Consider the following 110,975-nt stretch of genomic DNA (forward strand, 5'->3'; position numbering starts at 1 on the left):
CAGGAAAATCGCTTGGTGCGATTTCTATGCAACAGCTCATGGCGTGGCTATCATGCGGGCCTCATTGTGAGGCGAGACTTGCATGCTGACGTTGTTAAAGCTTCTTAAGGATGGTCGATTCCATTCGGGTCAGGCCCTGGGCGGCGCTTTGGGCGTTAGTCGCAGTGCTGTGTGGAAACAGCTTCAGCTTTTAGAGGCCGAACTTGGCTTGTCTATCCACAAGGTACGAGGGCGCGGGTATCGATTGGCTTCGCCGTTGACGCTGCTCGATTCTGTCGCGATAGCAGAGCATGCGTCTTCTTGTAATTGGCCCATCCTGGTTCTTGATTCAATCGACTCTACGAATGCTGAAGCGCTGCGTGCAATAGAGCGAGGCCAGACAGCACCGTTCCTCGTGCTCGCCGAACGGCAGACATCGGGTCGCGGACGTCGTGGGCGTAAGTGGGTGAGCCCCTTCGCAGAAAACATCTATTGCAGTCTGGTGCTGCGTATCGAGGGCGGTATGCGCCAACTGGAAGGTTTGAGCCTTGTTGTCGGGCTTGCGGTCATGCAAGCCCTTAGAGTCTCGGGTGTTTCGGGCGCAGGCTTAAAATGGCCAAACGACGTTCTGGTTGGTCAGAAAAAGATTGCGGGGATCTTGCTCGAGCTGGTGGGCGATCCTGCTGATGTATGTCACGTGGTGCTGGGGGTTGGAATTAACGTGAACATGCAGATGACCGAAGAGGTTGATCAGCAATGGACATCGATGCGGCTTGAGTCAGGGCAAGCGTTCGATCGCAATCGCCTGGTCGCGCAATTGGGGCAGATGCTTCAAGCCTACCTGAGTCGGCACCAGGTCGAAGGATTTTCCGCTATCCAGGCTGAGTGGGAGCAAAATCACCTATGGCAGGGGCGGGCGGTGTCGTTGATCGCTGGTGTTAACCAGATAGATGGCGAAGTGCTCGGTATTGATAGTCAGGGTGCTTTGCGCTTGAAGGTGGGTGGTGTGGAAAAAATCTTTAGTGGTGGTGAGCTCAGCTTGAGGTTGCGTGATGATTCTTGAGCTCGACTGCGGAAACAGTTTTATCAAGTGGCGGGTGCTTGCTGCGGATGCGCTGCAGCTGGTTGGTGAGGGCGTCGTTGATTCGGACGTTGCTCTGCTGGAGAGTTTGAATGCGCTCGAAGGGATTGCTCTAAAGTTCTGTCGGTTGGTCAGCGTAAGAACGGCCGAGGAGACAGGTGCACTGGTTTCTCGGTTGACAGAGACTTTCGGGGTGTCGGTGGTCTGTGCGTCACCTGCTCGCGAAATGTCCGGGGTTCGCAATGGCTATGAAGAGTTCGACCGCCTAGGGCTCGATCGGTGGCTGGCGATGCTGGGCGGCTTCCGTTTAGCCTCGGGTGCATGCCTGGTGCTCGATTTCGGTACTGCTGTCACTGCAGACTTCATTGCCGGTGATGGAGGGCATCTCGGCGGGTTCATTTGCCCGGGAATGCCGTTGATGCGGAATCAGCTGCGCACTCATACTCGCAAAATTCGCTATGGAGACCTCGCGGCCGAGCGCGCTCTGGAAAGTCTCGCTCCGGGTCGTACAACCGTCGAAGCGGTTGAGCGCGGCTGCTCACTGATGCTTCGTGGTTTTGTTTTGACTCAGTTAGAGCTTGCGCGTAGCTACTGGGGCGAAGACTTCTCTGTATTCCTTACTGGTGGTGATGCGGAGCTGGTTTCCGAGATCGTGCCTGAGGCCAGGGTGGTTCCAGATCTGGTGTTTGTGGGTTTGGCTATGGCCTGCCCTTTGTAATGAGGTATGTATGCGTTGGTTGTTCCTGCTCCTGCTTGTTCTCAACGTGTTTTATTACATTTGGCACCAACAAGAGGCTCCTCTACGTGCGAAGGATGTCACTCCTTTGAATTTGTATCGGGGGAGTCAGCAGGATATTCGCTTGTTGAGCGAGACGGCCGATGCATCCCGCGATAAAACAAAATCTGTTCAGGCGGATAATGACTGTTTATATCTAGGGGGGGTCGTACGCCAAGAGGCTGCTCAGGCTGTCGAGCGACGCTTGAACGGCATGGAGATCAAGTATCAGTCCCTGCCCAAGGATATTCCCGATTTTGCAGGTTACTGGGTGCGGGTAGCTCCAGAAAGCAGGCGTTGGCTCGATGACGTGCAGTTGCAAAACCTTTCCAGAGAATTCAATGAGTTAAAACATAAAATAATGCCGTGTGAGGGGGTTGCACCCGCGGAATAGTTTGCATAGAATGGCGCCCGCTTCGCAGTGAACACCTTTAAAGGTTGGCAGTGCGGAGCGAGGTCAACGCAGCTAACCTCAGGTTTTTAATGAGAAAATGCTTGACAGAAGGTCGGTATGATATAGAATGCCGGCTCGCTTAGGAGGGGTTCCCGAGCGGCCAAAGGGATCAGACTGTAAATCTGACGTCTACGACTTCGAAGGTTCGAATCCTTCCCCCTCCACCATTTTTAGCGAGAGCTGCAAGCTCCGCGGGTATAGTTTAGTGGTAGAACCTCAGCCTTCCAAGCTGATGATGCGGGTTCGATTCCCGCTACCCGCTCCAAGTTTGCAGATCCTGCAAAGTGTTTCGCTCTTGTAGCTCAGTTGGTAGAGCACACCCTTGGTAAGGGTGAGGTCAGCGGTTCAAATCCGCTCAAGAGCTCCATATAACAAGGCAGATATGAAAATATCTGCCTTTGTTTTAATGGCTTGTTTGACTTGCTCAATTCTTCTCCTAGGGGTGATTTTGATGGCTAAGGAAAAGTTCGAACGTAATAAGCCGCACGTCAACGTTGGTACTATTGGTCACGTTGACCACGGTAAAACCACTCTGACTGCTGCTTTGACCCGTGTCTGTTCCGAGGTTTTCGGTTCGGCTAAGGTTGACTTCGACAAGATCGATAGCGCCCCTGAAGAAAAAGCTCGTGGTATCACCATCAACACTGCTCACGTTGAGTACGATTCGGCCGTGCGTCACTACGCACACGTTGACTGCCCTGGTCACGCCGACTACGTAAAAAACATGATCACTGGTGCTGCGCAGATGGATGGTGCGATTCTGGTTTGTTCGGCCGCTGATGGTCCGATGCCGCAAACCCGTGAGCATATCCTGCTGTCCCGTCAGGTTGGCGTTCCGTACATCGTTGTCTTCCTGAACAAGGCTGACATGGTTGACGATGCTGAGCTGCTCGAGCTGGTTGAGATGGAAGTGCGCGATCTGTTGAGCACTTACGATTTTCCAGGTGATGACACTCCAATCATCATTGGTTCGGCGCTGATGGCGTTGAATGGTCAAGATGACAACGAGATGGGCACTACTGCTGTCAAGAAGCTGGTTGAGACTCTGGATAGCTATATTCCGCAGCCTGAACGTGCCATTGATAAGCCGTTCCTGATGCCGATCGAGGATGTGTTCTCGATCTCCGGTCGCGGTACCGTTGTGACTGGTCGCGTTGAGCGGGGCATTGTTCGCATTCAGGAAGAAGTTGAGATTGTCGGTCTTCGTGACACTGTCAAAACTACTTGCACTGGCGTTGAAATGTTCCGCAAGCTGCTCGATGAAGGTCGGGCGGGTGAGAACTGTGGTGTCCTGCTGCGTGGTACTAAGCGTGATGATGTTGAGCGTGGCCAGGTTTTGGTTAAGCCGGGTACCGTCAAGCCGCATACCAAGTTCACCGCTGAGGTTTATGTTCTGAGCAAGGAAGAAGGCGGTCGCCACACACCGTTCTTCAAGGGCTACCGTCCACAGTTCTACTTCCGTACGACTGACGTGACCGGTAACTGCGAGTTGCCAGAAGGTGTTGAAATGGTGATGCCGGGTGATAACGTTCAAATGACCGTTACCCTGATCAAAACCATCGCGATGGAAGATGGTCTACGTTTTGCGATTCGTGAGGGCGGTCGTACCGTCGGCGCTGGTGTCGTAGCTAAAGTCATCGAGTAAGTTGTTGTAATGTCTTTTTCGGGCCGGCATAATGGTCGGCCTGATTTTGTTTTAGGTCAGTAGCTCAATTGGCAGAGCGACGGTCTCCAAAACCGTAGGTTGGGGGTTCGATTCCCTCCTGACCTGCCAGATTCACTTGGTGTGTCTGGCTTTCTTTTCACAGGATCTTCATAGATGACTCCTAAAGCTGAAGCTCAAGGCTCTCGCTTCGATCTGCTCAAGTGGCTAGTAGTAGTCGCTTTGGTGGTTGTTGGCGTTGTTGGCAATCAGTATTACTCTGCTTCGCCGATCCTGTACCGCGTACTAGCATTGCTTGTCATAGCTGCTGTAGCTGCCTTTGTAGGCCTGCAGACAGTCAAGGGCAAGTCTTTCTTTGTATTGGTTAAGGAAGCTCGCACTGAGATTCGTAAAGTCGTATGGCCAACTCGCCAAGAAACCACGCAGACCACACTGATTGTTGTGGCTGTTGTCCTGGTTATGGCGTTGCTGTTGTGGGGGCTTGATTCCCTGCTCGGCTGGCTTGTTTCCTTGATTGTCGGCTAAGGGTGTCCCGTGGCTAAGCGTTGGTACGTTGTGCATGCTTACTCCGGTTACGAGAAGCATGTCATGCGCTCGTTGATAGAGCGCGTAAAGCTGGCTGGCATGGAAGATGGCTTTGGCGAAATTCTGGTCCCCACTGAAGAAGTGGTTGAGATGCGTAATGGCCAGAAACGCAAAAGCGAACGCAAGTTCTTCCCAGGTTACGTGCTGGTACAGATGGACATGAACGAGGGTACTTGGCACTTGGTCAAGGATACTCCTCGAGTGATGGGTTTTATCGGCGGGACCGCTGATAAGCCTGCGCCAATTACGGATAAAGAGGCGGAAGCGATTCTGCGTCGCGTTGCTGATGGTAGCGACAAGCCGAAGCCGAAGACGTTGTTCGAGCCAGGTGAGTCGGTACGTGTCAATGACGGGCCGTTTGCCGACTTTACCGGTACGGTTGAAGAAGTTAACTACGAAAAGAGCCGGATCCAAGTGGCTGTGCTCATTTTCGGTCGCTCTACTCCGGTAGAGCTCGAGTTCAGCCAGGTCGAAAAGGTCTAGCTGAGCAAGCATCCCAACCCCGCAGCCCTAGGCTGTGGGGTTTTGTCGTCACTGGGATAAACGCGCAAGTAACCGGGGAGCCTCTCGAGGCGTTCGAACCCGTAATTGGAGTGCCTCATGGCCAAGAAGATTACCGCTTACATCAAGCTGCAAGTGAAGGCCGCTCAGGCTAACCCAAGTCCACCTGTTGGTCCTGCTTTGGGTCAGCACGGCGTGAACATCATGGAATTCTGCAAGGCTTTCAACGCCCGCACTCAGGGTATTGAGCCAGGTCTGCCGACTCCAGTGATCATCACTGTCTATAGCGACCGTAGCTTTACGTTCGAAACCAAATCCACCCCTGCTTCGGTTCTGCTGAAGAAGGCGGCTGGTCTGACTAGCGGTTCCGCTCGTCCGAACACCGTTAAGGTTGGCACTGTGACTCGTGCTCAGCTGGAAGATATCGCGAAAGTTAAAAACGCGGATCTGACTGCAGCTGATATGGAAGCAGCCGTGCGTACCATCGCCGGTTCTGCTCGTAGCATGGGCCTTAACGTGGAGGGTGTGTAATGGCTAAGTTGACCAAGCGTCAAAAGGCTATCGCCGGCAAAATTGAAGCAGGCAAGTCCTACAACTTTGTGGACGCTGCTGCTCTGCTGGCAGAGCTGTCGACCGTCAAGTTCAGCGAGTCGTTCGACATTGCTGTGAACCTGGGCGTTGACCCGCGTAAGTCCGACCAGGTCGTTCGTAGCGCTACTGTGCTGCCACACGGCACTGGCAAGACTGTTCGCGTTGCTGTATTTACCCAGGGTCCAGCTGCTGAGGCCGCTCTGGCTGCCGGCGCTGACCGTGTAGGTATGGACGACCTGGCTGCCGAAATGAAAGGCGGCGACCTGAACTATGACGTGGTTATCGCATCCCCGGATGCAATGCGCGTTGTGGGTCAGTTGGGTCAGATCCTCGGTCCACGTGGCCTGATGCCTAACCCTAAAGTCGGCACCGTTACTCCAGACGTAGCTACCGCGGTTAAGAACGCCAAGGCTGGTCAGGTTCGTTATCGCACCGACAAAAACGGCATCATCCACACTTCCGTTGGCAAGATCGGTTTCGATGCCGTCAAGCTGAAGGAAAACGTTGAAGCCCTGATCGCTGATCTGAAGCGTATCAAGCCAGCTTCCTCGAAAGGTATTTACGTCAAGCGCGTTACCCTGAGCACCACTATGGGTCCAGGTCTGGTCATCGACCAAGGCTCGCTCGACGCGTAAGACACCGGTTGGCGCAAGCGATTGCGCCAATTGAAAGATTGGGGTCCCTGCCTGGCGGGGGCTATCCAAGACCGTAGGCGACGCAAGTCTTAAACCTCAAGCCTACGCAGATGGTGCTCCCGGTTCCTTACCGAATCAGACACCAAAACGACATCCGGCTCCGGTTGGATGAAACGGTAACAAGCAGGAGTTAAACCCGTGGCAATTAAACTCGAAGACAAGAAGGCCATCGTCGCTGAAGTCAACGAGGCTGCCAATGTTGCCCTGTCTGCTGTTGTGGCTGATGCCCGCGGCGTGACAGTTGGCGCTATGACCGGACTCCGTAAAGAGGCTCGTGAAGCTGGCGTTTACGTACGTGTTGTGCGTAACACCCTGCTCAAGCGCGCTGTTGCTGGCACTCAATATGACGTGCTCAACGACGTGTTCACTGGCCCGACCTTGATTGCATTCTCTAAAGAACATCCGGGCGCTGCTGCTCGTATTTTCAAGGAATTCGCAAAAGGTCAGGATAAGTTCGAGATCAAGGCAGCTGCGTTCGAGGGCAAGTTCCTCGCAGCTAATCAGATCGACGTACTGGCAAGTCTGCCGACCCGTGACGAAGCAATTTCTCAGCTGATGAGCGTGATTCAAGGCGCAACCAGCAAATTGGCTCGTACTCTGGCGGCCCTTCGCGACCAGAAAGAAGCTGCTGCAGCCTAAGGCTGAGCGACTCCTTTCAGCGTTTATTGTTTATTTCGATGGCCGCGTAGGCTGTCACCCCAATACAGGAATTTATAGTCATGTCTCTGACTAACGACCAAATCATCGAAGCAATCGGCGAAAAATCCGTTCTGGAAATCGTTGAGCTGATCAAGGCCATGGAAGAGAAGTTCGGCGTTTCCGCTGCTGCTGCTTCCGCTGGTCCAGCTGCTGTAGCTGCCGTTGTTGAAGAACAAACTGAATTCAACGTCATGCTGACCGAAGCTGGCGAGAAGAAAGTTAACGTGATCAAGGCAGTACGTGAACTGACCGGTCTGGGCCTGAAAGAAGCCAAGGCTGTAGTTGACGGCGCTCCTGCCATGGTTCTGGAAGCTGTTGCCAAAGACGCAGCTGACAAGGCCAAGGCAGTACTGGAAGAAGCAGGCGCTAAAGTCGAGCTGAAGTAAGCATCGACTTTGCTCCTCCAGCCCGAGCGTTAAGCGAAAGGCTGATGGCTGGTGGCTCTTGCCACCGGCCTTTTTCCGTTATTGGCAACCGACTGGGTCGGTGCTGGTAACGAGCTGTAACCACCCGATGCGGTGGCGCAAACCATGGGGTTTGCACGATTTTCTGGCTGCTCCCGTCGGGAGGGGCCAAACAAGCAGGTGACCAAGCTGGGGAACGCTGATGGCTTACTCATATACTGAGAAAAAACGTATCCGCAAGGACTTTAGCAAGTTGCCGGACGTCATGGATGTGCCGTACCTCCTGGCCATCCAGCTGGATTCGTATCGTGAATTCTTGCAAGCGGGAGCGACTAAAGATCAGTTCCGCGACGTGGGCCTGCATGCGGCCTTCAAATCCGTTTTCCCGATCATCAGCTACTCCGGCAATGCTGCGCTGGAGTACGTCGGTTATCGCCTGGGCGAACCGGCATTTGATGTCAAAGAATGCGTATTGCGCGGTGTCACTTATGCCGTACCTTTGCGGGTAAAAGTGCGCCTGATCATTTTCGACAAAGAATCGTCGAACAAAGCGATCAAGGACATCAAAGAGCAAGAAGTCTACATGGGCGAAATCCCACTGATGACTGAGAACGGTACCTTCGTAATCAACGGTACCGAGCGTGTAATCGTTTCCCAGCTGCACCGTTCCCCGGGCGTGTTCTTCGACCACGACCGTGGCAAGACGCACAGCTCCGGCAAACTGCTGTACTCCGCGCGCATCATTCCTTACCGCGGTTCGTGGCTGGACTTCGAGTTCGACCCGAAAGACTGCGTATTCGTGCGTATCGACCGTCGTCGCAAGCTGCCTGCATCGGTACTGCTGCGCGCGCTCGGCTATACCACTGAAGAAGTGCTCGACGCGTTCTACACCACCAACGTCTTCCATGTGCAAGGTGAAAACCTCAGCCTGGAACTGGTGCCTCAGCGCCTGCGTGGTGAAATCGCTGTCCTGGATATCCTGGACGACAAAGGCAAGGTTATTGTCGAGCAGGGCCGTCGTATTACTGCTCGCCACATCAACCAGCTGGAAAAAGCAGGGATCAAAGAGCTGCAAGTGCCTCTGGACTACGTCCTGGGTCGCACTACTGCCAAGGTCATCGTGCATCCGGCAACCGGCGAAATCCTGGCGGAGTGCAACACCGAGCTGAACACCGAGATCCTGGCGAAAATCGCCAAGGCCGGCGTTGTTCGCATCGAAACGCTGTACACCAACGATATCGACTGCGGTCCGTTCGTCTCTGACACCTTGAAGATCGATTCCACCAGCAACCAATTGGAAGCGCTGGTCGAGATCTATCGCATGATGCGTCCAGGCGAGCCGCCAACCAAAGATGCCGCCGAGACCCTGTTCAACAACCTGTTCTTCAGCCCTGAGCGCTATGACCTGTCTGCGGTCGGCCGGATGAAGTTCAACCGTCGTATCGGTCGTACCGAGATCGAAGGTTCGGGCGTGTTGTGCAAGGAAGACATCGTCGCGGTTCTGAAGACTCTGGTCGACATCCGTAACGGTAAAGGCATCGTCGATGACATCGACCACCTGGGTAACCGTCGTGTTCGCTGCGTAGGCGAAATGGCCGAGAACCAGTTCCGCGTTGGCCTGGTACGTGTTGAGCGTGCGGTCAAAGAGCGTCTGTCGATGGCTGAAAGCGAAGGCCTGATGCCGCAAGACCTGATCAATGCCAAGCCAGTGGCTGCGGCAGTGAAAGAGTTCTTCGGTTCCAGCCAGCTGTCCCAGTTCATGGACCAGAACAACCCGCTGTCCGAGATCACTCACAAGCGTCGTGTTTCCGCACTCGGCCCTGGCGGTTTGACTCGTGAGCGTGCCGGCTTCGAAGTTCGTGACGTACACCCGACTCACTACGGTCGCGTATGCCCGATTGAAACGCCGGAAGGTCCGAACATCGGCCTGATCAACTCCCTGGCTGCTTATGCGCGCACCAACCAGTACGGCTTCCTTGAGAGTCCGTACCGTGTGGTAAAAGACGCCCTGGTCACTGACGAGATCGTGTTCCTGTCCGCCATCGAAGAAGCTGATCACGTGATCGCTCAGGCTTCGGCCACGATGAACGACAAGAAAGTCCTGATCGACGAGCTGGTAGCTGTTCGTCACCTGAACGAGTTCACCGTCAAGGCGCCGGAAGACGTCACCTTGATGGACGTGTCGCCGAAGCAGGTAGTTTCGGTTGCAGCGTCTCTGATCCCGTTCCTCGAGCACGACGACGCCAACCGTGCGTTGATGGGGTCGAACATGCAGCGTCAAGCTGTACCCACCCTGCGCGCTGACAAGCCGCTGGTCGGTACCGGCATGGAGCGTAACGTGGCTCGCGACTCCGGCGTTTGCGTCGTGGCTCGTCGTGGCGGCGTGATCGATTCCGTGGACGCAAGCCGTATCGTGGTTCGTGTTGCTGATGATGAAGTTGAAACCGGCGAAGCGGGTGTCGACATCTACAACCTGACCAAATACACCCGCTCCAACCAGAACACCTGCATCAACCAGCGTCCGCTGGTGCGTAAGGGTGATCGGGTTCAGCGCAGCGACATCATGGCTGACGGTCCGTCCACCGATATGGGTGAACTGGCGCTGGGCCAGAACATGCGCATCGCGTTCATGGCATGGAACGGCTTCAACTTCGAAGACTCCATCTGCCTGTCCGAGCGTGTGGTTCAGGAAGATCGTTTCACCACGATCCACATTCAGGAACTGACCTGTGTGGCGCGTGACACCAAGCTTGGGCCAGAGGAAATCACCGCGGACATCCCGAACGTGGGTGAAGCTGCGCTGAACAAGCTGGACGAAGCCGGTATCGTTTACGTAGGTGCCGAAGTAGGCGCAGGCGACATCCTGGTTGGTAAGGTCACTCCGAAAGGCGAGACGCAACTGACTCCGGAAGAAAAACTGCTGCGTGCCATCTTCGGTGAAAAAGCCAGCGACGTTAAAGACACCTCTCTGCGCGTGCCTACTGGCACCAAGGGTACTGTCATCGACGTACAGGTCTTCACTCGCGACGGCGTTGAGCGTGATGCTCGTGCCCTGTCGATCGAGAAGACCCAGCTCGACGAGATCCGCAAGGATCTGAACGAGGAGTTCCGTATCGTTGAAGGCGCCACTTTCGAACGTCTGCGCTCCGCTCTGGTCGGCCACAAAGCCGAAGGTGGCGCCGGTCTGAAGAAAGGTCAGGACATCACCGACGAAGTTCTCGACGGTCTTGAGCATGGTCAGTGGTTCAAACTGCGCATGGCTGAAGATGCTCTGAACGAGCAGCTCGAGAAGGCTCAGGCCTACATCGTTGATCGCCGCCGTCTGCTGGACGACAAGTTCGAAGACAAGAAGCGCAAGCTGCAGCAGGGCGATGACCTGGCTCCTGGCGTGCTGAAAATCGTCAAGGTTTACCTGGCAATCCGTCGTCGCATCCAGCCGGGCGACAAGATGGCCGGTCGTCACGGTAACAAGGGTGTGGTCTCCGTGATCATGCCGGTTGAAGACATGCCGCACGATGCCAATGGCACGCCGGTCGACGTCGTCCTCAACCCGTTGGGCGTACCTTCGCGTATGAACGTTGGTCAGATCCTTGAAACCCACCTGGGCCTCGCGGCTAAAGGTCTGGGCGAGAAGATCAACCGGATGGTCGAAGAGCAGCGTAAAGTCGCCGAGCTTCGTAAATTCCTCGACGAGATCTACAACCAGATCGGCGGTCGTAACGAAGATCTGGATAGCTTCTCCGACCAGGAAATCCTGGATCTGGCGAAGAACCTGCGTGGCGGTGTTCCAATGGCCACTCCAGTGTTCGACGGCGCCAAGGAAAGTGAAATCAAGGCCATGCTGAAACTGGCGGATCTGCCAGAAAGCGGCCAGATGCAGCTGACCGACGGCCGTACCGGCAACAAGTTCGAGCGCCCGGTTACTGTTGGCTACATGTACATGCTGAAGCTGAACCACTTGGTAGACGACAAGATGCACGCTCGTTCTACCGGTTCGTACAGCCTGGTTACCCAGCAGCCGCTGGGTGGTAAGGCACAGTTCGGTGGTCAGCGTTTCGGGGAGATGGAGGTCTGGGCACTGGAAGCATACGGTGCTGCTTACACTCTGCAAGAAATGCTCACAGTGAAATCGGACGATGTGAACGGCCGGACCAAGATGTACAAAAACATCGTGGACGGCGATCACCGTATGGAGCCGGGCATGCCCGAGTCCTTCAACGTGTTGATCAAGGAAATTCGTTCCCTCGGCATCGATATCGATCTGGAAACCGAATAACACGTGACGCGAATCGAGAGCGGGGCAGGATTGCCCGCTCTCTGCTCCGCCAGGAGGAAAGGCCTTGAAAGACCTACTGAATTTGCTGAAAAACCAGGGTCAAGTCGAAGAGTTCGACGCCATCCGTATTGGATTGGCATCGCCTGAGATGATCCGTTCGTGGTCGTTCGGTGAAGTTAAAAAGCCGGAAACCATCAACTACCGTACGTTCAAACCTGAGCGTGACGGCCTGTTCTGCGCCAAAATCTTTGGCCCGGTAAAGGATTACGAGTGCCTGTGCGGTAAGTACAAGCGCTTGAAGCACCGTGGTGTGATCTGCGAGAAGTGCGGTGTTGAAGTCGCACTGGCCAAAGTTCGTCGTGAGCGCATGGCGCACATCGAACTGGCTTCGCCTGTTGCCCACATCTGGTTCCTGAAATCGCTGCCGTCGCGTATCGGCTTGCTGATGGACATGACCCTGCGTGATATCGAACGCGTTCTCTACTTCGAGAGCTATGTCGTTATCGACCCGGGCATGACCACCCTTGAAAAAGGTCAGCTGCTCAACGACGAGCAGTACTTCGAAGCGCTGGAAGAGTTCGGCGACGATTTCGATGCCCGTATGGGTGCTGAAGCTGTCCGCGAACTGCTGCACGCTATCGATCTGGAACACGAGATTGGCCGTCTGCGCGAAGAAATTCCGCAAACCAACTCCGAAACCAAAATCAAGAAGCTGTCCAAGCGTCTGAAGTTGATGGAAGCCTTCCAGGGTTCCGGCAACCTTCCAGAATGGATGGTGCTGACCGTTCTGCCGGTTCTGCCGCCAGATCTGCGTCCACTGGTCCCGCTGGATGGCGGTCGCTTCGCGACTTCCGACCTCAACGATCTGTATCGTCGAGTGATCAACCGTAACAACCGCTTGAAGCGCCTGCTTGATCTGTCCGCACCGGACATCATCGTGCGCAACGAAAAGCGTATGTTGCAGGAAGCTGTCGACGCACTGCTCGATAACGGTCGTCGTGGTCGTGCTATTACCGGTTCAAACAAGCGTCCTCTGAAATCCCTGGCTGACATGATCAAGGGTAAACAGGGTCGTTTCCGTCAGAACTTGCTCGGTAAGCGTGTTGACTACTCCGGTCGTTCGGTAATTACCGTAGGTCCGACTCTGCGTCTGCACCAGTGCGGTCTGCCGAAGAAGATGGCCCTCGAGCTGTTCAAGCCGTTCATTTTCGGCAAGCTGGAAATGCGTGGTCTCGCGACCACCATCAAAGCTGCGAAGAAGATGGTCGAGCGCGAGCTGCCGGAGGTCTGGGACGTTCTCGCTGAAGTGATCCGCGAACACCCGGTTCTCCTCAACCGTGCACCGACCCTTCACCGTCTGGGTATCCAGGCGTTTGAACCGGTACTGATCGAAGGTAAGGCTATCCAGCTGCACCCGCTGGTCTGTGCTGCGTACAACGCCGACTTCGACGGCGACCAAATGGCCGTGCACGTACCGCTGACACTGGAAGCCCAGTTGGAAGCGCGTGCGTTGATGATGTCGACCAACAACATTCTGTCGCCGGCCAACGGTGAGCCAATCATCGTTCCGTCGCAGGACGTTGTATTGGGTCTGTACTACATGACTCGTGAAGCGATCAACGCCAAGGGCGAAGGTCGTGTGTTCGCGGATCTGCAGGAAGTTGACCGTGTGTTCCGTGCCGGCGAAGCCGCACTGCACGCAAAAGTCAAAGTGCGGATCAACGAAACCGTCAACGACCGTGACGGCGGCAGCGTGACCAACACCCGTATCGTCGACACCACTGTCGGCCGTGCGCTGTTGTTCCAGGTTGTGCCAAAAGGTCTGTCCTTCGACGTCGTCAACCTGCCGATGAAGAAAAAGGCGATCTCCAAGCTGATCAACCAGTGCTACCGCGTGGTTGGTTTGAAAGAGACTGTGATCTTCGCTGACCAGTTGATGTACACCGGTTTTGCTTATTCGACCATTTCCGGCGTTTCCATCGGTGTTAACGACTTCGTTATCCCGGATGAGAAAGCCCGCATCATCGGCGCTGCTACCGATGAAGTGAAAGAAATCGAAAGCCAGTACGCCTCCGGCCTGGTAACCCAGGGCGAGAAGTACAACAAAGTGATCGACCTTTGGTCCAAGGCGAACGACGAAGTTTCCAAGGCGATGATGGCCAACCTCTCGAAAGAGAAAGTCATCGACCGTCATGGCGTCGAAGTCGATCAGGAGTCCTTCAACTCGATGTACATGATGGCCGACTCGGGCGCACGGGGTTCTGCGGCGCAGATCCGTCAGCTCGCCGGTATGCGTGGCCTGATGGCCAAGCCGGACGGTTCCATCATCGAAACGCCGATTACTGCGAACTTCCGTGAAGGTTTGAGCGTACTTCAGTATTTCATCTCCACTCACGGTGCGCGTAAAGGTCTGGCGGATACCGCCTTGAAAACTGCGAACTCCGGTTACCTGACTCGTCGTCTGGTAGACGTGGCGCAGGATCTGGTTGTGACCGAGATCGATTGCGGCACCGAACATGGCCTGGTAATGACTCCGCACATTGAAGGCGGTGACGTTGTTGAGCCGTTGGGTGAGCGCGTATTGGGTCGTGTCATTGCCCGCGATGTATTCAAGCCAGGTACCGAGGACGTAATCGTTCCTGCCGGCACCCTGGTAGATGAGAAGTGGGTCGAGTTCATCGAGCTGAACAGCATCGACGAAGTGATCGTGCGTTCGCCGATCAGCTGTGAAACCCGCTACGGCATCTGCGCCAAGTGCTACGGTCGTGACTTGGCCCGTGGTCACCAGGTGAACATCGGTGAAGCGGTCGGCGTTATCGCTGCCCAGTCCATCGGTGAGCCGGGTACCCAGCTGACGATGCGTACGTTCCACATCGGTGGTGCGGCAAGCCGGACCTCCGCGGCTGACAGCGTTCAGGTGAAGAATGGCGGCACCGTCCGTCTGCACAACCTGAAGCACGTTGAGCGAGTGGATGGTTGCCTGGTTGCGGTGTCCCGTTCCGGTGAGCTGGCGATCGCTGATGACTTCGGTCGTGAGCGCGAGCGTTACAAGCTGCCGTACGGTGCTGTGATTTCGGTTAAAGAAGGTGACAAGGTCGACGCTGGCGCAATCGTGGCCAAGTGGGATCCGCACACTCACCCAATCGTTACCGAAATGAAAGGTACCGTGACCTACGTAGGCATGGAAGAAGGCATCACGATCAAGCGTCAGACTGACGAATTGACCGGTATGACCAACATTGAAGTACTCGACGCCAAAGACCGTCCAGCTGCCGGTAAAGATATCCGTCCTGCCGTGAAGATGGTTGATGACAACGGCAAGGATCTGTTGCTGCCAGGCACTGACGTTATCGCTCAGTACTTCCTGCCAGCTAACGCCCTGGTCGGTGTAGCGGACGGTGCGAAAATCGCGATCGGTGATGTTATCGCTCGTATTCCGCAAGAAACTTCGAAGACCCGTGACATCACCGGTGGTCTGCCGCGTGTTGCCGACTTGTTCGAAGCTCGTCGCCCGAAAGAAGCGTCGATTCTGGCTGAAGTCAGCGGCACCATCGCGTTCGGTAAAGAGACCAAAGGCAAGCGCCGTCTGGTAATCACCCCGAACGATGGTAGCGATCCGTACGAAGAGCTGATTCCGAAGTGGCGTCACCTGAACGTCTTCGAAGGCGAACAGGTAAACCGCGGCGAAGTTATCTCCGACGGCCCGAGCGATCCGCATGACATCCTGCGTCTGCTGGGTGTGAGTGCGCTGGCCAAGTACATCGTGAACGAGATCCAGGACGTTTACCGCCTGCAAGGCGTGAAGATCAACGACAAGCACATCGAGACCATCCTGCGTCAGATGTTGCGTAAAGTTGAAATCGCTGAATCCGGCGATTCCAGTTTCATCAAGGGCGACCAGATGGAATTGACTCACGTTCTGGTAGAGAACGAGCGCTTGGCGAACGACGAGAAATTCGTTTCCAAGTTCACTCGCGTATTGCTGGGTATCACCAAGGCGTCGCTGTCCACCGAATCGTTCATCTCGGCGGCTTCCTTCCAGGAAACCACTCGCGTACTGACCGAAGCGGCGGTAACCGGCAAGCGCGATTACCTGCGCGGCCTGAAAGAAAACGTGGTCGTGGGTCGTCTGATCCCGGCCGGTACCGGTCTGGCTTATCACAGCGAGCGTAAACGCCGCCGTGATGCTGACAAGCCGTTGCGCGTAAGCGCCAGTGAAGTGGAAGCTGCACTGACCGAAGCGCTGAACTCTAGCGGCAACTGAGTTCTGCGATAAATGAGCGTGAGGCCCTGACCATTCCGTTCATCGAATCGAGACAATTTGTCGAGGTTGGATGAGCGGGGAGGTCGGGGCCTTGCCTTGACTGGGGACAAGATCCTCTTTAGACTCTTGTACCCCTAAATTTGGCGGGAATTCGTTCCTGCCATTTTGCTTTTCTTGCAAGACAATAGCGTCGCAAGACAACAGTGGAGCTAGTAGATGGCAACTATCAACCAGCTGGTACGTCAGCCGCGTAAGCGTATCGTCGAGAAATCCGACGTGCCTGCGCTGCAGAACTGCCCGCAACGTCGTGGCGTATGCACCCGTGTGTATACCACTACGCCGAAAAAACCTAACTCGGCACTGCGTAAAGTATGCCGTGTACGCCTGACCAACGGTTTCGAGGTTTCCTCGTACATCGGCGGTGAAGGCCACAACCTGCAAGAGCACAGCGTCGTACTGATTCGTGGCGGCCGTGTAAAAGACTTGCCAGGTGTTCGTTACCACACCGTTCGCGGCTCTTTGGATACTTCCGGCGTTAAAGGTCGTAACCAAGGTCGTTCGAAGTACGGTACCAAGAAGCCTAAGTAGTAGCGGCTTTTTGTAAGAACTGAATCATCTATTTTTCTGAGTCGATAAGAGTAAGGTCGGAGGCGTCCCGAAAGGGCACCGATTCCGAGCGAACCTGAAGACCGTTTGAGGGCTTATCCATGCCAAGAAGACGCGTAGCAGCCAAGCGCGAAGTGCTTGACGATCCAAAATACGGCAGCCAGATCCTGGCCAAGTTCATGAACCACGTGATGGAAAGCGGCAAGAAAGCCGTTGCCGAGCGTATCGTTTATGGCGCGCTGGAAAAGGTTAAAGAACGCAAGAACAGCGACCCCCTGGAAATCTTCGAGAAAGCTCTCGACGCCATCGCTCCGCTGGTCGAAGTAAAGTCGCGCCGTGTAGGCGGTGCTACTTACCAGGTTCCGGTTGAAGTTCGTCCGTCCCGTCGTAACGCTCTGGCAATGCGCTGGTTGGTAGACTTCGCCCGCAAGCGCGGCGAGAAGTCTATGGCTCTGCGTTTGGCCGGCGAACTGTTGGACGCTGCCGAAGGTAAAGGTGCTGCAGTTAAGAAGCGTGAAGACGTGCACCGTATGGCTGAAGCCAACAAGGCTTTCTCGCACTACCGCTTCTAATTTTAGCGTCACTAATTTTGCGAGGGCTTTATGGCTCGTACAACACCGATTAATCGCTACCGTAACATTGGTATCGTCGCTCACGTGGATGCTGGTAAAACCACCACCACCGAGCGCGTCCTTTTTTACACTGGCAAAAGTCACAAAATGGGCGAGGTGCATGACGGCGCCGCGACCACCGACTGGATGGTTCAGGAGCAGGAGCGTGGTATTACCATTACTTCTGCTGCCATTACCGCCTTCTGGCAGGGTTCCGAGAAGCAGCACAAAGACCAATACCGCTTCAACGTCATCGACACCCCGGGCCACGTTGACTTCACTATTGAAGTTGAGCGTTCCCTGCGTGTTCTCGACGGCGCGGTCGTTGTGTTCTGCGGCACCTCGGGTGTTGAGCCTCAGTCGGAAACCGTATGGCGTCAAGCCAACAAGTACGGCGTTCCACGTCTTGTTTACGTAAACAAGATGGACCGTGCTGGTGCGAACTTCCTGCGCGTGATCGGCCAGATCAAGCAGCGTCTGGGTCACACTCCAGTGCCGATCCAGTTGGCTATCGGTTCCGAAGACAACTTCGAAGGTCAGATCGATCTGATGGCCATGGAAGCTGTTTACTGGAACGACTCTGACAAGGGCATGGTTCCCGTTCGCAAGCCTATCCCTGCCGAGCTGCAGGAATTGGCTGAAGAATGGCGCAGCAACATGATTGAAGCTGCAGCCGAAGCCAGTGAAGAGCTGATGAACAAGTACCTCGAAGGTGAAGAGCTCACCAACGCGGAAATCAAGGCCGCTCTGCGTCAGCGTACTATCGCTGGTGAGATCGTTCTGGCTGTTTGCGGTTCTTCGTTCAAGAACAAGGGTGTTCCCCTGGTTCTTGACGCCGTTATCGACTACCTGCCTGCTCCTACCGACATTCCTGCCATCAAGGGTACCGACCCGGATGACGAGACCAAGGAAATGGAGCGTCACGCAGACGACAGCGAGCCGTTTTCGGCTCTGGCGTTCAAGATCGCTACCGACCCATTCGTGGGTACCTTGACCTTTGTCCGTGTTTACTCGGGCGTGCTGGCTTCCGGCGACGGCGTGATCAACTCGGTTAAAGGCAAGAAAGAGCGCGTGGGTCGTATGGTGCAAATGCACGCAAACGCCCGTGAAGAAATCAAGGAAGTGCGCGCTGGTGACATCGCGGCTTTGATCGGCATGAAGGACGTCACCACTGGTGAAACTTTGTGCAACGCTGACAAGCCAATCATCCTGGTTCGCATGGACTTCCCGGAGCCGGTTATTTCGGTTGCCGTAGAGCCTAAGACCAAGGATGACCAGGAAAAAATGGGTATCGCTCTGGGCAAACTTGCTCAGGAAGACCCGTCTTTCCGCGTCAAGACTGATGAAGAGACTGGTCAAACGATCATCTCCGGCATGGGCGAGTTGCACCTGGACATCCTGGTTGACCGGATGCGCCGTGAGTTCAACGTCGAAGCCAACATCGGTAAGCCTCAAGTTTCGTACCGTGAGCGCATCACGAAGAGCTGCGAAATTGAAGGCAAGTTCGTTCGCCAGTCCGGTGGTCGCGGCCAGTTCGGTCATTGCTGGATTCGTTTTGCTCCTGCTGACGAAGGTCAGGAAGGTCTGCAATTCCTGAACGAAGTAGTGGGTGGTGTGGTTCCTAAGGAATACATCCCGGCTATCCAGAAGGGTATCGAAGAGCAGATGAAGAACGGCGTAGTTGCCGGCTATCCGCTGATCGGCCTGAAGGCTACCGTGTTTGATGGTTCCTACCACGACGTCGACTCCAACGAGATGGCGTTTAAGGTGGCTGCTTCCATGGCGACCAAGCAACTGGCCCAGAAGGGCGGTGGTGAGTTGCTTGAGCCGATCATGGCGGTAGAGGTTGTTACGCCTGAAGACTATATGGGTGACGTGATGGGCGACCTTAACCGTCGTCGCGGCATGATCCTGGGTATGGAAGATACGGTTTCCGGCAAAGTAATTCGTGCCGAGGTTCCGTTGGGCGAGATGTTCGGTTATGCAACCGACGTTCGTTCCATGTCCCAAGGTCGCGCAAGCTACTCTATGGAATTCAAAAAATACAATACGGCTCCGTCGCACATCGTCGAAACCGTTACCAAAAAACAAGGCTGATTCAGCCCCTTTAGGCTAGGAGTTAATTGTCGTGGCTAAAGAAAAATTTGATCGTTCCCTTCCGCACGTCAACGTTGGCACCATCGGTCACGTTGACCACGGTAAAACCACTCTGACCGCTGCTCTGACTCGCGTCTGCTCCGAAGTTTTCGGTTCGGCCGTTGTTGCTTTCGACAAAATCGACAGCGCTCCGGAAGAGAAGGCTCGTGGTATCACCATCAACACCGCGCACGTTGAGTACAACTCTTCGATTCGTCACTACGCTCACGTTGACTGCCCAGGTCACGCTGACTATGTGAAGAACATGATCACCGGTGCTGCTCAAATGGACGGCGCTATCCTGGTTTGCTCGGCCGCTGATGGTCCGATGCCACAAACCCGTGAGCACATCCTGCTGTCCCGTCAGGTTGGCGTTCCGTACATCGTTGTCTTCCTGAACAAGGCTGACATGGTTGACGACGCTGAGCTGCTGGAACTGGTTGAGATGGAAGTGCGCGATCTGCTGAGCACTTACGACTTCCCGGGCGACGACACTCCGATCATCATCGGTTCCGCTCTGATGGCTCTGAACGGCCAAGACGACAACGAAATGGGTACCACCGCTGTTAAGCGTCTGGTAGAGACTCTGGACAGCTACATTCCAGAGCCGGTTCGTGTTATCGACAAGCCGTTCCTGATGCCAATCGAAGACGTATTCTCGATCTCCGGTCGCGGTACTGTTGTAACTGGTCGTATCGAGCGCGGTATCGTCAAGGTTCAAGACCCACTGGAAATCGTTGGTCTGCGTGACACTACCGTCACCACCTGCACCGGTGTTGAAATGTTCCGTAAGCTGCTCGACGAAGGTCGTGCTGGCGAGAACTGCGGCGTTCTGCTGCGTGGTACCAAGCGTGACGACGTTGAGCGTGGCCAGGTTCTGGTCAAGCCAGGTTCGGTCAAGCCGCACACTACCTTCGAAGCTGAAGTGTATGTGTTGAGCAAAGAAGAAGGCGGTCGCCACACTCCGTTCTTCAAAGGCTACCGTCCACAGTTCTACTTCCGGACCACTGACGTGACCGGTAACTGCGAACTGCCGGAAGGCGTTGAAATGGTAATGCCAGGCGACAACATCAAAATGGTTGTCACCCTGATCAAAACCATCGCAATGGAAGATGGTCTGCGTTTCGCTATTCGTGAAGGCGGTCGTACCGTCGGCGCTGGCGTCGTAGCCAAAATCATCGCTTAATCAGTGATGACTTGAAAAAGCCCCCGCTTAGCGGGGGCTTTTTTATTGGGTTGACACCTATCTGGGGCGTCTATAGAATTGCGCCTCCTTTTAACGGGCGTATTGCGCCCGGTGGGAATAGCAGCCGGAGTCTGAAATCCAATGCAAAATCAGCAAATCCGTATCAGGTTGAAGGCTTTTGACCATCGCCTGATCGACCAATCCACCCAGGAAATCGTGGAAACCGCGAAACGTACTGGTGCTCAAGTGCGTGGTCCAATTCCACTGCCTACCCGTAAAGAGCGGTTCACCGTTCTGGTTTCCCCGCACGTCAACAAAGACGCGCGTGACCAGTACGAGATCCGCACTCATAAGCGCGTTCTGGACATCGTCCAGCCAACGGATAAAACCGTTGATGCTCTTATGAAGCTTGATCTTGCGGCCGGTGTGGAAGTGCAGATCAGCCTCGGCTAAGACTCGGTCTTAGTCGTGTAACGCTCTGAAATGGGCGGCCATAGCGGGTGAAAGCCCCGTACACTCATGAGGTTTACAACATGACTATTGGTGTAGTCGGTCGTAAATGCGGTATGACCCGTATTTTCACCGAAGAAGGTGTCTCCATTCCGGTCACGGTCATTGAGATCGAGCCGAATCGCGTCACCCAGTTCAAAACTGAAGAGACCGATGGCTATCGTGCAGTGCAAGTCACTGTAGGCGAGCGTCGTGCTTCGCGTGTTACAGCTGCTCAGGCTGGCCACTTCGCTAAAGCGAACGTTGCCGCTGGTCGTACCGTAATGGAATTCCGCCTTGAAGAAGGCGATTACCAGGCCGGCGATCTGATCAACGCTGAAATCTTCGCTGCTGGTCAACTGGTTGATGTAACCGGTCAGTCCAAGGGTAAAGGCTTCCAGGGTACGATCAAGCGTTGGAACTTCCGCGGGCAAGATAATACCCACGGTAACTCCGTGTCCCACCGCGTTCCAGGCTCTATCGGCCAGTGCCAGACTCCTGGTCGTGTATTCAAGGGCAAAAAAATGTCCGGTCATATGGGCGCTGAGCGCGTGACCGTGCAGTCCCTCGAAGTAGTGCGCGTGGACGCTGAACGCAATCTGTTGTTGGTCAAGGGCGCTGTTCCTGGCGCTACTGGCGGCAACTTGGTTGTACGTCCAGCAGCCAAGGCTCGCGGTTAAGGGGAAGCTGACATGCAATTAAATGTAAATGACGCTCAAGCGATCGAAGTTTCCGAACTGACATTTGGCGGCGAATTCAACGAGACGCTGGTTCACCAAGCAGTCGTGGCCTACATGGCTGGCGGCCGTCAAGGTAGCAAGCAGCAAAAGACCCGTTCCGACGTTCGTGGTGGCGGTAAGCGCCCATGGCGTCAGAAAGGTACTGGCCGCGCTCGTGCCGGTACTATCCGTAGCCCAATCTGGCGTGGCGGCGGTACCACTTTCGCAGCTCGTCCTCAGGATCACACCCAGAAGCTGAACAAGAAGATGTATCGCGCAGCAATGCGTTCCATCCTTGCTGAGCTGGTGCGTACTGATCGTCTGGTTGTGGTTCAGGACTTCGCTGTTGATGCACCGAAGACCAAAGATCTGCTGAACAAACTGACCGGCATGGGCCTGACTGACGTCTTGATCGTGTCTGAAGTAGTTGATCAGAACCTGTACCTGGCTGCTCGCAACCTGCCACACGTTGATGTACGTGACGTGCAAGGTTCCGATCCAGTTAGTCTGATCGCATACGACAAGGTGTTGATCACCGTGTCGGCCGTGAAGAAATTCGAGGAGCTGCTGGGATGAACCAGGAACGCGTATTTAAAGTTCTGCTTGGCCCGCACGTTTCCGAGAAGGCTACGGTTCTGGCTGACAAGAAAGGCCAGTTCGTTTTCAAGGTTGCAACTGACGCAACCAAGCTGGAAATCAAGAAGGCCGTCGAAAGCCTGTTCAGCGTGAAAGTAGAGCGTGTAACTACCCTGAATGTTCTGGGTAAGAGCAAGCGCACTGCTCGCGGTCTGGGCAAGCGTAATGACTGGAAGAAGGCAGTTATCTCCCTTCAGCCAGGCCAAGATCTCGATTTCAGCAGCAGTGCTGAGTAAGGAAGGGGTGCATCATGGCAATCGTTAAATGCAAACCGACTTCCCCTGGCCGCCGTTTTGTGGTCAAGGTGGTCAACCAGGAGCTGCATAAAGGCGCTCCTCACGCACCGCTGCTCGAGAAAAAATCGAAGACTGGTGGTCGTAACAACAATGGTCGTATTACCACTCGTCACATCGGTGGTGGCCATAAGCAGCATTATCGTCTGGTCGATTTCCGTCGCAACGACAAAGATGGCATCGCTGCCACTGTCGAGCGTATCGAATACGATCCAAACCGTACTGCTCACATCGCTCTGCTGCTGTACGCAGATGGCGAGCGTCGCTACATCATCGCCCCTAAAGGCGTGAGTGCTGGCGACCAGCTGATCGCAGGTGCTCTGGCGCCGATCAAGCCGGGCAACGCTCTGCAACTGCGTAACATTCCAGTTGGTAGCACCGTACACGGCATCGAATTGAAGCCAGGTAAAGGCGCGCAAATCGCTCGTTCCGCTGGTGCTTCGGCTCAGCTGGTCGCTCGTGAAGGTGTCTACGTGACCCTGCGTCTGCGTTCTGGTGAGATGCGTAAAGTGCTGGCTGAATGCCGCGCGACCCTGGGTGAAGTCTCGAACTCCGAGCACAGCCTGCGTTCGCTGGGTAAAGCTGGTGCCAAACGCTGGCGTGGCGTTCGCCCAACCGTTCGTGGTGTTGCCATGAACCCGGTTGACCACCCGCATGGTGGTGGTGAAGGTCGTACCTCTGGTGGTCGTCATCCGGTATCGCCATGGGGCTTCCCGACTAAGGGCGCGAAGACTCGTGGTAATAAGCGTACCGACAAAATGATCGTCCGTCGTCGCAAGTAAATAGAGGGATACGACAGTGCCACGTTCTCTGAAAAAAGGTCCTTTTATTGATCTTCACCTACTGAAGAAGATCGAAGTGGCGGCGGAAAAGAACGATCGCAAACCAGTTAAAACCTGGTCGCGTCGTTCGATGATCCTGCCACAAATGGTCGGTCTGACCATCGCAGTGCATAACGGTCGTCAACATGTCCCAGTTCTTGTGAACGAAGACATGGTCGGCCACAAACTGGGCGAGTTTGCCGGTACCCGCACATATCGTGGGCACGTGGCAGACAAGAAAGCCAAGCGTTAAGGGGTAAGGAACGATGGAAGTAGCCGCTAAGTTGTCGGGCGCTCGAATCTCCGCCCAGAAAGCCCGCTTGGTCGCCGACCAGATCCGCGGGAAGAAGGTGGGCGAAGCGCTCAACCTGTTGGCTTTCAGCAGTAAGAAAGCCGCCGAGATCATGAAGAAAGTGCTGGAGTCGGCCGTAGCCAACGCCGAGCATAACGAAGGCGCAGACGTTGATGACCTTAAAGTCAGCACCGTTTTCGTCAACGAAGGGCGTTCGCTGAAGCGCATCATGCCACGTGCCAAAGGCCGTGCTGATCGCATCGTCAAGCGGTCTTGCCATATCACTGTCAAGGTTGCTGACAAGTAACGGAGTCGAAGAGATGGGTCAGAAAGTACATCCCATTGGCATTCGCCTGGGAATCGTCAAGGAGCACACCTCCGTCTGGTACGCAGACGGTCGGACTTATGCGGACTATTTGTTCGCTGATCTGAAGGTGCGTGAGTATCTCCAAGACAAACTAAAAAGCGCGTCCGTAAGCCGTATCGATATCCATCGTCCGGCTCAAACTGCACGTATCACCATCCACACCGCTCGCCCAGGTATCGTTATCGGGAAGAAAGGTGAAGATGTTGAGAAACTGCGCCAGGACCTGACCAAGCAAATGGGTGTGCCTGTGCACATCAATATCGAAGAAATCCGCAAGCCGGAACTCGACGGTATGTTGGTTGCGCAGAGCGTAGCTCAGCAGCTGGAGCGTCGCGTAATGTTCCGTCGCGCTATGAAGCGCGCTGTACAGAACGCCATGCGCATTGGTGCCAAAGGCATCAAAATCCAAGTGAGCGGTCGTCTCGGCGGTGCTGAAATCGCACGTACTGAATGGTATCGCGAAGGTCGTGTGCCACTGCACACCCTGCGTGCCGACATCGACTATGCCAACTACGAAGCTCACACCACTTACGGTGTGATCGGTGTAAAGGTTTGGATCTTCAAAGGCGAAGTAATTGGTGGTCGCCAAGAAGAACTGAAACCACAAGCACCAGCGCCTCGTAAAAAAGCTGCTAAGTAAGGGGTACGCCAAATGTTGCAACCAAAGCGTACGAAGTTCCGCAAGCAGATGACAGGCCACAACCGTGGTCTGGCTCAGCGCGGTAGCAAAGTCAGCTTCGGCGAGTTCGCGCTGAAGTCTGTAGCTCGTGGTCGTCTCACCGCTCGTCAGATCGAGTCAGCGCGTCGTGCACTGACCCGTCACGTTAAACGTGGCGGCAAGATCTGGATCCGTGTATTCCCGGACAAGCCTATCTCCAAAAAGCCCCTCGAAGTTCGGATGGGTAAAGGTAAGGGTAACGTGGAGTACTGGGTTGCTCAGATTCAGCCAGGCAAAGTCCTGTATGAAATCGAGGGCGTTTCTGAAGAGCTGGCGCGTGAGGCTTTCGCCCTGGCTGCTGCAAAGCTGCCACTCGCCACCTCCTTTGTTAAACGGACGGTGATGTGATGAAAGCGAATGAACTTCGTGAAAAAGACGCGCCGCAGCTTAACGAGCAACTGCTCGGCCTGCTGCGCGACCAGTTCAATCTGCGCATGCAGAAAGCAACTGGCCAGTTGGGGCAGTCTCACCTGCTCCGGCAAGTTAAGCGTGACATCGCTCGCGTGAAGACTGTGCTCAAACAGCAGGCAGGTAAGTAATCATGGCTGAAGCCGAAAAAACCGTCCGTACGCTGACTGGCCGTGTTGTCAGCGACAAAATGGACAAGACCATCACCGTTCTGATCGAGCGTCGCGTAAAGCACCCGATCTACGGTAAATACGTTAAGCGTTCGACTAAGCTGCACGCGCACGACGAAACTAATCAGTGCCACATCGGCGACAAAGTCACTATTCGTGAAACTCGTCCTTTGGCCAAGACCAAGTCTTGGGCGCTGGTTGATGTTCTCGAACGCGCTGTGGAAGTCTAAGGACTAGGGGTCGGAGAAATTATATGATTCAGACTCAATCCATGCTCGATGTGGCCGATAACAGCGGCGCTCGCCGCGTTATGTGCATCAAGGTGCTGGGTGGCTCCCATCGTCGTTACGCTGGTATCGGTGACATCATCAAAGTTACCGTGAAGGAAGCAATTCCTCGCGGTAAGGTGAAAAAAGGCCAAGTGATGACTGCTGTTGTAGTCCGCACTCGCCACGGCGTTCGCCGTGCAGATGGCTCCATTATCCGCTTTGATGGCAACGCTGCTGTTCTTCTGAACAACAAGCAAGAGCCGATCGGCACCCGTATCTTTGGGCCAGTGACCCGTGAACTTCGTAATGAGAAGTTCATGAAGATCGTCTCGCTCGCCCCAGAAGTGCTGTAAGGAGATCCGACATGCAAAAGATTCGTCGTGACGACGAGATCATCGTGATCGCCGGCAAAGACAAAGGTAAGCGCGGTAAGGTGCTTAAGGTTCTCGCTAACAACCGTTTGGTTATTGGCGGCCTGAACCTGGTTAAGCGTCATACCAAGCCAAACCCGATGTCGGGCGTGCAGGGCGGTATCGTCGAAAAAGAAGCTCCACTGGATGCTTCTAACGTCGCCATTTTCAACGGCGAAACCAACAAGGCTGACCGCGTTGGTTTCAAAGTAGAAGATGGCAAGAAAATTCGTGTCTTCAAGTCGACCCAAAAAGCGGTTGATGCTTGAACACTGCTAGGTAGATGAGACCATGGCACGACTAAAAGAGATTTACCGGAAGGAAATCGCTCCGAAACTTAAGGAAGAACTTAAGCTTTCGAACGTGATGGAAGTTCCGCGCGTTACCAAAATCACCCTGAACATGGGTCTGGGCGAAGCGATCGGCGACAAGAAAGTCATCGAGCACGCTGTTGCCGACCTGGAAAAGATCACCGGTCAGAAAGTCGTTGTGACTTACGCTCGGAAATCCATCGCTGGCTTTAAAGTCCGTGAAGGTTGGCCGATCGGCGTCAAAGTGACCCTGCGCCGTGAGCGTATGTACGAATTCCTGGATCGTCTGCTGTCGATCTCCCTGCCTCGGGTTCGCGACTTCCGCGGCCTGAATGCCAAGTCCTTCGATGGTCGTGGTAACTACAGCATGGGCGTAAAAGAGCAGATCATCTTCCCGGAAATCGACTACGACAAGATCGATGCTCTCCGCGGTCTGGACATTACCCTGACCACCACTGCCAAGAACGATGATGAAGGTCGCGCCCTGTTGCGTGCTTTCAAATTCCCGTTCCGCAACTGATTGGAGTAGGAAAATGGCCAAGATGAGCATGAAAAACCGCGAGCTGAAGCGTCAGCTCACGGTTGCCAAGTACGCCAAAAAGCGTGCAGCACTGAAAGCTATCATCGTTGATCTGAACGCAAGTCCGGAAGCGCGTTGGGAAGCTACAGTAGCTCTGCAGAAGCAGCCACGTGACGCAAGCGCTTCGCGCATGCGTAACCGCTGCCGCCTGACCGGTCGTCCACACGGCGTTTACCGCAAGTTCGGCCTTGGCCGTAACAAGCTGCGTGAAGCTGCAATGCGTGGTGACGTACCTGGTCTGGTTAAAGCCAGCTGGTAAGCACTATCAAAGTCTCGGTGATCGGGATCGCAAGATCCGGACCACCGGCGACCTTGAACATGAATCAAGCCCCTTTTGGGGCTTGATTCATTTGTGGGGTGTGTCTAGAATACCCGGCTCGCCTGAGCCCGTGCTTTTTTCGCGCGGATGTACTCGGCGACACGTAGTAGCCGCAAGGCTAATTTTTTGTGTATTAGGAGCGTCTAGCCCATGAGTATGCAGGACCCGTTAGCGGACATGCTAACTCGAATCCGTAATGCCCAGATGGCTGAAAAGTCCGTCGTAAGCATGCCATCTTCTACTTTGAAGGTAGCTGTTGCCAAAGTCCTGAAGGACGAAGGTTACATTGCGGGTTATCAGATCAGCAGCGAAATCAAGCCACTGCTGTCCATCGAGCTGAAGTACTTCGAAGGCCGTCCGGTCATCGAGGAAGTGAAGCGCGTTAGCCGTCCAGGCCTGCGTCAGTACAAGTCCGTCGATGATCTGCCAAAAGTTCGTGGCGGTCTCGGTGTGTCTATCGTCTCCACCAACAAAGGTGTGATGACGGATCGTGCTGCGCGCGCTGCCGGTGTCGGCGGCGAAGTTCTTTGCACTGTGTTCTAAGGGGGGATAAGCATGTCACGCGTCGCTAAGAACCCCGTTAAGCTGCCAGCCGGTGTCGAAGTAAAATTCGCAGGCCAACAGCTTTCGGTGAAGGGTGCCAAGGGCACTCTCGAACTGAACATCCATTCGTCCGTTGAGATCGTTGAAGAAGCTGGTGAGCTGCGTTTCGCTGCTCGCAATGGCGATCAACAAACTCGCGCAATGGCTGGTACCACTCGTGCGTTGGTAAACAACATGGTCCAAGGCGTAAGCCAAGGCTTCGAGCGCAAGCTCCAGCTGGTCGGTGTTGGTTACAAAGCGCAAGCAAAAGGCACAGTGCTGAACCTGGCTCTTGGCTTCTCGCACCCAGTGGATTATGAACTGCCGGAAGGCATCACCGCTGAGACTCCTAGCCAGACCGATATCCTGATTCGGGGCATCGATAAGCAGCTGGTAGGTCAAGTGGCCGCCGAGATCCGCGACTTCCGTCCACCAGAGCCGTACAAAGGCAAAGGTGTGCGCTACGCGGACGAAGTCGTCCGTCGTAAAGAAGCCAAGAAGAAGTAGGGCATAGCAAATGACCGACAAAAAAGTTACTCGACTGCGTCGCGCTCGCAAAGCACGCCTGAAAATGCACGAACTCGAAGTCGTGCGTCTCTGCGTGTTCCGCTCGTCGCAGCACATCTACGCCCAGGTCATTTCGGCCGACGGCAACAAAGTCCTGGCAAGTGCCTCGACTTTGGATAAAGAACTGCGTGATGGTGCCACTGGCAACATCGACGCGGCCACTAAGGTTGGCCAGCTGGTCGCTACGCGTGCTAAAGCCGCTGGCGTCTCGCAGGTGGCTTTCGACCGCTCTGGCTTCAAGTACCACGGCCGCGTCAAGGCGCTGGCTGATGCTGCTCGTGAAGCTGGGCTGGAGTTCTAAGTTATGTCAAATAACGACCAAAAGCGCGACGAAGGCTACATCGAGAAGCTGGTTCAAGTTAACCGCGTAGCCAAAACCGTTAAAGGCGGCCGTATCTTCACTTTCACCGCGTTGACCGTGGTTGGTGATGGTAAAGGGCGCGTTGGCTTCGGCCGTGGCAAGTCGCGTGAAGTGCCTGCTGCGATCCAGAAGGCAATGGAAGCTGCTCGCCGCAACATGATCCAAGTTGATCTGAACGGCACCACTTTGCAGTACGCAATGAAGTCCGCCCATGGCGCTTCGAAGGTGTACATGCAGCCTGCTTCTGAAGGTACCGGTATCATCGCTGGCGGCGCAATGCGTGCCGTTCTCGAAGTAGCTGGCGTTCAGAACGTTCTGGCCAAGTGCTACGGCTCGACTAACCCGGTAAACGTGGTTCACGCCACTTTTAAAGGTTTGAAAGCTATGCAGTCTCCTGAATCCATTGCCGCCAAGCGTGGCAAAAGCGTCAAGGAGATCTTCTGATCATGGCTACCGTTAAAGTTACGCTGATCAAAAGCATGACCGGCCGCATCCCTAACCACAAACTGTGCGTTAAGGGTCTGGGTCTGCGTCGCATCGGTCACACTGTAGAAGTACTTGATACTCCCGAGAATCGCGGGATGATCAACAAGGCTTACTACATGCTGCGTGTCGAGGGTTAATCGATGAAACTCAATGATCTGAGTCCAGCGCCGGGTTCCCGTCGCGAAAAGCATCGTCCGGGCCGTGGTATCGGTAGTGGTTTGGGCAAGACCGGTGGCCGTGGCCACAAAGGTCAGACCTCCCGCTCCGGTGGCACCATTGCTCCAGGCTTTGAAGGCGGTCAACAGCCGCTGCATCGTCGCCTGCCAAAATTCGGTTTCGTTTCCCTGAAAGCCATGGATCGCGCAGAAGTGCGTCTGTCCGAGCTGGCTAAAGTGGAAGGCGACATCGTTACCGTGCAGTCCTTGAAAGATGCCAACGTGATCAATGTCAACGTACAGCGTGTGAAAATCATGCTGTCCGGCGAAGTGACTCGCGCTGTAACCATCGGAAAGGGAATCGGCGCCACCAAAGGTGCGCGTGCGGCTATCGAAGCAGCTGGCGGCAAGTTCGAGGAATAAATGGCTAAGCAAGGTGCTCTCTCTGCGCTCGGCAAAGGCGGTATGTCTGAACTCTGGGCTCGTCTGCGTTTTCTGTTCCTGGCGATTATCGTCTACCGAATAGGCGCACACATCCCGGTTCCAGGTATCAACCCGGACCGACTCGCTGACCTGTTTCGACAGAATGAGGGGACCATTCTTAGCTTGTTCAACATGTTTTCCGGCGGCGCGCTGGAACGGATGAGCATCTTTGCATTGGGGATCATGCCGTACATCTCGGCATCGATCATCATGCAGCTGATGACCGCCGTCAGCCCGCAGCTGGAACAGTTGAAGAAGGAAGGTGAAGCTGGCCGTCGCAAGATCAGCCAGTACACCCGCTACGGCACTGTCGTCCTCGCTCTCGTTCAGGCAATTGGCATGTCCATTGGTCTGGCAGGGCAGGGCGTTGCGTTCACTGGTGACTTTGGCTTCCATTTCGTCGCGGTATCCACTTTTGTGGCTGGTGCGATGTTCATGATGTGGCTGGGTGAGCAGATTACTGAGCGTGGTGTTGGCAACGGTATCTCGATGTTGATTTTTTCGGGTATCGTCGCCGGTCTTCCGAGAGCGATCGGGCAGTCTTTCGAGTCTGCACGTCAGGGCGATATCAACATCTTCGCTTTGGTTGCCATCGGTTTGCTGGCAGTAGCGATTATCGGTTTCGTGGTGTTCATTGAGCGTGGTCAGCGTCGTATTGCTGTTCACTACGCCAAGCGTCAGCAGGGCCGCAAGGTTTTTGCTGCGCAGACTAGCCACTTGCCGCTGAAGGTGAACATGGCCGGCGTTATTCCGGCCATTTTCGCGAGCAGCATTTTGCTGTTCCCGGCTTCGTTAGGTGCCTGGTTCGGCCAGTCTGAAGGTATGGGCTGGTTGCAGGACATCTCGCAGTCGATCGCTCCTGGTCAGCCGTTGAATATTCTGCTGTTTAGTGCAGGGATTATTTTCTTCTGCTTCTTCTATACGGCGTTGATGTTCAATCCGAAAGACGTAGCGGAAAACCTGAAGAAGTCCGGTGCCTTTATTCCGGGCATCCGTCCAGGTGAGCAGTCTGCGCGCTACATTGATGGCGTTCTGACTCGTTTGACCATGTTCGGTGCTCTTTACATGACGGCCGTGTGCCTGTTGCCCCAGTTCCTGGTGGTTGCAGCAAACGTACCGTTCTACCTTGGCGGGACCTCGTTGCTGATCGTCGTCGTGGTTGTGATGGACTTCATGTCCCAAGTACAATCGCACCTCGTTTCGCACCAGTACGAATCCCTGATGAAGAAAGCCAACCTGAAGGGTTACGGCAGCGGCATGTTGCGCTGAGTACCCATAAGGTTCGAGGAGTTGGTGATGAAAGTTCGTGCATCGGTGAAAAAGCTGTGCCGTAACTGCAAGATTATTCGCCGCGAAGGTGTTGTTCGAGTAATTTGCAGCGCGGAACCGCGTCACAAACAGCGCCAAGGCTGAGTGTGATTGTGCTTCAAGCCCGGTAGCTAGTGCGCTACCGGGTTGATTATTTGTTATTACAGCGATATTATCTCGCGCCCTATTTCTTGGCTTCCGGGGCGTAGGTAGCTGTCAATTGGAGTCCCACTGAATGGCCCGTATTGCAGGCGTTAACATTCCAGATAACAAGCATACTGTTATCTCGCTGACCTACATCTATGGTGTTGGTCGCACTACTGCACAGAAGATCTGTGCAGTGACTGGGGTCAACCCAGCCGCAAAGATCAAGGATCTGAGCGACGAGCAGATTGAACAGCTGCGTGGCGAAGTGGCGAAGTTCACCACTGAAGGTGACCTGCGTCGCGAAATCAACATGAAAATCAAGCGTTTGATGGACCTCGGTTGCTATCGCGGTCTGCGTCATCGTCGTGGTCTTCCAGTACGCGGTCAGCGTACCAAGACTAACGCGCGTACCCGTAAAGGTCCGCGTAAGCCGATCCGCAAGTAATCGCCCCAGCGAATCGACAGGAAATTAATCATGGCTAAACCTGCTGCTCGTCCTCGTAAAAAAGTTAAAAAGACAGTGGTTGATGGCATCGCCCACATCCATGCTTCTTTTAACAACACAATCGTGACCATCACCGACCGTCAAGGCAACGCTCTTTCCTGGGCTACCTCCGGTGGTTCGGGTTTCCGCGGTTCCCGCAAGTCCACCCCGTTTGCTGCTCAAGTAGCTGCTGAACGTGCTGGTCAAGCTGCGCTGGAATACGGTCTGAAAAACCTCGACGTTAACGTCAAAGGTCCAGGCCCAGGTCGTGAATCTGCAGTCCGCGCTTTGAACGGCTGTGGCTACAAGATCGCCAGCATCACCGACGTGACGCCAATCCCGCACAACGGGTGCCGTCCGCCGAAGAAGCGCCGCGTGTAATCCAGGAGATTGTAAAGAATGGCTCGTTACATTGGTCCAAAATGCAAACTCGCTCGTCGCGAAGGCACCGATCTCTTTCTGAAGAGCGGCGTGCGCGCGATCGAATCGAAGTGCAACATCGAAGCAGCACCTGGTATCCACGGCCAACGCCGCGGTCGCCAGTCCGACTACGGCACCCAACTGCGTGAAAAGCAGAAGGTCCGTCGTATCTACGGCGTTCTCGAGCGTCAATTCAGCGGCTACTACAAAGAAGCTGCTGGCAAGAAAGGTGCAACTGGTGAAAACCTGCTGCAACTGCTCGAATGCCGTCTGGACAACGTTGTATACCGTATGGGTTTTGGCTCTACTCGTGCCGAATCCCGTCAGCTGGTATCGCACAAATCCGTCAGCGTTAACGGTCAGACCGTAAACGTACCGTCCTACCAGGTTCGTGCTGGTGACGTGGTCGCGATTCGCGAGAAAGCAAAGAACCAACTTCGCATTGTCCAAGCTCTCGATCTGTGTGCCCAACGTGGCCGCGTAGAATGGGTAGAAGTAGACACTGAGAAGAAGTCGGGCGTTTTCAAGAACGTTCCAGCTCGCAGTGATCTGTCCGCCGACATCAACGAAAGCCTGATTGTCGAGCTCTACTCCAAGTAAGGGCTAGAAAATAGGTGCATCCATGCAGATTTCGGTAAATGAGTTCCTGACACCCCGCCATATTGATGTGCAGGTTGTCAGTCCAACCCGCGCCAAGATCACTCTCGAGCCTCTCGAGCGTGGTTTCGGCCACACCCTGGGCAACGCGCTGCGCCGCATCCTGTTGTCCTCAATGCCCGGCTGTGCAGTAGTCGAGGCCGAGATTGACGGTGTGCTCCATGAGTACAGCGCCATCGAAGGCGTACAGGAAGACGTAATTGAAATCCTGTTGAACCTTAAAGGTCTGGCTATCAAGCTGCACGGTCGTGACGAAGTTACGCTGACCTTGTCGAAGAAGGGTTCGGGGGTGGTTACCGCTGCCGATATTCAGCTGGATCATGATGTCGAGATCGTTAACCCCGATCACGTAATCGCTAACCTGGCGTCTAACGGCGCCCTGAACATGAAGCTCACCGTAGCTCGTGGTCGTGGTTATGAACCGGCAGACTCGCGTCAGAGCGATGAAGACGAAAGCCGCAGCATCGGTCGCTTGCAGCTTGACTCTTCGTTCAGCCCGGTTCGCCGTATCGCATACGTGGTGGAAAACGCCCGTGTCGAGCAGCGTACTAACCTGGACAAGCTGGTTATTGATCTGGAAACCAACGGTACCCTGGATCCTGAAGAGGCTATTCGCCGCGCTGCAACCATCCTGCAACAGCAGTTGGCTGCGTTCGTCGACCTCAAAGGTGACAGTGAGCCAGTGGTTGTCGAGCAGGAAGACGAGATCGATCCGATCCTGCTTCGCCCGGTTGACGATCTGGAACTGACTGTACGTTCGGCTAACTGCCTTAAGGCGGAAAACATCTACTACATCGGCGACCTGATTCAGCGTACCGAAGTAGAGCTGTTGAAGACTCCGAACCTTGGCAAGAAATCCTTGACTGAAATCAAGGACGTTCTGGCCTCCCGCGGTCTGTCCCTCGGCATGCGCCTCGACAACTGGCCGCCTGCAAGTCTTAAGAAGGACGACAAGGCGACTGCCTGATCGTCGTAATCACCGAACGTTGTGTTTGGTAAGGAATGAACCATGCGTCATCGTAAAAGTGGTCGTCACCTGAGCCGCACCAGCTCGCACCGCAAGGCCATGTTTCAGAACATGGCGGTGTCGCTGTTCGAGCACGAGCTGATCAAAACTACACTGCCAAAAGCCAAAGAACTGCGCCGCGTTGCCGAGCCGCTGATCACCTTGGCCAAGATTGACAGCGTTGCTAACCGCCGTCTGGCTTTCGACCGTACTCGTTCGAAAGCTATCGTTGGTAAGCTCTTCAACGACCTGGGCAAGCGTTACGCTACCCGTGAGGGTGGCTACCTGCGCATCCTCAAGTGCGGTTTCCGCGCTGGCGACAACGCGCCTATGGCGTACGTCGAGTTGGTAGATCGTGCTGTCGGCGGTGAAGCTGTATCCGCTGAGTAAGACGTCAGTCTGAAACAAGAAACCGGGCCTAGTGCCCGGTTTTTTGTGCCTGTAAGAAACGCGTCGTTTATACAAGCTTCCCTGCAATCTGTACCGTCATGATGTCAGCGGTATTATTGGTAGTATTTTTCTATTGATCTCTGCAAATTAATGAATTTGTAGCCTTCCTGATCAATGGTCAATACTCCGTCCCAAGCCGATAGCCGGCAGTTCAAGACCGACAGAGGAAGAGATCGCATGAGCCCGAATCAAACGCTAACGACCGCCAGTGGCGCGCCTATCGCTGACAATCAGAATTCCCGCTCCGCCGGCCCTCGTGGCCCGTTGCTCCTCGACGACTTTCACCTGATCGAGAAGCTAGCCCACTTCAACCGTGAAAACATCCCGGAGCGCCGCGTACACGCCAAAGGTTCGGGTGCTTACGGTACGTTCACGGTGACGCGCGACATCACCGAGTACACCAGCGCCAAGCTGTTTGAATCCGTTGGCAAGCAAACCCCCACGTTCTTGCGATTTTCCACCGTAGGGGGTGAGCGTGGTTCGGCGGATACCGAGCGCGATCCCCGTGGATTCGCCTTGAAGTTCTACACCGAAGAAGGCAACTGGGACATCGTCGGCAACAACACGCCGGTGTTCTTCATCCGCGACCCACTCAAATTTCCGGATTTTATTCACACTCAAAAGCGCCTGCCGCAAAGCAACCTGAAAAGCGCGCAGATGATGTGGGACTTCTGGTCGCACTCGCCTGAGGCGCTGCACCAGGTCACCATTCTGTTTTCTGACCGCGGCATTCCTGATGGCTACCGTCACATGCACGGCTTCGGCAGCCACACCTACAGCCTGATCAGCGCCAGCGGCGAGCGTCACTGGGTGAAGTGGCACTATAAAACCCGGCAAGGAATCAAAAACCTCGCGCCCGCGGACGCTGCGCGTTTAGCCGGCATCGATCCGGATTACGCCCAGCGCGACTTGTTCGAGGCGATCGAACGCGGTGACTTCCCGAAATGGCGCGTATGCATCCAGATCATGACCGAGGCCCAGGCCGAGGCGCATTATGAAAACCCTTTCGATGTCACCAAGACCTGGTCGCAGAAAGAGTTTCCGTTGATTGAGGTGGGTGAACTTGAACTCAACCGTAATCCGTTGAACTACTTTGCGGAAGTTGAGCAAGCAGCATTCGGCCCAAGCAACATGGTGCCGGGTGTGGGGCTGTCCCCAGACCGCATGCTGCAAGGTCGAGTATTTGCCTACGCCGATGCGCACCGCTACCGTATCGGCACCAACCACCAGCAACTGCCGGTGAATGCGCCTCGCAGTCCGGTCAACAATTACCAGCGTGATGGCTCCATGGCGTTCGGCAGCAATGGCGGTGCAGCACCTAACTACGAGCCGAACAGCTACATCGAGTCGCCAAAACAAGCACCTCGCTATGCTGAACCTGCGCTGGCACTGAGCGGCGCGGCTGATCGTTATGATCATCGCGAAGACACTGATTACTACAGCCACGCCGGCGCGCTCTTCCGGCTCATGAGTGACGAGCAAAAAGCACTGTTGGTCCGCAACATCGCCGGCGCGATGGCGGGTGTGTCCAGCGATGTAGTTGATCGGCAGTTGCAGCACTTCCATAAGGCCGACCCGGCGTATGGAGACGCAATCGCAAAGGCCCTTAACGTACAGCTTAACGAAGTCTAAACGAGAAGCAGAACCGCCCTCATTAGGGCGGTTTTTGCGTTATTTAAACCACTTTTCTCAGAATATCTTCGCTTTTATCGCGCAAACGCCGTGACCAAACAGTCTCCTTGGTTCAAACTACAGACTTTCAAGCAGGGAGATGTAGGGCGATGCAAGGCCACCCAGACGTAATCGATTACCTCAACACGTTGCTGACCGGCGAACTGGCCGCGCGTGATCAATATTTCGTTCACTCGCGGATGTATGAGGACTGGGGATTCACCAAGCTCTACGAACGAATCAACCACGAGATGGAAGAGGAAGCCGGACACGCCGATGCGCTGATGCGCCGAATCCTGATGCTGGAAGGCACGCCACGCATGCGTCCGGACGATCTCGATGTCGGCACCACCGTGCCTGACATGCTGGCCGCCGACCTGCGCCTGGAATACAAAGTCCGCGCTGCACTCTGCAAGGGCATCGCGCTCTGCGAACAGCATAAAGACTACGTCAGCCGCGAGATCCTGCGCATTCAGCTGAACGATACCGAGGAAGATCACACCTATTGGCTCGAGAAGCAGTTGGGACTGATCAAGTTGATCGGCCTGGAGAATTACCTGCAATCCCACGCCTGATCACAGCCGACATAAAAAAGCCCCTGTCACCGATGACGTGACAGGGGCTTTTTCATGGGCCTGATTCAGGCCTTGTCGCGAGCCAGCAGTGGCTTAAGGTAGAAACCAGTGTGAGATTGCTTCATCTCGGCCACTTCTTCCGGTGTACCGACGGCAATGATCTGTCCACCTTTGGAACCGCCTTCCGGCCCAAGATCCACCAGCCAGTCGGCCGTCTTGATCACGTCCAGGTTGTGCTCGATCACCACGACCGTGTTGCCGTGGTCGCGCAGACGATGCAGCACGTCGAGCAGTTGCTGGATGTCCGCGAAGTGCAAACCGGTAGTCGGCTCATCGAGGATATACAGGGTCTTGCCGGTATCGCGCTTCGACAGCTCGCGAGACAGTTTCACCCGCTGCGCTTCACCACCGGACAGCGTGGTCGCCGATTGCCCCAGCTTGATGTACGAGAGACCTACGTCCATCAACGTCTGCAGCTTGCGCGCCAGCGCCGGAACCGCGTCGAAGAACTCCCGGGCTTCCTCGATGGTCATCTCGAGGGTTTCGTGGATGCTCTTGCCCTTGTACTTGATCTCCAGCGTTTCGCGGTTGTAGCGCTTGCTCTTGCAGACATCGCACGGGACATAGATGTCCGGCAGGAAGTGCATTTCAACCTTGATCAGGCCATCGCCCTGACAGGCCTCGCAGCGGCCGCCTTTCACGTTGAAGGAGAAGCGCCCCGGACCGTAGCCGCGCGAGCGGGATTCGGGCACACCGGCGAACAGCTCGCGAATCGGCGTGAACAAACCTGTGTAAGTGGCGGGGTTGGAGCGCGGCGTGCGGCCGATCGGGCTCTGATCGATGTCTACGACCTTGTCCAGGTGCTCAAGACCCTTGATGCTGTCGTGGGCCGCGGCTTCAAGCGTCGTGGCGCCGTTGAGAGCCGTGGCGCTCAATGGAAACAGCGTATTGTTGATCAGCGTCGACTTGCCCGAACCTGACACGCCGGTGACGCAAGTCAGCAGGCCAATCGGAATGTCCAGGTCGACGTTGCGCAAGTTGTTGCCGCGAGCCCCTTTAAGAGAAAGCGACAGCTTCTTGTTGCGCGGGGTTCGCTTCGCCGGAACGGCGATCTTCACGCGCCCCGACAAATATTTACCCGTCAACGAATCAGGGTGAGCCATGACCTCGGCCGGCGTCCCTTCGGCGACGATATGTCCGCCATGCACACCGGCGCCAGGGCCGATATCCACCACATAATCCGCCAGGCGAATCGCGTCTTCGTCGTGCTCGACCACGATCACCGTGTTGCCGATGTCGCGCAGGTGTTTGAGCGTGCCGAGCAACCGATCGTTATCGCGTTGGTGCAGACCGATCGACGGTTCATCGAGGATGTACAGAACGCCGACCAGACCGGCGCCGATCTGGCTCGCCAGACGAATCCGCTGAGCCTCGCCGCCAGACAATGTGTCCGCACTGCGATCCAGCGATAGATAGTCGAGACCGACGTTGACCAGGAACTGCAGACGCTCGCGGATTTCCTTGAGAATCTTGTCGGCAATTTCGCCGCGACGTCCGGTCAGCTTCAGCACGCCGAAGTATTCGCAGGCATCGCCGATCGGCAGGTTGGTCACCGCCGGCAGCGTTTTCTCGCCAACCCAGACGTGTCGCGCCTCGCGACGCAGGCGGGTGCCACGGCAATCCGGGCAAGGCTGGGTGCTGAGGAACTTGGCCAGTTCTTCGCGCACGGAAGCCGATTCGGTTTCACGGTAGCGGCGTTCCAGATTCGGCACGATGCCTTCGAACGGGTGCGAACGTTTGACGATGTCACCACGATCGTTCAGGTATTTGAAATCGACGTTCTGCGAGCCGCTACCGTGGAGGATGAATTTCTGTTGATCCGCCGGTAGATGGTTGAACGGCACTTCCAGGCTGAACTTGTAGTGTGACGCCAGCGACCCAAGCATCTGAAAGTAATAGACGTTACGCCGGTCCCAGCCGCGAATCGCGCCTTCGGCCAGGGTCAGTTCGCCATTGACCAGTCGCTTGATATCGAAGAATTGCTTCACGCCCAGGCCGTCGCAGGTCGGGCAGGCGCCGGCCGGGTTGTTGAAGGAGAACAGCTTGGGTTCCAGCTCACTGATGGCATGGCCGCAAATCGGGCAGGCGAAGCGCGCGGAGAAGATGATTTCTTCACCCGGCTCGTCGTCCATCGGCGCCACCAGGGCAATGCCGTCGGCCAGCTTCAACGCGGTCTCGAACGATTCGGCCAGACGTTGTTGCAGGTCTGCGCGAACCTTGAAACGGTCGACTACGACATCGATCGAGTGCTTTTTCTGTTTATCCAGCTTCGGCAACTCGTCCAGCTCACAGAGCCGGCCGTTGACCCGGGCCCGCACGAAGCCCTGGGCACGCAGTTCTTCGAAGACCGAAAGGTGTTCGCCTTTACGCTCGCGGATCACCGGGGCCAGCAGCATCAGTTTGCTGCCCTCCGGCTGGGCGAGGACCAGGTCGACCATCTGGCTGACGGTTTGCGCCTCCAGCGGAATATCATGGTCCGGGCAACGCGGAATACCCACGCGAGCGTAAAGCAGGCGCAGGTAATCGTAGATTTCGGTGATGGTGCCGACCGTCGAACGCGGGTTATGCGACGTCGATTTTTGCTCGATGGAAATGGCCGGCGACAGACCTTCGATGGTGTCGACGTCCGGTTTTTCCATCATCGACAAAAACTGCCGGGCATAGGCCGACAGCGATTCGACGTAACGGCGCTGACCTTCGGCGTAGAGCGTGTCGAAGGCCAGGGACGATTTGCCGGATCCGGACAGGCCGGTGATGACGATCAGTTTGTCCCGTGGCAGGGTCAGGTCGATGTTCTTCAGGTTGTGGGTTCGGGCCCCACGAATCAGGATCTTGTCCAAAGTGGCCTCGCTTGGCGGGCGTCGAAAACGTAGGAGTATACGGCCAAATACTGGATGGATGCACACTATCAAACGAGTGGGTGACTGTCTTACATGAAGAGTCTGTCAGCAGAACGCGTCAAAGCGTCGCGATATACCCCGTCAATCGATGGGACTGGTAGAATCGCCGCCGGTTCACATGAGGTTTTTCCATGCACGATCCCCACAGCGAACGCATGAGTGGTAGCGAGACCCGCGCGGCAAGCGGTCTGGCCCTCGTGTTCGCCTTCCGTATGCTTGGCATGTTCATGGTGTTGCCGGTATTGGCGACCTATGGGATGGATCTGGCAGGAGCGACCCCGGCCCTTATCGGCCTGGCGATTGGCGCCTACGGCCTGACCCAGGCGATTTTTCAGATTCCTTTCGGTTTCATTTCCGACCGCATCGGTCGCCGGCCGGTGATTTACCTCGGGCTGATCGTCTTCGCCCTGGGCAGCGTGCTGGCGGCCAATGCTGATTCGATCTGGGGTGTGATCGCTGGACGAATCCTGCAAGGCGCCGGAGCAATTTCTGCGGCGGTGATGGCGTTGCTGTCAGACCTGACCCGCGAACAGCATCGGACCAAGGCCATGGCCATGATCGGCATGACGATCGGTCTGTCGTTCGCTGTCGCCATGGTCGTAGGACCGTTGCTGACGCGCGCCTTTGGTCTTTCAGGATTGTTCCTCGCCACGGGCGCCATGGCCCTGGTCGGCATTGTGATCGTGATGTTCATGGTGCCGCGGGCTGTCGGGCCGCTGCAGCATCGAGAATCCGGCGTCGCGCGCCAGGCGCTGATGCCGACCCTCAAGCATCCGGACCTGCTGCGCCTGGACCTGGGCATTTTTGTGTTGCACGCGATGTTGATGTCGAGCTTCGTCGCCTTGCCGCTGGCTCTGGTGGAAAAAGCCGGCCTGCCCAAAGAACAGCACTGGTGGGTTTACCTGACTGCGCTGCTGATTTCCTTCTTCGCCATGATCCCGTTCATTATCTACGGCGAGAAGAAACGCAAAATGAAACGAGTTTTATTGGGCGCGGTGCTGACGCTGATGCTCACTGAGCTATTCTTCTGGCAGTTCGGCGATAGCTTGCGGGCTCTGGTGATCGGAACGGTGGTGTTCTTTACCGCCTTCAACTTGCTGGAAGCTTCTTTGCCATCGCTGATCAGCAAGGTTTCACCGGCAGGGGGCAAGGGCACGGCGATGGGGGTTTACTCCACCAGTCAGTTCCTTGGTTCTGCGCTGGGCGGGATCCTCGGCGGTTGGCTGTTTCAGCATGGCGGTTTGTCGGTTGTCTTCCTCGGATGCGCGGGCCTGGCTGCCCTCTGGCTGGCCTTTGCTGTTACCATGCGCGAACCACCTTATGTCACGAGCCTGCGCTTGCCGTTGTCGCCCGAGGCGATCCGCGAAGCGGGTCTGGTAGAGCGCCTGAAGGCCGTCGTAGGGGTAACAGATGCAGTGATCGTTGCTGATGAAGCAGCGATTTACATCAAATTGGACACAGAACTATTGGATCGCACCACCCTTGAGCGCCTGGTGAACAACCCGGCCGAGGCGCAGTGCGTAGCCTAGGAGAACGTTATGGCCCGTGGGGTTAACAAAGTCATATTGGTCGGCACTTGCGGCCAGGATCCCGAAGTTCGCTACCTGCCTAACGGTAACGCCGTGACCAACCTGAGTCTGGCGACCAGCGAACAGTGGACCGACAAGCAAACCGGTCAAAAGGTCGAGAAGACCGAATGGCACCGTGTATCGATGTTCGGCAAGGTGGCGGAGATCGCCGGCGAATACCTGCGTAAAGGTTCGCAGGTCTACATCGAAGGCAAGCTGCAGACCCGCGAGTGGGAAAAAGACGGCATCAAGCGTTACACCACTGAAATCGTGGTCGACATGCAAGGCACCATGCAACTGCTGGGCGGCCGTCCACAACAGGGCGACCAACAAGGCGGGGGCAATAACTATCAGCAGTCCGCTCCGGCGCCACGCCAGCAGCAGGCTCCGCGTCCGCAGCAGTCGGCACCGCAACAGTCGCGTCCGGCTCCGCAGCAGGCCGCTCCGCAACCGGCTCCGGATTTCGACAGCTTTGATGACGATATCCCGTTCTGATCGCACGCTTCACCCGATCTGAACCAAAAGGCCCGGCGCTAACAGCGCCGGGCCTTTTTTGTGGAGTTTTCACGGGTGTGAGGTCACTTCATTTTCGACCTCGGACACGGTCTCCTACAGGCGCAGGAACTCGTCAGTCGACACCACGCTGGCGTAGGCGAAGCCCAAGGCGGACATGAAGGCCGCATGCACATGGGCTGCCGGAACCGTGACGCCATTGAACTCCAGGTCCCGAGAGGCACAGGCGTCGTGGATGACGGTGACGCTGTATCCCATGTCGGCGGCCGCGCGGGTGATACCGTCGATGCACATGTGGCTCATGCTGCCGATCACTACCAGTTCCTTGATGCCTTGTTCGTCGAGGATCGACTTCAGTTCGGTTTCGCGGAACGAGTTGACGAAGTGTTTGAGCACCACCGGTTCGTCGGCGTGGTTGAGGACTTTGGGGTGCAGCTTCGCGCCTTCGGAACCCGGCGTGAAGAAGGGGGCATCCTCGGAGGTGAACTCGTGGCGGATGTGCACCACCGAATCACCGGCGTCGCGAAAGGTCTTGAGCAGGCGGACCGCATTATCCGCAGCGGCGTCCGCCCCGACCAGCGGCCACTTGCCTTGGGGGAAGTAGTCGTTTTGGATATCAACTACGATGAGTGCTTGCTTGGCCATGACTGTTTCCTCGAAGTGTTGGTGGGTGTGGCACGAAGTATCGGCTGTGGCGTAACGTCCGGGGATTGGCCGCACCGACAATAGAAGGGGGAAAACTGACAATGGACGCACAAAGGGCAATCGCCGAGCTGGGCGTGCTGATTTACCCCGGCGCGCAGATGGCGGCGGTGCACGGGTTGACGGATTTGTTCGCGGTGGCGAACCGCATTGCCACCGACTATCAGGCGGCGCAATTGCCGCTGTTGCGGGTCAGCCATTGGCAAGTCGATGGCGATCAGTCGCCTCGGCGGATTTACGACAGCTACCCGGCGGCGGACGAGGCATTGGTGGCCCTGCTGATCCCGCCGTCCATTGGCGGTTTTTCCGAAGGCCAGGCGCCCGAAGGCTTGTTGCGCTGGATTCGTCAGCAACATGCCCAGGGCGCAACCCTGGGCGGAGTGTGCGTGGGCTCGATTCTATTGGCCGAAAGCGGCCTGCTGGACGGCCGAAGTGCCACCACCCACTGGACCTCGGCCAAGGCATTCGCCGAGCGTTATCCGGCGATCAAGCTCAAGGCTGATACGCCAATTGTCGACGACGGCGACCTGATTACCACGGCCGGGTTGATGGCCTGGTCCGAGCTGGGTCTGCGGCTGGTCGATCGGCTGCTGGGGCCGAGCATCGCTACCGGTACCGCGCGTTTTCTGGTGGTGGAACACAGCGACAGCGCGAGCGAGTGCGGCAGTAATTTTTCGCCGATTCTGAGCCATGGCGACGCCTCGATTCTCAAGGTCCAGCATTGGCTGCAAAGCACTGGCGCGACCGACGTTTCGCTGACGACGATGGCCGAGCGGGCAGGGCTGGAGGAGCGCACGTTCCTGCGCCGATTCCGCGGGGCGACTGGCTTGAAACCGACTGAATACTGCCAGCACTTGCGGGTCGGCAAGGCTCGGGAAATGCTGGAATTCACCAACGGCACCATCGACCACATTGCCTGGACCGTCGGCTATCAGGACCCCAGTGCGTTTCGCGCGACGTTCAAGAAAATTACCGGGCTGGCGCCGAGTGATTATCGGACGCGGTTTGGCGTGACGCCGAGTGCGGCGGTGACCCGCCCGTAATCTCACCCCGCTCCCACCGTTTGAATCGTGCAAAACACCGGAGTCGCCACTCGCGTCGTGCAGAATAAGACAGGCTCAGTGCTATCACGTTTTTGACAACTCGTTGAATTGTCGAGCATTTCAATCGAGCGTCGGTTGGCCTGATCTCTGCACCCCTTCAATGACATACATCTAGTGCCGATTGAAGGGGGATGCATGACCCCAGCAAACCGCAAAAAACGGGTAGTCGCCCATTCGGTGAGACCTGACGCGCCACAGCACGAAGTCGATACCAATTGCGCGCTGGCCCGTTGGCTGGCGAATATCCTGGGATTTAAATACGGCGGCAGTTACGACCCCGAACAGCACAAGGGCCGCGACCTTTATCTGTTGCCTACCCAGACCCTGGTCGGCGCCGCAGCCGCCCGGCAGCTGGGTGTCAGCGGTCCTGAGGATTTGTGGGGCGGCTACGTCGAGCATGATTTCATCTGCACCAAAGCCATCAGCCACGGCCTGCGCAGCAAGGATGCGCACGCTCCGCCGGGCTGGTCGCCGCTGTTTTCCGAGCGGGTGCGCAGCGTGGTGCTCGACGGCCTCAGCGTATTTTCCCTCGACGATGCGCGGCCCGCGGCGGAGCACTTGCTCTACAACGGTCCGATTCGTCTCAAGCCGATTCATGCCTGTGCCGGGCGTGGCCAGGAAGTGATCCAGAGCCTCGACCAGTTCGATGAAATCCTCGCCAGGCCAGATGCCGAAGCGCTGTTCAACGAAGGTGTGGTGCTGGAGCAGGATCTCACCGACGTGGTGACCCACAGCGTCGGCCAAAGCTTCATTGGCGACCATGTGCTGAGCTACTGCGGTGATCAATACTTGACCGCAGACGCTCAAGGCGAGCAGGTTTATGGAGGGTCGAACCTGCTGGTTGTGCGAGGCGACTACGCCGATTTGCTGGAACTGGAATTACCTGACGACGTGCAATTGGCGATTCGCCAGGCACAGGTGTTCGACAAGGCCGCGGACGAGGCCTACCCAGGCTTCTACGCCTCCCGGCGCAACTACGACATCGCCCAGGGCCTGGACAGCAACGGCAAACGGCGCAGCGGTGTGCTCGAACAATCCTGGCGTATGGGCGGCGCCAGCAGCGCGGAAGTGGCGGCGTTGCAGAGTTTCGTCAACGATCCGGGCATGCGCGCGATCCGCGTGTCCTCGGTGGAAACCTACATCGATCAAGCGCTGCCGGCGGACGCCGTCGAGGTGTACCGCGGGCCGGCTGAAAACAGTGACTTTCTACTCAAGTACGTGACGGTTAAATCCTATGACGGCTAGAAGCGAAACCATTCAGATCGACATCGACGATGAACAGATGATCGGGACTTTCCTCAGTCCCAAATCCAAAGTCCCCGGCGTGCTGTTCGTGCACGGCTGGGGCGGGAGTCAGGAGCGCGACCTTGAGCGGGCCAAAGGCATTGCCGGTCTGGGGTGCGTGTGCCTGACGTTCGATTTGCGCGGACATACTGGCGGCACCGGCATTCCGCTGACCCGGGTCACCCGCGAAGATAACCTGCGCGACCTGCTGGCGGCGTACGACCGCTTGCTCGCGCATCCGGCGCTCGATACGTCGGCGGTCGCGGTGGTCGGCACCAGCTACGGTGGTTATCTGGCCTCGATCCTGACCTCGTTGCGTCCGGTGCGGTGGCTGGCGCTGCGGGTGCCGGCGCTGTATCGCGACGAGCAGTGGCACACGCCCAAACGCGACCTGGACAAGATGGACCTGCGCGATTACCGCAGCACGCTGGTGCGCGCTGATAGCAACCGCGCGTTGCATGCCTGTTCGCAATTCACCGGGGATGTGTTGCTGGTGGAATCCGAGACTGACGCCTACGTGCCCCATGCGACGATCATGAGTTACCGGGCCGCGTGCCAGCAGACGCATTCGCTGACCCACCGGATTATCGACGGCGCGGATCACGCGTTGAGCGAGCCGGTGTCGCAGCAGGCGTACACGTCGATTCTGGTGGACTGGATTACCGAGATGGTGGTGGGGGAGCGGTTGAGCATTATTCAGTCGAAATAAGCGGTGATTTTGCTGGCCTCTTCGGCGCCCTGTCAGGCGCCACCCATCACTTGGGCTTCTTTGCAATCCGCAACGACTTGGCCTTGGCCTCCACCACCAGATACATCACCAACGTGATCAACAACGGCAAAATGAAATAAATCGCCCGATACGCCAACAACCCCGCCACCAGGCTGCCCCGCGACACCTCATGCTGCAGCAACGCCACAAATACCGCCTCCAGCACGCCAAGCCCCGCGGGGATGTGCGTGATGACCCCGGCGATGGCGCTGATCAGCAACACCCCGAGTACCAGCGGATAATCCAGTTTGCTCGGCAGCAAGGTGAAAATCACCGCCGCCATCAGCGACCAGTTCAACGCGCCGAGGGCCAGTTGCAGGACCGCCATGCGCAGGGAGGGCAGGTTGATTTCCACGCCGCGAATCGACCACTCCCGGCGCTTGGAAAACTGACAGGCCGCTAGGTAACCCGCGCTCACCAGCAGCAACACAGCGCCCACGATTTGCAACGCGCCACTGCTGAGCTTCCAGCCCGGCGGCATGCGCACCAGCCCGCTGCTGAATACCGCACCGGCGATCACCATGTAACCGAACCAGTTGGTTGCCAGGCTCAGGCCGAGGATCTTCGCGATGTTGCTTTTGCTCACCCCGAGCCTGGAATAAAGGCGATAACGCATGGCGATCCCGCCGACCCAGGCGCTGAGGTTAAGATTGAAGGCGTAACTGATGATGCCCACCGGCAGGATCTGCTTCCAGGTCAGGTCCTGACGAATGTAGGTGCGGCCGATCAGGTCGAAGCAGGCGTACACCAGGAAACTCACCAGCGTCAGCCCGGACGCAATGATCAGCGTGCGCACCTTGAAATCGGCAAGGGTGTCGAACACCTCGTTCCATTCAATGCGCTGGGCAAGCATCGTGAACAGTACGATCAGCGCCAGGAAAAACAGCACCGTCAGCGGTTTTTTCCAGCGACTCCAGCGGGATGTGTGCGGGCTGTCGGCGTGGGGCGCCGAGTGCGTTTCAACGCGTTCCATGGCGATCGCCCCCGGTGAGGTGAGTGAACGGTTTCAGGCGCGGCTTGTGCGCCGGCAACCAACCGGCCCATGCCGGGAAGTGCCGCAGAAAGTGAAATACCAGGAAACCGACGGTCATGTGCCAGACCCGTCCGCGCGGTGACTTTTCCGGGGACATGGCTTTGCAATGGTTAATGCTCAGGTATTCAAGGCGCTCGAACAGGTGGCGATTGAATGCGCGATCACGGATCAACACATTGGCTTCCAGGTTCATCGACAGGCTCAGCGGATCGAGGTTGCTCGAACCGACGGTGCTCCAGTCCTCGTCCACCAGCGCGACCTTGCCGTGCAGCGGGCGCTCGCAATATTCGTGAATCTGCACGCCGGATTTGAGCAGGTAGTCGTAGGTCATGCGCGCCGCCAGCTTGGCCACCAGCATGTCCGGTTGACCTTGCAGAATCAGGCGCACATCGACCCCGCGTCGAGCGGCGTTGCGAATCTCCCGCAGCAGGCGATAGCCCGGAAAGAAGTAGGCATTGGCGATTACTACCCGGCGCTGGGCGCTGCGCAGGGCCAGTCGATAAACCTCCTCGATGTCGGTGCGGTGATCACCGTTGTCCCGGTACACCAGTCGCACCTGGCCATCGTGATCGTTGAACGCCAGTTCCGAGCGCCGTTGCCGGCGCCGTTGCCACCAGTATTTCGCTCGGGCGGGGCGACCGCTTTGCAGGAGGGCGAAGTGATGAATGTCGGCGACCGCCGGACCTTGCACTTCCACCGAGTAATCCTGCTTGGCCTCGGGCCCGAAATCGGCGAGATGGTCAGCTGAATAGTTGATTCCGCCAAGGAACGCAATCGTGCCATCGACCACCACAATCTTGCGGTGCAGGCGGCGGAACCAGTTGGTGCGAAAGCCCAGGTGCTTCGGCGCCGGATCGAACATCTGAATGCGCACGCCGGCTTCGCTCAACGCCGCGAGATAACCGGTGGTCAGCTCGCCACAGCCAAAACCGTCGAAGCTCGCAGTGACCCGTACGCCGCGTTGCGCCGCCTCGATCAGCACTTGCTGCAACTCATTGCCGACCTTGTCCTCGAAGACGATGAAGGTTTCCAGGAGGATTTCCGTCTTCGCCTGGCGCATGGCCTCGAAGACCCGGGGAAAATAGGCTTCGCCGTTTTCCAGCAACTGCACCAGGTTGTTGCCATGCCAGCCGTATTCGACATCGACCACGCCCGGCTCGCGGAGCGGCGGGGTCGTGGACAGGTGCTCCACCGCGGCTTTTTCCATGGGTGCACTGCTCATAGCTCGATCTCCACCGATAGCGGTGCGTGGTCGGATAGGTGCGACCAGGGACGCGACGCGAGTACTTTCGGGCGGCTGGCCTTGAGGTTGCGCACGTAAATGCGGTCGAGGCGCAGGGCCGGCAAGCGTGCCGGAAAACTGCGCGCCGGTTTGCCGTGGTGTTCGGCGAACACCTCGCGCAGACCGCAAGGTTTGAGCAATGCATCGGCGCGCTGGCGCCAGTCGTTGAAGTCGCCCGCGACGATCACCGGGGCTTCACTCGGCAATTCTTCGAGGCGTCGGGCCAGCAGCTTAAGCTGTTCGGTGCGATGGGTTTCGCGCAGGCCCAGGTGGACGCAGATCGCGTGCACCTCCGGTCCGTCACCGGGCAGGCGCAATACACAATGAAGGATGCCGCGGTTCTCGTGGCCGCTGATCGACACGTCGAGGTTGTCGTGACGGATGATCTGGAATTTCGACAGCAGTGCGTTACCGTGATCGCCGGCCGGATACACCGCGTTGCGCCCGTAGGCGAACTGCGGCCACAGGGTGTCGGCGAGGAATTCGTACTGTGGCATCGCCGGCCAGTTGCTGTAGCGCTGCGGGTGATGTTCGTGGGTGCCGTGGACTTCCTGCAAAAACACCACATCAGCGGACACGCTCCGCACCGCCTCGCGCAGTTCCGGCAGGATGAAGCGGCGATTGAGGGCGGTGAAGCCCTTGTGCGTATTGACCGTCAGTAGGGTGAAACGCTGCACGGCAGCCAGGGTTTGCGGCTGCTCGCCGGTGGGGCTTAACGGCTCGGGCCCATTCATGGCAGCATCCCTTCGGCCACAGGCTCGCCGGGTGCTGTGGCTAGGTTCTTGTCGAGATGGAAATGCTCGAGCAAGCGGCGGGCGTCGTAAGGCGCGCGGACCTTGATGTCGTTGTCGAAATAGCAGAACACTTCGCGGGATTTGCGCACCTTGGGCTTTTGTCGCGGTGCGATCAATTGCGGGTCGGACGGTTGCTTGCCATGGTTCCAGGCATCGATCCGCTTGCTCCAGCGATCCAGCGCCTGCGGGGTGTAGCCGCTGGCATAGAGTTCTTCGGCGCCGTGCAGGCGCAGGTAGACGAAATCGCTGGTGAGGTCTTCGCGATACGGCCATTTACCCGCCGTGTCGGCGATGACCAAGGCAACGTTGTAGCGCTTTAGCAACCGGACAAACGCGGGGTCGATGAAGGTGTCGTTCCTGATCTCGACAGCGTGGCGCAGCGGCTTTTTCTTGTACGCCTTGGTGCTGGCGTGGCCGTGCAGGTGCGAATCGTGTTGGCGGGCGAGGGCGGCGGCCTGCTGGGTGTTTTGCGGCAATTGTTCAAGGAAGCTTTCGAACAGCTCGGCATTGAATTTGAAGTTGGGGGGAAACTGCCAGAGGATCGGACCGAGTTTTTCCTTGAGCTCCAGCACCCCGGAGGCGAAGAAGTTGGCCAGGGGCGTGTGGATGTCGCGCAAGCGCCGGATATGGGTGATGAAGCGCGGGGCCTTGACGCTGAACACGAAGTCCGCCGGCGTTTCCGCGTACCACTCGGCGTAACGTTCAGGCCGTTGCAGGGCGTAAAACGATCCATTGATTTCGATGCTGTTGACCGCTCGCGAGGCGAATTGCAATTCGCGTTTCTGTGTCAGCCCCTTCGGGTAGAAATCCCCCCGCCAGGGTGTGTAGCGCCAGCCTGAAATACCGATATGAATCGCCGCCATGTCGCCTCCGTCTGATGGTCCTCGGTCGCCCTTGTCTTTTGATGACTGCCGGGCAATCGAGAAAGTTTCCACGGGACTACGGATGGTCAATGCGAGGGAGACTGTAGGAGCGAGCAGGCTCGCGATGGTCGCTAACGATGACGCGGGCTGTCTGCTAGCCAGCGGCGGTCTTCAGTCCATCGCGAGCAAGCTCGCTCCTACAGGGGGGATCAGTGGTCAGCAACAAGGGGGATCAGTGGCCAGTGACGACGCGGGTTGAGCCCTCAGCCGGTTCGGCATACACCGGGCCGAGGCGATCGAGGCGACCGCTCCACATTGTCAGCGCCAGTGCCACCAACACCACCAGACCACCGATCCATGCGGTGTGGATCAGGCCCATGTGGGCGACGATCAAGCCACCGCCCCACGCACCACCGGCAATCCCGAGGTTGAACGCGGCGATGTTCAGGCCGGACGCCACATCCACCGCGTGCGGCGTGTGATGTTCGGCCTGGCGCACCACATACACTTGCAAACCTGGCACGTTACCAAACGCCACCGCACCCCAGACCAGCACGGTGGCCAGCGCCAGCCATGGATTACCGGCGGTGAAGGTCAGCACGAACAACACGACGGCGAGCAGGGCGAAGATGATTTTCAGGGCGCTGATCGGGCCGCGCTTGTCGGCCAGTTTGCCACCCCAGATATTACCGACCGCCACCGAGATGCCGTACACCAGCAACACCAGGCTGACGGTGCTGGCGCTGAAGCCGGAGATGTCCTGGAGAATCGGCGCCAGGAAGGTGAAGGCGATGAACGATCCGCCGTAGCCGACGGCCGTCATGGCGTACACCAGCAACAAGCGCGATTGCTTGAGCACTTGCAGCTGTTGCAACAGCGAAGCCGGTTTGCTGTGAGCGATGTTTTTCGGCACGTAGAGCAGGCTGCCGATAAATGCGATCACACCCAGCGCCGACACGGCGAGGAAGGTTTCCCGCCAGCCGAAATGCTGACCGATGAACGTGCCCAGCGGCACGCCGGTGACCAGTGCCACGGTCAGGCCGGTGAACATGATTGCAATCGCGCTGGCGGCTTTTTCCTTCGGCACCAGACTGGTGGCGATGGTCGAGCCGATGGAGAAAAACACCCCGTGGGCAAGGCCCGTGACGATCCGCGCAATGATCAGCGATTCATAGCTCGGCGCTTTCCACGCCAGCAGGTTGCCGAGGGTGAACAACACCATCAGCGACAATAGCAACAGTTTGCGCGGGACTTTGCCGGTGAGGGCGGTCAGCACCGGCGCGCCGATCGCCACGCCGAGGGCGTAGAGGCTGACCAGCAGGCCGGCGGACGGCAGGCTGACGCCGAGGTCGGCGCCGATGGTGGGTAACAGGCCAACGATGACGAACTCGGTCGTCCCGATGGCGAAGGCGCTGAGGGTCAGCGCGAGCAAGGCAATGGGCATGGCTGCGACTCCGGGGGGGTGATTGATGGAGTGCAGTGTCGGGGTTTGGAGGGGGTGGAAAAATACAGGGACAGGCATTTGATATTTGCGCTCATGTCAAATATCAGCGGATCAACACGGTGCACGTGTGGGGGCGGGCTTGATCGCGAGCAAACCTTGGGGATGAACTTGCCGGCCATTTGCCGATCAGTTCCTTACAGACCCTTTTCAAGGAGCTCCCCGTTTTGCTCAAGTTCAAGACCGTGATGTTATTGGGGGCGTTGCTGTTTTCAGGCAACAACGTGCTGCAAGCCGCGACGCTGCCGGGTGTTCCCGCCGCAGCCGAGGACGCGGCAAAACCTGAGCCACTGGTCCAGGGCGGCCTGCTCGGGGCCATCAGCTCCAGCATCGACGACGTGCAGGACAAGCTCGACCTCAACGAAAACCTGGTCGACGCCTGGCGCCTGCGGGCCGATCGGGCGGCGGATGAAGTCGACAAACTGGTGAATCAGCCGTCATCGCGATCACCCATGAGCGTGGTCGGCGATTTTCTTTTGTTGTCCGGCGTCTGGCTCGGCGTGTTTGCCCTGCTGACGGTGCTTGGCGGATTACTCGCCAAACGGTTGAACCAGGGCCGCTGGCTGCGAACCCGGCAACGCAGCCAGGACCTGCTCAACTACATACTGCCCTACACGTTGCCGGCGCTGATTTGCCTGCCTCTGACGCTCTATGTCAGCCATTTCCTGCAGGCCTCGGTGGGCCGGGCGCTGGCGCTGTGTTTCGCCTACGCCACCAGCAGCGGCATTTTCTCCACCTCGATGCTTTTATGCGTGATCGTCATGTTCAATACCGGCCATAAGCGTCGGGCGGTGCAGATCATCCGCAGTTATTGCCCGAAGCCGCTGTTCCTGATCGGTTTTCTCGCGGCGCTCAGCGATGCGCTGACCAGCCCGCAGATCGCCCGACAACTGGGCGGCAACATCACCAGCAGCATCGCGGTGTTCACCGGGTTGTTCGCGTCGATCATCTTTGGCTTGCTGGTGATTCGCCTGCGGCGGCCGGTGGCGCACCTGATCCGCAACCGACCGCTGGCGCAACGCTTGAAGCAGCCTTCGCTGCAGGAATCGCTGCGGATCTTTTCCGGGCTGTGGTACTGGCCGATCCTGCTGATGGTGATGGTCTCGGCGATCAACCTGATCGGCGTCGGCGAGGACAATCAGAAGGCCCTGCGCTGCGCGTTGTTCACCACCATTCTGCTGATTGCCACGGTGTTCCTCAGCACGATTTTCCAGCACCTGTTCAAGTCCCGCAAAGCCGAAGCGATCCAGCGCAGCAGCGCCTACAAGGAGCGTTTCCTCAGCTTGCTGCACGCGTTGCTGCGAATTGTCATGGCGGTGGCGTTCATTGAAATTCTTGGGCGGATCTGGGGCGTGTCGCTGTTCGAGTTCGCCGAGCGCAACTCGGTGGGCCGCGCGATCAGCGATTCGCTGAGCAGCATCGGCCTGATCTTCCTGGTGACGTGGCTGCTGTGGGTGGTGCTCGACACGGCGATCCAGGAAGCGCTGAAACCACCGGTCAACAAACGCTCGGCGCGCCAGCCGAGTACCCGGGTCAAAACCATCCTGCCGCTGCTGCGCAACGCGATCAAAATCATCCTGGTGGTGATCTGCGCGATCACCACCATGGCCAACCTGGGGATCAACGTCGCACCGCTGCTGGCAGGTGCCGGGGTCGTCGGCCTGGCCATCGGTTTCGGTTCGCAACAGCTGGTGCAGGACGTGATCACCGGTCTGTTCATCATCATCGAAGACACGCTGTCGATTGGCGACTGGGTGGTACTCGATTCCGGGCACGCCGGCACCGTCGAAGGCCTGACCATCCGCACCTTGCGCCTGCGTGACGGCAAGGGCTTCGTGCACTCGGTGCCGTTCGGCCAGATCAAGGCCGTCACCAACCAGTCACGGCAATTCGCCTATGCGTTTTTCTCGGTGCAGTTCACCTACGACACTGACGTCGACAAGGCGATCGAACTGATCCGCGAGGCGGGAGATTCGATCCGTGAGGACGCATTCCTCAAATACAACCTGCAAGGGCCGCTGGACGTGTTTGGCGTCGACAAAATGGACCTGAATGGCGTGGTGCTGACGGCGCAGTTCCGCACGGTGTCGGGTGGGCAGTATGCGGTGAGCCGGGCGTTTAACCAGCGCTTGAAAAAGCTTGTGGATAACAGCCCGTGGGTGCATTTCGCGCAGACTTATCCACAGCAGGTGTTGATGCCGAAGCGGGAGGTGGGGGAAGTGCAGGATGAAGTTCCGGCACCTGAGAAGTCTCCGGTATTGCTTGCGGAGCAGCCTCGCACCCAGTGATGTGTATTGAGGCGACTGGCGCTTTCGCGGGCAAGCCCGCTCCCACAGGTTCTCGGGTGTGAACACGCGCTGCGCAACACAGCTAAATCCCTGTGGGAGCGGGCTTGCCCGCGAAGAGGCCAGTCCAGTCGCTATCGATGCCGGGTCAGCGTGCTCTTCACTTCAGCAGTTGCCTGCTGATCCAGATCCACCCAAAACACCTGCTTGCCGGCAATCTCCGCGGCCACCGGCAAGCCATCCCGGTACACCAGCCGATTACTCGCCAGCGCCGGCACCTTCGCACCCGGCAGCAGAGTGCCGGCCAGGTTCAGCGGATCCACCCCGCACACTGCAATCAAACTCCCGTCGTGCGCCCGTCGCCGCACCTCCCGCAGCAGCGGGATCGCCTCGGGCAACGCAAACTGCTCACCGGCCAAACCACTGACAAACCGCCCGCCGCGAATCTCGCCCCGCGCCTCCAGCCGATGGAACGTGCGCAGCAATTCGCGCCAGCTCGGCAACCAGTCCGCCTCACGCTCCAGCAGGCGCCAGAACACCACGCCGTAACGCCTCAGCAAGGTCATGGCGATGTGTTCCAGGGTGTCGCTCGGGGTTGGCTGTTTCTTATCCAGCACCGGCGCCGGCGGCCCGCGACGGAGCAAGGCCCAGCGCCCGGCATCGTCCATGCCGCCGACATACGCGCCGCGTCCGCGTCGGCTGCTACGGGCCTGGCGTTTGCTCGCGGGGGTGATCAGCGCGCGCAAGCCGGCAAAACTGTCGGCATTCACCAGCCCGGCACCGACCAGTTCCTGCAAGGCGATTTCCAGTTCCGTGCGCAGCAGATGGGCTTCGTGAATCAGCTCATCGAAAAACAGCGCACCGTGTTGGCTCAGGGCTTCGTAGACTTTTTGCGTTTTCGGAGAGAGTTCGCTGACCGGCGTTTGCTCGGTCAAACCACTCCACAAGCCGACCTGACCGCGCGGCAGCAACACGATCGGCGTGCTGCGCAGGGCCGTGCTGGCGCTGTGTGCGGTCAGGCGCGTCCAGACCAGTTTGCCGCTGCGGCACAGGTCGTCCAGCCAGCTCGCCGAATAGCCTTTGATGCGCGCCGGCAGCAGGTCGCTGTCCCAGGCTGACGCGGCGGCGGGGTAACCTTCGAATTGACCGACCATGGCTGGCAACACCGCGCTGCCCTGACCTTGGGTCGAGGCCGACAAATGCTGCCAGTCGAACAGGAACCGCATGAAATCCTGCAGCGCCACCGGCTCGATTTCCCGGCGCAGACGCTTGACCGTATAGCGATGAATCCGCGCCAGCAGATGCCGTTCGCACCATTCCTCCTGATCGGTGCCGGGGGTGAATTGCCCGCGCAACACATAACCTTCGCGTTCCAGTTGCGCCAGCACTTGGGCAACTTGCGTCGACGACAAGCCCAAGGGCTCGGCAATCGCCTTCAGTGGCAATGGGCCAAAAGCGCCAAGGCGTGCGCGGATGACTTCCAGAATCGCCTCGTCCGTTTCCCACGCCTCATCGAACCCAGGCAACGGCTCCAACGGCGGCAGCAGATTCGCCTGTGGATAAATCGCCCGCAGGCACGTCAGTCGCTCCAGTGGCAGCCACAGTGGTTGTGCGGATTGCAGACGGCTGGCGCGGCCACTTTCGGCCAGTGCGGTCAGCCACTCCAGCCACTGCGGGTTGGCCTGCGCTTCGGCTTCAGTGATGCAGGCCAGGCTCATCAACGCTTCATGCATTTCATCGACGCCGGTGGGCGCGGGCCAGGCTTCCTCGCGCACGGCTTGAATCGCTTCGGCGTCCAGCGCACCAAGATCGTCGGTGGATTGCGGATCGGTCCAGCGCCGGTTGAGCACGGCTTGGGTGCGGCGTTCTTCCAGCGGCGCGTCGTCGAGGAAGGTGTAAGGCCTGGCGCTGAGGATTTCCGCAGCCAGCGGCGAAGGCGCCGGCAGGTCACGGCTGATCAAGCGAACGTCGCCGCGCTCCATACGCCGCAACAAGGTGAGCCAGCCCTCGCAGTCCATGGCTTCGTGAAGGCAATCGTCGAGGGTCTGTTCCACCAGCGGATGCGCGGGAACCTCGCGCTCGCCGGCGAGATTTTCCACGCAGGCGATCTGGTCGGGAAACACGCTGGCGATCAGGTCCTCGCTTTTCATGCGCTGGATCTGCGGCGCCACTTTGCGCCCGCCGGTGTACCGCGGCAACGCCAGCGCGACCCCGGCGTTCCAGCGCCAGCGCACGCCGAACAGCGGCGCATCGAGTACCGCCTGAATCAGCACGTGCTCGGCGCTGCTGCTGTGCAGGTAACGCCAGACTTCATCGAGGTCGAAGCTGTGGCTGGTGGACAGCGACAGGACAATCGCGTCTTCGCTGGCGGCGGCCTGCAATTCGAAGTTGAAGGTGCGGCAGAAACGCTTGCGCAGGGCCAGGCCCCAGGCGCGGTTGATACGGCTGCCGAACGGCGTGTGGATGATCAGTTGCGTGCCGCCGGATTCGTCGAAAAAACGCTCCATCAGCAGTGTGTCCTGGGACGGCAGGGCGCCCAGGGTCAGGCGCGCGCGGGCCAGATAATCCACCAGTTGTTGAGCGCTGGCGAGGTTCAGGCCGAGGGTGTCGGTCAGCCAGTCGAGGGCCGGTTGCAGGTTGCCGGGGTGAGCGGCGAGCAGGTCGTCGAGCTGCGCCTGCAGGCGTGCCACGGCGAACGACAGTTCCGCACTGCGCCCCGGCGCTTCACCGAGCCAGAACGGAATGGTCGGCGGCTGGCCCTGCGCGTCCTCGACCCGGACCTTGCCGGTGTCGACCCGCAGGATGCGGTACGAGGTATTGCCCAACTGGAAGATATCGCCGGCGATGCTTTCCACCGCGAAGTCTTCGTTGACGCTGCCGATGTTCAGCCCCTGCGGCTCCAGCACCACGCTGTAGTCGGCGTTGTCCGGGATGGTGCCGCCGCTGGTCACGGCGGTCAGTTTGCTGCCGCGGCGCCCACGCAGCGTGCGGGTCACGGCGTCGCGGTGGAGGAACGCGCTGCGAATGCCCTGACGACCGTTGTAGCCCTCGGCAAGCATCTGCAGCAGCGCTTGATAATGTTTTTCGTCGAGGTCGGCGTAGGGCGACGCTTTGCGGAACATCTCCAGCAACGCCTGCTCTTGCCATTCCTGGCAACTGACCTCGGCGATGATCTGCTGGGCCAGCACGTCCAGCGGCGCTACGGGGATGTGCAGGGTGTCGAGTTCGCCGCGCCGCACGCAGTCGAGCAGGGCGGTGCATTCGATCAGGTCGTCGCGGGTGGTAGCGAACAACCGGCCCTTGGGCGTGCCACCGACCTGGTGGCCGGAGCGGCCGACCCGTTGCAGAAAACCGGCGATCGAGCGCGGCGAGGAAATCTGGCAGACCAGGTCGACGTCACCGATGTCGATCCCCAGTTCCAGCGACGCCGTGGCGATCAGCACTTGCAGCTCGCCACGCTTGAGCCGCTGCTCGGCGTCCAGGCGAAACTCCTTGGCCAGGCTGCCGTGGTGGGCGGCGACCGCTTCTTTGCCGAGTCGCTCGCTCAGGTGCCGGCTCAGGCGTTCGGCCAAGCGTCGGGTGTTGACGAAAATCAGTGTGGTGCGGTGTTCGCGGGCGAGGGCGGCGAGGCGGTCATAGACCAGTTCCCAGACGTCATTGGCCATGACGGCCGACAGCGGCACCGGCGGCACCTCGATGCCCAGGTCCCGGGGGCGGGCGTGGCCGATGTCGATGATGTCGCAGGGACGGTCGCGGCCGACGAGGAAGCGGGACACCGCTTCGATGGGCTTTTGCGTGGCGGACAGGCCGATGCGCATCAACGGTTCGGCGCACAACGCCTGCAAGCGCTCCAGACTCAAGGCCAGGTGGCTGCCGCGTTTGCCGGCAGCGATCGCATGGATTTCGTCGACGATCACCGTGCGCGTGGAGGTGAGCATCTGCCGGCCGGAATCGGAGCCGAGCAGCACGTACAGGGATTCCGGGGTGGTCACCAGAATGTGCGGCGCGGTCTTGCGCATCGCCGAACGTTCTTTTTGCGGCGTGTCACCGGTGCGCACGGCGGTGTTGATCCGCAGGCCGGGCAGGCCCATCGCGCATAGCTGCTCGGTGATGCCGGCCAACGGATTTTGCAGGTTGATCTGGATGTCGTTGGACAAGGCCTTCAGTGGCGAGACGTAGACCACCAGCGTTTCGTCAGGTAATCCGCCCGGGGTTTCCAGCCCACGGTGAACCAGGTCGTCGATGACGGCGAGAAACGCGGTGAGGGTTTTGCCGGAACCGGTGGGCGCGGCGATCAGCGTCGAGCGGTGCTGACGGATCAGCGGCCACGCCTGGGCCTGGGCAGCGGTGACCGCCGGGAAGGTGCTGTTGAACCAGGCGCTGACGGCGGGGTGGAAGCCGTTCAGCGCACTGTCTGCGGGGATGGGCAGGTTCATGGCTAAAGTTATGCGGGCGGGGACGGGAAGATGCAAGTACCGCGTGAGATCTTCGCCAGGTTCGAGGGCCCTATCGCGAGCAGGCTCGCTCCCACATTTGAAACGCATTCCCCTTTGGGAGCGAGCCTGCTCGCGATGAGGTCTTTGGCCACACCGCACAAGCCCTTTCTGCATTTGGGGATGACGGTTGCGCACTAAACCCGCAAAATGCAACGATTCCGGCATCTATCGACGGCATCGCCTGCGAGCGGCGCCGATTAAGCCATTGATCCAATCAGACTGGGCCTGCTGACTCTATGCGAATGCGCCTTATGTTACTGGGCGGCGGAAATGCCCTTGGGCAGGCGCTGATTCGCCTCGGTGCGGAGGAAGACATCGGCTTCCTCGCCCCCCGCCCACCGCAAGACGGCTGGGACGCCGCGAGCCTGACGCAACTGCTCGACGACACCCGCCCGGACGCGCTGATCAACCTCGCCTACTACTTCGACTGGTTCCAGGCGGAGACGGTCAGCGAGTCGCGTCTGGCCGGGCAGGAACGGGCGGTCGAGCGTCTGGCCGAATTGTGCCAGCACCACAACATCGTGCTGCTGCAACCGTCGAGCTATCGCGTGTTCGATGGCTCCCGTGCCACCGCCTACAGCGAAAAAGACGAACCGGTGCCGTTGGGCCTGCGGGGTCAAGCCTTGTGGCGGATCGAGCAAAGCGTCCGCGCGACCTGCCCGCAGCATGTGTTGCTGCGTTTCGGATGGCTGCTCGATGACAGCCCCGACGGCGCGCTCGGACGCTTCCTGTCCCGTGCCGAACAGCCTGACGAACTGTTGATGGCCGACGATCGCCGGGGCAATCCGACCCCGGTGGACGACGCGGCCCGGGTAATCATTTCGGTGCTCAAGCAACTCGATTGCGCGGCGCCGCTGTGGGGCACGTACCACTACGCCGGGCACGAGGCGACCACCCCGCTGGCGCTGGGCCAGGCCATTCTCACCGAAGCCCGCGCGCTGCATCCGCTGGCCATCGAGGCACCGACCGCCCAGGCTCACGCTGCGCGTCCGGACGCCGCGGAAGAGCCGCAACACGCGGTACTGGCCTGCAAGAAAATCCTTCACACTTTCGGCATCAAGCCCCGCGCTTGGCGTGCGGCGCTCCCGGGCTTACTTGACAGGTTCTATCGCCATGGCTGACGGCCCGATTTTAATCACTGGCGGCGCCGGCTTCATCGGCTCGCACCTGACCGACGCCTTGCTCGCCAAGGGGCACACGGTGCGGATTCTCGACGACCTGTCCACCGGCAAGCGCAGCAACCTGCCGCTGGACAATCCTGGCGTCGAGTTGATCGTCGGTGACGTCGCCGATGCGACCCTGGTTGCCCGGGCGATGGCCGGTTGCAGTGCGGTGGCGCACCTGGCGGCGGTGGCGTCGGTGCAGGCTTCGGTGGACGATCCGGTGAAAACCCACCAGAGCAATTTCATCGGCTCGCTGAATGTCTGCGAAGCCATGCGTCAGGCCGGGGTCAAACGCGTGGTGTTTGCCTCCAGCGCGGCGGTCTATGGCAACAACGGCGAAGGCCAGTCGATCGACGAAGAAACCCCCAAGGCACCGTTGACGCCGTACGCGTCGGACAAGTTGGCCAGCGAACATTACTTCGATTTCTACCGTCGCGAGCACGCGCTGGAACCGGTGATCTTCCGCTTCTTCAACATCTTTGGCCCGCGTCAGGATCCGTCCTCACCGTACTCCGGCGTGATCAGCATTTTCAGTGAGCGCGCGCAGAAGGGCTTGCCGATTACCGTGTTCGGTGACGGCGAGCAGACCCGGGACTTTTTGTACGTGGCGGATCTGGTCGACGTGCTGGTGCAGGCGATCGAGAAGCCGCAGGTTGAAGTCGGTGCAGTGAATGTCGGCTGGAACCAGGCGACCAGTCTCAAGCAAATGCTCGAAGCGTTGAAAGTCGTGGTAGGGGATCTGCCACCCGTGAGCTACGGCCCGGCGCGCTCCGGTGATATCCGCCATTCACGGGCGAATAATCAGCGCTTGCGCGAGCGTTTCACCTTACCGGCGCAGACCCCCATGAATGTCGGCCTGGCGCAGTTACTGGGACGATAAAAACTGTAGGAGCGAGCTTGCTCGCGATGGACGTTAACGAAAGCGCGTGTTCTCTGCATGAACGCGTTGCCCTCAAGTACATCGCGAGCAAGCTCGCTCCTACATACAGGTGTTGTGGCCGCTCGGGTTTAGAACTTGTAACCCAGGCCCACCATGTAGATGAACGGGTCAACAGCCACATTGACCTTGGCCCGGGTGCCCGGTGCCACGGCGTTGTTTTCCACGGTCGCCTGGGTATCGATGTCGATGTAGCGCACCTGGGCGTTGAGCATGATGTTGTCGGTGAGCATGTAGTCGGCGCCGACCTGGAACGCCATGCCCCAGGAGTTTTTCGCCTTGAAGTTGCTGAAGCCGTTGGCCTTGGCGTCGCTGCTGAGCTCTTCGTCGAAGATCCAGGTGTAGTTGATGCCGGCACCCACGTACGGTTGGAACGCGGACTTCGCATCCAGTGGGTAATAGACGAGGCTCAAGGTCGGCGGCAGGTGTTTGAGCGAGCCGAGTTTGCCGTTGGCCGCGCCCAGGGCGGTGCCTTTGAGCTTCACGTCATGCTCGAACGGCGAGGCCGCAAGCAGTTCAATTCCCCAGTGGCTGTCGAGCATGTAAGCGAAGTTCAGACCCAATTGCGTGTCGCTGCTCATCGTGGCCTTGCCACCCAGGTCGGCGCCCTTCAGCGGGCCCTGGTCGACCTTGACGCTGGAACTGTCGGCTTTCGGGTTGACGGTGATCGCACCGGCACGAACGATGATGTCGCCGGCCTCATGGGCGTAGGCAAGCGGGGCTGCGAGCGCGAGGGCAAACAGCGAAGCGCTGAGCAAGGACTTGTGCATGGGGGCTCCAAAGGACGTTGAAAATGTTCGATGTCCAATGGTACGGAGCGGTGTGATCCGGTCTTTTGACTCAGCTCAATGAAACCGTGATGGGGTGGTTTTTAGTGCGACTTGAAAGCCTTTTCGCGAGCAGGCTCGCTCCCACAGGGCAATGCGTTTTTTCACTGTGGGAGCGAGCCTGCTCGCGATAGCAATCTGAAAGACGACGCCGATCTCACTCCGGCAATTCATAAATGAAAATCTTGTCCGCCTGCATCTGATACCCCGCATCCGCCAACTCGCTGGTGGACGCCTTGACCTGCAATGCCCCCTCGACCCAGTACGGCTGATACAGCTCATCCAGTTTCACGCCGACCTTGCTTTTCACATGGACGATCTGGTTCGACGGCGGTGGCGGGACGTGGATACAGGCGCCGAAATACGGCACCAGCAGAAACTCCGTGGTGCGGCCTTCTTCGCTGACTTCCAGCGGCACGATGTAGCCCGGCAGGCGGATGTTCTGACCGTCGAGGCTGTTCACCACCGGCGCATTGGGCAGGTCCTGTTTGGCGGCGGGCGCCGACTCGGCGGCCAGCGCGGTGCCCATCTGCGACAGGTCGTGCAGGGGCGTCATGTTCGGCACTTCCGGTGCGGCATCCGGCGGGATCATTTCTGACCAGGTCAGCTCTTTCGGCTCGGCCGCCCACAGCGGCAAGGCGACCAGTATCAACAGCGCAAGCAGGGCGCGGGGCATCGTTAACGTCCTCATAGTCGGATCGACAGGCCATCGGCCAGGGATTGGCGATACGCGCGCCAGGCCGGCACGCTGCCCATCAGCAAAGCGGCGACAAGGATGCCACCGAGCAGCGTCCATTCATATTCACTTGGCCACGCCAATGGCAGGAACAAGCCGTAATTGGCCTGCACGTAGCCCTGAGCGGCGGCGATGCCGACGTACAGCAGGGCCACCCCGGCTATTACGCCCGATAGCGCCAAGGCGAATGCTTCGAGCACCAGCAAGGTCGCGATGTGCCACGGCCGGGCACCGACCGAGCGCAGAATCGCCATCTCGCGTCGACGCTCGTTCAGGCTGGTGAGAATCGCCGTGAGCATGCCGATCAACCCGGTCAGCACCACGAACAGCGAGACCACGAACAAGGCTTTTTCCGCGGTGCTCATCAGGCTCCACAGTTCTTGCAGCGCCACGCCCGGCAGGATGGCGAGCATCGGTTCGCCGCGAAATTCGTTGATCTCGCGCTGCAGCGCGAAGGTCGAAATCTTGCTGTTGAGGCCGAGCATGAACGCAGTGATCGCTTGCGGCGTCAGGTCCATGTTGCGCGCCTGATCGGCGCTGATCCGCCCGTTGCCACGGGCCGGAACGCCGTCGTGCCAATCGATGTGAATGGCCTCCATGCCGCCGAGGCTGATGTGCAACGTGCGGTCAACCGGGGTGCCGGTGCGCTTGAGAATGCCGACCACGGTGAACGGCTTGTCGTCGTGCTTGACCAGGCTGATCACCGCCACGCCGTGGGACAGCACCAGTTTGTCGCCGAGTTTGTAATGCAGTGCGTCGGCCACTTCGGCGCCGAGCACCACTTCGAACGGGTCGGTGGCGAAGGCGCGACCGTCTGCCAGTTCCAGATGCTGCTGACGGCCGAACTGGTAGTGCTCGAAGTACGCCTCGGTGGTGCCCATCACGCGATAGCCGCGATGGGAGTCGCCGAGGGACATCGGGATCGCCCATTTCACTTTCGGGTTGCTGGCGAAGTGTTCGAAGCTGTCCCAGCGAATGTTGTTGGTGGCATTGCCGATACGGAACACCGAATACAGCAGCAGGTTCACCGAACCGGAACGGGCGCCGACGATCAGGTCGGTGCCGCTGATGGTGCTGGCGAAACTGGCCTTGGCTTCGGTGCGCACCCGTTCCACCGCCAACAACAGGCAGACCGACAGGGCAATGGCGAACGCGGTGAGGATCGCGGTGAAGCGACGGTTAGCCAGACTGGCCATGGCTAGACGGAACAAATACATCTCAGACCTCTGCGGGCGTGGCGGCGCGATTGAGTTCGGCCAGCGACAGGTTGCGATCAAACAGCGGTGCGAGGCTCTGGTCATGGCTGACGAACAACAGGCTCGATCCCGCTTCACGGCATTCGGCGAACAGCAGGCGAATGAAGTTTTCGCGCGCGTCGTAGTCCAGAGCGGACGTCGGCTCGTCGGCGATCACCAGTTCCGGTTGACCGATCAACGCCCGCGCGGCCGCGACCCGTTGTTGCTGGCCGATGGACAATGAGTCGGCGCGGCGACCGAGCAGGCTGTCATCCTTCAGGCCCAGGTGCGCGAGGAGGGTGGCGGCGGCCTGGTCGACACTGCCATGACGCTGGATCGCCCGTGCGGCGCGCAGCTTCGAGAAATGGCAGGGCAACTCAACGTTCTCGCGCACCGAGAGAAACGGCAGCAGGTTGAACTGTTGGAAGATGTAGCCAGTGTGATCGACCCGAAAGCGGTCACGGGCGCCGGCGCCGAGTTCGGTCAATTCCTGGCCGAGCAGGCGAATGCTGCCGCGATCGGGCTTTTGCACGCCGCCGAGCAGGCCGAGCAGGGTGGTCTTGCCGCTGCCGCTGGGGCCTTTGAGGAACAGGGTTTCACCGGGCTCCAGGCGAAACGCCGGGATGTCCAGCAGTGGCGGGTGACCGGGCCAGCTGAAGCCCAGGTCGGACAGTTCGATGAGTGCTTGGGTCATGTGAAACCGGTCATGTTAAGGGTAGCCCTTGTGGGAGCGGGCTTGCTCGCGAAAGCGGTAGGCCATGCAATGTTGATGTCGATTGACACACCGCCTTCGCGAGCAAGCCCGCTCCCACATTTGGAGGTGCGGCGGATCAGAATTTCAGGGCGGCCGCCTTCGCCGTCACTTCCACCCCTTGCTGCCCGCTCGGGCTGATCAGTTGTACCTGAATTTTCTGGGTCGCCGGGAACGTGTTGAAGATATTCGCCAGGTCCAGGGTTTTCAGCGCGCCCGGTGCGGAGCAACTGAACTGGTAGTGAGCGTGGATCTCGCTGTGGTCGTGATGATGCTCCTGCCCAGCGTTGGCGTCTTCATCGTGATCATCGTCGGCGTCGGGTTTGTCACCGAACAACGGGCTTTCCAGCTCCTGGCGCGCGACCACACAACCGGCGGCTTTCGGCAGGTTGAACAGGGTCAGCGGTTTTTCCAGCTGCGCACGCACAGCGGCGATTTTGGCTTTGTCGGCGTCAGTGGTGGCGGCGTGTTCGAAACCCACCAGGTTCATCGCCGGGCTTTCCAGCTCCAGCTCCAGGGTCTGGCCGTCCAGCGCGGCATTCAAGCGGCCGACGCCGTGCTCGTGAGCGCCGAGGCTGCCGTGCTCATGGTCGTGTTCTTCAGCCGCGTGGGCGGCAGCCAGCGGCAACAGGGCAAACGGCAAAGCGAGCAGCAGACGACGCATAGCGAGTCTCCGGGAAGTAAAGTGAAAGAATTGTTATGTAATCTTATAACGTAAGCGCCGAGAGTTTGCCCGCCCGCTTGGCGTTGCACAAGTCCCATGGGAGCATGTGGGTCAGAAATGTGCAGGAGCAGACTTATGGTGCGGATACGCGGAACCATCGGCGACTGGCCGGTGGATTTGACCCTGGAGATGGACGACGCGGACTGGGCACGGCTCGGCGCGCAGGTGCAAGTAGTCACGCCCGAAGCCAGCGCGGCACCGGCGAAACCGTTGAATCAGGACGATAAGCAGTGGCAGATCGCCAAGGATTTGCTGCGCAACGCCGGGCAATTGAGCGGGCCGGATTTGCTCGAACAGCTGGAAGGCCTGACCGGCAGCGCGTCGTCGGGCAAACGCTTGCTGGTGCGTTTGCGTCATAGCGCCGAGGTGAAAGTGTCGAGCGGCGGGGATACGCCGCTCTACAGCTGGATTACGCCTTCACTTTAGGAGCCGGCTCGCCGGCGATGCGATGACGCGTTCTGTCAGTACAACGCCGCAAACAACTTGCGGCGGTACGTGGTCACCAGCGGGTGATCGTTGCCGAGCAATTCGAACACTTGCAGCAAGGTCTTGTGCGGCAAGCCTTCGCTGTAGCTGCGGTTGCGGATGAACAGCTTGAGCAACGCATCCAGCGCTGCGTCGTACTGCTGACGGGCCAACTGCTGGATCGCCAGTTGATACACCGCTTCGTCGTCCTGCGGGTTCTTCGCCAGGCGCGCCTTCAGGTCGGCGGCGTCCGGCAAGTCCTTGGCCTGGCCGAGGAACTGGATCTGCGCTTTGGCGCCGGCCAGGGCGGCCTTGTGTTCATCGCTTTTCACCGCGTCGAGCACGGTTTGCGCTTCACCCAGCTCGCCGCGTTCAGTCAGGCAGCGGGCATACAGAATCAGCGCCTTGGCGTTAGTGTTGTCCTCGCCCAGCAGCACGGTCAGCACGGCTTCGGCGTCGGCAAAACGACTCTCGTCGAACAGCGCCTGCGCCTGATCGAACGGATCAGCCGCCGCCGGTGGCGGCATTTGCACATGCGGCTCAAGCATCGCGCGCACGGCCGACTCCGGTTGCGCACCGGCGAACCCGTCCACCGGCTGGCCATCCTTGAACAGCACCACGGTCGGCAGGCTGCGAATGCCGAAGCGGGCGACGATGTCCTGTTCCAGATCGCAGTTGACCTTGGCCAACAGCAATTCGCCCTGATAGCTCTCGGCGATGGTCTGCAGCATCGGCATCAGCACTTTGCAGGGCGCGCACCATTCGGCCCAGAAATCCACCAGCACCGGCTTGTGGAAAGAGTTCTCGATCACCGACTGGTCGAAATCGGCAGTCGTGGCGTCGAAGATGTACGGCGTTTCCTGACTCATGAGGGATCTCTTGGAAGCGTGAATGAAGTCACTATAAGGCTTCGCGGGGTGTGGCTGAAAGCGGGGGCGGTCGAGAGGCGTGTTGCCCGCGAAGCTTTTGGCTAGCGCCGCGCGTGGTAGAGGCTCACATGCCGAAACTCTTCCGGCTCGGCCAGATCCGGCAAGGTCATCGCCTCCAGCATTTCAATACGCCGATACATCGGGTGACGAAAATCCCGCACCCGGGAATCCGCCACCAACGCTTCCCGGCCACGACTCAAAAACGCATCCAGCAGCGGCAGATTCGCGCGGTCGTACAGCACGTCCGCCACCAGAATCAGATCAAACCGATCCGCCTCGGCGAAAAAATCCGTCGAGTAGTTGAGGCGCACATCATTGAGTTCAGCGTTCGCCCGGCACGCGGCGATCGCCAGCGGGTCGAGGTCACAGGCCACCACTTCCAGCGCACCCGCCTTCAGCGCGGCAATCCCCGCCACGCCGGAACCTGCGCCGAAATCCAGCACGCGCTTGCCGTTGACCCATTCGGGAAATTCGGCGAGATAGCGCGCCACCGCGAGGCCGCTGGCCCAGCAGAAACTCCAGTACGGCGGCTCATGCAGAATCCGCCGCGTTTCTTCCGGGCTGAAGGCGCGGTCCATGTTGTCGCCATCGATCAGCCAGAGTTTCAGCTCGGTATCGGGCAGTGCGACAGGAACGAGCTGTGCGTCACCCAGCAGTTCACTCAACGCCTGTTGCAAGTGGTGCGGTGCAATCATGGTGCTTTGACGAATTGCAGCTGGCCCAGGGCCTGGGTCGTTGGCTGGCTGATGACTTGCGAGGGCAGGTGCAAAATCAACTGGCCGGACTGACTGGCACGGCCTCGCAGTTCAACGCGGGCACCCACCGGGAACGACTCCGGGTTGAAGCGCAGGTGAAACGGCAGCACCTGGTTGGTGCCGATCAGGCTGGAACTGGCGAGCAATTGCTGCGGGCGGTCCTGGGCATCGATCACCAGCAACGCCAGTTCGACCTCGGCGCCGGCCGGCACGCCTTGCAGGGTGCCGCTCAATTCACGTTGGTACGCCGGCAGCGGCGGCAGGTCAGCGGACTCACGGGCTTTTTTCTGCGCGGCCTGCGGGGCGGGGCCTGGCGTCGGTGGCTGGGGTTTGGGCGCGTCGCTGCCGCAGGCCACCAGCAGGCTGAAAACACTGAGCAATACGAGCGGTCTTAGGGACATTTGCGGCTCCAGCAAGGTGAAATCCATGGATCAGGCTCTATAGCCAGTCTGTATACCGCAAACCCTATGGCTTGTCTTGCCACGGGGATGCGCTACCATGGCCCTCCCTTTTTTTGTTGCCTGCCACCATGCACTGTCCCTTCTGCGGTGCCAACGACACCAAGGTCATCGACTCGCGTCTGGTCGCCGAGGGCGAACAGGTGCGCCGCCGGCGCGAATGCCTGGCCTGCGGCGAACGTTTCACGACGTTCGAAACCGCTGAACTGGTGTTGCCGCGCCTGATCAAAACCGACGGCAGTCGCCAGCCGTTCGACGAAGAAAAACTCCGCGCCGGCATGCAGCGTGCGCTGGAAAAGCGCCCGGTGAGTGTCGAGCGCCTGGAATCGTCGCTGGTGCACATCAAACACAAACTGCGAGCCACCGGCGAGCGCGAGGTCAAATCCCTCGTGGTCGGTGAGCTGGTGATGGCCGAGCTGCAAAAGCTCGATGAAGTCGCCTACATTCGCTTCGCTTCGGTGTATCGACGCTTCCAGGACCTCAACGAGTTCCGCGAAGAGATCGATCGCCTGGCCCGTGAGCCGGTGAAAGAATGACCACCTCCGCGGAACAAGCCGTCCTCGACGCTCATTACATGGCTCGCGCCCTGGAACTGGCGCGCAAAGGTCATTACACGACGCACCCCAACCCGCGGGTCGGCTGTGTGATCGTGCGTGACGGGCAGATCGTCGGTGAAGGCTGGCACGAGCGCACCGGCGAACCCCATGCCGAAGTCCATGCCTTACGCGCCGCCGGCGACAAGGCTCGGGGCGCGACCGCCTACGTCACCCTCGAACCGTGCAGCCACCATGGCCGCACGCCGCCCTGCGCCGATGCCCTGGTGAATGCCGGCCTGGCCCGCGTGGTCGCGGCGATGCAGGACCCGAACCCGACGGTCGCCGGTCGTGGCATGCAGCGCCTGGCCCAGTCCGGCATCGCCATCGAAAGCGGTGTGCTGGAAGGCGAGGCGCGCCAGCTCAATCAAGGCTTCCTGAAACGCATGGAGCACGGGCTGCCGTTCGTGCGGGTCAAGCTGGCCATGAGCCTCGACGGCCGGACGGCGATGGAAAGCGGCGAGAGCCAATGGATCACCGGCCCGGCCGCGCGCTCGGCGGTGCAACGCCTGCGTGCCCAGGCCAGCGTGGTGCTGACCGGCGCCGATACGGTGCTGGCCGATAACGCCCGGTTGACGGTGCGCGCCGACGAGCTGGGCCTGGATGCCGAGCAGACTGCGTTGGCGATGAGCCGTCCGCCGTTGCGCGTGCTGATCGATGGCCGCTTGCGGGTGCCGCTGGATGCGCCGTTCTTCAAGGCCGGCCCGGCGCTGGTCGCCACCTGCATGGCGGTTGAAGAACAATACGCCAACGGCCCGGAATGCCTGATCGTGGCGGGCGAGGATGGTCAGGTCGACCTGCGTAAATTGCTGGTGGAACTGGCCCATCGCGGCGTCAACGAAGTGCTGGTCGAAGCGGGTCCGCGCCTGGCGGGAGCCTTTGCCCAGCAAGGCCTGGTGGACGAATTCCAGATTTTCATCGCCGGCAAGTTCCTGGGCTCGACTGCGCGCCCGCTGCTGGACTGGCCGCTGGCGCAGATGAAAGACGCACCTGAACTCAAAATCACTGAAATTCGCGCGGTGGGCGATGACTGGCGAGTCATTGCCATTCCTGCACCCGCGGCGAGCGTATAATTTCCGGCCTGCGCCACGCGACGGCCCTGTTCTCGAGGAGGACTCCATGTTTACCGGCATCATCGAATCCATCGGCAGTATTCGTGCATTGACCCCAAAAGGCGGCGACGTGCGGGTCCACGTAGAAACCGGCAAGCTCGACCTGAGCGACGTCAAGCTGGGCGACAGCATCGCGGTCAACGGCGTGTGCCTGACGGCGGTTGAACTGCCAGGCAATGGCTTTGCGGCAGACGTCAGTCGCGAAACCCTCGACTGCACCGCCATGAACGACCTGAAAAGCGGCAGCCCGGTCAACTTGGAAAAAGCTTTGACCCCGACCACTCGCCTGGGCGGGCATCTGGTCAGCGGCCACGTCGATGGCGTGGGCGAAGTGGTTGCCCGCACCGAGAACGCGCGCGCCGTGGAGTTCCGCATCCGCGCGCCGAAAGAACTGGCGAAATACATCGCTCACAAAGGCTCGATCACCGTCGACGGCACCAGCCTGACGGTGAACGCCGTCGATGGCGCCGAGTTCCTGCTGACCATCATTCCCCACACCCTGAGCGAAACCATCATGGCCTCGTACCAGCCAGGTCGCCGGGTGAATCTGGAAGTCGACCTGCTGGCCCGTTACCTGGAACGCCTGTTGCTGGGCGACAAGGCCGCAGAGCCTTCAAAATCCGGGAACATCACTGAAAGCTTTCTGGCCGCCAACGGCTACCTCAAATCCTGACTCAAGGGGGTGCCTTGTGGCGCTCAATAGCATCGAAGAACTGGTTGAAGACATCCGCCAAGGCAAGATGGTCATCCTCATGGATGACGAAGACCGCGAGAACGAAGGCGACCTGATCATGGCCGCCGAATGCTGCCAGGCCGAGCACATCAACTTCATGGCCAAGCACGCCCGCGGCCTGATCTGCATGCCGATGAGCCGCGAGCGCTGCGAACTGCTGAAGCTGCCATTGATGGCGCCACGCAACGGTTCCGGTTTCGGCACCAAGTTCACCGTGTCGATCGAAGCCGCCACCGGCGTGACCACCGGTATTTCCGCTGCTGACCGTGCGCGCACCGTGCAGGCTGCGGCGGCGAAAGACGCCAAGGCGGACGATATCGTCAGCCCGGGCCACATTTTCCCGCTGATGGCCCAGGCCGGCGGCACCCTGGCTCGCGCCGGGCATACCGAAGCCGCTTGCGACCTGGCGCGCATGGCCGGTTTCGAGCCGAGCGGCGTGATCTGCGAAGTGATGAACGACGACGGCACCATGTCCCGTCGCGCCGAACTGGAAGCCTTCGCCGCCGAGCACAACATCAAGATCGGCACCATCGCCGACCTGATTCACTACCGGATGATCCACGAACGTACCGTTCAGCGGATTGCCGAGCAGCCGCTGGACAGCGAACTGGGCCAATTCAACCTGGTGACCTATCGTGATTCCGTGGAAGGCGACGTGCACATGGCCCTGACCCTGGGCAACGTCTGCGTCGATGAACCGACCCTGGTGCGCGTGCACAACATGGACCCGCTGCGCGACCTGTTGATGGTCAAGCAGCCAGGCCGCTGGAGCCTGCGTGCCGCGATGGCCGCGGTCGCCGAGGCTGGCAGTGGCGTGGTGCTGTTGCTCGGGCACCCGCTCGATGGCGACGTGTTGCTGGCGCACATCCGTGAAACCGCGGATCACACCGCGGTGAAAAAACCGACCACTTACAGCATCGTGGGTGCCGGTTCGCAGATCCTTCGCGACCTCGGTGTGCGCAAAATGCGCCTGATGAGTGCGCCGATGAAATTTAATGCGATATCCGGTTTCGATCTGGAAGTTGTAGAATACGTGCCCTCCGAATAATGACCGGTTGTTTCCGGCCCTGTATTCGCGGTTCAAATATCACTGAGGGATGCGTAGAAGACGCGTCCCGGCTCTTTAAGAGATCTAACGAATGACCCTGAAGACCATCGAAGGTACCTTCATCGCCCCTAAAGGCCGCTACGCGCTGGTAGTGGGCCGTTTCAACAGCTTCGTCGTTGAAAGCCTGGTCAGCGGTGCAGTCGATGCCCTGGTTCGCCATGGCGTGAGCGAAAGCGACATCACCCTCATCCGTGCGCCTGGCGCCTTCGAAATTCCGCTGGTTGCGCAGAAAGTCGCTCAGAAGGGCGAGTTCGCAGCGATCATCGCCCTGGGCGCGGTCATTCGTGGCGGTACTCCGCACTTCGAATACGTGGCCGGCGAGTGCACCAAGGGCCTGGCCCAGGTGTCCATGGAATTCGGCGTTCCGGTCGCATTCGGCGTCCTGACCGTTGATTCCATCGAGCAAGCCATCGAACGTTCCGGCACCAAGGCCGGCAACAAAGGTGCCGAAGCTGCCCTGTCCGCTCTGGAAATGGTCAGCCTGCTGGCGCAGTTGGAGGCCAAGTGATTAGCGACGATAGCGATCGTTTCAACCCGCGCGATCCAAAGCCTGCGGATGCCGGCAAGCCATCGAAAAGCGTCAAGCGTCGCGAAGCCCGTCAGCTCGCGACCCAGGCGCTGTACCAATGGCACATGGCCAAGCAGTCGCTGAACGAGATCGAAGCGCAGTTCCGGGTCGATAACGATTTCAGCGATGTCGACGGTGCCTACTTCCGTGAAATCCTCCACGGGGTTCCAGCGCAGAAGGACAAGATCGACGCCGCGCTCAAGCCTTGCCTGGACCTGACCATCGAAGAGCTGGACCCGGTTGAACTGGCGGTATTGCGCCTGTCCACCTGGGAGCTGCTTGAACGCGTCGACGTGCCGTACCGCGTGGTGATCAACGAAGGTATCGAGCTGGCGAAAGTCTTCGGTTCCACCGACGGCCACAAATTCGTCAACGGCGTACTCGACAAGCTGGCCCCGCGTCTGCGTGAAGCTGAAGTGAAGGCGTTCAAGCGCTGATTGGCGCTTGCAACCGCTATGGGTGAGTTTGAGCTGATCCGTAACTTCTTCGCCGCCGCGCCTTGTGCGCAGGGCGGCGAAGGCGTTGCACTGGGGATCGGCGATGACTGCGCCTTGCTCGCTGTGCCCTCGGGGGAGCAGTTGGCGATTTCCACCGATACGCTGGTGGCCGGTGTGCATTTCGCCGACCCTTGCGATCCGTTTCTGCTCGGTCAGCGCTCGCTGGCCGTGGCCGTCAGTGACCTGGCGGCCATGGGCGCCACGCCCGTTGCCTTTACCCTTGCCCTGACTTTGCCGACGGTGACCGCCGATTGGCTGCAAGCCTACGCCCGCGGTTTGAACCTCATGGCGCAGAGCTGCGGCGTGGCGCTGGTTGGCGGTGATACCACCCGTGGGCCCTTGAGCCTGACCATGACCGTGTTCGGCCGCGTGCCGGCCGGTCAGGCGTTGACCCGCAGCGGTGCCCAGGTGGGTGATTTGCTCTGCGTCGGCGGTGAACTGGGCAATGCCGCTGGCGCCTTGGCGCTGGTGCTCGGTCAGCGAACGGCGGAGGCCGCTGTCGCCGATCCGCTGCTGGCGCATTACTGGTCGCCACAACCGCAACTCGCGCTGGGTCAGGCCTTGCGCGGCAAGGCCACCTCGGCGCTGGATATCTCCGACGGCCTGCTCGCCGACTGCGGGCACATTGCGCTGGCGTCGCAGGTCGGCATTCAGGTTGAACGGGAACGATTGCCGCTGTCGAAAGCTTTAGTGGCCTTCCTCGGCCAACCGGGCGCCGAGCAGGCGGCCCTGAGTGGCGGCGACGATTACGTGTTGGCCTTCACCTTACCGTCCGTCGAGTTGCCACGACTGCTGGCGGATGGCTGGCCAGTCCATGTAATAGGACGCGTGGCGGCTGGGCAGGGCGTGTGGCTGCTGGATGCTGCCGGACAAGACATCACCCCGCAAACACGGGGCTATCAACATTTTCGGGAGACACCGTGACAGATCATCCCAAACAGGTTCCGGCGGAATTCGTACCGCCGTCGGTCTGGCGCAATCCCTGGCATTTCCTGGCGTTCGGCTTCGGCTCGGGCACTTTGCCAAAGGCGCCGGGCACCTGGGGTTCGTTAGTTGCGCTACCCTTTATCCCGTTGTGGCAGATGCTGCCCGACTGGGGTTACTGGCTGATGCTGGGCATCACCATGCTGTTCGGCTTCTGGCTGTGCGGCAAAGTGGCCGACGATTTACGGGTGCACGACCACGAAGGCATCGTCTGGGACGAAATGGTCGGGATGTGGATCACCCTGTGGCTGGTGCCGGAAGGCTGGTACTGGTTGCTTGCCGGGTTTGTGGTGTTCCGCTTCTTCGATATTCTCAAGCCCTGGCCGATTCACTGGATTGACCGTCATGTGCACGGCGGCGTCGGGATCATGCTCGATGACGTACTGGCCGGGGTGTTTGCCTGGTTGGCGATGCAAGGGTTGGTATGGATTTTCGCCTGACTGGCGAAACTGGGGACTGGGATGGCTCGACGCTGGTTGGCGGTGATGATGTTCGCGGTGTTCGGCACGCTCGCCCAGGCGGGGGAGGCCGTGACAACGCCGTCGGTGATTCACCTGGCCAGCGAAGAATGGGAAGACTATACCGCCGCTGATGGCCGTGGCCTGGGTTGGGACGTGCTGCGCGAAGTCTTCGAACCGGCAGGGATCAAGCTGGATATCCGCATCGAACCGTATACCCGCGCCGTCGGCCTGGCGCAGCGAGGCGAAGTGGACGCCTGTGTCGGTGGCTATCGCGATGAAGTCAGCGATCTGCTGTATCCGCGCTGGAACTACGACACCGATCACATCTATGCCTTGGGGCTGGCCAGTAATCCGGCGCCGACCCTGGAGACGCTGGGCAATTATCGACTCGCCTGGGTCCGCGGCTACAAATTCCAGAATTACCTGCCCAACGTTAACCGCTATAACGAAGTCATTCGGCGTACGGGCATTTTGTCGATGCTCACCCACAACCGCGCCGACTTTTACATCGATGCCCTGACCGAGGTGGATTACGTGGTCCGCCGGGCCAAGGATCCGTCCGAGTTCCAGCGCACGCATATCACCGAATTGCCGCTGTACCTGTGCTTTGCCGACAACCCCAAGGCGCGGAAACTGATGGCGTTGTTTGATCAGCGCATGGAGTTGCTGGTCAAAAGCGGTCAGTTGAGGCCGATCTTCGAGCGCTGGAAGCAGCCGTATCCGTTTGACTCAAATTGAACACGAATATGTGATTGATATGGATCACCGTGTGGGAGCGGGCCCAGCAATCAAACTTTTAGATCGTTATGCCCCATAATTCAGCCTAAGCGTGCGCTGGAACGTGCTGTTACAATGCCGCGTCTGCGAATCTCCAGTACCTATAGATCAGGAGCACACCGGTGCCTGTCGTTTTTGTCGCCGCTTCCAAGCTGCCAACGCCTTTTGCGCAATTCACCATGCACGGCTTTCTCGACGAAGAAAGCGGGCGCGAACATGTCGTGCTGAGCCTGGGTGAGTTCGACGACGGTGCCCCGGTACTCGGCCGGTTGCACTCCGAATGCCTGACTGGCGATGCCTTGTTCAGCCAGCGGTGCGACTGCGGTTCGCAACTTGAGGCCGCGTTGCAGGCCATCGCCCGTGAAGGCCGCGGCGTGTTGCTGTACCTGCGTCAGGAAGGCCGCGGCATTGGCCTGCTGAACAAGATCCGCGCCTACGAATTGCAGGATGGCGGCGCCGACACCGTTGAAGCCAACGAGCGTCTGGGCTTTGCCGCCGATCAGCGCGACTACGCCATGTGCCTGCCGATGCTCCAGCACTTGGGGGTGAAGTCCCTGCGGCTGATGACCAACAACCCGCGCAAGGTCAAAGCGCTGACCGACATGGGCATCGTAGTAGCCGAGCGCGTGCCGCTGCACACCGGCCATAATCCGCACAACAAACTTTACTTGGCCACCAAGGCCAGCAAGCTCGACCACATGATGGGTAACGAGCACCAGGGCGAGGCAGACCGGGCGTGACCCGCGGCCAGGTGCGGCGGCGACTGTCCGTCAACTGGTGGCAATATCTGGCCTTGGCCCTCGTGCCGCTGTTCGTGATCAACGGCGTGTTTGGCCAGACTGAGGCGATTTTGCCGGTGTTGGCGATGCCGCTCTTCATCGCCGGTGTCGCCTCAATGTTTGTCAGCCTGAAGTTCTTTGGTGGCTACAAGCATGCGCTGATCGCGACCCAGAAAGCCCTTGATACACCGGCAGAGCCGGCTGCGTGGATCGCCCTCGCGGCTAAACGTCGCGCGGCATTCCTGGCCGCCGGTTTGCCGGCCTGGATCGGCGCGCTGGCGGTGTTCGTTGGCCTCGAAGCGGTGCCGCTGGTGTTGCTGGCGCTGTCGACCACGGTGCTGTTTTACCTCTACCGTATTCCGCGTCAACTCGGCTGATGTCGCGGGTCTGGCTGGCGGTGTTGCTGCTGGCCGTCAGCGGCCCGGTTTTCTCGGTTGAGCGCGTCGTCAGCCTTGCGCCGTCCCTCTCTGAAATCGTGGTTGAACTGGATTCCGCCGACCTGCTCGTGGGTGTGCTGGATGCCGGTGAACGCCCGGCCCAGCTCAAGGATCTGCCGTCCGTTGGCCGCTACGGCCAACTGGACATGGAGCGCCTGCTCAGCCTGAGACCCGATTTGCTGCTGCTCTGGCCCGGTAGCGTAGGCCCGGCCCAGCGCGAACAGCTTAAGCGGCTGAACATCCCCACCTATGTCGCTGACCCCCACACCCTCGAACAACTGAGCGCGCAAATCGAGACGATCGCCGAGCGACTCGGCCGGCCCGAGCGCGGCATTTCATTGGCCGCCGATTTGCGTCAACGCCTGGCGTCGCTGCGCCAGCGCTATCGGCGGGATGAGCCGTTACGCGTGTTTTATCAGGTCTGGGATCGGCCGCTGTACACCGTTGGCAGCGGGCAGATCATCAGCGATGCGCTGGAGGTGTGCGGCGCGCGCAATGTGTTTGCCGACCTGACGCTGCCCGCGCCACAAGTCAGTGTGGAGGCGGTATTGCAGCGTAATCCCGAGGTGATTGTGGCCAGCGATCAGGCGCAACTCGATGCATGGAAGGCCTGGCCGCAGGTGGCGGCGGTGGCGCAGGGACAATTGCGTTTGGTGACGGACAAGGGGCTGGAGCGGCCGAGCGGGCAGATGATTGAGGCGACGGCCAAGTTGTGCCAGGTTATCGCGCCGGACCGTTGAACCGAGGTGCGGCCTTCACGAGCAACCCGCTCCCACAGGAATCACGCTGACCCTGTGGGAGCGGGCTTGCTCGCGAAGAGGTCGATGTAAGCACAACAACGCTCGGATCAGATCCCGGGCGTCCACGTCACCCCAAACATCCACGCCCGACCTTCCTCGCGATACCCATATTGACTGCCGTCATGACTGTACAGCGCCCGGCTATAACCCTTGTCCAGCAGGTTATCCACCTTCAGCTCCAGCTTGATCTGGTGATTCAGCGCCCAGCTGCTGCGCAACCCCAGTAACCCATACCCACCCAACGGCTGCCGGTTGTTCTCATCGTCATAGCTGCTGCTCACCGCCTGCCAACTGGCGCCGAGGCCCAGCCGATCGAATTGTCGGTCCAGATCCAGGCTCAACGTTCGCCGCGCACGACGGGCCAGGGTGTGGCCACTGTCGCGGTCCCGTGGGTCGATGATCGCCACGCCGAGATTGCTCTGCCAACCGAACAACTCCTGCTTCAGCGCCGCTTCGAACCCGTTGATCCGCGCGGCGGCGACGTTCTGCGGGCGGTCGTTGCTGCCGAATATGATCGCGTCCTTGAGGTCGGTGCGATACAGCGAGGCCTCGAGGCGACTGCTGTCGGTCAGTTGACTGCGCCATTGCAGCTCGTAGCTTTTCGAGGTTTCCGGCTTCAGGTCCGGATTGCCGAAATCCGGGTAGTACAGGTCGTTGAAGGTCGGTGCGCGGAAACCTTCGCTGTAGGTCAGCAACAGGTCGTTGTCCGGGTTCAACGGCAGGGTGAGCGTGCCGCTCCAGCTATTCTGACTGCCGAACTGCTGGTTCTGGTCGCGGCGCAGGCCCAGCTCGGTGGAGAAACTGTCGGCTTGAAAGCGATGCTGAACAAACGCCGCGCGGTTCCAGCGGCTGTCTTCGTCGAATGGCGTGCTGCTGTTGATGCGGTCTTCATACCAATCGCCGCCGAGGATCAGGCTGTTGCGCGCGTCGAGGGTCAGGTCGTTCTGCCAGTTCAGCGAGTCGCGGTAGGTGTTGAACACGCTGTGTTCGTCGCTGAGCTTGTCGAAGGTCTCTTCGCGGTTTTCGCTGTGGCCGATTTCGACGCGGGTCTTCCACCGGTCTTTGACGCGCGCATCGGCATAACTGCTGAAGCTGCTCACCGTGAACTCGTTGTAAGGCTGCTGCTGCACCGATTCGAAGGTGTCGATATCGAAGCGGCCGAACGGGTTGTCGAACGCGCTTTTGCCACGGTTATCCAACAGGTTGGCGCCGATTTCGATGTCGTCGCTGAGAGCGTGGCTCAGGCTCAAGCTTACGGATTTGTTGCGGTATTCGTCATGATCGCCGTCGCTGGGGTACGACGTGTGGCTGCGATTGATCCCGGCGGTCTCATCGAGGCTGGCGCCGAGGTTGAAGCGGGTTTGCTCATCGCCGCCGGACACCCCGAGGCTGCGCTCCCAGGCCTGGTTACTGCCAAAACCCATGTGCAGGCGTGGCTGAAGGCCTTGTTCCGCGCCACGCCGGGTGAAGATCTGGATCACCCCGCCAATCGCGTCGCTGCCATAAATCACCGAACGGGAGCCGCGCAGCACTTCCACTCGCTCGACCTGTTCGATATTGATGTGTTGCAGGTTGCTGTCGCCGGAGGTCGAGTTGCCGATGCGTTGGCCATCGACCAGCACCAGGCTCTGCGCCGACTTGGTGCCGCGAATGTAAATCCCCGGCAGGCTGCCGCGCCCGCCGGTTTGTCCGACTTGCACACCCGGCACGCGACGCAGCAGGTCAGTGACGCTGCCCGGTTGCAGGCGATCGATGTCTTCGCGGGTGAACACGGTGTTGGCGGCGCTGCTGTCGTTGCGCGCTTCGACCTGGCGGTTGGCGCTGATCAGCACGTCTGGGAGCTTGAGCGCCTGGTCGCGTTCGAAGGTGTCGGCCAGGAGCGGACAGGACGGCATGAGGGTCAGCGTCAGGGCGAAGGAGGAGAGTTTCATCGGCAGTCCGTTGTTACTTTAAAGCGAGCGCAAATCAAATGTGGGAGCGGGCTCGCTCGCGAAAGCGGAGTGTCAGTCAACACTGATGCTGACTGATCCACCGTATTCGCGAGCAAGCCCGCTCCCACAACGGGTTCTGCGGTTAGATGTTCAGCAGTTGCAAGCGCTGACGGACCGCTGCTTCGATCCCGGCCTCGTCCAGCCCGCACTCCGCCAGCATCTGCGCCGGCTTGGCGTGTTCGACGTAGCTGTCCGGCAAGCCCAGGTGCAGCATCGACTTGAGGATGTTCTCGCGGGCGAGGAATTCGCTGACCGCGCCACCGGCACCGCCCATGATCGCGTTTTCTTCGATGGTCACCAGCAACTCATGGCTGCCGGCGATTTCGCGAACCAGTGCTTCATCCAGCGGTTTGACGAAACGCATGTCGACCACAGTCGCCTCCAGCGTCTCGGCGACTTTCAGCGCCTCGGCCAGTTGCACGCCGAACACCAGCAGGGCGACTTTGCTGCCCTGACGGCGAACCACGCCCTTGCCGATTTCGATCGGTTGCAGGTCCTTCTCAATAATTGCGTTCGGGCCGTTGCCACGTGGATAACGCACCGCCGCCGGGCCGTTGTACAGGTGACCGGTGGTGAGCATCTTGCGCAGTTCGTTCTCGTCGCTCGGGGTCATCACCAACATGCCGGGGATGCAGCGCAGGAACGACAGATCGAAGCTGCCTGCGTGCGTCGGACCGTCTTCGCCCACCAGGCCGGCGCGGTCGATGGCGAACAAGACGTCGAGGTTCTGCACCGCAACGTCATGAATCAGCTGGTCGTAACCCCGTTGCAGGAACGTCGAATAGATCGCCACCACCGGTTTCGCACCTTCGCAGGCCATGCCGGCCGCGAGCGTCACCGCGTGTTGTTCGGCAATCGCCACGTCGAAATAGCGCAGCGGGAAACGCTCGCTGAACGCCACCAGGTCGGAGCCTTCCTTCATCGCCGGGGTGATGCCCACCAGGCGCGGATCGGCGGCGGCCATGTCGCACAGCCATTCGCCAAACACCCCGGAATACTTCGGCCCGCCGGCCTTTTTCGGCGCAGCGGCCGGCGCATCCACCGGTTCCAACTTGGTGATCGCGTGGTAACCGATCGGGTCGACTTCCGCCGGGGCGAAGCCTTTGCCTTTTTTGGTGACGACGTGAAGGAATTGCGGGCCTTTCAGATCGCGCATGTTACGCAGGGTGGCAATCAGCGTCGGCAGGTCGTGGCCATCGATCGGGCCGATGTAGTTCCAGCCCAGCTCTTCGAACAGCGTGCCAGGGACCAGCATGCCTTTGGCGTACTCCTCGGTGCGCCGGGCAATTTCCCAGGCGCCGGGCAGGCGCGACAGGACCTTTTTGCTGCCTTCGCGCATGCTCGCGTAGGTACGGCTGGAGAGGATTTTTGCCAGGTAATTCGACAACCCGCCGACATTGCGCGAAATCGACATATCGTTGTCGTTGAGGATCACCAGCATGTTGGCGTTCACTTCCGGCGCGTGGTTCAGCGCCTCGAAGGCCATGCCGGCGGTCAGCGCGCCGTCACCGATCACCGCAATCGCCTTGCGATCGCTGTTCTGCAGGCGGGCGGCAATGGCCATGCCCAGCGCGGCGCTGATCGAGGTGCTGGAGTGACCGACGCCAAAGGTGTCGTACTCGCTCTCGGAGCGACGCGGGAAGGCGGCAACGCCGTCCTTCTGGCGCAGGGTGCCCATGCGCTCGCGACGGCCGGTGAGGATTTTGTGTGGATAGGCCTGATGGCCCACGTCCCACACCAGCCGGTCGTCCGGGGTGTCGAAGACGTAATGCAACGCGATGGTCAGTTCGATGACGCCCAGGCCGGCCCCGAAATGCCCGCCGGTCTGACCGACCGTGTAGAGCAATTCCAGGCGCAACTCATCGGCCAGGGTTTCCAGCTCGGCTTCGCCTAACCGGCGCAGGCCGTCCGGCGTGTTGGCACGGTCGAGCAGGGGCGTGGTCGGGCGCTTGCGGGGAATCTCATGAAACGTCGTGGGCATCAGGCGAATCGTTATAGGTATAGAAGAGGCGGCAGTTTACCTGATGCTTCGGCCCCTGCCCACGCGTTGGTCTTTTTTGGCGGATACGCCGTCAGCTGCGGCGCTCGACAATGTAACGGGCCAGGTCGCGCAGGGGCTCGGCGGCCGCGTCAAACGGTCGCACCGCGTGCAGGGCCTGATCGCGCAGTTCCAGGGCGTAGGCCTTGGCCGCGTCGAGGCCGAGCAGGGCCGGGTAGGTCGGCTTGTCGCGCGCGATGTCGGCGCCCTGGCGTTTGCCGAGGGTTTCGGTATCGCTTTCGACGTCGAGAATGTCGTCCTGGACCTGGAACGCCAGGCCAATGGCCTGGGCATAGGTCTTCAGTGACTTCAGCTCATCTTTTTCGGCACGGCCGCTGGCCAGTGCACCGAGTTTGACGCTGGCTTCGATCAGTGCGCCGGTCTTGTGCCGGTGCATGTATTCGAGGGCTTTTTGATCGAGTTTGAGACCCACCGAGCCGAGATCGATGGCCTGACCGCCGACCATGCCCGCCGGGCCGGCCGCCAGCGCCAGGGCGCTGACCATCTGCAGGCGGATTTGCGCGTCGATCGAACTCAGGCTCGGATCGAGCAGGGCGCTGAAGGCCAGGCTTTGCAAGCCGTCACCGGCGAGGATCGCGCAGGCTTCATCAAATTTCTTATGGGTAGTCGGCAGGCCGCGACGCAGATCGTCGTCGTCCATTGCCGGCAAATCGTCGTGCACCAGGGAATAAGCGTGGATCAGTTCCACCGCGCAGGCCGCGCCGTTGGCTTGCTCAGCCTTGCCGCCCAGCGCTTCGCAGGCCGCGTAGGCCAGCAGCGGGCGCACGCGTTTGCCGCCGTTCATCACGCTGTAGCGCATGGCTTCGTACAGGCGCGCGAGTTCCGGGCTTGGCGGGTTGAACAGGGTTTCGAGCGCCGCGTTGACGCGGGCCTGGCTGGTGGCGGAGTACGCTGCAATCATTCTGGCTGATCCGCGTCGAAGGGTTCCTCGGCCAGCTCGCCATCACGCTCGAGCAGCACCTGCACCTTCTGCTCGGCCTGGGCCAGCGCCGCCTGGCAATCACGGGTCAGACCGATGCCTTGCTCGAAAGCCGTCAGCGAATCTTCCAGCGACAACTCGCCGTTCTCCAGCCGCTCTACCAGCGTTTGCAGGTCAGCGAGGGATTGTTCGAAATCCAGTGCAGCTTTTTTGCGGGCCATGGCGGCGATTTCCGGTTGACGTTAAACCGGCGCGACACTAGCAGACATGGGGGTTATGGGCAAATGAGCGGGCGTACAGCGCAATTCTCCCGGTAGGAGCGAGCAGGCTCGCGATGGTCATGAACGATAACGCGGGAAATCAGATGCCCCGCGGTGTGCTCAGGTTTTTCGCGAGCGTGCTCACGCCTACAGGAACCCTCCTCGTGATATCCCCCGCAAATCGAGATGTATCCGATTGTTAAAAATCTGCCAAATCGCTAACCTTCGCGCCTCTTACGGCCCATTAGTCACGGGTCTTTCTGACGAAACGCAGTTTTTGGATCTGTAAGGCGCCGAGGATCAGGCGCAAGGTTTCGTTATGCATGGCAGGAGGCGTCACATGCGTTCATGTCTTTTAGTGCTGATGGGGCTGGTCTGCGCGAGCGCGGCCCTGGCTGCACCGACGGCTGAGTTGTCGGAGCCGGTGGGCGGTTGGCGCTACAACGGCTTGCTCGACCGCAGCGAAAACCCGCAAGTGGCCTACCCCACGCCGCCCATCGACCGCGGCGTGCAGCGCAATCGCACGATGATCGAAGGCCAGCTCAAGGCCATCGGCACGCAGCGCGGGCCGCACACCCTGGCCGTCAACGGCAATCCGCTGAATCTGTACACCGACGATGAAGGGCGGTTCGCCCGGCCCTATGCCTTTGGCGCGGGCTCCAACAGCGTCGAAGTGCGCAGCGCCGAAGGCCAGTCGCTCAAGCGTGTTCAATTCTATGAAGCCAACAACCTGCGCACCCCGGCGCGGATTCGCGTGGTGCTGGGGTGGGACGATCCGAAAGCCGAGCTCGACCTGCACATCATTACCCCTGACGGCCAGCATGCGTTTTTCGCCCACACGGCGTTGACCAACGGCGGCGGCCTGGACCCGGACGGCGTCGACGGTCCCGGCCCGGAAATGTTCACCATGACCGCGCCGCTGCATGGCACCTATCTGGTTTACGTGAACTATTGGGGCAACTTCGGCAGCGAAGGCTATAACTTCGATGAGACCAGCAACCAGAACGAGGTCATCACCTCGCAGATCAACCTGGTGCTGAACGAAAACACCGTCGACGAAAAACGCGAGACGTTCATCGTGCCCCTACGCGCAATCGGTGACCTGCTGCTGGTCAAGACTTTCAACTATTAAGCATCCCGCTCCACGGATGATTGGGCCTTGTGAACATGAGTGATAACACTGTTTCTTCGGCAGCCGCTGCCAAACCTTCTCGTCGCTGGCCTGCCGTGCTGATCGGGCTGTGCCTGGTGGCCGGCGTAGCGGCCGGGTTGGGCTGGTTCATGCACAAACCCAAGGCGCCCCCGGCGCAGTTGGCCAGCGACAAGCTGGGGATGAGCCGCCCGGACGGTCTGCTCGAAACCCATTCCCTGAGCCAATTGCCCAAGGACCTGCTGGCGGTGCCGTTCCTCAAGGAAACCCTGACCGAAGACTTCGTCTTCTATTACGAAGCGCATGTCGATCGCCTCGGGCTGATCGGCAGTCTGCGGCGGATCATCTACGAGCATGACCTGAAGTTGCAGGACAGCCTGATCGAGCAACTCTTCGATCAACCGGCGGACGTGGCGCTGTGGCGCGGGGCGGACGGTCGCCTGAAAGACTTCCTGCTGGTGATGGATCGCGGTGGCCTGGCCAAGGTGCTCGAGCCGTTGGCGAAAGTGGCGCTGGACGATACGCAGTTGAGCAAAGTCGGCGATCTGAAAGTCGGCGCCGACGACGTGGCGCTCTATCAGCTGACCTACAACGCCAGCAAGGCGCTGCTGTTCGCTTCCCACGGCGACAAACTGGTGGTGCTGTCGAATCCGACCAAGCTTCACGACCCGGAGAGCGGAGCATCACAAGAGCCAGGCAGCGTCTCGACCCAGGCCATCGCCGCGCTGCTCAACGGCGACAAACTGTTCCCCGAAGCTTTCGGCCTGCCACCCCGCGCGCCGGAAGTGAAGCAACGCCTGTCGGTCAACGCCAGCGTCCTGGCCATGGGTTACCAGCGTTTCATTCCGAACTTCGCCGGACTGCGCTTCGACTTGGATGACAAAGGCTGGCACAGCTTCCTCGCCATGGACGAACTGGAGAACCAGCCGGATTTCGATTTCAAGCCGATCTGGCAAGCCATGCCGATGGGCGCCAGCGCCTGTGTGGCCCTGCCGCTCGCCGCCGCACAACAGAAGCCGTTGCTGGTGAAACTTGGCGCCGAAGACGCCGTGGCCCAGGCCTTGACCGAGCACATGGCCGGTGCTGCGGGCCTGTGCTGGTACGCCGATTCGCGGCTTTACACGCCGCTGCTGGTGGCCAGCCTGAACGACAAGGACAGCGCCAAACTCGACGGTGACCTGGGTACGCTGTTCGGCTCGATGGTCGGCGCCTATGAAGGCAACGTTGAAGAACACGCGTTCCCGGTGGTCGAGAAGCAGGACGGCGAAAACCATCAGTGGCAGCGTCAGGTCAGTTCCAACTTCGGCCCGTATGCGGCCAAGGACGCCGAGGACCCGGACGCGATCACCGGCAAGGCGTTCATGAAAGTCAGCCTGGCCCGCCACGGTTCGACGCTGCTGTTTTCCCTCGACGACAAACTCGTCGACAAAGCCCTCGGCACCCTCGACAAACGCTTCCCGCCGATGGCCGATGTGGTGCCGAAAGACCTGCTGATGCCGGTCTACTTCGGCCCGGATTCCATGGCGCAGCTGATGCAGCAGGAAACCCTCGACAGCCTGCCGCAAGACATGGAACCGGTGTTCTACAACGCCGCGCAAACCTACCTGATCCCGAAACTGCGCAAACTCGGCGGCTACGGCAAGTACGCATTGACCCTGCCCGAAGGCAGCGAGCCCGACGGCCACTGGCAATGGCTGCCGCTGGAGTGGAAAGCCCTGTGACCGCGATTATCCGAGGCCTCGGCCTGCTGGCGCTGTTGCTGGGCAGTCGCGCATTCGCCAGTGAAACCGCCGCGCTGGATCCGCAGCAATCCCAGGTATTCCGCGCCTGGTTCGTGCGCATTGCCCAGGAACAACTGACCCAAGGCCCGAGCCCGCGCTGGTATCAGCAGGATTGCGCCGGACTGGTGCGCTTCGCCGCCAATGAAGCGCTGAAAGTCCACGACGACAAATGGCTGCGCAGCAATGGCCTGTCCAACCGCTACCTGCCGCCGGAACTGCAATTGAGCGAGGCTCAGCGCGGTCTCGCCCAACAATGGCAGCAAGGCGGCGGCAAGGTCGGTCCGTACGTCAACGCGATCAAACTGATTCAGTTCAACAGCCATCTGGTGGGCCGTGACCTGGCGCAAGCCCGGCCCGGCGACCTGATGTTTTTCGATCAGGGCGACGACCAGCACCTGATGATCTGGATGGGCCGCTACATCGCCTATCACACCGGCACCACCACCCCCACTGACAACGGCATGCGTTCCGCGAGCCTGCAGCAACTCATGACATGGAAGGACACCCGATGGATACCCGACGCAGCCAACCCCAACTTCATCGGCGTCTATCGACTGAACTTTCTCTCCCAATGACCGGTGCCCGCATGTTGCGTTTTCTGCCTCTATTGTTGCTGTGGGTGCTGCCGTTATCGGCGGTCAACGCCGAAGACACCGTCGAGCCAAGCGGCTACACGCCGATGGCCGGTGAAAGCTTCTTCCTGCTGGCCGACAGCAGTTTCGCCAGTGACGAACAGGCGATGGTGCGTCTTGAAGCGCCGGGTCGCGACTATCGCCGTTTCCGCATGGAACCTTACGGCGGCGCCGACATTCGCGTGTACCGCATCGACAAGCCGCTGGATTTCCTCAAGCGTCAGAAAAACCTGCACCGGGTGGTCAGCGACGGTCAGTTCAAGGGCGAAGGCTTGTCGAACACCCTCGCGTACCTGTGGGACAACTGGTACCGCAAATCCCGTCGCGTGATGCAGCGGGCGTTTTCCTACGAATCCCGTAAGCAAGTCACCGAGGAAGTGCCGGAACTGAAGATGGGCAGCGCGATTGCCGCGCCGACGCCTTACGACGCTCGGCCACAATTCGCACTGATACCGGGTCTGCCGGTTGTCAGCCAGTTCCGTTATCCGCTGTGGGAAGCGAAACCGATCCAGCCACCGGAAGGCGTGAACCTGGCCGGTTCCTCCAGTGAATTTGTCAGCGTCGCGCCGGGCAACGTTTACATTCCGTTGGGGCACCTGAAACCGGGCCTGTATTTGGTGGAAGCGCTGATCGGCAAATACCGCGCGACCACCATGGTGTTCGTCTCCAACACCGTGGCGGTGAGCAAGATTGCCGGTGATGAATTGCTGGTGTGGGCCGCGCGCAAACACGAAGGCAGTTCCGTGCCGAAGGTGAATGTGCTGTGGACCGATGGCCTCGGCGTGATGAGCAGCGGCGCCACCGATGCCGATGGTTTGCTACGCCTGAAACACGTCAGCCCGGAGCGTTCGTTCGTGATTGGCGAGGACGAAGAGGGCGGGGTGTTCGTCTCCGAGAACTTCTACTACGACAGCGAAATCTACGACACCAAACTCTACGGGTTCACCGACCGGCCGCTGTATCGGCCGGGGGATTGGGTGTCGCTGAAGATCGTCGGTCGCGAGTTCAAGAATGCCCGGGATTCGGTGTTGCCGACGGCGGCGGATGTGAACGTCACGGTGCTCGATGCCACGGGTACCGCGCTGCAATCGCTGGCGCTGAAACTCGACTCCAAGTCCGGCACTCAGGGCCGTTTCCAGTTGCCGGACAATGCGGTGGCGGGTGGTTATGAACTGCGTTTCAGCTACAAGGATCAGGCTTACAGCAGCGCCTTCCGCGTGGCCGAATACATCAAGCCGCATTTCGAAATCTCGCTGAACCTCGCGAAGCAGGATTACCGCACTGGCGAGTCGGTGAAAGGCAGCCTGGTGCTGTTGTACCCCGACGGCAAGCCAGTCGCGAACGCCAAGTTGAGCCTGAGCCTGCGTGCCCAGCAACTGTCGATGGTCGATAACGAGCTGCAATACCTCGGGCAATTCCCGGTGGAGCTGACCAGCACCGAACTGACCACTGACTCGAAAGGCAACGCGACCCTCGACCTGCCCGCCGCCGATAAACCGAGCCGTTACATGCTCACGGTGTTTGCCAGCGACGGCGCGGCGTATCGGGTCAAGACCACCAAGGAAATCCTCATCGACCGTGGCGCCGCGAGCTTCCGCTTGAGCGCGCCGCAGCGTTTCAGTGCGGTGGGCGACAAAGTGGTGTTCAGCTTCCTGAATGAGGGCGGCGGCGAGCAAAACAAAGCGGTCACGCCGAGCAGCTACAGCTGGGTACGTCTGGAGGACCAGACCAGTGGCGAAGGCAAACTTGCCGCCAGCGACAAAGGTTTCACGGTGGCCTTCGAGCGACCAGGCACCTACAACCTGACGCTGAAGGATGAGCATGGCCGCGTGGTCGGCGCGACCGGGCATTCGGTCACCGGCGATGGCGTCAAAGCCGTGCCCGGCACCGTTGAAATCGTCCTCGACAAAGCCGAATACAAGGCCGGCGACGAAGCCTTGGCGCTGATCACCTTCCCCGAGCCGGTGAGCGATGCGTTGCTGTCGCTGGAGCGCGACAAGGTCGAGGCCACTGCGCTGATGTCCAAGGGCGGCGACTGGCTGAAGATGGAAAAACTCAGCGAGACCCAATACCGCGCGCGCATCCCGGTGAAAGACAACTTCGCGCCGAACCTGACCTTCTCCGTGCTCTACACCAAGGGCGGTCAGTACAGTTTCCAGAACGCCGGGATCAAGGTGATCGCGCCGCAAATCGACGTGGCCATCGTCACCGATAAAGAGGCGTATCAGCCCGGTGACACGGTGTCGGTAGACCTCACCACCCAGTTCGCCGGCAAGCCGGTTCCGGCGCACCTGACGGTCAGCGTGGTGGATGAAATGGTCTACGCGCTGCAACCGGAAGTGGCGCCGACCATCGATCAGTTTTTCTATCACCCGCGCCGCAACAATGTGCGCACCAGCGCCAGTCTTTCATTCATCAGCTACGACGTGGCGTTGCCGGGCAGCCCCGGCGCACCGGGCAAAGCCAACCGTAGCGAGCGTGGCGTGAAAGTGCTGGAGCGGCCCCGTCGTGAAGACGTCGACACCGCTGCCTGGCAACCGGAATTGATCACCGACGCCAACGGCAAAACCCGTTTCACCTTCAAGATGCCGGACTCGCTGACCCGCTGGCGCATCACCGCCCGGGCCATCGCCGATGACGGTCAGGTCGGGCAGAAGAAACAATTTGTACGCTCGGAAAAACCGCTGTACCTGAAGTGGAGCGGGCCGACCAGATTCCGTGCCGGCGACAAACCGGATCTCGGGGTGTTCGCCTTCAGCCAGGCCGAGCAACCGGTCAAGGCCGAGCTGGTGATGCATTACGCCGGCACCGAGCAACGTGTGCCGGTCACGCTGAACAACGGCATCAACTACATCACGCTGCCGGCGTTCGCGCTGGCCTCCGGCGAATGGACTGCCGAACTGGTGCAGGACGGCAAAACCGCCGATGCGCTGGCCGTGCGCCTGACCGCGTCCGGTGACGGCTGGCAGGTCACACAAAGCCAGAGCCTGGACGTGGTCAGCGGCGATACGCCGCTGACCTTGCCGGCCGATGCCACGGACATTCGCCTGCGCCTGGACGACAGTCCGCAAGCGCTGTTCCGCGCGGCCCTCGATGATCTGCTGAGCTATCCGTACGGTGGCGTCGAGCAGACGGCCAGTCGTTTGCTGCCGTTGAGCATCGCCTATCCGACCTTGGCGTCGAACCCGCAGATCCGCGATCGCTTGCGCCTGATCATGCAAAACAGCCGTCTGCGTCTGGTGCAAATGGCCGGGCCGTCGGCGAGCTTCACCTGGTGGGGCATGGACGGTGAACCGGATGCGTTCCTCACGGCCTACGCCTACTACGCCGACTGGTACGCCAGCAAAGCGCTGGAACTGAGCCTGCCGCCGGAGCATTGGCAGCGGGTGCTGGAGGTCTATTCGAAGCAGGCGAAAAACACGCCGCTGTTGCAGCGCGCGTTGATCCTGTCGTTCGCCAAGCAGATGCAGTTGCCGGTGAACACCTTGCTCGGCGGTTTGATGGACGACCTGGCGAAAGCCGGCGAGGGCAATGCCGCGAACCTGATGGAGGACGGTGAAGACAGTCTGGTCATGAGCGATCCGGAGTCGGCGCTGGGGTTGGCGGCGGCACGTACGTTGACGGCCTCGCTGGCGCGTCAGTCCAAGGTGAACCTGCCCGATGCGTTCAATCGTCAATTGGCGGATGCGCAACAGCGTTTGGCGGTCAGCTCTCAGCCGTTCGCCGAAGCCTTGAACCTGTCATTGCAAGCCTTCGATCAGGCACACGCGCAAGCGTTGTTGCAGCGTCTGCTGCCACAGCAATCGACCCTGGAACGCGCGTTGGCGTTGACCTGGTTGCAGCGCAGCATTGAGCAGGCTTCGCCGACTATCGCCCTGGCGCCGGGTGAAGGCTGGAAGAAACAGTACGGCGAAACCGGCGAGATGTACTGGACGTGGCAGGGTGCTGCGCCCGTGCCGGCAGTGCTGTCGTTGGCCGGCGTGCAAGAGCGTCCATTGCGCGCGGCGTTGAGCTTTCAGACCCGGCAACCGCCGGTTGATCCGATGGCGGTGACCATTACCCGTCGGCTGTCGCGTCTGGTGCCGGGTGACGAAGCCTTCACCTTCAAACTGGAAGCGGTCGGCACCCAGCCGTTGTCCAGCGACAGCCTGTACCTGGACGAGGTGATCATCACCAGCAAAGCCATGAAACCACTGCGTTACGGCATGATCGAGGTGCCGCTGCCACCGGGCGCCGATGTCGAGCGCACCACCTGGGGCATCAAGTTGCTGGGCAAGGCCGGCACTGAGCCGACGGCGCTGGAAAAGGCGCGTTTCGAGCCGGGTCAGATGGCCTACGCGATTCCGGTGGATGCCTTGAGCGGCGAACTGCGCGTGCGTCACCTGGTGCGCTTTTCGCAAAAAGGCCAGTTCAATCTGCCGCCGGTGCGTTTCACCCAGGTCTACGCGCCGCAGCATCAGGCCCAGGAACAGAAACCGGCGCTTGGCCAGGTCACGGTCAACTGACATGCCCCGGCGTTGGCTCTGGTGGTGGCTGTGTTTGATCCCTGCGCTGGCGACAGCGCAGGACGAGCCGCTGCGACTGGGCCTCAAGGGTGAGCTGCTGTCGCTGAGCCGGACTCAGGTGATTTCCCGCGAGCCGCTGCCGGCTGATTTGCAGACGCCGTTGGGCAGTTTGTGGAAGTTGTTTGTCTACGGTTGGCTGGTGGATACCGGTGCGCGAGAACCTGCGTATGAGTGTCGCGGGCAGTCGAAGGAAGAGGTTTATTGCTGCACCGTGGGCGGCAAGATCGAGCGTGATCAGGCGTTGGTGAAGTCCTGCGGTCTGTACTTCGAACCGGCGCGGCTGGGTATTACCGGCGCGGAGTGGCGCACGTACTGGCAGGCACGGCAGGCGCCGGAGTGGTTGCTGGATTTGCCTTCGTTGCAACCTTCGACGCGGGTTTCGGTGGCGGAGTTATTGAAGGTGCTAGCGGAAATGCCAGCGCAAAATCAGGCGCGCCGCGTGTTGCTCGATGTGGTGTTGAACGCGGCTGACGGCAATGTCGTCGGTGAACTCGGCGGCCGCTTGCGGGTGAAAACCTGGAGCTGGTTGGGCGATCAGGATCCGTCGTCGCGCCAGGGCGGATTCGCCGGCTGGACGGTGGAGGGCACGCCGATCTGGGCCGGTGGACGCGGCACCAGTCAGATGGTTTTGCGTCATTACGCTGGCGCGTTGGCGTCGGTGGTGCCGGTGGAGTGGCCACTGGATACTGGGCGTTGCGTTGAGGTGGGGTTGTTTTCGCGCTATCCCATCGGGCGCGTGATGGCGGGGGATCGGGTGGTTCCTTCCGGACCTTTGCAGGGCGACTATCGCGTCGAATTCGTCAGCGGCAACCAACTCGATATTCACAGCGACGGCGAAGTGTTTCTGCTCAATGACAAGCTCGTCGCCCGCCTGGACCGCGAAGAGTACGTCGCCCGCGTCCTGCAACGGGAAGCCAAACCCGAACCCATCGAGGCCGCTAAAGCGCTGGCCGTCGCGATCAGAACCTACCTGCTGCAAAACGCCAGCCGCAACGGCGATTGCCTGAGCATCGACGACAGCAGCAGCCGCCAACGCGTCGCCCCGCGCCCGGCCACCGTCGAGTCACGCCACATCGCCGCGTGGACCAGCGACCTGGTCCTGGCCGGCAGCACCGTCACCTATCACTCCGACCAACCCGGCCCGGACAGACTCTCCTGGCAGCAAGCCGTTGAACAAGCCAACGCCGGCCAACGCTACGACGCGATCCTGCTGCATGCCTATCCGCGTGCCAGCCTCAGCCGTTGGGACAACCCCGTCGCCTCCTGCGAAACCCTTCCCGCCGCGCAAGAGTGGTTGCAAACCCAACGCCGCGGCTGGCGCCAACGCCTCGAAAGCGAAGCCGGCTACAACGACGTCAGTACCTTCGCCGTCTGCCGACTGGCTTTCGGTCGCCCCTACGTCGACCGCGAACGCCAGCGCATTTACGTGCGCGGCGTGCAGTCGCTGCAAGACCGCCTCGACCTGACCCACGAATACCTGCACCTGGCCTTCGAAGCCCATCCGAACGGCCAGGATGAAACCTACATCGAAGGGCTCGCCCGCCACCTCTTGCTGGAATAGGCCATGAAACTCCGTTATCCACAGGTCCTCCTGTTCCTTTGTTCCGTTTGCGCGGTGCCGGTTTATGCCGCTGACAGCGCCGTCAAACTCGACACCCCCGTCGGCGGCTGGCGAACCGGCGCGGTCGAGGGCGAAGGCGAAAATTTCCGCCAGACCGTCAACTACCCGGCTTCGTCGGTGAATACCCCGGCAGGCCAGGCCAACACCGCGCGCATTTCCGGCCAGATCAAAGCCACACCCAAATCCGCTGAACCGGGCCGGTTGATCGTCAACGGCGTCAGCATGCCGCTGAAAATCGATCCCGCCGGCCGCTTCGACCGACCGTTCTCGTTTCCCAATGGCAGCAACAGCGTCGAAGTCCGCAGCCCCGACGGCCAGCAACGCCATCGCACGCAGTTTTTGAATGCCAGCGGCGGAGCCACCCCCGCCAAGCTGCGGGTATTGCTGTCCTGGGACAGCGACGGCACCGACCTGGACCTCCACCTCATCACCCCCGACGGCGCACACATCTGGTACGGCGACCGCGTCGCCCCCAATGGCGCGGCGCTGGACGTGGACGTGACCACCGGCTACGGCCCGGAAATCTTCGCCATGCCCGCGCCGATCAAGGGGCAGTACCTGGTGTACGTGAACTATTTCGGCGGTGGGTATCGCGGCGATGATGAAGGGCAGGAGGATGCGGTGCAGCCGTTGACCACGGCGCAGGTGACGGTAATCACGGAGGAGGGGACGCCGAACGAGAAGATGGAGACGTTCCTAGTGCCGATGCGGGCGGTGGGGGAGTTGACGTTGGTTAAGGGGTTTAGTTATCCGTGAGGGAGTGATTTGTCCGACAGGCTGTTGGGCAAATCATTCGGAAACAGGTGAATTTAACAGGCAGCCATTTCAGGCCTGAAACTACTGGATGTCAGGCGTTTGAGAGCGATATCAAGCGCCGAGTCGTCAAACAGCCTGCCCTTACGGGCGGCGGCACCGGCTCCGCCCTCCCAATGCTTCAAAGCTTCGCGCACAGCAGGAACAGTCGGAGATACCTTCTCCTGACTCAGCAGCCAATCGACTGTCGCCAATAACTCCATGCCGAATGGCGACTCAAAGCCATCGATCAATTCGGCAGTGCGCTCCAAGGCTTCGGAATACTCTTTGGCCTCTGATTTTAGATAGGTTTGCAAAAAGGCTTTGCGCTCCTGGTCAAACCAGATCACATCACTGATACCCGCATCGCTAATACGCTTGTCGCAATGCAGATAGCTGCCATCCAGGTTATTGAGCAGATGCTCCAGCCGATTGGCGTACGGTCCGTATTTATGAGCAACGAACTTAAGGTTCAACGGGTTTTCAGTGTCCGGTAGCTTCTCTATAGCACGCTCCAGGAACCAGGCCAGCTTCTGAATCTCAAGCAGGCTGCATTCCATGCCTAAAACCCAGTAGCGGCGAACCAGTTCGGCAATGAGTGCGCGAGCTGGCGTGAGCTTTTCCACGCCGCTACGTTTGGCGACGTTCAGATATTGGTTGGAGGGTTCGAATACCAATACATCGACATCCAGATCACTCAAGACATCAACAATCTGTTCGCGAACCTCAGGCCATTTCAAACCACCGTTACCGGCCCCTAGTGGTGGAACCGCCACGGACTTCACGTTGTTTTCCATCAGGAAGCGACGCAGATCGTGTAAACCTTCGGTAATCCAAGCCATCTGCGACGGTGATCGCCAGTGACGTTTGGTAGGAAAGTTTACGATCCAGCGAGGACCCTCCAGCTCGTTGACTGCCGTTATGTGAACCTTGCCTGTCTCCACCTCGCCAGCCTTGCAGGCCGCCGAATACAGACGGTAGTTCTCCGCGAAACGCTCTTTGAACATCAACGCGATACCTTTGCCCATCACGCCCACGGTATTCACCGTGTTGACGAGGGCTTCGGTATTGGCTTCCAGAAGGTTGCCTTGGGTAAATCTGATCATTGGAAATACCATCCCGGACGCGCATGAACGGACAACGTCAGGCCTCTGGCGGCCACGTCCTGCTCTATGCGTTCTTTCATTGCATCGTTGTAGCACATGATGCCAAGGAGTCCTGTAATCGGTAGGTGATCGTGAATCAGCGCCTCGGCCTGATAACGCTCCATCTTTCGAGGGTCATCAGGATCACGTATGAAGTCGCGTCGTTGAAGGATAGACCAATCGATCTCGCCGAGATTCGCCAGATCGCTGTAATAGTCTGTCCAATCCGGGTAGGCATGTGCGTTCGTGAAGACAAACGGTAAGCCAAGCTGTTCGACACGGTACAGGCTGGAGACCAGAATCACGATCTCGTCATTGCTGCGCTGCTGAACGCTCCACCCGGAGTGAATGTTTTTCATCATCACAGAGAAGGGTGTGAAGTAGAAGGAAACGTAGTCGGCCAATACGCCCGCTGGGGAAATAGGAACACAGCGATTACGGCGCTTGTCGATCAAGTCAGCGTTGCCAATATTCACGTATTGCGATGTCTGTGCTTCGGAGCTGGCGCAATGTAGCCCATTGTCCAGAATCCAAGGCAGGTTATCGCGGTGGACGATCCGCCAAATCAGAGCCTTCTCTGGATTCAGACTGGTGTAGTTCATTGATAAAACATTCTCTGATTTGCGCCGGTGAGTACATTAACACCGGCCTCGCGCATTTTAGCCACGCAGAGTGCTTCGACCTCCTCGTTAGGCGTGAAGATCTTGAAGAAGGCATTTGGTTTTACAACACCAGGCGCCAAGCATTCCGCCATGCAGATGCTTTTGCACTGCGCGTCGTGGTACTCCCGGCTGTTCATGACCTCCCACTCAATGGCTTCGAAACCCTCGTCATAATAGAGTAACTGGATTGAGTCGTTTGCCAGAGGGTGGCGAGGAATGACTTTCCATCCGTTTTGTTTCGCAATAGATCTGTAAACGGAGATCAGGACGAATGTCACATCTGGGTTGTTACGTTGCACACTTCCGTCAAATGGATTTGCAGCGAACCAGTGAAAAGGCACATAGCTGTCAAGCTCAAGGGCTTTACGCTTTTTCAGAATCTCACCGTCAGCTACATCTTTAAAGTCGGTGAGTTCAGCGCGAGGCTTTAGGCCTCCCTGAAAAATGCCATCGAGGTTTTCGACCGAAGTGAGGTGGTATAGAAGCTTTTGTTCCTTGATATTTCTGACGTCTGGCATCGTGGTCTCCCTGACCTGCACAACTATCTAAATTCGCTTAAGCCCTATCACTTCTGCGCATTAACCGCGACCTTCCAGGTCGAGCGTACCTCGTGATTCAAGTTCGTCATCACCTTAAGCTACAAGCGTGGCATGGGAAGTGGCTTGACCCATAAACGGTCTTTCACTCTTCATCGAAGTAATCACGATCCAGCGCTGGCAAACGCAACAAGCGTGATGTAACGCCGACTTCATGATCCATCATCAGATGCACCAGTCGCATGCCATCCACCAGCACGATGCCTTCCACTGATTTTGCAAAGTCGATCGCATGTGCGGTAAAGCCAGAGGTTGTGATGAACACTCCTCGTTTGGCCTTTTGCCCGGCGAGAGCACCGTAGAACGCCTGTAGCTCAGGACGGCCCACCGTGTTTTGCCAGCGCTTTGCCTGAACGTAAACCTTTTCCAATCCCAGCTTATCGAGCGAAATGATGCCGTCGATGCCCGCGTCGCCAGAGCCTCCGACGCGTTGAAGATCGTTCCGGCTCGCCCCGTATCCCAAGCGATGAAGTACATCCAGCACGATCACTTCGAAGCGGTTGGGGCTGACCTGGAGCAAGTTATCCAGGAGGTCGGCCGCCGTAGCGTCGCGTAACTCCTGAAGCGCTTGTTCAAGTCTATCGTCCGGGCTTGCGGTGGCGGAGGTGACGTCAGGTTCAACGAGTGTTTCGTCATCAAGTGGGGCCGCGTCGGGTGCAACCTTCAGCTTCACATTCATGTAGCCAATGGCTATGTGCTCGACTTCACTGGACGACAGGGGCGCGGGATGTTCCTTGACATAGTCCACTCCCGATTCTGTCAGTTTCCAATAACCGCGTTTTGCGCTGCGGGACAAACCGGCTCTCTTGAGTCGGTCGTGCGCCCAGCCAGCCCGGTTTTTATAGGTTGCCTGACCACTGGCGATCAACTCATCACGTTGCTCTACGGTCAGCTGCAGTATTTTCGCCGCTGCCTCATGGGCGTCGCGGGCGTGGGCACCTTCCGGTTTCGTTGCGAGAAAACGCATGATGGGTTCGATGAACTGATCGTAGGTTGGAACAGACATGGCGCATCCCTGTGCTAATGATGTTTTGGCCGATCGGCAGGCGAGTATAAATGAGCGGTCGCTCAGGATGGTTCCACTAGCAAATGCTGGCACAGTGAAAGCGTAAGCCCTTGTGTCTCAGATCTGCCATGTGCTGCAAGAGTCTACTCAGTCTGCAAACTACTGCCCAATTCGCGCCTGTGCATCTTGGTACGCAGCTTCACCCTTGCGCAGAAGGCCATTTAGAGATGCGCGAGATGCTGGCACTTTGTATTCTATTCGCCGGATTCACTCCGTATCTGACCGACCGTTAGACGTTACCGCCATATTTTCAAGGACGTTGATATGAGTAACTTTGCCTCCTGCGCACTGAGCTGCGTTGCCCGACAACCGATCACGCCGAGTTTGGAAAGACGCCAACGCGGCATGCCGATCTATCTCTCAAATCAAAATAGGCGCCGTTGACTGGCCCCTGGTTACGTCGCTCTCAAAATGACGACAGCGAAATTAAAGCAAAAGGAATGAGAATGAAGCGTATAGAGCGGGACTTCATCACGCTGTTCAATTGCCTCTGGTACGAAGACTTTCCTGTGGTGGAAGGCGGTTACACCAACCCGGCGGACTGGACCATTCATATCGGTCACACCATCAAGAAATGCGCAAAACTATTGGGGGCTCGGGCGGGGTTCGAACAGGGCGGACGTACCGATGCAGTTCTGAAGTTTCCGGACGGCAACATTCTGTCTAACGTGGAGTGGGAATGGATCGAGGCGCACAAGGACGCGGTGGGCGAGATCGAAAAATTGTTGCGCAATCATGAGCTCGCGGCGTTCTCCACCTTTATCTCCTACAGCGCCGAAAAGAGTCTTCCCTCCACGATTGAAAAGGCGGCCAACCTATGGCGATCCGCTGGACGTCCGCTGATTTTCTTCGTCGTCACATTTGAAATGTCGAGTGGCAACCGCTGGTTCCAAGAGCTGAAAACCTATGTGTTCGAGAACGACAGTCATCGGTTGCATCGCTCTCAACCGGCGTTGCCTTGGGACTTCGCATCGAGCAAGTATCTGGAACTCGCTGACGGCGAGTGAGCGGTGCTGCGGGCAGGGCGTGTCGTTTTTTACCAGGGCGGGAGCACAGTAGTTTGATGGATCAGAACCGGATTTTTGGAACAGCGCTCTCCAGTTACATCCACGGTAGCAGCGCCGCAATCGCTTCCATTTTGGAATCGGCGCGTGCGACTCGGCAGTTACTTGAGCAGTTGGAGTTCGTCGAACCAACTCACGGGGATGCTTTGCGTGTTGGCGTTTTTGGGGTCACGGGTGTCGGGAAGTCGAGCCTGTGTAATGCGCTGGCAGGACAAGACCTCGCGGCCGTGAGCGCAGTGGCCGCGTGCACGCGTAAAACACAAGACATCCCAGTGGTCTCCTATCCGTTTGGGGGAAAACTGCGGGCGTTCACGTTGGTGGATGTACCCGGTTTGGGTGAGACGCCCGCGAGAGACGCCGAATACCTTGAACTATACAAACAGCTGATCCCTCAGCTGGATCTGGTGGTGTGGGCGATCAAGGCGGATGACCGCGCCTACACCATCGGGATGAATGCCTATCGAACGCTGTTGAAGTCCTCCAGATGCCCGGTTCTCTTCGTTTTGACCCAGGTCGAAAAGGTCGAGCCCGTACGACATTGGAATAGTCTGGGTAGTACGCCGGGTATACGGCAGATGGAGAACATCGAGAAAAAGCGGAGTGAAGTCGCCTCAGCTTTCAACGTCGCCGAAGAGCGGATTGTGTCTGTGTCGGTTACGGAGTCCTATCAAGTAGAGCAACTGCGGTATCACATTCTTTCAATGCTCTACGAACCCGTTCAAGCGTCTCGTTGAGTTTGAACCATAAACCATCAAGGAAGTGAAAATGACTGACACTAACACCGGAAACTACGATGAGCTCAAGGGCAAAATCCGGGCAAAGATCACCGAAATGCGCGGTTATACACCCAGGGTCGCCATCTTTGGTGTGACCGGAGTAGGAAAGTCGAGTCTGTGTAACGCGTTGTTCGGTAAGGATGCGGCCGCAGTCAGCGACGTTGCGGCCTGCACTCGCCGTCCGCAGGAAATATTCATTCAGGGTGATGCAGGCACAGGCGGCTTGATGCTGGTTGACGTGCCCGGGGTAGGTGAAACGCCAGAACGGGACAAAGAATACTTCGCGCTCTACCAGAGCATCCTTCCCGAACTGGACCTCGTGCTATGGGCCATCAAAGCCGACGATCGTGCTTATTCAGTGGCGATGACGGCCTATAACGAAATTCTGAAACCGAATTTGAAGCAATGCCCGGTGGTGTTCGTGCTGACTCAGGTGGACAAGGTTGAACCACTGCGTGATTGGGATGTTGCCCATAACCGCCCAGGGGACAAACAAAAGCTCAATATCGAGCGCAAGATCATGGAGGTCGCCAGAGAGTTTGATGTTTCGCCCAACACTATTGAGGTCGTATCCGCTCAAGATTCGTACAACCTCGTTGCGCTCGTAGACAAGATCGTCGCCGTGCTGCCCAACGAGAAAAAGTATTCGGTACTGCGGGAAACCCGAGAAGAGAATCGCAGCGAAAAATCTTACGAAGAGGCCGAGCGCGGGATTTTTGAAACCATTAAGGATTACGCGGGTAAAGCCTGGGATTTTGTAAAAGAAGAAACGGTGTCGGTGCTGGCGAGTACCGCTAAAAAGTTTATCAGCTCATTTTTCAGCAAGTGGTTCTGACAGAAACCGTCGAGTGCCAGGCATCCCATGGATTGATGCCTGGCTTCCACTTTTGACCGGCAGGTCAATCGTGGTGTTCAGAGATGATGTCAGCCAGAAGGGCCGCCGCAGTTCATATCATTGGGGTATTTTCGGCAGGCATTAAAAAGCCGGCTTGTGGCCGGCTTCTCGGGGACGGGCTTGGTTCATTTTTGGTAAACCGCGCCAGCCTTCAAAACGTACACCCGGATCTTGCGTCCGGCTGTGGGACTCGGCGAGAAAGTCATCTGCCTGGTCGGTGCGATCCGGGCCGCGGGGCGGGTCGGTCGCAAATGTGGGGCGCAGCATACTGATTTTTTTGGGGAATTCCCAGCTTGATGTGCGGAGTAGAGCTGTCAGTTGCCTTGGATGGGGGGGGCTGATCCGGAACTTGAGGTGAATGTTCTGCCGCCTTCGCGGGCAGGCCCGCTCCCACAGGGATCGTGTGACGCCGGTGGAAGTGAGCCTATCCGTACGAAAACAATGCGGTGTTACAAAAACGGCACTGGCGGTCTGCGTTTGTTCAGGGTCGACCACCAGAACACCCATCCCAGCACCCTGATATTTTGTTCTTCGATCTGCGCGGACCTGAAAATCTCGTCGGGGTATTCGCCGCTGTTGTGGCTGCGCATGCGAATGGCGTTGCCCGGCACCCGGCTCAGGTATTTGATCCGCAGCATGCCTTCGTGCTCGATAGCGTAGATCTCGCCGTCGACGATTTGCGTGAGTCCGCGGTCGATGGCGACGATGGAACCGTCTTCGATTTTTTCGGCCATGCTGTTGCCAACCATGCGGGCGCAGATGGCGTCGGCGTGATTGATTTCCAGGGAGTCGAGGTCGCTGCGAGGCAGGCGGATCGATTCGCTGGGGTCCTTGATGACATGGGTTTTGTCGGAGCCCGGCGTCACTGCCGTTTCTTTGTAAAACGGTAGCTCGACGTCGATCGGCTCGATGACCCGATAGATGCCGCGGATCGACTGGGCATCGAACGCGTTCCCCGAGGCGTCGAGCACGCGCAAATCGCTGGCGTCTTTTGGCCCTTCGCCGGTTTTCAGCCATTCGCTGTTCACCGACAGTCTCCTGGCAATATCCTCCATGCGGTAGTCGGGCACTCCGCGGGTGTACCAGTTATGGACGTTTTGGGCTTTGTTGATGTTCAAAAGCTCGGCGAAATCAGTGGTCGTGATATGGAGCTCTTCCAGAAGCATTTTGAAGCGTGCACCGCAGGATTTGTTCTTTTTCATAAACACGAGTCTAACGGCGCGGCATAAGGCTTTGATTCAACGAAACGTTCAAATTTCGAGTGAATTTTGCATCTTCGTGTAAGACGTCTTTGGTAAAAATTAAACAATGAAACACGGTCATGATCGGTTGCTAAACGCTGCGTTTAAGTCGCCTTTTCATCGCCCACAAAAAAACCCGGATCAACCGGGGTTTTTTGTTAAAGCCGTTCGTGCGAAGCGGCGATCAGCCTTTATAGGCAGCAACCGACTTGGTGATCGCTTCGCGGGCGGCGTCTGCACCGGCCCAGCCTTCGATTTTCACCCATTTGCCTTTTTCGAGATCTTTGTAGTTCGCGAAGAAGTGCTCGATCTGCTGAATCAGCAGGGCTGGCAGGTCGGTGTATTCCTTCACGTCGACGTACAGCTGGGACAGCTTGTCGTGTGGGACTGCGATGACTTTGGCATCGCCGCCGCCGTCGTCGGTCATGTTCAGGATGCCGACCGGACGAGCCCGGATGACCGAACCTGGAGCAACCGGGTAAGGGGTCACCACCAGCACGTCGAGGGGGTCACCGTCGTCAGCCAAGGTGTTCGGGATGTAACCGTAGTTGGCCGGGTAGAACATCGGGGTGGCCATGAAACGGTCAACGAACAGGCAATCGCTGTCTTTGTCGATTTCGTATTTGATCGGCGCGTGGTTGGCCGGAATCTCGATCGCGACGTAGATGTCGTTCGGCAGGTCTTTGCCAGCCGGAATCTTGCTGTAGCTCATTGGGCGGTGCCCCCGTTAGTTGACCAAAAACACTTGGCCGGATTGACCAAAAAGTGGCGGCGATTATAGGCATATTCCGCCACCGTTGCTATCTGCCAGAGGTCCTGTAGACCTTAGTCGCGTGCCTGATAGACCGGGTCTTCGGCCAGAAGTTGCCGCAGCCGGGCCAGCGGGTCCTGGCGATAAAACAGCTTTAGTTGCTCATAGACCCGAGGATAGGCCTCGTGTAGCAAATCCGGGGCGCTGAAGAAGTATTCGCTGGTCACGGCAAAGAACTCGGCGGGGTTTTCCGCCGCGTAGGGGTCGATGGCCGTTTCGGCATCCGGGTTGCGTTCCAGTTGCCCGTCGAGGTCGTCGTAGGCTTCCTGCATGACGCTGGCCCAGTCGCTGACGCGCATGTCGGCGTGCAGCGGTGGCAGGCCGTTGGCGTCGCCGTTGAGCATGTCGAGTTTGTGCGCGAGTTCGTGGATGACCAGGTTATAGCCTTCCCAGCCGCCGCTGGCCATCACGCCGGGCCAGGCGAGAATGACCGGGCCTTGCTGCCAGGCTTCACCGCTGTGTTCGCCGTCCCATTCGTGCTCGACGCCACTTGCGTCGCGATGGCGCTGTGGACTTAGGAAGTCGTCGGGGTAGAGGACGATTTCGTGAAAACCCTGATACCAGTTCAGGTCGCCCAGATTCAGCAGGGGCAGTTGCGCCTGGGCGGCGAGCAGCAGGCGCTGCTCTTGATGGAGCTCGACGCCGGGCAGGGCGGTCAGGTGTTTGTCTTCGAGGAACAGCACGCTGGCTTCGCGCAACCACTGGTCTTCAGCCGCGCTGATGCCGTCAAGAAAACTCAGATGATGGCGCACCCGCTGCCACAGGTCGTCGGCGATCGGGTGCCTGGCGAGGATGCGCCGGCGACGCCAGGCGCTGAGCGACCACATCGGTCAGCGCGGTTCGGCTTTGGACGCATTGCCGCCGAAGCGGCTGCGGACCACACCAATGATCATCGGCACCAGCGACAGCAGGATGATGCCCACCACCAGCAGCGACAGGTTTTTCTTGATGAACGGCACATTGCCGAAGAAGTAACCAAGCGTCACCAGGCCGCCGACCCAGAGAAGGGTACCGAGCACGCTGAAAAAGAAGAACCGCGGATAGGGCATTTTCGCCACACCGGCCACGAACGGCGCGAAGGTGCGAATGATCGGCAGAAAACGCGCCAGGGTCACGGTTTTGCCACCGTGCTTGTCGTAGAAGTCGTGGGTTTGCTGCAGGTAATCGCGACGGAAGATTTTCGAGTTCGGATTGCTGAACAGCTTTTCGCCCGCCGTTCGTCCGATGACGTAGTTGGTGCTGTCGCCGAGAATTGCCGCCAGCATCAGCAGGCCGGCCAGCAGCACCGGGTCCATACCGCCACCGGCCGCGACGGCGCCTGCGATGAACAGCAAGGAGTCACCTGGCAGGAAGGGCATCACCACCAGTCCGGTCTCGCAGAAGATCACCAGAAACAGGATGGCGTAGATCCATGGCCCGTAATTGTTCACCAGCAAATCGAGGTAAACATCGAGATGCAGGATAAGGTCGAGCGGGTTGAAATCCATGGGGGCACCTGTGATGACGGCCCGACTCAGCAGGCCTGTGCGGATGACTTCGCGTAAGGCTACAGACGAGTGTAGTTTTTCTTACAAGCCGGAAAGGTCGGCATTATACGGGCTGAAAAGTGAAAAGCGCGTCGAGTTTGTAGCGGGGGATGTCGCTTGAGACGGATGGTTCGTTCTGCTTTTCTGTAGGAGCGAGCTTGCTCGCGATGGACGCAGGACCAACGCTGGCCGTCAGGCTTCCCGCGTCATCGTTGACGACCATCGCGAGCAAGCTCGCTCCTACAGAGGGGGAGTCAAAGCTCGTCGCTGATCGGCAACACGTAGTTCTTGAACTCGGTGTCTTCCTTGAACCCGATGGATTCGTAGGTTTTCTGCGCGATTTCGTTGTGGCTGCTGGTGGACACGCGCATGCGCACGGCGTTGGTTTCCTTGGCCATTTTTTTCGCGGTACGCATCAGGTTGTCCGCCACCAACTGACGGCGGGCGTCTTCGGCGACGTAGATGTCGTTGAGGATCCATACGCGCTTGAGCGAAAGCGAGGAAAAGCTCGGGTACAACTGACAGAAACCCATCAATCTGTTGTTGTCGTCATCGGCCAGCGCCAGGTAGATCACCGACTCCTTGCGACGCAGGCGTTTCTCGAGGAACGCCCGGGAGGAGTCCGGATACGGCAGGGAACCATAAAACTCGCGATATTTGACGAACAACGGGGTCAGCAGGTCCAGGTGTTCGAGGGTCGCTTGAATAATCCGCATCGATAGGTCTCGTCTTCAAGTGGCTGTCTTCACGTGCTCTGACGGCGAACGGTTCTCACTCGGGCAGCCGTGTCCCGATCCTGCCTGAAAGCGCAGGCGAAACGCAATGCGGAAACGGTTCACGTATTCGACGGGCTCAGCAGGAAATTTCCTTTCATGTCCGCGCCATCCTGGGACTCCAGCGTCTGAAGTTGCGCTTCGTCTTTCAGGTTGACCCCCGACAACTGCCGCCGACAGGCTTCGCGCATCAAATACAACAAACGGTGTGCGGCCATGCCATAACTCAAGCCTTCCAGCCGCACATTGGAGATGCAATTGCGGTAGGCATCGGTCAGGCCGACCTTGGGGTTGTAGGTGAAGTACAACCCCAGGCTGTCTGGCGAGCTGAGGCCAGGGCGTTCACCGATCAGGATCACCACCATCCTGGCGCCTAGCAGCTCGCCGATCTCGTCACTCACGGCGACCCGGCCTTGCTCTACCAGAATTACTGGCGAAACCGTCCAGCCATCGACCTCGATCTGCTCGCGCATGCGCGCAAGGAAGGGCGCGGTGTGACGGTGCACAGCCAGCGCAGACAAACCATCGGCCACGACAATCACCAGATCGACGCCGCCGGGATGGGCTGAAGCATGATCGCGCAGGATTTGCGCCGACTCATTGCTCAACTTTCGCCCCAAATCAGGGCGTTGCAAATAACTGTCCCGGTTCGTTGCGGCGCTATGCAGGAGCACACTGTCATAACCGCATTCAGCCAATTGCGCGCCGAGACTGGCAGGGTCGAAGGGCAAATGCACCGCATCCCGGGCCTGCGCGTGGGCGTATTGAAAATCCAGTTGCGCGCGGGTAGGCAGGCTGGTGCCGGTGCGGCCCAGGGCAATCCGCGCCGGGGTCAGTCGACGCAGCTCCAACAGCGGGTTTTCTGAATCAACGGGCGGTTTATCCATCTCGACGGTCATCCCAGTTGCCCCATCGCTTGGCGGAAGGCGGCGGGCAAGCGGTCACCAAAATGAATCTTGCCGTCTGTCTGGGTGAGGATGCCCATGTTCGCCAGCCACTGTTCGAACTCCGGTGCGGGCTTCAGGCCCATGGTTTGTCGGGCGTAGAGCGCGTCGTGGAACGAGGTGGTCTGGTAATTGAGCATGATGTCATCCGAGCCGGGGATGCCCATGATGAAGTTGATCCCGGCAACACCCAGCAGGGTCAGCAGGGTGTCCATGTCGTCCTGGTCGGCTTCGGCATGGTTGGTGTAACAGATGTCGCAGCCCATCGGCACGCCCAGCAGCTTGCCGCAGAAGTGATCTTCGAGGCCGGCGCGGATGATCTGTTTGCCGTTGTAGAGGTACTCGGGGCCGATGAATCCTACAACCGTGTTCACCAGGAACGGTTTGAAATGGCGCGCCACGGCGTAGGCGCGGGTTTCGCAGGTCTGTTGATCGAGGCCGTGGTGGGCGTTGGCCGACAGAGCGCTGCCCTGACCGGTTTCGAAATACATCAGGTTTTGCCCGAGCGTGCCGCGGTTCAGGCTCAGACCGGCGTCGTAGCCCTCCTGCAACACGTTCAGGTTGATGCCAAAACTGGCGTTGGCCGCTTCAGTGCCGGCGATCGACTGGAATACCAGGTCCAGTGGCACGCCGCGGTTGATCGCTTCGATGGACGTGGTGACGTGGGTCAGCACGCAGGCCTGCGTAGGAATTTCATAGCGCTGGATGATCGCATCGAGCATCTCCAGCATCGCGCAGATCGAGGCGATGCTGTCGGTGGCCGGGTTGATGCCGATCATCGCGTCGCCGTTGCCGTACAACAAACCGTCGAGAATGCTCGCAGCGATGCCGGCCGGTTCGTCGGTGGGATGGTTGGGTTGCAGGCGCGTCGACATGCGCCCACGCAGCCCCAGGGTGCCGCGGAACCGCGTGACCACGCGGATTTTCTGCGCCACCAACACGAGGTCTTGCACGCGCATGATTTTCGACACGGCGGCGGCCATTTCTGGCGTCAGTCCAGGGGCGAGGGCGCGCAGGCTGTGTTCGTCGGCGGCCTCGCTGAGCAGCCAGTCGCGGAAACCGCCAACGGTCAGGTGGCTGACCACGGCAAAGGCCTGTTTATCGTGGGTGTCGATGATCAGTCGGGTGACTTCATCGGCCTCATAAGGAATCAGCACTTCCTGCAGGAAGTGGCTCAAGGGAATGTCGGCCAACGCCATCTGCGCGGCGACCCGCTCGCCATCGTTGAGCGCGGCGACACCGGCCAGAAAGTCTCCGGAACGCGCCGGACTGGCTTTGGCCATCACGTCCTTGAGGCTGTCGAAGCGATAGGTCTGGGCGCCGACAGAGTGGGCGAATACGGCCATGGGGCGGTGTCCTCTTGTTCTCTACGCATCTGGGTGATCAATGATATGCAAGGCTTGCGCCAGCGAGATCGATTGTGTGACGGAGGACGCTATCGCGAGCAGGCTCGCTCCCACATGGGTTCTGAGCGTGCCCGCAATCCAGGCCTGCCATAAAACCCTGTGGGAGCGAGCCTGCTCGCGATAGCGGTTTGAAGGGCGACACAGCATCACTGCATCGCCCCAAACCTTTAGAAGAAGCCCAACGGATTGATGTCGTAGCTCACCAGCAGGTTTTTGGTCTGCTGATAGTGATCGAGCATCATTTTGTGGGTTTCACGACCGACGCCGGACTTCTTGTACCCGCCGAACGCGGCATGCGCCGGGTACAGGTGGTAGCAGTTGGTCCACACACGACCGGCCTTGATGGCGCGACCCATGCGATAGGCGCGGTTAATGTCGCGGGTCCAGAGGCCGGCGCCGAGGCCGAACTCGGTATCGTTGGCGATAGCCAGGGCTTCGGCTTCGTCCTTGAACGTGGTGATGCTCACCACCGGGCCAAAGATTTCTTCCTGGAACACGCGCATCTTGTTGGTGCCCTTGAGCAGGGTCGGCTGGATGTAATAACCGCTCGCCAGGTTGCCCTCGAGTTTTTCCACCTTGCCGCCGGTCAGCAGCTCGGCGCCTTCGCCCTTGGCGATTTCCAGGTACGAAAGGATTTTGTCGAATTGCTGCTCGGACGCCTGGGCGCCGACCATGGTGTCGGTGTCCAGCGGGTCGCCACGTTTGATCGACAGGACTTTTTTCATGACCTCCTTCATGAAGTCGTCGTAGATCGATTCCTGCACCAGTGCGCGGGATGGGCAGGTGCAGACTTCGCCCTGGTTGAAGAACGCCAGGACCAGGCCTTCCGCGGCTTTCTCGATGAACGTCGGTTCGGCTTGCATGATGTCTTCGAAGAAGATGTTTGGCGACTTGCCACCCAGCTCCACGGTGGACGGAATGATGTTTTCAGCCGCGCATTTCATGATGTGCGAGCCGACCGGGGTCGAGCCGGTGAAGGCAATCTTGGCGATACGTTTGCTGGTAGCCAGGGCTTCGCCGGCTTCTTTGCCGTAGCCCTGAACGATGTTCAGCACGCCGGGTGGCAGCAGGTCGCCAATCAGTTCGACCAGCACGGTGATGCCCAGCGGGGTTTGCTCGGCAGGCTTGAGCACCACGCAGTTACCGGCCGCAAGCGCCGGGGCGAGTTTCCACGCGGCCATCAAAATCGGGAAGTTCCACGGGATGATCTGCCCGACCACGCCCAGGGGTTCGTGAATGTGGTAAGCCACGGTGTTGCCGTCGATCTCGGCGGCGCTGCCCTCCTGGGCACGGATGCAACCGGCGAAGTAGCGGAAGTGGTCGGCCGCCAGCGGGATGTCGGCGTTGAGGGTTTCGCGGACGGCCTTGCCGTTGTCCCAGGATTCGGTGATCGCCAGCAGTTCCAGGTTCTGTTCGATGCGGTCGGCGATTTTCAGCAGCACCAGCGAGCGCGCCTGGGCGGACGTGGCGCCCCAGGCATCGGCCGCGGCGTGGGCAGCGTCCAGGGCCTTGTCGATGTCTTCGGCCGTGGAGCGCGGGAATTCGGCAATCGGTTGGCCATTCACTGGCGACGTGTTGGTGAAGTACTGACCTTTGACAGGCGCGACGAACTCGCCGCCGATGTAGTTACCGTATTTGCTCTTGAACGAAACGATAGCGCCTTCAGTACCGGGGTGAGCGTAACGCATGGTGATTTCTCCTTGGCTTTTGTATTTATGAGGGAGGCGCATGTGCGCTTGCTATAAGCGTAGAGCAAAGGTTGGGCCACTGCCTTGCAGGTCAGGCAAATCAAGGCGTTGCGTGGTTTTTGTCGGACCGGCGGGCGGTGCCTGTGACGCTTGCGGTACAGCGCCAGTGACAGTTTGTACCGGTTGTGACACAGCGTGAGACCGAGCGGTCTTGCCAGCATTGCAATGCGGGCTGGGCTGGAGGATGCTCGGCACAACAGCGACGGTGTAAACCGCTCGGGGAGAACAATAAGAAATGCACGACAACCATTTGAGCCGCCATGCCCGGCAAGTGCTGACCGTGACGCAGGGTAAATCCCACCTGCACGGTCCTGGCAGCGACCCGTCGATCGCCCGGTCCTGGCTGCGTTGTCTGGAGGACTATCACCTCGACCCGGCCCTGACCATGGCGCCGACGGTGCTCGAACACGGTCGCGTCCTCGAAAGCCGCGAACGCCTGCAGCAAGTGCTGCACATTGCCGGCAGCGAAATGAGCAGTCTGCATCAGCAGCTCTCCGGCGCCGGTCATGCGGTGCTGCTGACCGATGCACGCGGCGTGATCCTCAACTGCGTCACCGCACCCGCCGAGCGCAAGATTTTCGAGCGCGCCGGCCTGTGGCTCGGTGCCGACTGGAGCGAAGCCTGCGAAGGCACCAATGGCATCGGCACCTGTCTGGTGGAGCGCCAGGCGCTGACCATTCACCAGGACGAACACTTTCGCGGCCGCCACACCGGCCTGACCTGCTCGGCGAGCCCGGTGTTCGACCCCCATGGCGAATTGCTGGCGGTGCTCGACGTGTCCTCCGCGCGGCACGACGTGTCGCGGCAGAGTCAGTTTCACACCATGGCCCTGGTCAATCTGTCGGCGAAGATGATCGAGAGCTGTTACTTCCTGCGTTATTTCGACAACCAATGGCTGCTGCGCTTTCACCTGCAGGCCGAATCCGTCGGGCTGTTCAGTGAAGGGCTGCTGGCGTTCGACGGCGAAGGGCGGATCTGCGCGGCCAACCAGAGTGCGCTCAACCTGTTGGGGCATGGGCGTGGCGGATTGCTGGGCGAGCCGGTCGAGGCGTTTTTCGATTGCTCGCTCGATGAGTTGCTTGGTCGTGCGAGTGCGAATGCCAGCGCCAGCTGGCCGCTGCGCACCCGCGACGGGCGCAGCCTGTTTGCCGTGTTGCGCGGCCAGTCGCGCAGCATTCCGGTGCCGGTGGCACCAAGTCCGAAGGTGGCCGAGCCATCGCGCTTGTCGGGCATCTGCCTGGGCGATGCCGGATTGCAGGAGGATTTTCGCAAAGCCCTGCGTGTTTTCGAGCGCGATGTGCCTTTATTGATCAACGGCGAAACCGGGTCCGGCAAAGAGGCCTTCGCCAAAGCCGTGCATCAGGCCAGTCAGCGGGCAGAAAAGGCCTTCGTCGCGCTCAATTGCGCGGCCATTCCTGAAAGCCTGATCGAGAGTGAACTGTTCGGTTATCGCGGCGGCAGCTTCACCGGCGCGCGCAAGGAAGGCATGCGCGGCAAGTTGCAACAGGCCGATGGTGGCACGCTGTTCCTCGACGAAATCGGCGACATGCCGCTGGCGTTGCAGACCCGCCTGTTGAGGGTGCTCGAAGACCGGCAGGTGGTGCCGATTGGCGGTGAACCGGAATCGGTCAACGTGAGGATCATCAGCGCGACCCACCGTAATTTGCTGGAGCGGGTGCAGGGCGGTAGCTTCCGCGAGGATTTGTATTACCGGCTCAACGGCCTGGAAATCGCTTTGCCGGCGTTGCGAGAGCGCAGCGATAAATCGCAGTTGCTCGACTTTCTGCTGGCGGAAGAGGCGGGCGGCGAGACGGTGTTGATCGATGAGCCGGCACGGCAGGCGCTGCTGGGGTTCTCCTGGCCAGGGAATGTGCGGCAGTTGCGAAATGTGCTGCGTACGCTGGCGGCGTTGTGTGACGGCGGGCGGATCGGGCTGGAGGATTTGCCGGTGATGATTCGTCAGGCCCGGCCCGCATCGGTGTTGGCGGCGGAGGAACCGTCCGAACATCCGCTGGAAGATGCCGAGCGGCTGGCGTTGCTCAATGCGCTGGAGCAGCAGCGCTGGCACATGACCCATACGGCAGAACAGCTTGGTGTGAGCCGCAATACCCTTTACCGGAAGCTGCGTAAACACGGCATTGCCCGTTAGTTACGCCGTATCTGTAGGGCCGGCTTGCTGGCGATAGTGATCGCACTGCCACACTCGCCGAAAAGCCGAACGCATGCAGGCACCGTGCCGAGGCCGAAACGAAACAAAGGTGCGATTTTCCCCTCCCTACGCTAACCTGCGGCCATGTTTTACGAGGTCGACTATGCACATTCATATTCTGGGTATCTGCGGCACTTTCATGGGTTCGATGGCGGTTCTGGCCAAAGAACTGGGCCATCACGTGACCGGCTCCGATGCCAACGTCTATCCACCGATGAGCACTCAACTGGAGGCTCAGGGCATTCAGTTGACCCAGGGTTACGACCCCGCTCAACTCGATCCGGCCCCCGACCTGGTGGTGATTGGCAACGCCATGTCCCGCGGTAACCCGGCGGTCGAGTACGTGCTGAACAAAGGCCTGCCGTACGTCTCCGGCCCGCAATGGCTGGCCGACCACGTGCTGCAAGGTCGCTGGGTGTTGGCCGTCGCCGGTACCCATGGCAAAACCACCACCAGCAGCATGCTCGCCTGGGTGCTGGAGCACGCCGGCATGAGTCCGGGTTTCCTGATCGGTGGCGTGCCGCAGAATTTCTCGGTGTCGGCGCGATTGGGCGCAACGCCGTTCTTCGTGATCGAAGCTGATGAATATGACAGCGCCTTCTTCGACAAGCGTTCCAAGTTTGTCCACTATCGTCCGCGTACGGCGATCTTGAACAACCTGGAATACGATCACGCCGACATCTTCCCCGATCTTCCGGCGATCGAGCGGCAATTTCACCATTTGGTGCGAACGATCCCGAGCGAGGGCCTGGTGATCCATCCGACCACCGAACCTGCGTTGCAGCGCGTGATCGAGATGGGCTGCTGGACCCCAGTGCAAACCACCGGTGCCGGTGGCCAGTGGCAGGTCAAGTTGCTCAGCGAAGACGGTTCGAAATTCGAAGTCATGTTCGAGGGCGTCGCGCAAGGCGTGGTTGAGTGGGGCATGACCGGCCAGCACAACGTCGCCAATGCCCTCGCTACCCTGGCGGCGGCGCGCCATGTCGGCGTCGTGCCGTCCATGGGCATCGCCGCGCTGAGCGCGTTCAAAAGCGTGAAGCGGCGCATGGAAAAAGTCGCGGAAGTCCGTGGAATCACTATCTACGATGACTTCGCCCACCACCCGACGGCCATTGCCACCACCCTCGACGGCCTGCGTAAACGCATCGGCGATGCGCCGTTGATCGCCATTATCGAACCTCGTTCCAACTCGATGAAGCTCGGCGCGCACCGCGATGGTTTGCCGGAAAGCGTGGTCGATGCCGATCAGGTGATCTGGTACGCACCGGCCAATCTTGGCTGGGACCTGGGGGCGACGGCGGCGCTGTGCACGGTGCCGTCGATTGTCAGCGACTCGTTGGAAGGCATCATCGAACGCGTGAAAAGTCAGGCGCAACCCGGCACCCACGTGGTGATCATGAGCAACGGCGGCTTCGGCGGCCTGCATGGCAAGCTCGCCGAGGCGCTGCGATGAACAACGGCCCGGAACGCATCACGCTGGCGATGACCGGCGCTTCGGGCGCCCAATACGGTTTGCGCCTGCTGGATTGCCTGATCCGCGAAGACCGCGAGGTGCACTTCCTGATCTCCAAGGCGGCGCAGCTGGTGATGGCCACCGAGACCGACGTTACGCTGCCGCCGAAAACCCAGATGATGCAGGCCTTCCTCACCGAATACACCGGCGCGGCCGCCGGGCAGATTCGGGTATATGGCAAGGAGGACTGGATGTCGCCGGTGGCCTCGGGCTCTGGCGCGCCAGCGGCGATGGTGGTGGTGCCGTGTTCGACCGGGACGTTGTCGGCGATCGCCACCGGCGCTTGCAACAACCTGATCGAGCGCGCCGCCGACGTCACGTTGAAGGAGCGCCGCCAGCTGATTCTGGTGCCGCGCGAAGCCCCGTATTCGAGCATTCATCTGGAGCACATGCTCAAGTTGTCGAACATGGGCGTGACGATCCTGCCGGCGTCGCCGGGCTTCTATCATCAGCCGCAAACCATCGATGACCTGATCGATTTCGTTGTGGCGCGGATTCTCAACCTGCTGAACATTCCGCAAGACATGCTGCCGCGTTGGGGCGAACACCACCTGACCAGCGATGAATAAGCTGCTGGCGATCGTGCTGGCGTTGCAACTGACGGGCTGCGCCACGGCGCGCACGCTGGATGCCGCCAAGTCGGGAGCGCCGGTGGTGTATGCGGGGACTCGACTGGATTTGTATGCCATGAACGGCGGCTGTTGCGCCATGGATCGCTTTGGTGCGCCAGCACCGAGCTATCCCGGCGTCGATCTGCCGGCCAGCGCCTTGCTGGATACGCTGTTGTTGCCGTTGTCGGTGTTGACGGTGATCGGGGTGAGTTTTCAGGCAACGGGTGGGTTGTAGGGGCCGGCACATCCAGCATCGATATCAGCTGATCCGCCGCACTCGCGGGCAAGCCCGCGCCCACAGGTTTTTGGTGGTGATCCCATAATCTGGGGACGCATCGGACATTGTGGGAGCGGGCTTGCCCGCGAAGGCGTTCGCCGGCACACCACGGAGTCATTTGCCTAACTTGCGCAACTCATCCGACTCAACCACTCGAACCCCGTCCTGCTCTTCCAGCGCCAGCCGCCACATGGCGCGGGCCAGCTGACAGGCCTCGATGCCGCGATATTTGCCTGGAATCAAACGGGACAACGGTCCGGCCAATTGCTCGGCCAGGCGTGGTTCAAGCCGGTCACCCAG

The 110,975-nt window shown here is 59.2% G+C and carries 114 protein-coding genes and 4 tRNA genes (1 of these 118 running past the window's edge); 84 read left to right on the top strand and 34 right to left on the bottom strand.

The genetic code is table 11. The features are described 5' to 3' along the window. Positions 1-82 precede the first annotated feature (82 nt). The 50 genes from birA to bfr all read left to right on the top strand — a co-directional run bounded on the left by birA (position 83) and on the right by bfr (position 36,660). The gene (birA, locus tag NTD84_RS05660) at positions 83-1,042 is read left to right on the top strand and encodes a bifunctional biotin--[acetyl-CoA-carboxylase] ligase/biotin operon repressor BirA (RefSeq protein WP_262164019.1); all 960 of its coding nucleotides are present in this window, start codon (positions 83-85) and stop codon (positions 1,040-1,042) included. Beyond that, positions 1,032-1,778 carry a pantothenate kinase gene (locus NTD84_RS05665; protein ID WP_262164020.1) on the top strand — a complete coding sequence of 249 codons (747 nt, stop codon included), beginning with the start codon at positions 1,032-1,034 and terminating at the stop codon, positions 1,776-1,778. Before birA ends, NTD84_RS05665 begins: the two co-directional genes overlap by 11 nt. A gap of 10 nt (positions 1,779-1,788) precedes the next feature. Continuing rightward, positions 1,789-2,229 (top strand): hypothetical protein, encoded by a 441-nt coding sequence (locus NTD84_RS05670; protein ID WP_262164021.1) that lies wholly within the window; start codon positions 1,789-1,791, stop codon positions 2,227-2,229. 142 nt (positions 2,230-2,371) lie between these two features. Continuing rightward, positions 2,372-2,456 (top strand) — tRNA-Tyr (locus tag NTD84_RS05675). Between the two features lie 24 nt (positions 2,457-2,480). Then, a tRNA-Gly gene (locus tag NTD84_RS05680) sits at positions 2,481-2,554 on the top strand. Positions 2,555-2,580: 26 nt separating this feature from the next. After that, positions 2,581-2,656 (top strand) — tRNA-Thr (locus NTD84_RS05685). A gap of 84 nt (positions 2,657-2,740) precedes the next feature. Then, entirely contained in the window at positions 2,741-3,934 is a 1,194-nt protein-coding gene (gene tuf / locus NTD84_RS05690) for an elongation factor Tu (RefSeq protein ID WP_007896619.1), read from the top strand. A gap of 53 nt (positions 3,935-3,987) precedes the next feature. After that, positions 3,988-4,063, top strand: a tRNA-Trp gene (locus tag NTD84_RS05695). 45 nt (positions 4,064-4,108) lie between these two features. Further along, the gene (gene secE / locus NTD84_RS05700; RefSeq protein ID WP_007896620.1) at positions 4,109-4,477 is read left to right on the top strand and encodes a preprotein translocase subunit SecE; all 369 of its coding nucleotides are present in this window, start codon (positions 4,109-4,111) and stop codon (positions 4,475-4,477) included. A gap of 9 nt (positions 4,478-4,486) precedes the next feature. Beyond that, positions 4,487-5,020: a transcription termination/antitermination protein NusG gene (gene nusG / locus NTD84_RS05705; protein WP_007933727.1), complete on the top strand. Its 534-nt coding sequence runs from the start codon at positions 4,487-4,489 to the stop codon at positions 5,018-5,020. 117 nt (positions 5,021-5,137) lie between these two features. Next, a complete protein-coding gene (gene rplK / locus NTD84_RS05710; protein WP_017341076.1) occupies positions 5,138-5,569 on the top strand; it encodes a 50S ribosomal protein L11 in 432 nt (143 codons plus the stop codon). Then, positions 5,569-6,264 (top strand): 50S ribosomal protein L1, encoded by a 696-nt coding sequence (gene rplA / locus NTD84_RS05715; RefSeq protein WP_003444394.1) that lies wholly within the window; start codon positions 5,569-5,571, stop codon positions 6,262-6,264. Before rplK ends, rplA begins: the two co-directional genes overlap by 1 nt. Positions 6,265-6,462: 198 nt before the next feature. Then, positions 6,463-6,963 carry a 50S ribosomal protein L10 gene (rplJ, locus tag NTD84_RS05720; protein WP_007896629.1) on the top strand — a complete coding sequence of 167 codons (501 nt, stop codon included), beginning with the start codon at positions 6,463-6,465 and terminating at the stop codon, positions 6,961-6,963. Between the two features lie 80 nt (positions 6,964-7,043). Beyond that, positions 7,044-7,409, top strand: a complete 366-nt coding sequence (gene rplL / locus NTD84_RS05725) for a 50S ribosomal protein L7/L12 (protein ID WP_084319630.1) — start codon at positions 7,044-7,046, stop codon at positions 7,407-7,409. Between the two features lie 220 nt (positions 7,410-7,629). Then, entirely contained in the window at positions 7,630-11,703 is a 4,074-nt protein-coding gene (rpoB, locus tag NTD84_RS05730; protein ID WP_262164022.1) for a DNA-directed RNA polymerase subunit beta, read from the top strand. Between the two features lie 64 nt (positions 11,704-11,767). After that, positions 11,768-15,967 (top strand): DNA-directed RNA polymerase subunit beta', encoded by a 4,200-nt coding sequence (gene rpoC, locus NTD84_RS05735; protein WP_262164023.1) that lies wholly within the window; start codon positions 11,768-11,770, stop codon positions 15,965-15,967. 216 nt (positions 15,968-16,183) lie between these two features. Beyond that, positions 16,184-16,555 carry a 30S ribosomal protein S12 gene (rpsL, locus tag NTD84_RS05740; RefSeq protein ID WP_002555494.1) on the top strand — a complete coding sequence of 124 codons (372 nt, stop codon included), beginning with the start codon at positions 16,184-16,186 and terminating at the stop codon, positions 16,553-16,555. Between the two features lie 119 nt (positions 16,556-16,674). Continuing rightward, positions 16,675-17,145: a 30S ribosomal protein S7 gene (gene rpsG, locus NTD84_RS05745; protein ID WP_002555493.1), complete on the top strand. Its 471-nt coding sequence runs from the start codon at positions 16,675-16,677 to the stop codon at positions 17,143-17,145. 30 nt (positions 17,146-17,175) lie between these two features. Beyond that, entirely contained in the window at positions 17,176-19,281 is a 2,106-nt protein-coding gene (fusA, locus tag NTD84_RS05750; RefSeq protein ID WP_262164024.1) for an elongation factor G, read from the top strand. 31 nt (positions 19,282-19,312) lie between these two features. Further along, on the top strand, positions 19,313-20,506 hold the full coding sequence (tuf, locus tag NTD84_RS05755) for an elongation factor Tu (RefSeq protein ID WP_071553149.1): 1,194 nt from the start codon (positions 19,313-19,315) through the stop codon (positions 20,504-20,506). Positions 20,507-20,647: 141 nt separating this feature from the next. Next, on the top strand, positions 20,648-20,959 hold the full coding sequence (gene rpsJ, locus NTD84_RS05760) for a 30S ribosomal protein S10 (RefSeq protein ID WP_003186070.1): 312 nt from the start codon (positions 20,648-20,650) through the stop codon (positions 20,957-20,959). Positions 20,960-21,039: 80 nt separating this feature from the next. Further along, positions 21,040-21,675 (top strand): 50S ribosomal protein L3, encoded by a 636-nt coding sequence (gene rplC, locus NTD84_RS05765; protein ID WP_007253310.1) that lies wholly within the window; start codon positions 21,040-21,042, stop codon positions 21,673-21,675. A 12-nt stretch (positions 21,676-21,687) separates the two neighbouring features. Continuing rightward, positions 21,688-22,290: a 50S ribosomal protein L4 gene (gene rplD / locus NTD84_RS05770; RefSeq protein WP_007896707.1), complete on the top strand. Its 603-nt coding sequence runs from the start codon at positions 21,688-21,690 to the stop codon at positions 22,288-22,290. After that, entirely contained in the window at positions 22,287-22,586 is a 300-nt protein-coding gene (gene rplW, locus NTD84_RS05775) for a 50S ribosomal protein L23 (RefSeq protein WP_002555488.1), read from the top strand. The genes rplD and rplW overlap by 4 nt, the downstream gene beginning before the upstream one ends. 14 nt (positions 22,587-22,600) lie before the next feature. Beyond that, the gene (gene rplB / locus NTD84_RS05780) at positions 22,601-23,425 is read left to right on the top strand and encodes a 50S ribosomal protein L2 (protein WP_262164025.1); all 825 of its coding nucleotides are present in this window, start codon (positions 22,601-22,603) and stop codon (positions 23,423-23,425) included. A 16-nt stretch (positions 23,426-23,441) separates the two neighbouring features. Continuing rightward, a complete protein-coding gene (gene rpsS / locus NTD84_RS05785) occupies positions 23,442-23,717 on the top strand; it encodes a 30S ribosomal protein S19 (protein ID WP_002555486.1) in 276 nt (91 codons plus the stop codon). Between the two features lie 13 nt (positions 23,718-23,730). Further along, on the top strand, positions 23,731-24,063 hold the full coding sequence (gene rplV, locus NTD84_RS05790) for a 50S ribosomal protein L22 (RefSeq protein WP_003103908.1): 333 nt from the start codon (positions 23,731-23,733) through the stop codon (positions 24,061-24,063). A gap of 13 nt (positions 24,064-24,076) precedes the next feature. Next, on the top strand, positions 24,077-24,763 hold the full coding sequence (gene rpsC, locus NTD84_RS05795; protein ID WP_003176422.1) for a 30S ribosomal protein S3: 687 nt from the start codon (positions 24,077-24,079) through the stop codon (positions 24,761-24,763). A 12-nt stretch (positions 24,764-24,775) separates the two neighbouring features. Then, positions 24,776-25,189, top strand: coding sequence for a 50S ribosomal protein L16 (gene rplP, locus NTD84_RS05800; protein ID WP_003176421.1), 414 nt, complete (start codon positions 24,776-24,778; stop codon positions 25,187-25,189). Continuing rightward, a complete protein-coding gene (gene rpmC, locus NTD84_RS05805; protein WP_008030901.1) occupies positions 25,189-25,380 on the top strand; it encodes a 50S ribosomal protein L29 in 192 nt (63 codons plus the stop codon). The genes rplP and rpmC overlap by 1 nt, the downstream gene beginning before the upstream one ends. A 2-nt stretch (positions 25,381-25,382) precedes the next feature. Beyond that, positions 25,383-25,649 carry a 30S ribosomal protein S17 gene (gene rpsQ / locus NTD84_RS05810; RefSeq protein WP_003176419.1) on the top strand — a complete coding sequence of 89 codons (267 nt, stop codon included), beginning with the start codon at positions 25,383-25,385 and terminating at the stop codon, positions 25,647-25,649. A gap of 23 nt (positions 25,650-25,672) precedes the next feature. Then, on the top strand, positions 25,673-26,041 hold the full coding sequence (gene rplN, locus NTD84_RS05815; RefSeq protein WP_011063774.1) for a 50S ribosomal protein L14: 369 nt from the start codon (positions 25,673-25,675) through the stop codon (positions 26,039-26,041). An 11-nt stretch (positions 26,042-26,052) separates the two neighbouring features. Next, complete coding sequence (gene rplX, locus NTD84_RS05820) at positions 26,053-26,367, top strand: 50S ribosomal protein L24 (RefSeq protein WP_003176416.1); 315 nt, start codon at positions 26,053-26,055, stop codon at positions 26,365-26,367. Between the two features lie 22 nt (positions 26,368-26,389). Further along, positions 26,390-26,929, top strand: coding sequence for a 50S ribosomal protein L5 (rplE, locus tag NTD84_RS05825; RefSeq protein ID WP_003210069.1), 540 nt, complete (start codon positions 26,390-26,392; stop codon positions 26,927-26,929). Between the two features lie 13 nt (positions 26,930-26,942). After that, the gene (gene rpsN / locus NTD84_RS05830; RefSeq protein WP_003176414.1) at positions 26,943-27,248 is read left to right on the top strand and encodes a 30S ribosomal protein S14; all 306 of its coding nucleotides are present in this window, start codon (positions 26,943-26,945) and stop codon (positions 27,246-27,248) included. 210 nt (positions 27,249-27,458) lie between these two features. Then, a complete protein-coding gene (gene rpsH / locus NTD84_RS05835; protein WP_003186040.1) occupies positions 27,459-27,851 on the top strand; it encodes a 30S ribosomal protein S8 in 393 nt (130 codons plus the stop codon). Between the two features lie 12 nt (positions 27,852-27,863). Continuing rightward, positions 27,864-28,397: a 50S ribosomal protein L6 gene (rplF, locus tag NTD84_RS05840; RefSeq protein ID WP_007896774.1), complete on the top strand. Its 534-nt coding sequence runs from the start codon at positions 27,864-27,866 to the stop codon at positions 28,395-28,397. 10 nt (positions 28,398-28,407) lie between these two features. Beyond that, on the top strand, positions 28,408-28,758 hold the full coding sequence (gene rplR, locus NTD84_RS05845) for a 50S ribosomal protein L18 (protein ID WP_003186037.1): 351 nt from the start codon (positions 28,408-28,410) through the stop codon (positions 28,756-28,758). A gap of 3 nt (positions 28,759-28,761) precedes the next feature. Next, positions 28,762-29,262, top strand: a complete 501-nt coding sequence (rpsE, locus tag NTD84_RS05850; RefSeq protein ID WP_003186035.1) for a 30S ribosomal protein S5 — start codon at positions 28,762-28,764, stop codon at positions 29,260-29,262. Positions 29,263-29,264: 2 nt separating this feature from the next. Then, the gene (rpmD, locus tag NTD84_RS05855; protein ID WP_003186033.1) at positions 29,265-29,441 is read left to right on the top strand and encodes a 50S ribosomal protein L30; all 177 of its coding nucleotides are present in this window, start codon (positions 29,265-29,267) and stop codon (positions 29,439-29,441) included. A gap of 3 nt (positions 29,442-29,444) precedes the next feature. Next, a complete protein-coding gene (gene rplO / locus NTD84_RS05860) occupies positions 29,445-29,882 on the top strand; it encodes a 50S ribosomal protein L15 (protein ID WP_003228720.1) in 438 nt (145 codons plus the stop codon). After that, complete coding sequence (gene secY, locus NTD84_RS05865) at positions 29,883-31,211, top strand: preprotein translocase subunit SecY (RefSeq protein WP_003228718.1); 1,329 nt, start codon at positions 29,883-29,885, stop codon at positions 31,209-31,211. A 27-nt stretch (positions 31,212-31,238) separates the two neighbouring features. Then, positions 31,239-31,355 (top strand): 50S ribosomal protein L36, encoded by a 117-nt coding sequence (gene rpmJ, locus NTD84_RS05870; RefSeq protein ID WP_002555468.1) that lies wholly within the window; start codon positions 31,239-31,241, stop codon positions 31,353-31,355. A gap of 130 nt (positions 31,356-31,485) precedes the next feature. After that, the gene (rpsM, locus tag NTD84_RS05875) at positions 31,486-31,842 is read left to right on the top strand and encodes a 30S ribosomal protein S13 (protein ID WP_003186020.1); all 357 of its coding nucleotides are present in this window, start codon (positions 31,486-31,488) and stop codon (positions 31,840-31,842) included. 30 nt (positions 31,843-31,872) lie between these two features. Beyond that, a complete protein-coding gene (rpsK, locus tag NTD84_RS05880; protein ID WP_002555466.1) occupies positions 31,873-32,262 on the top strand; it encodes a 30S ribosomal protein S11 in 390 nt (129 codons plus the stop codon). 18 nt (positions 32,263-32,280) lie between these two features. Continuing rightward, entirely contained in the window at positions 32,281-32,901 is a 621-nt protein-coding gene (gene rpsD / locus NTD84_RS05885; protein WP_003210056.1) for a 30S ribosomal protein S4, read from the top strand. A gap of 22 nt (positions 32,902-32,923) precedes the next feature. Next, on the top strand, positions 32,924-33,925 hold the full coding sequence (locus NTD84_RS05890; protein WP_003186012.1) for a DNA-directed RNA polymerase subunit alpha: 1,002 nt from the start codon (positions 32,924-32,926) through the stop codon (positions 33,923-33,925). Positions 33,926-33,967: 42 nt separating this feature from the next. Then, complete coding sequence (gene rplQ, locus NTD84_RS05895; protein ID WP_192309350.1) at positions 33,968-34,354, top strand: 50S ribosomal protein L17; 387 nt, start codon at positions 33,968-33,970, stop codon at positions 34,352-34,354. A gap of 237 nt (positions 34,355-34,591) precedes the next feature. Next, positions 34,592-36,046, top strand: a complete 1,455-nt coding sequence (locus tag NTD84_RS05900) for a catalase (protein WP_262164026.1) — start codon at positions 34,592-34,594, stop codon at positions 36,044-36,046. A gap of 149 nt (positions 36,047-36,195) precedes the next feature. After that, a complete protein-coding gene (bfr, locus tag NTD84_RS05905; RefSeq protein ID WP_262164027.1) occupies positions 36,196-36,660 on the top strand; it encodes a bacterioferritin in 465 nt (154 codons plus the stop codon). A 65-nt stretch (positions 36,661-36,725) separates the two neighbouring features. On the opposite strand, the gene uvrA is transcribed toward bfr, so the two are convergent. Further along, positions 36,726-39,560, bottom strand: a complete 2,835-nt coding sequence (gene uvrA, locus NTD84_RS05910) for an excinuclease ABC subunit UvrA (protein WP_262164028.1) — start codon at positions 39,558-39,560, stop codon at positions 36,726-36,728. Between the two features lie 191 nt (positions 39,561-39,751). Between uvrA and NTD84_RS05915 the strand changes: the two genes are divergently transcribed. Together NTD84_RS05915 and NTD84_RS05920 are read left to right on the top strand one after the other, a co-directional pair. Beyond that, positions 39,752-41,149 carry an MFS transporter gene (locus NTD84_RS05915; protein ID WP_262164029.1) on the top strand — a complete coding sequence of 466 codons (1,398 nt, stop codon included), beginning with the start codon at positions 39,752-39,754 and terminating at the stop codon, positions 41,147-41,149. A gap of 9 nt (positions 41,150-41,158) precedes the next feature. Continuing rightward, positions 41,159-41,683 (top strand): single-stranded DNA-binding protein, encoded by a 525-nt coding sequence (locus NTD84_RS05920; RefSeq protein WP_008041307.1) that lies wholly within the window; start codon positions 41,159-41,161, stop codon positions 41,681-41,683. Positions 41,684-41,797: 114 nt separating this feature from the next. On the opposite strand, the gene NTD84_RS05925 is transcribed toward NTD84_RS05920, so the two are convergent. Then, positions 41,798-42,346 carry a cysteine hydrolase family protein gene (locus NTD84_RS05925; RefSeq protein WP_262164030.1) on the bottom strand — a complete coding sequence of 183 codons (549 nt, stop codon included), beginning with the start codon at positions 42,344-42,346 and terminating at the stop codon, positions 41,798-41,800. A gap of 101 nt (positions 42,347-42,447) precedes the next feature. Here NTD84_RS05925 and NTD84_RS05930 point away from each other — a divergent pair, with 101 nt between their 5' ends. From NTD84_RS05930 to NTD84_RS05940, 3 genes are all read left to right on the top strand, one after another. Further along, complete coding sequence (locus tag NTD84_RS05930; RefSeq protein WP_262164031.1) at positions 42,448-43,446, top strand: GlxA family transcriptional regulator; 999 nt, start codon at positions 42,448-42,450, stop codon at positions 43,444-43,446. Between the two features lie 195 nt (positions 43,447-43,641). Then, positions 43,642-44,751, top strand: a complete 1,110-nt coding sequence (locus tag NTD84_RS05935; protein ID WP_262164032.1) for a DUF3182 family protein — start codon at positions 43,642-43,644, stop codon at positions 44,749-44,751. Beyond that, on the top strand, positions 44,741-45,499 hold the full coding sequence (locus tag NTD84_RS05940) for an alpha/beta hydrolase family protein (RefSeq protein ID WP_262164033.1): 759 nt from the start codon (positions 44,741-44,743) through the stop codon (positions 45,497-45,499). Before NTD84_RS05935 ends, NTD84_RS05940 begins: the two co-directional genes overlap by 11 nt. Before the next feature lie 46 nt (positions 45,500-45,545). Here NTD84_RS05940 and NTD84_RS05945 read toward each other — a convergent pair whose 3' ends face one another. From NTD84_RS05945 to NTD84_RS05965, 5 genes are all read right to left on the bottom strand, one after another. Further along, on the bottom strand, positions 45,546-46,532 hold the full coding sequence (locus tag NTD84_RS05945; protein WP_262164034.1) for a lysylphosphatidylglycerol synthase domain-containing protein: 987 nt from the start codon (positions 46,530-46,532) through the stop codon (positions 45,546-45,548). Continuing rightward, a complete protein-coding gene (gene clsB / locus NTD84_RS05950; protein ID WP_262164035.1) occupies positions 46,519-47,814 on the bottom strand; it encodes a cardiolipin synthase ClsB in 1,296 nt (431 codons plus the stop codon). Before clsB ends, NTD84_RS05945 begins: the two co-directional genes overlap by 14 nt. Then, positions 47,811-48,608: an endonuclease/exonuclease/phosphatase family protein gene (locus tag NTD84_RS05955; protein WP_262164036.1), complete on the bottom strand. Its 798-nt coding sequence runs from the start codon at positions 48,606-48,608 to the stop codon at positions 47,811-47,813. Before NTD84_RS05955 ends, clsB begins: the two co-directional genes overlap by 4 nt. Beyond that, the gene (locus tag NTD84_RS05960) at positions 48,605-49,531 is read right to left on the bottom strand and encodes a DUF72 domain-containing protein (RefSeq protein ID WP_262164037.1); all 927 of its coding nucleotides are present in this window, start codon (positions 49,529-49,531) and stop codon (positions 48,605-48,607) included. Before NTD84_RS05960 ends, NTD84_RS05955 begins: the two co-directional genes overlap by 4 nt. A gap of 232 nt (positions 49,532-49,763) precedes the next feature. Next, positions 49,764-50,975: an MFS transporter gene (locus tag NTD84_RS05965; RefSeq protein WP_262164038.1), complete on the bottom strand. Its 1,212-nt coding sequence runs from the start codon at positions 50,973-50,975 to the stop codon at positions 49,764-49,766. 224 nt (positions 50,976-51,199) lie between these two features. On the opposite strand from NTD84_RS05965, the gene NTD84_RS05970 reads away from it, so the two are divergent. After that, the gene (locus tag NTD84_RS05970; RefSeq protein WP_262164039.1) at positions 51,200-53,320 is read left to right on the top strand and encodes a mechanosensitive ion channel family protein; all 2,121 of its coding nucleotides are present in this window, start codon (positions 51,200-51,202) and stop codon (positions 53,318-53,320) included. A gap of 131 nt (positions 53,321-53,451) precedes the next feature. Here the strand turns inward: NTD84_RS05970 and NTD84_RS05975 are convergent, their stop codons facing one another. Further along, on the bottom strand, positions 53,452-57,753 hold the full coding sequence (locus tag NTD84_RS05975) for a DNA glycosylase AlkZ-like family protein (RefSeq protein WP_262164040.1): 4,302 nt from the start codon (positions 57,751-57,753) through the stop codon (positions 53,452-53,454). Positions 57,754-58,049: 296 nt separating this feature from the next. Here NTD84_RS05975 and NTD84_RS05980 point away from each other — a divergent pair, with 296 nt between their 5' ends. Together NTD84_RS05980 and NTD84_RS05985 are read left to right on the top strand one after the other, a co-directional pair. Next, complete coding sequence (locus NTD84_RS05980) at positions 58,050-58,934, top strand: NAD(P)-dependent oxidoreductase (protein ID WP_262164041.1); 885 nt, start codon at positions 58,050-58,052, stop codon at positions 58,932-58,934. Then, the gene (locus NTD84_RS05985) at positions 58,927-59,856 is read left to right on the top strand and encodes an NAD-dependent epimerase/dehydratase family protein (RefSeq protein WP_262164042.1); all 930 of its coding nucleotides are present in this window, start codon (positions 58,927-58,929) and stop codon (positions 59,854-59,856) included. Before NTD84_RS05980 ends, NTD84_RS05985 begins: the two co-directional genes overlap by 8 nt. Positions 59,857-59,984: 128 nt before the next feature. On the opposite strand, the gene NTD84_RS05990 is transcribed toward NTD84_RS05985, so the two are convergent. The 5 genes from NTD84_RS05990 to NTD84_RS06010 form a co-directional block, all read right to left on the bottom strand. Further along, positions 59,985-60,683, bottom strand: a complete 699-nt coding sequence (locus NTD84_RS05990) for an OmpW/AlkL family protein (protein ID WP_262164043.1) — start codon at positions 60,681-60,683, stop codon at positions 59,985-59,987. A 214-nt stretch (positions 60,684-60,897) separates the two neighbouring features. Beyond that, complete coding sequence (locus NTD84_RS05995) at positions 60,898-61,416, bottom strand: DUF3299 domain-containing protein (RefSeq protein ID WP_262164044.1); 519 nt, start codon at positions 61,414-61,416, stop codon at positions 60,898-60,900. 11 nt (positions 61,417-61,427) lie between these two features. Further along, positions 61,428-62,693, bottom strand: a complete 1,266-nt coding sequence (locus NTD84_RS06000) for an ABC transporter permease (RefSeq protein ID WP_262164045.1) — start codon at positions 62,691-62,693, stop codon at positions 61,428-61,430. 1 nt (position 62,694) lies between these two features. After that, positions 62,695-63,405: an ABC transporter ATP-binding protein gene (locus NTD84_RS06005; protein WP_262164046.1), complete on the bottom strand. Its 711-nt coding sequence runs from the start codon at positions 63,403-63,405 to the stop codon at positions 62,695-62,697. 136 nt (positions 63,406-63,541) lie between these two features. Next, entirely contained in the window at positions 63,542-64,126 is a 585-nt protein-coding gene (locus NTD84_RS06010; protein WP_262164047.1) for a DUF2796 domain-containing protein, read from the bottom strand. 135 nt (positions 64,127-64,261) lie between these two features. Here NTD84_RS06010 and NTD84_RS06015 point away from each other — a divergent pair, with 135 nt between their 5' ends. Next, positions 64,262-64,612, top strand: coding sequence for a hypothetical protein (locus NTD84_RS06015; RefSeq protein ID WP_262164048.1), 351 nt, complete (start codon positions 64,262-64,264; stop codon positions 64,610-64,612). 35 nt (positions 64,613-64,647) lie between these two features. Here NTD84_RS06015 and trxA read toward each other — a convergent pair whose 3' ends face one another. The 3 genes from trxA to NTD84_RS06030 all read right to left on the bottom strand — a co-directional run bounded on the left by trxA (position 64,648) and on the right by NTD84_RS06030 (position 66,736). Continuing rightward, positions 64,648-65,520 (bottom strand): thioredoxin, encoded by an 873-nt coding sequence (trxA, locus tag NTD84_RS06020; RefSeq protein ID WP_262164049.1) that lies wholly within the window; start codon positions 65,518-65,520, stop codon positions 64,648-64,650. Positions 65,521-65,621: 101 nt separating this feature from the next. Continuing rightward, entirely contained in the window at positions 65,622-66,275 is a 654-nt protein-coding gene (locus NTD84_RS06025; protein WP_262164050.1) for a class I SAM-dependent methyltransferase, read from the bottom strand. After that, on the bottom strand, positions 66,272-66,736 hold the full coding sequence (locus NTD84_RS06030) for a YbaY family lipoprotein (protein WP_262164051.1): 465 nt from the start codon (positions 66,734-66,736) through the stop codon (positions 66,272-66,274). Before NTD84_RS06030 ends, NTD84_RS06025 begins: the two co-directional genes overlap by 4 nt. Before the next feature lie 128 nt (positions 66,737-66,864). Between NTD84_RS06030 and nrdR the strand changes: the two genes are divergently transcribed. The 12 genes from nrdR to NTD84_RS06090 all read left to right on the top strand — a co-directional run bounded on the left by nrdR (position 66,865) and on the right by NTD84_RS06090 (position 75,582). After that, positions 66,865-67,329: a transcriptional regulator NrdR gene (gene nrdR / locus NTD84_RS06035; protein WP_003228656.1), complete on the top strand. Its 465-nt coding sequence runs from the start codon at positions 66,865-66,867 to the stop codon at positions 67,327-67,329. Next, on the top strand, positions 67,326-68,459 hold the full coding sequence (gene ribD / locus NTD84_RS06040; protein WP_262164052.1) for a bifunctional diaminohydroxyphosphoribosylaminopyrimidine deaminase/5-amino-6-(5-phosphoribosylamino)uracil reductase RibD: 1,134 nt from the start codon (positions 67,326-67,328) through the stop codon (positions 68,457-68,459). Before nrdR ends, ribD begins: the two co-directional genes overlap by 4 nt. 46 nt (positions 68,460-68,505) lie before the next feature. Continuing rightward, positions 68,506-69,171 (top strand): riboflavin synthase, encoded by a 666-nt coding sequence (locus NTD84_RS06045; protein ID WP_262164053.1) that lies wholly within the window; start codon positions 68,506-68,508, stop codon positions 69,169-69,171. Positions 69,172-69,187: 16 nt separating this feature from the next. Next, entirely contained in the window at positions 69,188-70,279 is a 1,092-nt protein-coding gene (gene ribBA / locus NTD84_RS06050; RefSeq protein ID WP_262164054.1) for a bifunctional 3,4-dihydroxy-2-butanone-4-phosphate synthase/GTP cyclohydrolase II, read from the top strand. Between the two features lie 91 nt (positions 70,280-70,370). Then, positions 70,371-70,847: a 6,7-dimethyl-8-ribityllumazine synthase gene (gene ribE / locus NTD84_RS06055; RefSeq protein WP_077045597.1), complete on the top strand. Its 477-nt coding sequence runs from the start codon at positions 70,371-70,373 to the stop codon at positions 70,845-70,847. After that, positions 70,844-71,344 carry a transcription antitermination factor NusB gene (nusB, locus tag NTD84_RS06060; RefSeq protein ID WP_214379096.1) on the top strand — a complete coding sequence of 167 codons (501 nt, stop codon included), beginning with the start codon at positions 70,844-70,846 and terminating at the stop codon, positions 71,342-71,344. The genes ribE and nusB overlap by 4 nt, the downstream gene beginning before the upstream one ends. A gap of 18 nt (positions 71,345-71,362) precedes the next feature. Further along, entirely contained in the window at positions 71,363-72,328 is a 966-nt protein-coding gene (gene thiL / locus NTD84_RS06065; RefSeq protein ID WP_262164055.1) for a thiamine-phosphate kinase, read from the top strand. Then, complete coding sequence (locus NTD84_RS06070; protein ID WP_131062001.1) at positions 72,325-72,828, top strand: phosphatidylglycerophosphatase A; 504 nt, start codon at positions 72,325-72,327, stop codon at positions 72,826-72,828. Before thiL ends, NTD84_RS06070 begins: the two co-directional genes overlap by 4 nt. 21 nt (positions 72,829-72,849) lie before the next feature. Then, complete coding sequence (locus tag NTD84_RS06075; RefSeq protein ID WP_262164056.1) at positions 72,850-73,587, top strand: substrate-binding periplasmic protein; 738 nt, start codon at positions 72,850-72,852, stop codon at positions 73,585-73,587. A gap of 161 nt (positions 73,588-73,748) precedes the next feature. After that, complete coding sequence (gene ribA, locus NTD84_RS06080; protein WP_262164057.1) at positions 73,749-74,366, top strand: GTP cyclohydrolase II; 618 nt, start codon at positions 73,749-73,751, stop codon at positions 74,364-74,366. Beyond that, positions 74,363-74,782: an MFS transporter gene (locus NTD84_RS06085; protein ID WP_262164058.1), complete on the top strand. Its 420-nt coding sequence runs from the start codon at positions 74,363-74,365 to the stop codon at positions 74,780-74,782. Before ribA ends, NTD84_RS06085 begins: the two co-directional genes overlap by 4 nt. Then, positions 74,782-75,582 (top strand): cobalamin-binding protein, encoded by an 801-nt coding sequence (locus tag NTD84_RS06090; protein ID WP_262164059.1) that lies wholly within the window; start codon positions 74,782-74,784, stop codon positions 75,580-75,582. The genes NTD84_RS06085 and NTD84_RS06090 overlap by 1 nt, the downstream gene beginning before the upstream one ends. A gap of 107 nt (positions 75,583-75,689) precedes the next feature. Here NTD84_RS06090 and NTD84_RS06095 read toward each other — a convergent pair whose 3' ends face one another. The 4 genes from NTD84_RS06095 to NTD84_RS06110 all read right to left on the bottom strand — a co-directional run bounded on the left by NTD84_RS06095 (position 75,690) and on the right by NTD84_RS06110 (position 80,832). Then, positions 75,690-77,573, bottom strand: coding sequence for a TonB-dependent receptor domain-containing protein (locus NTD84_RS06095; protein ID WP_262164060.1), 1,884 nt, complete (start codon positions 77,571-77,573; stop codon positions 75,690-75,692). 142 nt (positions 77,574-77,715) lie between these two features. Further along, positions 77,716-79,614, bottom strand: coding sequence for a 1-deoxy-D-xylulose-5-phosphate synthase (gene dxs, locus NTD84_RS06100; protein WP_262164061.1), 1,899 nt, complete (start codon positions 79,612-79,614; stop codon positions 77,716-77,718). A gap of 91 nt (positions 79,615-79,705) precedes the next feature. Beyond that, positions 79,706-80,593, bottom strand: coding sequence for a (2E,6E)-farnesyl diphosphate synthase (gene ispA / locus NTD84_RS06105; RefSeq protein ID WP_262164062.1), 888 nt, complete (start codon positions 80,591-80,593; stop codon positions 79,706-79,708). Then, the gene (locus tag NTD84_RS06110) at positions 80,590-80,832 is read right to left on the bottom strand and encodes an exodeoxyribonuclease VII small subunit (protein WP_007894317.1); all 243 of its coding nucleotides are present in this window, start codon (positions 80,830-80,832) and stop codon (positions 80,590-80,592) included. The genes ispA and NTD84_RS06110 overlap by 4 nt, the downstream gene beginning before the upstream one ends. A 379-nt stretch (positions 80,833-81,211) precedes the next feature. On the opposite strand from NTD84_RS06110, the gene NTD84_RS06115 reads away from it, so the two are divergent. The 6 genes from NTD84_RS06115 to NTD84_RS06140 are packed head-to-tail and all read left to right on the top strand — an operon-like array spanning position 81,212 to position 91,376. Then, positions 81,212-82,003, top strand: a complete 792-nt coding sequence (locus tag NTD84_RS06115) for a YfaP family protein (protein ID WP_262164063.1) — start codon at positions 81,212-81,214, stop codon at positions 82,001-82,003. Between the two features lie 35 nt (positions 82,004-82,038). Further along, the gene (locus NTD84_RS06120; RefSeq protein ID WP_262164064.1) at positions 82,039-83,742 is read left to right on the top strand and encodes a DUF2138 domain-containing protein; all 1,704 of its coding nucleotides are present in this window, start codon (positions 82,039-82,041) and stop codon (positions 83,740-83,742) included. After that, complete coding sequence (locus NTD84_RS06125; protein WP_410017332.1) at positions 83,712-84,377, top strand: DUF1175 domain-containing protein; 666 nt, start codon at positions 83,712-83,714, stop codon at positions 84,375-84,377. Before NTD84_RS06120 ends, NTD84_RS06125 begins: the two co-directional genes overlap by 31 nt. Further along, positions 84,374-88,939, top strand: coding sequence for an alpha-2-macroglobulin family protein (locus tag NTD84_RS06130; protein ID WP_262164066.1), 4,566 nt, complete (start codon positions 84,374-84,376; stop codon positions 88,937-88,939). Before NTD84_RS06125 ends, NTD84_RS06130 begins: the two co-directional genes overlap by 4 nt. Before the next feature lies 1 nt (position 88,940). Next, positions 88,941-90,560 (top strand): DUF2300 domain-containing protein, encoded by a 1,620-nt coding sequence (locus tag NTD84_RS06135; protein WP_262164067.1) that lies wholly within the window; start codon positions 88,941-88,943, stop codon positions 90,558-90,560. Positions 90,561-90,563: 3 nt separating this feature from the next. Next, positions 90,564-91,376 carry a YfaP family protein gene (locus NTD84_RS06140; protein WP_262164068.1) on the top strand — a complete coding sequence of 271 codons (813 nt, stop codon included), beginning with the start codon at positions 90,564-90,566 and terminating at the stop codon, positions 91,374-91,376. A gap of 53 nt (positions 91,377-91,429) precedes the next feature. Here the strand turns inward: NTD84_RS06140 and NTD84_RS06145 are convergent, their stop codons facing one another. The 4 genes from NTD84_RS06145 to NTD84_RS06160 all read right to left on the bottom strand — a co-directional run bounded on the left by NTD84_RS06145 (position 91,430) and on the right by NTD84_RS06160 (position 94,821). Next, complete coding sequence (locus tag NTD84_RS06145) at positions 91,430-92,518, bottom strand: macro domain-containing protein (RefSeq protein ID WP_262164069.1); 1,089 nt, start codon at positions 92,516-92,518, stop codon at positions 91,430-91,432. Further along, positions 92,515-93,159 (bottom strand): DUF4433 domain-containing protein, encoded by a 645-nt coding sequence (locus NTD84_RS06150; RefSeq protein ID WP_262164070.1) that lies wholly within the window; start codon positions 93,157-93,159, stop codon positions 92,515-92,517. The genes NTD84_RS06145 and NTD84_RS06150 overlap by 4 nt, the downstream gene beginning before the upstream one ends. Then, the gene (locus NTD84_RS06155) at positions 93,156-93,737 is read right to left on the bottom strand and encodes a DUF4433 domain-containing protein (RefSeq protein ID WP_262164071.1); all 582 of its coding nucleotides are present in this window, start codon (positions 93,735-93,737) and stop codon (positions 93,156-93,158) included. The genes NTD84_RS06150 and NTD84_RS06155 overlap by 4 nt, the downstream gene beginning before the upstream one ends. A 163-nt stretch (positions 93,738-93,900) precedes the next feature. Then, the gene (locus tag NTD84_RS06160; protein WP_262164072.1) at positions 93,901-94,821 is read right to left on the bottom strand and encodes a restriction endonuclease; all 921 of its coding nucleotides are present in this window, start codon (positions 94,819-94,821) and stop codon (positions 93,901-93,903) included. A 506-nt stretch (positions 94,822-95,327) separates the two neighbouring features. On the opposite strand from NTD84_RS06160, the gene NTD84_RS06165 reads away from it, so the two are divergent. The 3 genes from NTD84_RS06165 to NTD84_RS06175 are packed head-to-tail and all read left to right on the top strand — an operon-like array spanning position 95,328 to position 97,556. Continuing rightward, on the top strand, positions 95,328-95,888 hold the full coding sequence (locus NTD84_RS06165; protein WP_262164073.1) for a hypothetical protein: 561 nt from the start codon (positions 95,328-95,330) through the stop codon (positions 95,886-95,888). 56 nt (positions 95,889-95,944) lie between these two features. Beyond that, positions 95,945-96,679, top strand: a complete 735-nt coding sequence (locus NTD84_RS06170; RefSeq protein ID WP_262164074.1) for a GTPase family protein — start codon at positions 95,945-95,947, stop codon at positions 96,677-96,679. Between the two features lie 31 nt (positions 96,680-96,710). Continuing rightward, entirely contained in the window at positions 96,711-97,556 is an 846-nt protein-coding gene (locus tag NTD84_RS06175; protein WP_262164075.1) for a GTPase family protein, read from the top strand. A gap of 509 nt (positions 97,557-98,065) precedes the next feature. Here NTD84_RS06175 and NTD84_RS06180 read toward each other — a convergent pair. The 9 genes from NTD84_RS06180 to NTD84_RS06220 form a co-directional block, all read right to left on the bottom strand. Further along, on the bottom strand, positions 98,066-98,818 hold the full coding sequence (locus NTD84_RS06180; RefSeq protein WP_262164076.1) for a S24 family peptidase: 753 nt from the start codon (positions 98,816-98,818) through the stop codon (positions 98,066-98,068). A gap of 223 nt (positions 98,819-99,041) precedes the next feature. Next, positions 99,042-99,569: an inorganic diphosphatase gene (gene ppa / locus NTD84_RS06185; RefSeq protein WP_007990564.1), complete on the bottom strand. Its 528-nt coding sequence runs from the start codon at positions 99,567-99,569 to the stop codon at positions 99,042-99,044. Positions 99,570-99,682: 113 nt separating this feature from the next. Continuing rightward, complete coding sequence (locus NTD84_RS06190; RefSeq protein ID WP_262164077.1) at positions 99,683-100,495, bottom strand: zinc-dependent peptidase; 813 nt, start codon at positions 100,493-100,495, stop codon at positions 99,683-99,685. 3 nt (positions 100,496-100,498) lie between these two features. Further along, entirely contained in the window at positions 100,499-101,155 is a 657-nt protein-coding gene (locus NTD84_RS06195; protein WP_262164078.1) for a DedA family protein, read from the bottom strand. 103 nt (positions 101,156-101,258) lie between these two features. Beyond that, entirely contained in the window at positions 101,259-101,426 is a 168-nt protein-coding gene (locus NTD84_RS06200) for a hypothetical protein (RefSeq protein ID WP_262164178.1), read from the bottom strand. A gap of 22 nt (positions 101,427-101,448) precedes the next feature. Beyond that, complete coding sequence (locus tag NTD84_RS06205; protein WP_262164079.1) at positions 101,449-101,910, bottom strand: GNAT family N-acetyltransferase; 462 nt, start codon at positions 101,908-101,910, stop codon at positions 101,449-101,451. A gap of 119 nt (positions 101,911-102,029) precedes the next feature. Beyond that, positions 102,030-102,854, bottom strand: a complete 825-nt coding sequence (gene eutC, locus NTD84_RS06210; RefSeq protein ID WP_410017334.1) for an ethanolamine ammonia-lyase subunit EutC — start codon at positions 102,852-102,854, stop codon at positions 102,030-102,032. A gap of 8 nt (positions 102,855-102,862) precedes the next feature. Beyond that, positions 102,863-104,257 (bottom strand): ethanolamine ammonia-lyase subunit EutB, encoded by a 1,395-nt coding sequence (locus NTD84_RS06215; protein WP_262164081.1) that lies wholly within the window; start codon positions 104,255-104,257, stop codon positions 102,863-102,865. Between the two features lie 227 nt (positions 104,258-104,484). Further along, positions 104,485-106,005 carry an aldehyde dehydrogenase family protein gene (locus NTD84_RS06220; RefSeq protein ID WP_262164082.1) on the bottom strand — a complete coding sequence of 507 codons (1,521 nt, stop codon included), beginning with the start codon at positions 106,003-106,005 and terminating at the stop codon, positions 104,485-104,487. A gap of 295 nt (positions 106,006-106,300) precedes the next feature. Between NTD84_RS06220 and NTD84_RS06225 the strand changes: the two genes are divergently transcribed. The 4 genes from NTD84_RS06225 (at position 106,301) to NTD84_RS06240 (ending at position 110,633) form a co-directional block, all read left to right on the top strand. Then, positions 106,301-108,214 (top strand): sigma-54-dependent Fis family transcriptional regulator, encoded by a 1,914-nt coding sequence (locus tag NTD84_RS06225; RefSeq protein ID WP_262164083.1) that lies wholly within the window; start codon positions 106,301-106,303, stop codon positions 108,212-108,214. Between the two features lie 163 nt (positions 108,215-108,377). After that, positions 108,378-109,727, top strand: coding sequence for a UDP-N-acetylmuramate:L-alanyl-gamma-D-glutamyl-meso-diaminopimelate ligase (gene mpl, locus NTD84_RS06230; RefSeq protein WP_262164084.1), 1,350 nt, complete (start codon positions 108,378-108,380; stop codon positions 109,725-109,727). After that, positions 109,724-110,356 (top strand): flavin prenyltransferase UbiX, encoded by a 633-nt coding sequence (gene ubiX / locus NTD84_RS06235; protein ID WP_128871424.1) that lies wholly within the window; start codon positions 109,724-109,726, stop codon positions 110,354-110,356. The genes mpl and ubiX overlap by 4 nt, the downstream gene beginning before the upstream one ends. Next, on the top strand, positions 110,349-110,633 hold the full coding sequence (locus tag NTD84_RS06240; protein ID WP_262164085.1) for a YceK/YidQ family lipoprotein: 285 nt from the start codon (positions 110,349-110,351) through the stop codon (positions 110,631-110,633). Before ubiX ends, NTD84_RS06240 begins: the two co-directional genes overlap by 8 nt. Before the next feature lie 156 nt (positions 110,634-110,789). On the opposite strand, the gene NTD84_RS06245 is transcribed toward NTD84_RS06240, so the two are convergent. Further along, positions 110,790-110,975 carry the 3' portion of an oxidoreductase gene (locus NTD84_RS06245; protein ID WP_262164086.1) on the bottom strand. Its footprint extends 456 nt past the window's final position, so only the last 186 of its 642 coding nucleotides appear in the window; its start codon lies beyond the right edge, outside the window; its stop codon occupies positions 110,790-110,792.

The organism is Pseudomonas sp. 14P_8.1_Bac3, assembly GCF_025466085.1.
Lineage (GTDB): Bacteria > Pseudomonadota > Gammaproteobacteria > Pseudomonadales > Pseudomonadaceae > Aquipseudomonas.

Excerpts from the sequence above, each read along its gene's own strand:
- birA (WP_262164019.1), top strand. The coding sequence starts at position 83 with ATGCTGACGTTGTTAAAGCTTCTTAAGGATGGTCGATTCCATTCGGGT.
- NTD84_RS05665 (WP_262164020.1), top strand. The coding sequence starts at position 1,032 with ATGATTCTTGAGCTCGACTGCGGAAACAGTTTTATCAAGTGGCGGGTG.
- NTD84_RS05670 (WP_262164021.1), top strand. The coding sequence starts at position 1,789 with ATGCGTTGGTTGTTCCTGCTCCTGCTTGTTCTCAACGTGTTTTATTAC.
- tuf (WP_007896619.1), top strand. The coding sequence starts at position 2,741 with ATGGCTAAGGAAAAGTTCGAACGTAATAAGCCGCACGTCAACGTTGGT.
- secE (WP_007896620.1), top strand. The coding sequence starts at position 4,109 with ATGACTCCTAAAGCTGAAGCTCAAGGCTCTCGCTTCGATCTGCTCAAG.
- rplK (WP_017341076.1), top strand. The coding sequence starts at position 5,138 with ATGGCCAAGAAGATTACCGCTTACATCAAGCTGCAAGTGAAGGCCGCT.
- rplA (WP_003444394.1), top strand. The coding sequence starts at position 5,569 with ATGGCTAAGTTGACCAAGCGTCAAAAGGCTATCGCCGGCAAAATTGAA.
- rplL (WP_084319630.1), top strand. The coding sequence starts at position 7,044 with ATGTCTCTGACTAACGACCAAATCATCGAAGCAATCGGCGAAAAATCC.
- rpoB (WP_262164022.1), top strand. The coding sequence starts at position 7,630 with ATGGCTTACTCATATACTGAGAAAAAACGTATCCGCAAGGACTTTAGC.
- rpsL (WP_002555494.1), top strand. The coding sequence starts at position 16,184 with ATGGCAACTATCAACCAGCTGGTACGTCAGCCGCGTAAGCGTATCGTC.
- rpsG (WP_002555493.1), top strand. The coding sequence starts at position 16,675 with ATGCCAAGAAGACGCGTAGCAGCCAAGCGCGAAGTGCTTGACGATCCA.
- fusA (WP_262164024.1), top strand. The coding sequence starts at position 17,176 with ATGGCTCGTACAACACCGATTAATCGCTACCGTAACATTGGTATCGTC.
- rpsJ (WP_003186070.1), top strand. The coding sequence starts at position 20,648 with ATGCAAAATCAGCAAATCCGTATCAGGTTGAAGGCTTTTGACCATCGC.
- rplC (WP_007253310.1), top strand. The coding sequence starts at position 21,040 with ATGACTATTGGTGTAGTCGGTCGTAAATGCGGTATGACCCGTATTTTC.
- rplD (WP_007896707.1), top strand. The coding sequence starts at position 21,688 with ATGCAATTAAATGTAAATGACGCTCAAGCGATCGAAGTTTCCGAACTG.
- rplW (WP_002555488.1), top strand. The coding sequence starts at position 22,287 with ATGAACCAGGAACGCGTATTTAAAGTTCTGCTTGGCCCGCACGTTTCC.
- rplB (WP_262164025.1), top strand. The coding sequence starts at position 22,601 with ATGGCAATCGTTAAATGCAAACCGACTTCCCCTGGCCGCCGTTTTGTG.
- rplV (WP_003103908.1), top strand. The coding sequence starts at position 23,731 with ATGGAAGTAGCCGCTAAGTTGTCGGGCGCTCGAATCTCCGCCCAGAAA.
- rpsC (WP_003176422.1), top strand. The coding sequence starts at position 24,077 with ATGGGTCAGAAAGTACATCCCATTGGCATTCGCCTGGGAATCGTCAAG.
- rplP (WP_003176421.1), top strand. The coding sequence starts at position 24,776 with ATGTTGCAACCAAAGCGTACGAAGTTCCGCAAGCAGATGACAGGCCAC.
- rpmC (WP_008030901.1), top strand. The coding sequence starts at position 25,189 with ATGAAAGCGAATGAACTTCGTGAAAAAGACGCGCCGCAGCTTAACGAG.
- rpsQ (WP_003176419.1), top strand. The coding sequence starts at position 25,383 with ATGGCTGAAGCCGAAAAAACCGTCCGTACGCTGACTGGCCGTGTTGTC.
- rplN (WP_011063774.1), top strand. The coding sequence starts at position 25,673 with ATGATTCAGACTCAATCCATGCTCGATGTGGCCGATAACAGCGGCGCT.
- rplX (WP_003176416.1), top strand. The coding sequence starts at position 26,053 with ATGCAAAAGATTCGTCGTGACGACGAGATCATCGTGATCGCCGGCAAA.
- rplE (WP_003210069.1), top strand. The coding sequence starts at position 26,390 with ATGGCACGACTAAAAGAGATTTACCGGAAGGAAATCGCTCCGAAACTT.
- rpsN (WP_003176414.1), top strand. The coding sequence starts at position 26,943 with ATGGCCAAGATGAGCATGAAAAACCGCGAGCTGAAGCGTCAGCTCACG.
- rpsH (WP_003186040.1), top strand. The coding sequence starts at position 27,459 with ATGAGTATGCAGGACCCGTTAGCGGACATGCTAACTCGAATCCGTAAT.
- rplF (WP_007896774.1), top strand. The coding sequence starts at position 27,864 with ATGTCACGCGTCGCTAAGAACCCCGTTAAGCTGCCAGCCGGTGTCGAA.
- rplR (WP_003186037.1), top strand. The coding sequence starts at position 28,408 with ATGACCGACAAAAAAGTTACTCGACTGCGTCGCGCTCGCAAAGCACGC.
- rpsE (WP_003186035.1), top strand. The coding sequence starts at position 28,762 with ATGTCAAATAACGACCAAAAGCGCGACGAAGGCTACATCGAGAAGCTG.
- rpmD (WP_003186033.1), top strand. The coding sequence starts at position 29,265 with ATGGCTACCGTTAAAGTTACGCTGATCAAAAGCATGACCGGCCGCATC.
- rplO (WP_003228720.1), top strand. The coding sequence starts at position 29,445 with ATGAAACTCAATGATCTGAGTCCAGCGCCGGGTTCCCGTCGCGAAAAG.
- secY (WP_003228718.1), top strand. The coding sequence starts at position 29,883 with ATGGCTAAGCAAGGTGCTCTCTCTGCGCTCGGCAAAGGCGGTATGTCT.
- rpmJ (WP_002555468.1), top strand. The coding sequence starts at position 31,239 with ATGAAAGTTCGTGCATCGGTGAAAAAGCTGTGCCGTAACTGCAAGATT.
- rpsM (WP_003186020.1), top strand. The coding sequence starts at position 31,486 with ATGGCCCGTATTGCAGGCGTTAACATTCCAGATAACAAGCATACTGTT.
- rpsK (WP_002555466.1), top strand. The coding sequence starts at position 31,873 with ATGGCTAAACCTGCTGCTCGTCCTCGTAAAAAAGTTAAAAAGACAGTG.
- rpsD (WP_003210056.1), top strand. The coding sequence starts at position 32,281 with ATGGCTCGTTACATTGGTCCAAAATGCAAACTCGCTCGTCGCGAAGGC.
- NTD84_RS05890 (WP_003186012.1), top strand. The coding sequence starts at position 32,924 with ATGCAGATTTCGGTAAATGAGTTCCTGACACCCCGCCATATTGATGTG.
- rplQ (WP_192309350.1), top strand. The coding sequence starts at position 33,968 with ATGCGTCATCGTAAAAGTGGTCGTCACCTGAGCCGCACCAGCTCGCAC.
- NTD84_RS05900 (WP_262164026.1), top strand. The coding sequence starts at position 34,592 with ATGAGCCCGAATCAAACGCTAACGACCGCCAGTGGCGCGCCTATCGCT.
- bfr (WP_262164027.1), top strand. The coding sequence starts at position 36,196 with ATGCAAGGCCACCCAGACGTAATCGATTACCTCAACACGTTGCTGACC.
- NTD84_RS05915 (WP_262164029.1), top strand. The coding sequence starts at position 39,752 with ATGCACGATCCCCACAGCGAACGCATGAGTGGTAGCGAGACCCGCGCG.
- NTD84_RS05920 (WP_008041307.1), top strand. The coding sequence starts at position 41,159 with ATGGCCCGTGGGGTTAACAAAGTCATATTGGTCGGCACTTGCGGCCAG.
- NTD84_RS05925 (WP_262164030.1), bottom strand. The coding sequence starts at position 42,346 with ATGGCCAAGCAAGCACTCATCGTAGTTGATATCCAAAACGACTACTTC.
- NTD84_RS05930 (WP_262164031.1), top strand. The coding sequence starts at position 42,448 with ATGGACGCACAAAGGGCAATCGCCGAGCTGGGCGTGCTGATTTACCCC.
- NTD84_RS05935 (WP_262164032.1), top strand. The coding sequence starts at position 43,642 with ATGACCCCAGCAAACCGCAAAAAACGGGTAGTCGCCCATTCGGTGAGA.
- NTD84_RS05940 (WP_262164033.1), top strand. The coding sequence starts at position 44,741 with ATGACGGCTAGAAGCGAAACCATTCAGATCGACATCGACGATGAACAG.
- NTD84_RS05945 (WP_262164034.1), bottom strand. The coding sequence starts at position 46,532 with ATGGAACGCGTTGAAACGCACTCGGCGCCCCACGCCGACAGCCCGCAC.
- clsB (WP_262164035.1), bottom strand. The coding sequence starts at position 47,814 with ATGAGCAGTGCACCCATGGAAAAAGCCGCGGTGGAGCACCTGTCCACG.
- NTD84_RS05955 (WP_262164036.1), bottom strand. The coding sequence starts at position 48,608 with ATGAATGGGCCCGAGCCGTTAAGCCCCACCGGCGAGCAGCCGCAAACC.
- NTD84_RS05960 (WP_262164037.1), bottom strand. The coding sequence starts at position 49,531 with ATGGCGGCGATTCATATCGGTATTTCAGGCTGGCGCTACACACCCTGG.
- NTD84_RS05965 (WP_262164038.1), bottom strand. The coding sequence starts at position 50,975 with ATGCCCATTGCCTTGCTCGCGCTGACCCTCAGCGCCTTCGCCATCGGG.
- NTD84_RS05975 (WP_262164040.1), bottom strand. The coding sequence starts at position 57,753 with ATGAACCTGCCCATCCCCGCAGACAGTGCGCTGAACGGCTTCCACCCC.
- NTD84_RS05980 (WP_262164041.1), top strand. The coding sequence starts at position 58,050 with ATGCGAATGCGCCTTATGTTACTGGGCGGCGGAAATGCCCTTGGGCAG.
- NTD84_RS05985 (WP_262164042.1), top strand. The coding sequence starts at position 58,927 with ATGGCTGACGGCCCGATTTTAATCACTGGCGGCGCCGGCTTCATCGGC.
- NTD84_RS05990 (WP_262164043.1), bottom strand. The coding sequence starts at position 60,683 with ATGCACAAGTCCTTGCTCAGCGCTTCGCTGTTTGCCCTCGCGCTCGCA.
- NTD84_RS05995 (WP_262164044.1), bottom strand. The coding sequence starts at position 61,416 with ATGCCCCGCGCCCTGCTTGCGCTGTTGATACTGGTCGCCTTGCCGCTG.
- NTD84_RS06000 (WP_262164045.1), bottom strand. The coding sequence starts at position 62,693 with ATGTATTTGTTCCGTCTAGCCATGGCCAGTCTGGCTAACCGTCGCTTC.
- NTD84_RS06005 (WP_262164046.1), bottom strand. The coding sequence starts at position 63,405 with ATGACCCAAGCACTCATCGAACTGTCCGACCTGGGCTTCAGCTGGCCC.
- NTD84_RS06010 (WP_262164047.1), bottom strand. The coding sequence starts at position 64,126 with ATGCGTCGTCTGCTGCTCGCTTTGCCGTTTGCCCTGTTGCCGCTGGCT.
- NTD84_RS06015 (WP_262164048.1), top strand. The coding sequence starts at position 64,262 with ATGGTGCGGATACGCGGAACCATCGGCGACTGGCCGGTGGATTTGACC.
- trxA (WP_262164049.1), bottom strand. The coding sequence starts at position 65,520 with ATGAGTCAGGAAACGCCGTACATCTTCGACGCCACGACTGCCGATTTC.
- NTD84_RS06025 (WP_262164050.1), bottom strand. The coding sequence starts at position 66,275 with ATGATTGCACCGCACCACTTGCAACAGGCGTTGAGTGAACTGCTGGGT.
- NTD84_RS06030 (WP_262164051.1), bottom strand. The coding sequence starts at position 66,736 with ATGTCCCTAAGACCGCTCGTATTGCTCAGTGTTTTCAGCCTGCTGGTG.
- nrdR (WP_003228656.1), top strand. The coding sequence starts at position 66,865 with ATGCACTGTCCCTTCTGCGGTGCCAACGACACCAAGGTCATCGACTCG.
- ribD (WP_262164052.1), top strand. The coding sequence starts at position 67,326 with ATGACCACCTCCGCGGAACAAGCCGTCCTCGACGCTCATTACATGGCT.
- NTD84_RS06045 (WP_262164053.1), top strand. The coding sequence starts at position 68,506 with ATGTTTACCGGCATCATCGAATCCATCGGCAGTATTCGTGCATTGACC.
- ribE (WP_077045597.1), top strand. The coding sequence starts at position 70,371 with ATGACCCTGAAGACCATCGAAGGTACCTTCATCGCCCCTAAAGGCCGC.
- thiL (WP_262164055.1), top strand. The coding sequence starts at position 71,363 with ATGGGTGAGTTTGAGCTGATCCGTAACTTCTTCGCCGCCGCGCCTTGT.
- NTD84_RS06075 (WP_262164056.1), top strand. The coding sequence starts at position 72,850 with ATGGCTCGACGCTGGTTGGCGGTGATGATGTTCGCGGTGTTCGGCACG.
- NTD84_RS06090 (WP_262164059.1), top strand. The coding sequence starts at position 74,782 with ATGTCGCGGGTCTGGCTGGCGGTGTTGCTGCTGGCCGTCAGCGGCCCG.
- NTD84_RS06095 (WP_262164060.1), bottom strand. The coding sequence starts at position 77,573 with ATGAAACTCTCCTCCTTCGCCCTGACGCTGACCCTCATGCCGTCCTGT.
- dxs (WP_262164061.1), bottom strand. The coding sequence starts at position 79,614 with ATGCCCACGACGTTTCATGAGATTCCCCGCAAGCGCCCGACCACGCCC.
- ispA (WP_262164062.1), bottom strand. The coding sequence starts at position 80,593 with ATGATTGCAGCGTACTCCGCCACCAGCCAGGCCCGCGTCAACGCGGCG.
- NTD84_RS06110 (WP_007894317.1), bottom strand. The coding sequence starts at position 80,832 with ATGGCCCGCAAAAAAGCTGCACTGGATTTCGAACAATCCCTCGCTGAC.
- NTD84_RS06115 (WP_262164063.1), top strand. The coding sequence starts at position 81,212 with ATGCGTTCATGTCTTTTAGTGCTGATGGGGCTGGTCTGCGCGAGCGCG.
- NTD84_RS06120 (WP_262164064.1), top strand. The coding sequence starts at position 82,039 with ATGAGTGATAACACTGTTTCTTCGGCAGCCGCTGCCAAACCTTCTCGT.
- NTD84_RS06125 (WP_410017332.1), top strand. The coding sequence starts at position 83,712 with ATGGCTGCCGCTGGAGTGGAAAGCCCTGTGACCGCGATTATCCGAGGC.
- NTD84_RS06130 (WP_262164066.1), top strand. The coding sequence starts at position 84,374 with ATGACCGGTGCCCGCATGTTGCGTTTTCTGCCTCTATTGTTGCTGTGG.
- NTD84_RS06135 (WP_262164067.1), top strand. The coding sequence starts at position 88,941 with ATGCCCCGGCGTTGGCTCTGGTGGTGGCTGTGTTTGATCCCTGCGCTG.
- NTD84_RS06140 (WP_262164068.1), top strand. The coding sequence starts at position 90,564 with ATGAAACTCCGTTATCCACAGGTCCTCCTGTTCCTTTGTTCCGTTTGC.
- NTD84_RS06145 (WP_262164069.1), bottom strand. The coding sequence starts at position 92,518 with ATGATCAGATTTACCCAAGGCAACCTTCTGGAAGCCAATACCGAAGCC.
- NTD84_RS06150 (WP_262164070.1), bottom strand. The coding sequence starts at position 93,159 with ATGAACTACACCAGTCTGAATCCAGAGAAGGCTCTGATTTGGCGGATC.
- NTD84_RS06155 (WP_262164071.1), bottom strand. The coding sequence starts at position 93,737 with ATGCCAGACGTCAGAAATATCAAGGAACAAAAGCTTCTATACCACCTC.
- NTD84_RS06160 (WP_262164072.1), bottom strand. The coding sequence starts at position 94,821 with ATGTCTGTTCCAACCTACGATCAGTTCATCGAACCCATCATGCGTTTT.
- NTD84_RS06165 (WP_262164073.1), top strand. The coding sequence starts at position 95,328 with ATGAAGCGTATAGAGCGGGACTTCATCACGCTGTTCAATTGCCTCTGG.
- NTD84_RS06170 (WP_262164074.1), top strand. The coding sequence starts at position 95,945 with ATGGATCAGAACCGGATTTTTGGAACAGCGCTCTCCAGTTACATCCAC.
- NTD84_RS06175 (WP_262164075.1), top strand. The coding sequence starts at position 96,711 with ATGACTGACACTAACACCGGAAACTACGATGAGCTCAAGGGCAAAATC.
- NTD84_RS06180 (WP_262164076.1), bottom strand. The coding sequence starts at position 98,818 with ATGAAAAAGAACAAATCCTGCGGTGCACGCTTCAAAATGCTTCTGGAA.
- ppa (WP_007990564.1), bottom strand. The coding sequence starts at position 99,569 with ATGAGCTACAGCAAGATTCCGGCTGGCAAAGACCTGCCGAACGACATC.
- NTD84_RS06190 (WP_262164077.1), bottom strand. The coding sequence starts at position 100,495 with ATGTGGTCGCTCAGCGCCTGGCGTCGCCGGCGCATCCTCGCCAGGCAC.
- NTD84_RS06195 (WP_262164078.1), bottom strand. The coding sequence starts at position 101,155 with ATGGATTTCAACCCGCTCGACCTTATCCTGCATCTCGATGTTTACCTC.
- NTD84_RS06205 (WP_262164079.1), bottom strand. The coding sequence starts at position 101,910 with ATGCGGATTATTCAAGCGACCCTCGAACACCTGGACCTGCTGACCCCG.
- eutC (WP_410017334.1), bottom strand. The coding sequence starts at position 102,854 with ATGGATAAACCGCCCGTTGATTCAGAAAACCCGCTGTTGGAGCTGCGT.
- NTD84_RS06215 (WP_262164081.1), bottom strand. The coding sequence starts at position 104,257 with ATGGCCGTATTCGCCCACTCTGTCGGCGCCCAGACCTATCGCTTCGAC.
- NTD84_RS06220 (WP_262164082.1), bottom strand. The coding sequence starts at position 106,005 with ATGCGTTACGCTCACCCCGGTACTGAAGGCGCTATCGTTTCGTTCAAG.
- NTD84_RS06225 (WP_262164083.1), top strand. The coding sequence starts at position 106,301 with ATGCACGACAACCATTTGAGCCGCCATGCCCGGCAAGTGCTGACCGTG.
- mpl (WP_262164084.1), top strand. The coding sequence starts at position 108,378 with ATGCACATTCATATTCTGGGTATCTGCGGCACTTTCATGGGTTCGATG.
- ubiX (WP_128871424.1), top strand. The coding sequence starts at position 109,724 with ATGAACAACGGCCCGGAACGCATCACGCTGGCGATGACCGGCGCTTCG.
- NTD84_RS06240 (WP_262164085.1), top strand. The coding sequence starts at position 110,349 with ATGAATAAGCTGCTGGCGATCGTGCTGGCGTTGCAACTGACGGGCTGC.